The following is a 114,656-nucleotide window of genomic DNA, read 5'->3' as shown; positions in this document are numbered from 1 at the left end:
CCACGATCACGCGGGTGCCGTGCACGAGCTGCATGCCGAGCGGCAGCGTCACGCGCAGGATCTTCTTCGGTTCGCCTTCCGGCTCGATGATGACGGCGGCGATGACGGGCTGGCCCGACTCGATGCGGCCGTCCTTGCCGGTGAAGCAGACCTGCTTGGCATTGGCGTCCTGGCCCTTGAGGCAGAACTTGGTCCACGGCGCATAGATCAGCTGAACCTGCTGATCGGCCGGGGGCGCGCCTGCGGCCGGCGCCTGGGCGGCGGGAGCGGCCGGAGCAGCAGCCTTCGGAGCGGCCTTCGGGGCAGCCTTGGGCGCAGCAGCCTTCGGCGCCGCGGCCGGCGGCGCAGCAGGCGCGGGAGCCTGCGCATGCGCAACCGGAGCGATCATCGTGGCGGTCAAGGCCGTCGCCGCCAGAAGCGCGAAGCCCCGCCCGCGCGGCAGAACCGACGCAGCCAAGAGACGGAAATTCATTTCGGAAAACCCTTTCTGAACGGAGGCGCTCATATCCCGGAGGCGGCGCTGACAGACACCCGTTGGCGGGTGTCTCGGTGCCAATTAAGGCCGTTACGTGACAGGCCGCGCCGTCCTCGTCAATTGTCCGCTTTCAATACAGCGGCCGACGAAAAGATCAATGGCGCCAGCCCTATTTGATGCATGGCACAGGTTCGGGGCGGGCAGCCATGGTAAAGTTCCTCTGTGAAATCAACCGAATCAAATCGCACACATGCACAGGGTCTTTCGACCCTGTCCAAGGTGATCGCGGCGCTGGCCTGCTGGACAGCTCTCGCCGGCCCAGTGGCCGATTCCGCACAGGCCGATCCCGGCCACGCGATCGCCATGCACGGCGCCCCGGCCCTGCCAGCCGATTTCAGGCAGATGCCCTATGCCAATCCCGACGCGCCGAAAGGCGGCCGCATGGTCCAGGGCGTGCTCGGCACTTTCGACAGTCTCAATCCCTTCATCGTCCGGGGCATCGCGGTGCCGCAGATGCGCGGCTATGTCATCGAAAGCCTGATGGCCCGCGGCCAGGACGAAGCCTTTACGCTCTACGGCCTGCTCGCCGAGAGCGTCGAAACCGACGATACCAGAAGCTTCGTCACCTTCCGGATCAATCCCCAGGCCAAATTCTCCGACGGCAAGCCCGTCCTGGCTGTAGACGTACTGTTCTCCTGGCAATTGCTGCGCGACAAGGGCCGGCCCAATCACCGGCAGTATTATTCGAAAGTCGCCAAGGCCGAGGCGCTGGATGAGCGCACGCTGCGCTTCGACTTCGGCGGCCAGGCTGATCGCGAATTGCCACTGATCCTCGGCCTGATGCCGGTGCTGCCGAAACACGCCGTCAATCCCGACACGTTCGAGGAAACCTCGATGGCGCCGCCGCTCGGCTCCGGGCCCTATACCGTGACGGCTGTGAAACCCGGCGCGGCGGTGACCCTCACCCGCAATCCCGCCTATTGGGGCCGCGATCTGCCGATCAATCGCGGGCTGTGGAATTTCGACGAGATCCGCCTCGATTACTATCGCGAGGCCAACACCCATTTCGAAGCCTTCAAGCGCGGCCTCTACGACTTCCGCGTCGAGAATGAGCCGCTGCGCTGGCACGACGGCTACACATTCCCTGCCGCCACGTCCGGCGAAGTGATCCGCGACAGCATCAAGACCGGCCTGCCGAAGCCGTCGGAATTTCTGGTGTTCAACACGCGGCGGCCGATGTTCGCCGATATCCGCGTACGTCAGGCGCTGACGCTGCTGTTCGATTTCGAATGGATCAACCGCACCTATTTCTTCGGCCTCTATGCCCGTTCGGCCGGCTTCTTCGCAGGCTCGAATCTCTCCGCTTATATGCACGCCGCGGATGATCGCGAACGGACCCTGCTGCAGCCCTACGCCTCAAATATAGCCGCCAACATTCTCGATGGCAGCTACCGCCTGCCGGTCAGCGATGGTTCGGGCCGTGACCGTCCCGCGCTGCGAACTGCGCTGGCACTGCTCAAGGACGCGGGCTATGAGCTTGTAAACAACGTGCTGCGGCGACAGTCGGACAAAGCGCCCCTCGCCTTCGAGATCCTCGTCACCACCCGCGATCAGGAACGCATCGCGCTGGCCTATGCACGCGATCTCAAGCGCGCCGGCATCATTGCCAATATCCGCTCCATCGATGCCGTGCAGTTCGACCAGCGCCGCATCAATTTCGAATTCGACATGATCCAGAACCGCTGGGACCAGTCGCTGTCGCCGGGCAACGAGCAGTCGTTCTACTGGGGTTCGGAAGCCGCCGATAATCCCGGCACCCGCAACTATATGGGCGCGAAGAATCCCGCGGTCGACGCCATGATCTCCGCCATGCTGGAGGCCCGCGACCACGGTCCCTTCGTCGATGCCGTCCGCGCCATGGACCGCGCGCTGATCGCAGGTTTCTACGCTATCCCGCTCTACTATGTCGGCGAGCAATGGATTGCGCGATGGAATCGGATAGAACGACCTTCGACCATCGCTCTCTCAGGCTATTTGCCGGAGACCTGGTGGGCCAGAACGCTGCCAGCTTCGCCGCCGAACCGGAAGTGACACCGTGACATCACCCACGCCGAACGCCTCGCCCACCCTCGACGGTCTGTTTCGCCGCATCCTCAGCCGGCAGCCGCAGGCGCTGGCGCTGGTCGATCCCGCCGACAAGATGCGTGTCACCACAACGGAACCGCAGCGGCTGACCTTTGCGGACGCTGACCGGGCGATCTCGGCGCTGACGGCGCATTTCATGGAGGCCGGCCTCCCCGCCAATTCGGTCATCGCCGTCCAGTTGCCGAACACCGTCGAATTCGTGCTGACCGTGCTGGCCGCACATCGCGCCGGCCTCGTCGTCGCGCTGCTGCCGCAGCTCTGGCGCCAGGCCGACCTGACCATGGCACTGAATCGCTGCAGTGCGCGTGCCCTGGTGACGTCGAGCAAGATCGATGGCGTCAGCCATGCAGATCTGATCATGAACGCTGCGGCTGAAGCCTTCTCGATCCGCTATGTCGGCGGCTTCGGCAGCGACCTGCCAGAAGGCATGACCCCGCTCGACGCTGTGCTGTCCAGCGAGTTCGTGGAGCCCACGCCCGTGACGCAGGACGCCCGCCGCGCGGCCATCGTCTCCTTCGATGTCACGTCCGATGGCTTCCGCGCAGTGCCGCGCACCCATCTCAACCTGATCTCCGGTGGCCTTGCTGTGTTCCTGGAGAGCGGGATGCCACAGGGCGCCACGATCATGTCGGCGATGGTGCCGTCGTCTTTCGCCAGTATCGCCTCGTCGCTGGTGACCTGGCTGCTCTCTGGCGGCGTGCTCGCTTTGCATCATCCGTTCGACAATGCGGTGCTGGAACGTAGCATCGCTGCCAACGCCTGCGACGTGCTGGTGGCGCCGGCGCCGCTGGCGCAACGTCTCGCCGATGGTGGGTTGCTGGATCGCTCGCCGGTGCTGCGTTATGTGCTCGGCCTCTGGCGCGCGCCTGAACAGGTCGCCGCCTCGCCTGCATGGCCGGGCTCGCAGGCATCGTTCACCGACGTCTATCTGTTCGGCGAAGCCGGTCTGTTCGGCGCCGTCCGCGGCGACGACGGCTTGCCCCTCGCCATCATGCCGGGCCCGCACGGCGCGCCGCGCGCCCAGCAAGGCTCCTCCATTGCCGGCGACATCATCCTGACGCCCAGGGGCACGCTGGGCCTCCGCGGACCTATGGTGCCGGTGCTGGCCTATGCGGCCCAGGCCGACGCCAGCAACGCGCTGATCCCCGCCCAGCCGCTCGATTATGTCGATACCGGCTATATGGCCCGGCTCGACCGTGCGACCGGCGCGGTCAACATCACCGCGCCACCCTCGGGCATCATGGCCGTCGGCGGCTATCGCTTCCTGGCGCAGGACCTCAACGAATGGGCCAAGCGGCTCGGCGAGAACGCGATGCTTACCGCGCTTCCCGATCGGCTCAGCGGCTACCGCCTCGCCGGCCGCGCCAGTAATAACGGCCGCGCCCGCGACGCTCTGACGGAACTCGGCCTCAATCCGCTGATGGTCGAAGCCTTCCGCGACCGCGCCGCCGCCGACTGAGCGAGCAAAAGCGATCCTGAAAATGCGAGCGATCTCATTGACTCTGCATTAAGGACGTCGGGCTAGCCTGCCGCGATCAGTTTCGCGTAGAGGTTCAGCTCAAGCATGTCCGACCAGGCCACGATCGTCGCCGTCTCCAACCAGCAGCCGGCCGCGTTTGCGACAGCCCTGGCGGAGAGCAACATCTTCCCGGTGGTCGATGCGACATGGGCCGAGGCACTGGACGCGGTGGCCCGCGTCCAGCCGGCCGCCGTGATAGTGTCAGCCTCCGCTGATGACATGCCGACCTTCCAGGCGCTGGCCAAGCGCCTCGGCGCGAAGCAGCCTTATGTGCCGCTGATCGCGATCGATCCCGCCACAGACTTGCCGGGCCACGCGATCCCGCTCACGCAGACCGACGGCAATTTCGACCGGCTCAGCGCGCGGCTGCGCAACGCGCTGCGTGTGCGCACGCTGCACGCCACGGTCATGCGACGCCTGACCGCCGAAAACCTGCATCGCATGTCCCTGCAGTCGGACCCGCTCGACGATGCGACGGTGATGCTGATCGGCCGCGGCGGTGGTTATGCCGCGCTGTCGGTTGCGCTCGGCGAACGCGTCGGCGTGGTCGGCGCGCTCAGCATCGAGGCCGCCGCCAAACATCTCAACGCGCGCGACCTCGACGGCATCGTCATCGGCGAAGGCTTCAGCACGCGCGTCGTTGACGCGTTTCTCACTGTCCTCACCGAGGACGCACGCTTCCGCAATCTGCCCGTTGTCGTCACCGTGCCCGGCCTGACGCCGAGCTACGATCTTGCCAATCTCGAAATGGTCGCCGGCGATGCCGACACCGTCGCGGCCACGACGCTGCCGCTGCTGCGCCAGCATGCCTTCGAGGCACGTCTCGGCCGCACCTTGAAGTCGATCGAATCCGACGGGCTGCTCGATCCCGCCACCGGCCTGCTGACGACTGCGGCCTTCGAACGCGACATCGCAACCGCCGTCTATCACACGCAAACCCGCGGCGGCGGATTGTCGATGGCCCGGTTCTCATTCGACAATATCCCGCTGCGCGCACAGCGCGACGCTGCGCGGATCATCAGCCGGCTGATGCGGCGGATGGACTTCGGCACGCTGCAGAGTGACGGCTCGATCGTGGTCGCCTTCGCCGAAACCGACCAGCGCAACGCCCATATGATCGCCAGGCGGCTCTCCAGCGTGATGAAGCACACCATGCACGGACCCAAGCGCGATGCGCGCAACGATCCCCACGTCACGGTGATCACGATGGAGCCAACGGATACCGCAAAGTCGCTGCTGGCGCGCCTGCATGGCGAGGACGCGCAGCGCGCAGCGTCTTAGTTCCAGAAATAAAATCAGGAACGAAGTATCGAACGTCGCATTGTAGGTGCATCTACAATGGAGACAACGATAATGAAAAAGCTCGCACTGATCACCGCTTCCCTCGCCCTTCTCGCCACGCCGGTTCTCGCGCAGTCGACAGTCACGACGGGTGCTGCGCCCGCCGAGGCAAAATTCTCGACCGTCTCCAAGGAGGAGATGTTCTCGTCCAAGCTCAAGGGCCTGAACATCACCAACCAGAAGGACGAGACCATCGGCGAGATCAGCGATCTCGCGATCAAGAACAATCAGGTCGACGCGCTGATCCTGTCGGTCGGCGGCTTCCTCGGCATGGGCGAACACTATGTCGCGGTCTCGCCCGCGTCGGTGAAGGTGAGCCTGAACAAGGACAACAAGTGGGTGGCGTCGATGAACACCACCAAGGAAGCGCTGAAGGCCGCTCCGGAATTCAAGTATCCGAAGTAAGCGTCGCGTAGTTCAACGAACGGCCGTCGGCAGCAATGCCGGCGGCTGGCTTGTTTTGCGGCATGCTCTGTCCTCATCCTGAGGAGCCGCACTTTGGCGGCGTCTCGAAGGATGCGTGTTCGGCGCTGACTTCGCAGCCATCCTGAGGAGCAGCGCCATCGGCGCTGCTCCTCAGGATGAGGACGGAGCGAAAGCGCCTACGCCGCCTTCTTGCTCTCCGCGAGCCCCGCCAGAGCGCGCAGGATTTCCGTTGCACCTTCGAGACGTTCTTCCGGCGTTCCCCAATCCTGCAGGAACACCACCTTCATGTCCGGGCGAACCTTCGCGGCCTGACCATATTGCTTGATGAAGAATACCAGTCTGTCCGGCTGTGCGAACGAGTTGTCGCGGAACGAGATCACAACGCCCTTCGGACCGGCATCGACCTTCTCGACATTGGCGCGGCGGCAATAGGCCTTGATGGCCGCGATCTTGAACAGATAACGGACCTCGTCGGGCAGCACGCCGAAACGGTCACGCAGCTCTGCGGCGAAGGCAGCGATCTCGTCATCGGTCTCGAGATCGGCGAGTCGACGATACAGCGACAGACGGACCGCAAGATCGGCGACAAAGTCGTCGGGGATCATCACCGGCATGCCGAGCGTGATGGTCGGCGACCACCTGTCGGCGATTGGCTCGGAGATACCCGACTTGAGCGCCAGGATCGCCTCCTCCAGCATCGATTGATACAGCTCGAAGCCGACTTCCTTGATGTGGCCGGACTGCTCTTCGCCGAGCAGATTGCCGGCGCCGCGGATATCCAGATCGTGCGAGGCGAGTTGGAAGCCGGCGCCTAGGTTCTCCAGCGACTGCAGCACCTTCAGCCGGCGTTCCGCCTGCCCGGTGATCTTGTGCGTCGACGGCAGCGTGAACAGCGCATAGGCGCGCAGCTTCGAGCGGCCGACGCGGCCACGCAGCTGATAGAGCTGCGCGAGACCGAACATGTCGGCGCGGTGAATGATCAGCGTGTTGGCGTTGGGAATATCGAGACCCGACTCCACGATCGTGGTGGACAGTAGAATGTCGTATTTGCCGTCATAGAAGGCCGACATGATGTCCTCGATGACCGTCGGCGCCATCTGGCCATGGGCCACGGCGACCTTCATCTCCGGCACATGCTTGTCGAGAAAGTCCTTCACCTCGGCGAGGTCGTCGATGCGCGGCACCACATAGAACGCCTGACCGCCGCGATAGCGCTCGCGCAGCAGCGCTTCGCGGATCATCAGGGGATCGTGCGGCGCCACGAAGGTCCGCACGGCGAGGCGATCGACCGGCGCCGAGGCAATGATCGACAGATCGCGCACGCCGGTGAGTGCGAGTTGCAGCGTACGCGGGATCGGCGTCGCGGACAGCGTCAGCACATGGACATTGGCGCGGAGCTGCTTCAGCCGCTCCTTATGCGTCACGCCAAAGTGCTGCTCCTCGTCGACCACGACGAGGCCGAGGTCCTTGAACTTGATCGACTTGCCGAGCAGCGCATGGGTGCCGACGACGATGTCGATGGAGCCGTCGGCGAGGCCCTTCTTGGTCGCCGTCAGCTCTTTCGGCGCGACCAGCCTTGAGGCCTGCGCGACATTCACCGGAAAGCCCTTGAAGCGCTCGGTGAAGTTCTTGGCGTGCTGACGCGCCAGCAGCGTGGTCGGCACCACGACGGCGACCTGCTTGCCTTCCATGGCGACGGCGAAGGTGGCGCGCATGGCCACTTCCGTTTTGCCGAAGCCGACATCGCCGCAGATCAGGCGATCCATGGGCTTGCCATGTTCGAGATCGTGCAGCGCGGCGTTGATCGCGGTCTGCTGGTCCTCGGTTTCCTCATAGGGAAAGCGCGCGCAGAACTCGTCATACTGCTCGCGCGGTACGACGATCCGCTCGGTCTCGCGCAGATGCCGTTCGGCCGCGATCTTGATGAGTTCGCCGGCAATTTCCTGGATGCGGTTCTTGAGCTTGGCCTTGCGTGCCTGCCAGCCGGAACCGCCGAGCTTGTCGAGTTCGACATTGGCCGCGTCGGAGCCATAGCGCGACAGCAGTTCGATATTCTCGACCGGCAGAAACAGCTTGGTCTCGTTGGCGTAGCGCAGCTCGAGACAGTCATGCGGCGCGCCGCCGACCTGCAGCGTCTGCAGCCCGACGAAACGGCCGATGCCGTGCTCCACATGGACCACGATGTCGCCGGCCGCGAGGCTCGTCACTTCCGAGATGAAGTTGTCGAGCTTGCGGCTCGCCTTGCGCGGCCGCACCAGACGGTCGCCGAGGATGTCCTGTTCGCTGATGACCGCGATCTGGTCGGTCTCGAAACCGGATTCCATGCCGACCACGGCCAGCATGGTCTCGTTGCGCGGCGTCGCCTGCACCACGCGCCAGGAATTCACCATCTGCTGGTTCAGCAGCTTGTGATCCTTCAACATGCTCGCCATGCGGTCGCGCGAGCCCTCGCTCCACAGCGCGACGACGACCTTCTTGCGCTCTGCTTGCAGCGCCTGAATATGCGCGACCACGCGCTCGAACACATTCACATTGGCGTCGGCGCGTTCCGGCGCGAAGTTGCGGCCTGCCCGTGCGCCCGCGTCGACCACGCCCGGCGTGCCGTCCGGCACGGCGAACGGCGACAACCGCGCCATTGCGAGATCTTCCAGCCGTTTGTGCCACTCGCCGTCGGTCAGATAGAGCCGGTCCGGCGGCAGCGGCTTGTAGATCGCACCGCCGCCCGGCGTGCCCATGACCTCGCGGCGCGCCTCGTAATAATCGCCGATCTGCTTGAAGCGTTCGGTCGCTGCATCTTCGCCCTGCGGCTCGATGGCAACCGGCGTGCCCGGCAGGTAGTCGAACAGCGTGTCCATCCGGTCCTGGAACAGCGGCAGCCAGTGCTCCATGCCGGGATGACGGCGGCCTTCGCTGACCGCTTCATAAAGCTGGTCGTCGCGCTCCGGCGCGCCGAATTGCGCGACATAGCCCATGCGGAAGCGGCGGATGGTTTCGGTGATGAGCTGGAATTCCGACACCGGCACCAGATCCAGCGCGCGCATATCCATCAGCGTGCGTTGCGTCTCGGCATCGAAGGCCCGGATCGATTCCAGACTGTCGCCGAAGAAGTCGAACCGCACGGGCTGGTCGAGGCCCGCCGGAAACAGATCGAGGATGCCGCCGCGCACGGCATATTCGCCGGGCTCCCGCACGGTGCCGGAGCGGGTGTAGCCGTTGTGTTCGAGCCAGGCGACGATGGAGTCCATCGGCACCACATGGCCGGGCGCGACCGACAGCGCCTGCGCCGCGACGATCTCGCGGGCCGGCACGCGCTGGACGACGGCGTTGACCGTCGTCAGCACGATCATCGGCTTGTCGCTGCCGGTGAGGCGCGACAGCCGCGCCAGCGTGGTCATGCGATGCGCGAGAATGCCGCCATGGGGCGAGACCCGGTCGTAAGGCTGGCAGTCCCAGGCCGGGAATTGCAGCACCGGCAAATCCGGCGCGAAGAATTCCAGCGAGCGCGCGAGCTGCTGCATGCGCGGCCCGTCACGGCAGATCACCGTGAGGCTCACCGCCGGCGGCTTCGGCTTGGCCGCAACCGCGCGTGCCAGATCGGCAACGATCAGGCCTTCGGCACCCTCGGCGACATTGGCAAAGGTCAGCGCACGGCTGGGCGCAAGCTGCGCGGCCGGCGAGGCAACGGGGGATTTCATAGAGGCTTGTCCAGATTCCGGAACAGCTTGATGCGCTCGAACAGCGGCGTGCGGTACTGCTCGTCCAATTGGGTATCACCGACAAAGGCCGGATAAAGCTCGGGGTCTTCGAGGCCGATCAGGTCTTCGAGCTGCTTGAGTTCGAGGTCCGCCAGAATGCCGATCTCGGCATCCGCAAAGCGGCCCAGAATGAGATCCATCTCGCGCGTGCCGCGGTGCCAGCAGCGGAACAGCAGCCGCTTGCGGCGGTCATCCAGGCCGTTGCTCGATCGTGTCGTTCCCGTCATCTGTCCATCCCGCCCAAAGCCGCAAACGCAGAAAGCCCGGACGTGCCGGGCAGGCTCATATAGCCTTCGCTTCCGCCCCTGTCAGCACCTCATAACGCATTGCTTTCGCCTTGAAATGCATCCAAGTCTCGCAAATACCGTAGCTCTCTCGCCGTGCTGGCCACCTGAGTCGTCCTGATGCGCCCTGAAGTGCTCAATCCCCTGTTCGTCCCGGTCACCAGCATGTCGGGCATCGGGCCGAAGCAGGACAAGCTGCTGCGCTTCCTGCTGGACCGCGCCGAGACGCCGCGCATCGTTGATCTGCTGCTGCATCTGCCGGTGAGCGTGATCGACCGCCGCGACAGGCCGAAGATCAACGAGGCCGAGATCGGCGCCATGGTGACCCTCGAAGTCATTGTCGATCGCCATCGCGAACCGCCGCCCGGCCGTTCCCGCGCGCCGCATCTGGTCTATGCCCATGACGACACCGGCACGGTGATCCTGACCTATTTCCGGACGTATCCGGGCCAGATCGAAAAGCTGCTGCCGGTCGGCGAGAAGCGCTACGTCTCCGGCACAACACAGCTGTTCGACGGCATGCTGCAAATCACCCATCCCGACCGCGTGGTCGACGAGGAAGGCTTCGCCAAACTCACGGGCATCGACGCGGTCTATCCACTGACCCAGGGCCTCGCCATCACCTCACTGCGTAAGGCCATCGCGCAGGCGCTGACCAAGCTGCCGGCGCTGCCGGAATGGATCAGCCCGGAAGTGATCCGGCGCTGCAAGTTCCCGTCGCTGGCGGAGGCGTTGCAGCGCGTCCATATCCCGCTCGAGATCACTGACGTCCTGCCGGAAGGGCCGTTCTGGTCGCGTCTCGCTTTCGATGAATTGCTCGCCGGCCAACTGGCACTGGCGCTGGTGCGCGCGCAGCTCCGTCGTCCCGCCGGCGATCGCAATGCTGGCGATGGCCACATCCGCCGCAAGATCATCGACGCCCTGCCCTATGCGCTGACGCAATCGCAGCAGCAGGCGACCGCAGCCATTGCCGATGATCTCACCAAGCCGCTGCGCATGCTGCGGCTGCTGCAAGGCGATGTCGGCTCGGGCAAGACCGTCGTGGCGCTGCTTGCCGCTGCGGCCGCCGCCGAGGTCGGCAAGCAGACAGCCTTGATGGCGCCGACGGAAATTCTCGCGCGCCAGCACATCAAGACCATCACGCCGCTGGCCGAGCGCGCGGGCCTGCGCGTCGCCATCCTCACCGGCCGCGAGAAAGGCCGCGAGCGCAAGGATATCCTGGCGCGGCTCGCCGCCGGCGAGATCGACTTCATTGTCGGCACGCATGCGCTCATTCAGGACGACGTCGAATTCAAGGCGCTGGCACTGGCCGTGGTCGACGAGCAGCACCGCTTCGGCGTCCGCGAACGTCTCACGCTGACCAACAAGGGTAGCGCGGTGGATGTGCTGGTGCTGTCGGCGACGCCGATCCCACGCACGCTGGTGCTGACCTATTTCGGCGACATGGACATTTCCGAACTGCGCGAAAAGCCCGCCGGCCGTCAGCCGATCGAGACCCGCACCATGTCGGCGAGCCGGCTGCAGGACGTCATCGACGGCATCGGCCGCGCGGTGGACAACGGCAAGCTGATCTACTGGATCGTGCCGCTGGTCGAAGAGTCCGAAATGGACGGCCCGAAACTCACCAATGCGGAAGAGCGCTTCGAGAGCCTGCAGCAGCGGTTCGGTGACAAGGTTGGGATCGTGCATGGCCGGATGAAAGGCACTGAAAAGGATGCGGCGATGGCGCGCTTCGCTGCCGGCGAGACGCAGATCCTCGTCGCCACCACGGTGGTCGAAGTCGGTGTCGACGTACCCGCCGCCACCATCATGGTAATCGAGAATGCCGAGCGTTTCGGCCTCGCGCAGTTGCATCAGCTCCGCGGCCGTATCGGGCGCGGCTCCGAGGCGTCCACATGCCTCCTGCTCTATCGCGAGCCGCTCGGCGAGATCGCCACCAAGCGCCTCAAGGTGATCAAGGACTCCACTGACGGTTTTCGCATTGCCGAGGAAGACCTCAAGCTGCGCGGCGAAGGCGACGTATTGGGAACGCGTCAGAGCGGCATGCCCGGCTTCCGCATCGCGCGGTCGGAGGTTCATGCACAGCTGATCACGCAGGCGCGCGACGAAGCGCTGCGGATCCTGCAGGACAATCCGAAACTCACGGGCGAGCGCGGCGAGGCGCTGCGGTGCTTGCTGTATCTCTATGAACGCGACGAGGCGATCCCGCTGATCGGTGCCGGATAGCCGCCGGAAATCCCAAAGTGTCCATCGTCATTCCGGGGCGCAGGAAGCGGCGCAGCCGCGTAGTGCGAACCCGGAATCTCAGAGTGTTTGGCGCTGACTAGAGACTCCCATGCTGGGATTCCGGGTTCGCCTGCGCGAAGGCGCGCAGCCGCCCCGGAATGACAGTATGGGGCGGCAAGACAGCGCTAAACATTTTTTCCTACCCTCCATTGACGCCATCCCTATCAGGTTTATATTCCCCTCTGTCCTGCCCCACCGAGAGGGGCGATCGCGATCGTCACGTTCGCGGGGTGGGATGCGGTGGACGCCGGAGATGCGGCGTCACGCGGTTCATGGGGGACGTCTGTCTTCGGGCAGGACGGATCTGCGCCAGCACTGCCACTGGCAAGGAGACGGCCGGCCTTGGGATGGAAAGACCCCTGGACAGTGTGACGGACGACCAAGTCAAAACGCGTTCGGCTTACTCGCTTGAGGCTCCCTTCCCATCGCCTTGGGACTTTAATTCGCGATCGGCGCGTTCGTCGAGGCAAAGTGCAAGCAACCGAAAAAACACCGCAGGCGGAACGTCGGGCACTGGCTCGGCGCCTCCGAAAGTCCTGATGCACTCTCAATTGCGGAAGACCGCATCGCATCAGGCCCAAGGGTGCAACGGGCACCTGGCGTTCCGCACGCCCTCTCACAAGAGGGTGGGAATGCAAAGGACGACGGCGCCCCCGCGCCGCAAACAATGGGGGTGATGACGCATGTCTGAAGCGCAGTGGCTGTTTGACAGTTGAATCTGAACTAGCGTGACGCGCGAACGCCAAACCAAACGCCGTCATGCCCGGCGCATGCCGGGTATCCACGCCTTGGCGACGTCCACAGCAAGGCGTGGATGGCCGGAACAAGTCCGGCCATGACGACCGAGAGCGTTACGAGGCATCGATTGATAGGTTTCGCGAAGACGCTCATCCCATCAACAAAGCCGTGGTGCCTCAATCCACCTGTGCTGGCTGCTTCGCTGGCGGAGCATTCGCGATACCCGCTGCCGTTGCCATCTGCGCCAATGCTGCGATCTTCTTCTGCGAATCTGAACCTGGCTGGACGACGCCCGCCGACATAATCAGCGTCGCGGCATCCTCAGCGGACATGTCGATGTCGATGATCTTGCTTTTCGGTACATAGAAGAAGAATCCCGTCGTCGGATTCGGCGCGCAGGGCAGGAACACTGAGATGTGCTCCTCCTGCCCCGGCAGGCTCTTCGCGACTTCGGTGCTCGGCGGCTGCGAGATCAGCACGATCGACCACATGCCCGGCGACGGAAACTCGACGAGGCCTACTTTACGGAAACTCGATCCCGAACCCGAGAACAGCGTCTCGAACACCTGCTTCAGCCCGCGATAGATCGCGCGCACCACCGGCATGCGGCCGAGCAGGTTCTCGCCGAGATCGACCAGCGAGCGGCCGATCAGGTTGGCGGTGAGGAAACCCAGCAGGGTCAGCGCCACGAAAGCGACGATCAGGCCGGAGCCCGGAATACCGTAAGGCAGGTACTGTTCGGGCCGATAGGCCTCCGGTACCAGCGGCCGCACGATTGCATCGACCCAGGTGACGAACCACCAAGTGAGGTAAAAGGTAATCGCGACCGGACCGGCAACGATCAGACCGGTGAGGAAATAGTTGCGGATCCGGGCCATGAAGCCGCGCGGCGCCTCGGGCGGCGGGTCGCCAACGGGCGGGGTCAACGGCAAATCGGGGCGTTCCATCAGCGTTTCAAATCCATCTGGCGCGGCGCGCGAAACCGCGCCGTCAGTCCTTATGGGTATCCTAGCAGGATTTCGCCAGTGCGGGGGAAGCCACTTGGCGGCGCCAGGCGGCCAAACCGGCCGCCTGCGACAATCTTGCCGCCTCGCCGGCCTATTCCACCGTGACCGACTTGGCCAGATTGCGGGGCTGGTCGACGTCAGTGCCCATCACCACGGCGGTGTGATAGGCGAGCAACTGCACCGGCACGGCATAGACCAGCGGCGTGAAGGCTGCGTCCATGTCCGGCATCACAATGGTCACCATGGAGTCCACGGTGGCCTCCTCCGCGCCCTTGGCGTCGGTCATCAGAATGATGTTGCCACCGCGCGCTGCGACCTCCTGCATGTTCGACACGGTCTTGTCGAACACCCGGTCATAAGGCGCGATCACGACCACCGGCATGGTCTCGTCGATCAGCGCGATCGGGCCGTGCTTGAGTTCGCCGGCCGCATAGCCCTCGGCATGGATGTAGGAGATTTCCTTCAGCTTCAGCGCGCCCTCCAGTGCCAGCGGATAACTGGTGCCACGGCCGAGATAAAGCACGTCCTTCGACTTGGCGATGTCGCGCGCCAGCTTCTCGATCGCAGCTTCGTGCGTCAGCGCGTCGGTCATCAGACGGGGGACCTTGACGAGACCGTGAACCAGTTTGGCTTCGTCGGCGTCGGACAGCTCGCCGCGGGCCTTGCCGGCTGCGATCGCAAGCGTCGCAAGCGCCATCAGCTGGCAGGTGAAAGCCTTGGTCGAGGCCACGCCGATTTCCGGACCAGCCAGCGTCGGCATCACGGTCTCGCTCTCGCGCGCGATCGTCGAGGTCGTGACGTTGACGACAGCGAGCGTGTGCATGCCCTGCTCTTTGGCGTAACGCAGCGCTGCCAGCGTATCGGCCGTCTCGCCGGACTGTGAGATGAAGATTGCCAGATCGCCCTTGCGTACCGGCGCTTCGCGATAGCGGAATTCAGATGCCACATCGACTTCGACCGGCACGCGCGCAAAGCGTTCGAACCAGTATTTAGCGATAAAACCCGCGTAGCTCGCAGTGCCGCAGGCGGTGATCGAAATGCGCTGGATGTCCTTGAAGTCGAACGGCAGCGTCATCGGCAGCGCAACGCGCTCGTTCGCCAGATCGACATAACGCGCCAGCGTGTGACCGACAACTTCCGGCTGCTCGTGAATTTCCTTGGCCATGAAGTGGCGATAGTTGGCCTTGTCGACCATAAAGGCCGACGCGCCGGATTTCAGCACGTCGCGCTTCACGACCTTGCCGGATTCATCGTGGATCTCGCAGCCCTTGCGGGTCAGCACCACCCAGTCGCCGTCTTCGAGATAGCTGATGTCGTCGGTGAACGGCGCCAGCGCAATCGCGTCGGAGCCAAGATACATCTCGCCGTCACCATAGCCGACTGCAAGCGGCGAGCCCTTGCGGGCGCCGATCATCAGGTTGTCGTGATCCTTGAACACGAAAGCCAATGCGAACGCGCCTTTCAGGCGCGGCAGCGCCTGCTTCACAGCTTCGACCGGCGATGCGCCCTTCTGCAGATAGAAACTGACGAGATGCGCGACGACTTCGGTGTCGGTCTCGCTGGCAAATTTGGCGCCGCCCTTTTCGAGCTCGAGGCGCAATTCGCGGAAATTCTCGATGATGCCGTTGTGCACGACCGCGACGCCTTCGGCGGCGTGCGGATGCGCGTTGGCTTCGGTCGGCTTGCCATGCGTCGCCCAGCGTGTGTGACCGATGCCGATATGACCTGCGAGCGGCGACTTGCCGAGCTTGGCTTCGAGATTCTTCAGCTTGCCTTCGGCGCGGCGGCGATCGATATGCGCGCCTTCCAGCGTGGCGACGCCAGCGGAATCGTAGCCGCGATATTCGAGGCGCTTCAGCGAGTCCACGATCTGGTCAGCAACCGGACCACGTCCCAAAATTCCGACGATGCCGCACATGCGGGGTTATCTCTCCAAGTGGTATCAAATTGCCCAGAAATACTGGAACTCTCTTAGCGAGAATCGCAAATCGACTGTTACTCAATAATTATTGCCGATTGAGACAAGTTACCGCGGTTGTAGGGGCATTTTGCGCGACGCGTTTAACAAACCATCAACGTGTTTGCGAAAGCATCTACCCCTGACCGGAGTAGACGTCCATGTGGGAGGAGCGAGACCCGAGAGCCCCCCGATCGATCGCCGGATCACGGCTGCGACATGTCGAGATGTCGCAGAGCAAACTGGCGCATTGGCCGCCGCCGCAGCGTGATATTGCGGTCAAACCGCATGTCGCCGAGCCCCATACGCCGCAGGAAGAAATTGTCGCCAAGCGCCCTATCCGCCGTGGTTGGCACCTGAAGACCCCAGTGACCTGACGTCATCGAGAACACCGCGCGCTCACTTCGGCTTCTTGTTCGCCGCGTTCTTGTCGCGGAAGCGTTTGCCCCAGCCTTCCTTCATCGACACTTCGTTGCGCTCTACCGCAAGCGCATCGTCCGGCACATCGCGGGTGATCACTGAGCCCGAACCGATGTAAGCGCCGGTCCCGATCCTCACTGGTGCGACCAGCGACGAATTCGAGCCGACAAAGGCGCCGGCGCCGATGACCGTCTTGTGCTTGTTGAAACCATCGTAATTGCAGGTGATCGTGCCTGCGCCGATATTGGCGCCGGCGCCGATATGCGTGTCGCCGACATAGGTCAGGTGGTTGACCTTCACGCCCGCTTCCAGAATGGCCGCCTTGGCCTCAACGAAGTTGCCAATGCGCGCCCCCTCGCCGACCGACGTTCCCGGCCGGATGCGTGCGTAAGGACCGATCGAGGCCTTCTTGCCGATGGCCGCCTGCACGATGTGCGAGAAAGCGTGAATGACAGCGCCGTCGGCGATACTGACGCCGGGCCCGATCACCACATACTGCTCGATGGTGACGTCGTTGCCGAACGTCGTATCGGCAGCGAGATGCACGGTCTCCGGTGCGACGATGGTTACGCCCGCATCCAGCGCAGCCTTGCGCAGCCGCGCCTGCATGATCGCTTCGGCTTCCGCGAGCTGCGCCTTGGTGTTGATGCCGCGGACTTCATCCTCACTGGTCTCGATCACACTCGCCCGCAAGCCCATGCTGCGCACGATCTCGACGGCGTCGGTGAGATAGTATTCGCCCTTGCTGTTGGACGTGCCGATCTGCTCGATGATCGTGAGCGCGGTCTTGCCGGCGAAGGCCATCACTCCGGCATTGCAGAGATCCACCTTGCGTTCGGCCGGTGTGGCATCCGCATGTTCACGGATCGCGACCAGTTGATCAGCTTCGACCAGGAGCCGGCCATAACCGGTCGGATCGGCCGCGCGAAAGCCGAGCACGGTCAGCGCAGCGCCTGCAGCCAAGGGCGCACGCAAACGCTCGAACGTCTCGGCCAAAATCAGCGGCGTGTCACCGAAGGCGATCAGCAGATAGTCCGCGCCCTTTGCAATGGCGTCCTTTGCCGCCAGCACGGCATGGGCGGTGCCGAGACGCTCGTGCTGAACGAATGTTGCGGCATCGGGCCGCACCCGTCTGGCTTCATCCGCCACGTCCTGACGATCGGGACCGACAACGACGGCCAGCGCAGAGCCTGCACCATGAGGCGCCGCCGCGAGCACATGGCCCAGCAGCGACTGGCTGGCGACCTGATGCAGCACCTTCGGCGTCGAGGACCGCATCCGCGTTCCCTCGCCGGCCGCGAGCACGATGGTGAGGCTGGTTCTGCCCGTCATCCGAATCCCCGTTGTGGCGACGCTCATGCGCCGCGGCCGTCTTAAATGGTTTTGGGCCAATCTGGAAACCGGTTTGGCTCGCCGTGTGGCCCGACAACCTCAGGTTCCCGCCGGTTTCCTGATAATGTTGAACTGTGATTCGCAGGGGCGATGGGGCGACGCAGACGTCGAATGGCGGATAAGCACGACAAGTGGGCCGATACTCTCTCAGCCGAGCATCGCGGCTGGCTGACCGGATTTCTGGCTGAGGAAGACAAGGTCGACCGCCGCATGATGTGGCGGCTGGGCTCCTGGGGCGTTGCCGCCGTGGGCGCGGTGGTGGTTGCCATTCTGGCCAGCCAGTCGCAGGTCCGGTTGCGCCGCGATCAGGTCGCCACATCCGATACCTTCGCGCGGCAGTCGCAGCAGATCCAGTTCGTTGCAAAGGAGACCCAGGCCGAGGCCCGGCGCCTGACGCTGGCCATCGAGACGCTGAACAGCGACCGCGACCGGCTCTATGCCCGCGTTACCTCGGTCGAACAGGGCCTGGATTCAGTCACCGGATCGATCAAGCGGCAGACCATTCCAACGCCAACAGCCGCCACAACGACGCCAGCACCAGCGCCGCAGCCACCTGCCTCCGCATCCGTCGTCGCCCCGCCTGCAGCCACCGAGCCAAAGCCGGTGGCAGAGCTTCCGAGCATTCCGTCGACGCCGGTCATCGGTCCCGTGGCTATCATCGCGCCGCCTGCCGAAACGACAGCCGCCAAACCGGCGCAAGTAGCGGCTTCATCGACAATCAATCCACCAGCCTCTGCGCCGCTCGTTGCATGGAAATCGATGACGGCGCCGCCCGACGCTGCGGCCGCCAAATTGAGCGAACCGGCGCCGACCATCGAAGCTCCTCCGGCCGCTCCGGAGACAACGGCATCGGTCCAACCGGCCGCGACCGAGCCCACCCCCACAGTCGTCGAGGCCGTTGCGACGCCGGTTGCGCGCACGGAGTTCGGCGTTGATATCGGCGGCGCCAATTCGGTGGACGGCCTGCGCGCGATCTGGCGCGGTATGTCCAAGTCACGCGCGCTGAACGGACTGCGCCCAATCATGATGGTGAAGGAACGCCCGACCGGACTCGGAATGCAACTGCGCCTCGTCGCCGGTCCACTCAGCGATGCTGCAGCCGCCGCGAAGATCTGCGCCGTGCTAACCGAGAGCAGCCGGCCCTGCGAGACGTCGATCTTCGACGGTCAGCGGCTTGCTATGAAGGCCGAGACGGCGCCCGCGGAAGTTGCGCCTGCACCAGCCAGACCGGCGCCACGCAGGCGCGCCGCGCCGAAGCCACAGGAGCGCACCGAACAAGCGCCGCCGCCCAAGCCCGTTGAAGAAGTTGCGCCGCCCAAGCCACAATCGTCGCTGACCTCGTTCCTGGGGCTGCGCTAAGGACCAAAAGATCATATTTTCAATCTCTTGGCGTGCGCGGCTAAAGTGTTATCTAGGTCCGACCTCTCACCGCGACCGCATGCCGGGTTGTTCCGCACAGCGTTTTGAACCATGGTTTCCGCATGAAAAAAGATCCGTTCAAGCTCACCGCCCGTCAGGTGCAATGGCTTCTCATCGTCGGCTTCCTGTCCGTCGGCTACGCCATCTATCTGCGTTATCTGGCTATCGAATTGTCGACGACGGCGCTCGCCTGCGACGCCGGCCTGCAGAGCACCCTGTGCAAGAGCCGGCTGGTGATGACCTATCTGTTCAAGAATTCGGTGTTCGGCATCGCCGCGATCGTCATTGCGACGCTGAATCTGCTGCGGCCGTCGATCGTGCTGATCACCGTCGCACTGATCGCAGCCGGTTTCGGGATCGTGCTCTACAACGTTGCCCTGTCGGGCATCGCGATCGGCCTGCTTATTCTGGGCTTTGCACGGCCCGCGCCTGCCACAGCGTGATGCCGAACAGCAGATAGATCGCGCAGGTCCACAGCGACTGCCAGTTATCCGGCCCTTCGTTGAAGCCGATATACACGGCCGACAGCACGAGCACTCCGGCAAACACCGACTCGGCGATCGGCCGTACGCCTTCCTGCGGACGGTTGACGGCCATCAGTCCCGCGAACGGCACCACCGCCATGGTCAGCGCCGCGAACGGAAAGTCGCGGTAACGCGGATCGAACACGAAACCGAGCGCGGTCTCAGCGCCGATCAGCGCCGCCACAGCCAGGGTCATCCCGAGCAGGACGGTCGACCACGAACGGGCCAGGAACCGGCTCGGCCCGACCAGTTGGAGGAAGGTCGGTAGCGAGCGGCCGGACATCGTCGCATAGGCGCACAGCAGCGGCGACGCGACACCGGCAGCCAGCAGCGCGCTCCACTGGATCCAGCGGCCGACGCCATAGCTTTCATAGATCAGCTTGTCTGCGGCAACGCCCAGCAGGATGCCGGCTACCGTGGCCGATACGGCAACGGTCAGCCAGGCCGACAGACGCGGCGACCATGGCCGTCGACGAAGCGTCAACATGCCCGTCACGAAAACCAGGAAGCTCAGGCCCATGCCGAGCCCCATCTGCAGCTTCCACGACGGATAATTGGTAATCGGAACGCCCGGTGGATACTTCAATTCGCGCGGCTGATCGTAGATCAGGCCCCAATAGCCGCCGACTGTACCTTCAAGGTCGCGCTTCCACGGCTGGTCATAGGCTTCGATCAGATTGACACGAAATCCCTCGCGCTTGGCCAGATCGAGGATTTCGGACACGACCCGTGCCTGGTTGGTGCGCGACGGCAACGCGCCATCGCGCATCCGCCCGGCACTCGGCCAACCTGTTTCGCCGATCAGGATTTCCTTGGATGGAAACGCCACGGCGAGACGCTTGCGGATCGAGTCCACATGGGCGGCGGCGCTCTTCGCGCGAATCGGAAAGTCCTCCCAATAGGGCAGGATGTGGATCGTGACGAAATCGACCGCGTCATAGATCTCGCGATTCTTCAGCCAGAACTCCCAGACATCGGCATAGGTCACGGGGATCTTGCCGACCTGCGCCTTCACCGAGCGGATATTGCCGACGAGATCGGCAGCCGTCATCTCGCCGCGCAACAGCACCTCGTTGCCGACGACCACGCTGCTGATCACGTTCGGAAAGCGCTTGGTGAGATCCACGACGCCGGCGATCTGCGCCAGGTTCTTGAGCCGGTTGCTGCCGAGCCAGACGCCCTGAATGACCTTCAGTCCGACCTTGCCCGCAAGCTCCGGCACCTGGTCGAGGCCGTTATCGATCGAATAGGTCCGCACGCATTTGGTGATCCCGGCCAGTTGCGCCATGTCCTCGGCAATCTGGCTCGCCGGAATAACGGCGGTCGAGTTCAACGGCGTCTGCTCACCACGGAACGGCGCATAGGAGACGCATTCCAGTTTGGCGGCAGGATCAATCGGCGCGCGCACCAGCGTGACCGGCGTGGCGAGCCACCACCAAACCGCTGCGATCGTACCAAGGGAAAGGATGAGAAGCGCCAGCGGCGTGCGGGTGGAAATTGGTTCCGTCCTCCAAAGTCGTCCGTCGATTAGCCGGTCATCGCCAATCTGCCAAGTGCGTCATGCCGGCAATCACGGACTTGTCGGCCCGACACGCCACGAAAATCAGACAAACTTCCGGCGTTGCTGGACAAAATCAAAAATGTCCGTCATGGGATTCAGCCGTGGTCCCCGCCGTATTGGGGGCCCATTTGAACGGCATCTGGCGAGGGCGTCAGAACTGCCTGGCAGCCAACTTATCGGGGACTTTATGCGTCGACTGGTGTTCGGGTTCCAATCTGCGGTTCTGCGTTGTCTCGCCGTTCCAGGCCTTGCTCTGCTGCTGGGTGTTGGCTGCGCGTTGGCCCAGAGCGGCCCAGTTCGCGCACAGGATCAGAAGCCTGCGGCAAATGCGCCCGTGACGCCTGCCGACGTTGCCCGTGAGAGCCAGAAGAAATCCGACGAATTTGTCGAGGCGACCCAGGCGATCAATGGTCCTGCCGGCAATCCTGAATGCGTCTGGCTTGGCCGCCGCGTCGTGGTGCTGATGTGGCGCGACGATCTCGACACCGCGTTCCGTCACCTCGATCTCTACGACCGATTCGGCTGTCCCGGCGGTCATGTGCAGGCAACGTTCCGCTGCCTGGTCAAATTCGGCCCGCTGATCGATCCGAAAATTGCGGACAGTCTCAACAGCCGCGTCCACGGCTGCTGGATCAATCCGAACGCGCAGCCGCAGCCTGCCGCGCTGAGCCAGCCGGCAACGCCTGCGCCTGCCGGTGGCGGCGCAGCGCCGGCGGCCGCTCCGCAGCCGGACGCCAAACCGCCTGCTGAAACGCCGAAGTAATGTGGCGCGCTCTGTTCAGGCGGCATTCAGCTGGCGGCACCTAATCGCATTTGAATAATGGTGCCGCCCTCAAAAGGCCACGGCAGCGTATGAGTTGTTAATTCGTGTGGCGGATATAGTCTCCGTTACCGTTGTACTGGTCGGACCTCGGGGACGGGTCCGCTTCCCGGCCACGCTCGCCCCGTTATGGTTCAGTTGCGATGCGCGCTGTCGTCGCCGTTTTATTGTTCGTGACCGCCGTTCATGCCGCCCTATGGGGCGTATTGCGCGAGAAGCAGGAAGCTCCCGATTTCAAGGGCATGATTCCCAGCCTCTCCTATGCGCCGTTCGAGGGCACGGCGCATCCCGACGTCGACAACATTCCGACCGTCGAGAAGATTCGCGCCGACCTCAAGAAACTGTCGACGATCACGCGCGCGATCCGTCTCTACTCGTCGACCGGCGGCGTCGAAATGGTACCCGCCATCGCCAACGAGTTCGGCCTCAAGGTCACCGTCGGCGCCTGGATCGACAAGAACGCGGATCGCAACGAGCGTGAAATTGCCTCCGCCGTTGAGCTTGCGAAGAAGAACCCGAATGTCATCGGCATCGTGGTCGGCAACGAAACGCTGTATCGCGATGAACTCAAGCTCGAGGACCTCGTCGAATATATCCGCCGGGTAAAGCGCCAGGTCACGGTTCCCGTCACGACCGGCGAAATCTGGAACATCTGGCGCGACAATCCGCAGCTCGCCTCGTCGGTGGACTTCATCGCCGCGCACATCCTGCCCTATTGGGAAAACTTCACCGACACCCAGGCCGTCGACCAGGCCGTTCATCTCTACGGCGTCCTGCGCGAGACCTTTCCCGGCAAGCGCATCGTGATCGCCGAATTCGGCTGGCCGAGTGAAGGCTACAATCTGCGCAGGGCCGTGCCCGGCCCGTTCAAGCAGGCCGTCGTGCTGCGCAACTTCGTGACCCGCGCTGAAGCGATCGGCATGGACTACAACATCGTCGAAGCCATCGATCAGCCCTGGAAATTCTTCGAAGGCGGCGTCGGCCCCTATTGGGGCGTTCTCAACGCCTCGCGGGAACCGAAATTCCCATGGACCGGTCCGGTCGTGGATCCGGACCACTGGAAGAACGCCAGTATTGCGGTTCTGGTTGGCATCCTGCTGTCGCTGCCGATCCTGCAGATCGTTGGCGCGACAGCGATGCAGGCTCTCGTGCTCTCGACCGCAGCCAATGCCGTTGGCGCCTGGGCGGCAACCATCTTCGCCTATCAGCAGACCCACTATTTCGTCTGGGGATCGGCCTTCGCCCTCTCACTCGGCTGCATCCTGCTGATCCCGCTGCTCCTGATCGCATTGGCGCGCATCGAGGAGATTGCGGCCATCGCCTTCGGCCGGAAGCCATTGCGGCTGCTGACAGCCGAACGCAGCGAAAAGCTGCGTGCCGCTGCAGACGCCGAGCAGAAATACCCGAAGGTCTCGATCCACATTCCGGCCTATCGCGAACAGCCGGACATGCTGAAGCTGACGTTGGATGCGGTTGCCCGGCTCGACTATCCGAATTTCGAATGCGTGGTGATCATCAACAACACGCCGGATCCGGCCTATTGGCAGCCGATCCAGGATCATTGCCGCATGCTCGGCGAGCGGTTCATCTTCATCAATGCGGAGAAGGTCGAAGGCTTCAAGGCCGGCGCGCTGCGCATCGCCATGGACCGCACCGCGGCGGATGCCGAGGTGATCGGCATCATCGACGCCGACTATGTGGTGGAGCCGAACTGGCTGAAGGATCTCGTCCCAGCCTTCAACGATCCGCGCGTCGGCCTCGTGCAGGCGCCGCAGGACCACCGCGACGGCGACCGTTCACTGATGCACTACATCATGAACGGCGAATATGCCGGGTTCTTCGACATCGGCATGGTCCAGCGCAACGAGGCCAATGCGATCATCGTCCATGGCACCATGTGCCTCATTCGTCGCTCCGCGATGGACATGGCGGGCGGCTGGGCCGGCGACACCATCTGCGAGGACTCGGATCTCGGCCTCGCCATCATGCAGCATGGCTGGCTGACGCATTACACAAAGGAACGTTACGGCTACGGCGTGCTGCCGGACACCTATGAGGCGTTCAAGAAACAGCGTCATCGCTGGGCCTATGGCGGCTTCCAGATCATCAAGAAGCACTGGCGCCGTTTCATGCCCGGCGCGAGCCGCATGACCCAGGACCAGAAGCGCGAATTCGGCATGGGCTGGCTGAACTGGCTCGGCGCCGAAAGCCTCGGCGTCGTGGTGGCGATCCTCAACATCATCTGGGTGCCGATCATCGCCTTCGCCGATATCGCCATCCCCGACAAGATCCTGACGCTGCCGATCATCGCCTCCTTCGTGATCTCGCTGGCGCACTTCATCGTCCTGTACAGGCTGCGCGTGAAGATCGGCCTGTGGCAGATGCTGGGCGCGATGATCGCCGCCATGTCGGTGCAGTGGACGGTGTCGCGCGCCGTCGCCGATGGCCTGATCAAGGATCACCTGCCCTTCACCGTGACCTCCAAGGGCGGCAAGTCGACCATGTCGATCGAATTCCAGGCCTTCTGGGAAGCCGTGATCGGAGTGCTTCTGCTGATCAGCTGCGGCGTGCTGGTGTTCTCCAACAACTCCAAGCAGGTCACCGAGATCTACATCTTCGCCGGCGTGCTGGTGCTGCAGAGCCTGCCGTTCTTGTCAGCAGTGATGATTGCCATTCTGGAGAATTCGCGCGCCAATGACTTCCAGTGGTGGCGCAACACGACGGTTCGCACGGCCGAGCTGATCGGCCTTCGCCCGGTGGCGATGCCGCCGATCGACGTGTCCCGTCCCGAGGCCCAGCGCGAAGCAAACTGAACCGCGCCAATGGGGCGCGGTTCATGTCCATAACATCAAGCCCTGCCCTTGACCCCGGCGGACCCGCCTTTTACACAGCCGGTCACGCGATACGCTGCATTGCGGGCGCCATCGCGGCCGTGGCTGATCGGCCTCACCGCGCCCCGCAAGGGTCGGTTTCCTCCGTTTAGCTTCGTCAATACGGCACTTTAGGGCGGGTAGCTCAGTGGTAGAGCATTCGACTTTTAATCGACTGGTCGAGGGTTCGATCCCCTCCCCGCCCACCATCGCCGCAATGAGCCACGCCGGAACTTCCGGTTTTCACACCATCATCAGCCTCTGAACACCGGACAATCGAACATGCGGATTACCCTCGTCGGCTCCAAACACTTCGGCGTCACGACCCTCGATATGCTGAAGACCCACAACGTCGAGATCGCGTCCGTGGTGGTTGCAGATGCCGAGGACCGTCTCGCCGCAGCCGCCAAGGCTGCCGGCATCCCGGTGACAGTCCAGGCCAATCCGAAGCTCGTCGTGGCCTCCGAGATCGCCGAGGGCACCGAGCTGATCATCACGGCGCACAGCCACGCCCGCATCGGCAAGGATGCGCTCGCCGCAGCCAGCCTTGGCGGCATTGGCTACCATCCGTCACTGTTGCCCCGTCACCGTGGCATCGCTGCCGTGGAATGGACCATCAAGGAAGGCGATCCGATCGCCGGCGGCACCATCTATCACCTTGCCGATGTCATGGACGGTGGCGCCATCGCCGCGCAGGAATGGTGCTTCGTGAAAAAAGGCGAAACTGCTCGCGAACTTTGGGAGCGCGCGTTGGCGCCGCTGGGCCTCAAGCTGCTCGGCGAGGTCGTGGACTTCGCGACTGTCCACAAGCGCTTGCCCGCAACCTACCAGGACGAGCAATTCGCAACCAATGCGCCAAAACTGGCCTAGAAGCCTCAAAAATGGTTAAAAAGGCGCCGGAACCCGCCCGAATCAACCAAATCTGTCAATAAAGGGAACCAATTTGCCCGTCGCGGCTTGCATCCCGTGAGTTGTTTTGGGTCTATGCGGCAACGCAGCAAATTTTGGACACATTACCCCCCAATAAGGTGGCCATCACAACATCGAGGATTTGATTCAATGCGTTTTGACCGCATCCGTTCCGCCTTGTCCGTTTCGCTGATTGCCAGCGCAGCGTTGATTTCGGCTCCTTCATTCGCAGCCGACAATGCCTATGACGGGCTCTGGAATGTGACCATCGTTACCAAGACCGGCAGCTGCGAGCCGACAGCTCGCTATCCGTTGACCGTCACCGAAGGCCGCATCACTGCGCCCGGCGCCGACGTCAACGGCAAGGTTGGCCGCGAAGGCACCGTGCGCGTGTCGATCGGACCTGCTTTCGCCAACGGCCAGTTGTCCGGCAACACCGGATCGGGCAAGTGGAACGGCGCCTCGGGCGGCGTCCCCTGCAGCGGCCGGTGGGAAGCTTCGCGTCAGTAATCCCCAACCAGGAATGCTCCCCATGATGCCTACCTCGACCTCTCCGCGTTCGCTCGTTCGGACGGCGGTGCTCTGCGCCACGCTCGGTCTGACGTCTGCGTCGGCATATGCCCAGTCAGCGCCGTTCGCCGGTATGGCCGGAGTATGGTCGGGTAACGGGACGATCTCGCTCGAGGACGGCTCCAAGGAGCGCATTCGCTGCAAGGCGACCTATGCCGTGAGCGGCGACGGCGCGGGACTGAACCAGTCCCTGCTCTGCGCCAGCGACAGCTACAAGTTCGAACTGAAGAGCGACGTGAAGTCCAGAGGCGGCGAGCTGTCTGGCAGCTGGGCTGAGACGACCCGCGGCGTGACAGGGTCGCTCGAGGGTCGGGCAACCGCCGGCAAGTTCAATGTTGACGTTTCCTCGCCAGCCTTCAGCGCGAAGCTGATCCTGACGACGACCGGCAACAAGCAGCAGGTCTCGATCACCTCCGAAGGCCAGTTCAGGGGCGCCAGCATTTCGCTCAGCCGCAGCTGATCGTTCCGCACGTTTGGAATTCGAACCCCGGTTGTTTCAAACAGCCGGGGTTTTGTTTTGCCGATATATCCTCTGCCTGAGAGCGTCCGCACGATCTCTCGCAACGCAGCCCCACCGGATTCGTCCGTTGCAAAGCCCGGCGATGTCGCCGATAGAGCCAGTTCTAAGGCTGACACCGCTGCGTGAATCATTGCAGCGCAAGAAACTGGTTCTCAGGGATTATGGATCGCCCCCCGTCGAAGGCCCGCGCCGCGCTGTGGATGTCCGGCTGGCTGCTTCTGATGCTGTTCGTCGCCATCGGCGGTCGCGAGACGCTGCGCGAACTCAATGTCTTCCAGGTGATGGAGATCCGGTCCGTCTTCGGCTTCGTCATGCTGCTGCCGATCCTGTATTTCAACGGCGGCTTTCGCGCCATGAAGACCACACGGCCGCTGGCGCATGTGTCGCGCAACCTCGTGCATTACGGCGCGCAGCTCGGCTGGTTCTACGCACTCACGCTCATTCCCCTGAGCCAGCTCGTCTCCATCGAGTTCACCATGCCGATCTGGATCGCGATCATGGCGGCGTTCTTTCTCGGCGAGCGCATGACGCTCTGGAAGATCGTCGCCATCGTGCTCGGCCTGATCGGCGTGATCGTCATCGTTCGCCCGACCACGGGCGTCGTCAATCCCGGTCAGCTGATTGCGCTAGCCGCCGCGTTTGGCTTCGGCATCTCGATCACATTGATCAAGTCACTGACGCGCACGGACAGCGCGCTGAAGATCATCTTCTGGATGATCGTGGTGCAGTCGGCGGCCGGCGTTTTCCCCGCGCTATACTCCTGGCAGTGGCCATCGGCCTATGTCTGGGGCTGGCTTGTCGTGGTCGCCTTCTGCGGGACGTTCTCTCACTTCTGCATGGCGCGCGCGATGCTCTATGCCGATGCGACGGTGGTCGTGCCGATGGACTTTCTGCGCGTACCACTCAGTGCCACCATCGGATGGTTACTATACTCTGAACGGCTCGACATGTTCACACTGCTCGGCGCAGCTCTCATTCTCGCCGGCAACACGCTGAACCTGCTCAGTACCGATCGACCGCCGGTGCGTGCGGCGGCCTGACGCATCGGGTTCCCTTTTTCGATTTTATTCTCCGAGTGCGTGTCTCGACATTTTGGCGCACGCCCGCAATTGGTACTTTTCCCAATGTGTCTAGGGTCGAATGACCGGATTCGTGGGGGAGATCGTATCGTGCGCCATTTCGCTTTTGCCCTGTCTGCGCTGTCCATCCTGTTCAGCGCGGATGTAGCGCTTGCCGACAAGCGCGTCGCTTTCGTCGTTGGCAATGGCAGCTACAAGAATGTCGATCCGTTGCCGAACCCGCCGATCGACGCGAAGGCCATGGCCAGCGCGCTGCGCAATGTCGGCTTCGACGTCATCGAAGGATCGAACCTGACGCGCGACGGCATGACCGAAAAGCTGCTCGACTTCGGCCGCAAGGCGCAGGGCGCCGATGTCGCGGTGTTCTTCTATGCCGGCCACGGTATCTCGGTGAACAACATCAACTACCTTTTGCCGATTGATGCCAATCTGAAGTCGGAGATGGACGTCAAGCTCGGCGCAGCGATCAATGTCGAGACCACCCTCGACCAGACCATGGGCGATGCCAAGGTGAAGCTGGTATTCCTCGATGCCTGCCGCGACAATCCGTTTGCCGCCAAGATCCGCTCCAGCGGATCTGCCACGCGCAGCGTCGCGGTGTCGTCCGGCCTTGCGGAGATGAAATCCGGCGAAGGCACGCTGATCGCATTCGCCACCAGCCCCGGCCAGACCGCCCTCGACGGCAAGAGTGGAAGCAACAGCCCGTTCACCCGCGCGCTGCTCAACAACATCACCACGCCCGGCGCCGAGATCCAGCAGGCGATGACGAAAGTGCGCGCACAGGTGCAGGACGAAACCAACAAAGGCCAGCTGCCCTGGGGCCACACCAATCTGATCGGCGCAGTCTATCTCAATCCGGACGTGCAGGCGCAGGTCGCCGTTGCCGCGGCCAGCCCCACCGCCACCATGCCCGCGGCGGCCACCGCCGGCTCCGATGTCGAGCTTGAGTTCTGGCGCTCGATCAAGGACTCCAACCGGCCGGAGGAACTGAACGCCTACATCTCGATGTACCCGAACGGCCAGTTCAAGCCGCTCGCCCTCGCCCGTATCGCCGCGCTACAGGAAGCCGCCACCGCGCCGCGTACCGCTGCGCCGGGCGTCGACAAGGCCGTGTTTACCGAGGAAGCCAACCAGCTCACCGAGGACAAGATCGGCCTCGACAAGGTCAAGCGGCGCGACGTGCAGCGCCGCCTCAATGGCCTTGGCTTCGACACCCAGGCGACCGGCAGCTTCGATGCCGGGACCCGTGGCGTGATCACGCGGTGGCAGGCGGCACGCGGTTACCCGACGTCGGGCTATCTCAACAAGGTGCAGCATGCCGCACTGCTCACCGAGGTCGTCGCGCTGAAGGAGGAACCGGCACCCGCACCGAAGCCGGTGCGCCGCCAGGTACAACAGCAGACCTATGAGGAAGCGCCCGTGGTCCGGCGCCAGGCTGCGCCCGCCCCCGCCCCGGCCATCGATCCCGCCGGTCCCGGCCGGTTCATCGGCGGCGTGGTTGGCGGCTTCCTCAACCGCTAGGCCCGCTACCTAAAGCGGCAGCTTACTTGCCTGCCGCCTTGCGCAGCGCGTCGTTCATGCGGTCCTGCCAGCCCGGTCCGTCCTGCTGAAAATATTCCAGCACGTCCTGATCGATCCGCAGCGACACCAGTTCGCGCACGCCGGGAACGGCGGCCTTAGCGACCGGTGCCTCGACCGGTTTGGTGGTCGTCTTCTTGAACGCCGCCTCCGCCTCGGTGCGGGCATCCTGGAGCGTGCGCGGGCGTCGCGGGGGCTGTGCCATCTCGGTCAGATTCCTTCCAACATTGCCGTCGACAGATAGCGCCCGCTGAGCGGCTGCACAATCGCTTCCACGGTCTCGCCGAAGATGCGTCCACACAAGGGCGCGATGTGGCAGCTACTCGCCTCTGCTGCACGACCGGCAATGTCAGCAAATTTTACAAATGTCATTCATCGTAACAGGCGCATTCTCCGTGACGCACGTGGCGTTGCACAAAGGTGACCGCGCTGCGGCGCAAACATGCGCTGACTTAAAAAACTTCAAAGCAACGCATTTGTGTTGCGACACGGTCAAACAAATCGGATTAGGATCGTGTCATGTCCGATGAGACGACGAAGGAGGTCACGATGTCAGCATCAGCTGAAGTCCGTACGACCAAAACGTCCCATCCCGCGCCGCGTGGCAGCGATCTTCCGACCTGCCCCGTTTGTGCCGACTCGATGATTGCTGCCGAGGCGTCGGCCTTTCTCACCGATGACGTCGTCAGCTATCTCTGGACCTGCGATACATGCGGCTATGGTTTTGTGACCAAGCACGCCTTTCGCCGGACGGTCTGCAACTAGCGCTGTTCGCGCCGACCCGCGTGAACCGATCTTGGATTGCTCCGCGATCCGAGGAAGTCACCGATTGTGACTATCACATTCACCGTGCCTCTGCTTGCCCGTCGAGGGCTGCTGCCTTCCACGCAAATGGCACAACCCAAACGCCCAGTAAGGCGAACGCAGCCAGTATCGCCCATGCGTCATTGACGCTCCAAACAAAAGCAGCCGCTCGCGCCGAGGCTCAGCATATCGTCTCGACCGGCGTCCGCGTCGGCGCAGCATCGGCACGCGTCAAGGTCAGCAATCTGCGCAAACGATTTGCACCGTCACGCGTGCACCAAGTAACGACCACGCCGCAGTCACACCTTCGCCATTTCTGACGTTCCCAAGCCGTGCTAACCAGCTGTCGGGTCTACAGCGGAGAGGCCGTCTCTCGGGTCGAGGGGATACCCGCACTGGAGTCGGTCATGACCGGTCAAATTCCCTTCTTCGTGCCTAAGCGCACGATCGCTGCAAGTGAGGTCGCGGGCATCGCGGGCTTACTTTTTGTTACAAAGGATTTCCTCATTTCGGCTGGAGCAGCGCTAGAGACAGCGCGTCGCGGCGAGCTGAGCTATATGGACAATCACAAGTATCTTGAGGCCTTGAGGCAGACGAATGCGGGCGCTTGTCTCGTCTCCCCGCGCTTCAGCGCGTCCGTTCCAAAGGAGACCTACTCTTTTGTGACACCTCAGCCATATTTGATTTACTCGAGAATCCTCGCCCTGCTCTATCCAGGGGCGGCTATCCCAGGGTCACTTTTCGAGACCGACGGCATTTCTCCAAACGCGACGATTCATGCTTCGGCCATCATCGATTGCGGGGTTACCATCGATCCCGGCGCAGTGATCGGTCCCCGGGCCAGGATCGGTGAACGCACTTATATCGGGTCAAACGTCGTGATCGGTCCAGACGTCACCATCGGGAGCCATAGCTCAGTCGGCGCCGGCGCTATCATTGCGCACGCAACCGTCGGCAATCACGTCATTGTCCATCCAGGCGTATCGATCGGGCAGGACGGCTTCGGATTCGTGCCCGACAAAGGCGGACATATAAAAATTCTCCAGGTCGGAGGCGTCATTATTGAGGACTGCGTCGAAATAGGCGCAAACACGACCATCGATCGCGGGTCGACCCGTAACACGTTTATCGGCGAAGGCACGAAGCTCGATAACCTCGTACAAGTCGCCCACAACGTGACGATTGGCAGGCACTGCCTCATCGCCGCGCAAGTCGGAATTGCCGGGTCCGCAACTCTCGGGAGTTTTGTTGCAATAGGCGGCCAGACTGGAATTGCTCCTCATCTGACAATCGGCGACGGCGCACAGATAGCCGGCGCAAGCGGCGTCACGCGCGACGTGCCCGCAGGAGAGCGATGGGCAGGATTTCCAGCCCGGCCCAGCCGCAGGTTTTTCCGGCAATACAAGGCCATGGAAATGCTTGCGGCCGGTGACCGCGAGACAAACGATTGATGAACCTGCAAACCACCGGACCTGGCTGCCGGCCGAGGCACGGATGATCGACTGGCCGGTGAAGTCGGAACCGGTGAAGGCGACCTAGTTGACCTCTGGTTACCGCGGCGGAATGTCGCCGCGTGCCCAGCCCTCACGCGTATGCGCCCGAAACTCTTCGAACGTTCCGGCCTCGATGGCTGCGCGGATACCCTGCATCAGGCTCTGGTAATAGGCGATGTTGATTTCAGACAGCAGCATCGCGCCGAGGGTCTCACCTGATCGCACCAGATGATGCAGATAGGCGCGCGAATAGTCTCGCGCGGCCGGCCAGGTGCTCTCTTCGTCCAGCGGCCGCGGATCGTCCTGATGCCGCGCATTGCGCATATTGATCTGGCCGTGACGTGTGAAGGCCATGCCGTGGCGGCCGTTACGAGTCGGCATCACGCAGTCGAACATGTCGACGCCGCGCGCCACCGCTTCCAGCATATCATCCGGCGTGCCGACACCCATCAGATAACGCGGCCGGTCCGAGGGGAGGATCGGAACCACCTCCTCGATCATCGCCAGCATCACCGCCTGCGGTTCGCCCACGGCAAGACCGCCGATCGCATAGCCATGAAAGCCGATATCGATCAGCCCCTGCGCGCTGGCGCGGCGCAGTTCCGGCACATCTCCGCCCTGTGCGATGCCGAACAGCATATAGCCTTCAGGCGCCGTCTCGAAGGCGCGCTTGCAGCGTTCGGCCCAGCGCAGCGACAGCTGCATGGCGCGGTCGATGTCGGCGTGTTCGGCGGGCAGCCGCACGCATTCGTCGAGCTGCATCGCGATGTCCGAATTCAGCAGCCGCTGGATCTCGATGGCCCGTTCCGGGGTCAGTTCGAACTTCGCACCGTCGATATGTGAGCGGAACGTGACGCCCTGCTCCGTCACCTTGCGGAGCTGCGCCAGCGACATCACCTGGAAACCGCCGGAGTCGGTCAGCATCGGACCGTTCCAGGTGGTGAATTTCTGCAGGCCACCGAACGACGCGACGCGTTCTGCGCCGGGGCGCAGCATCAAATGGTAGGTATTGCCCAGCACGATATCTGCACCGGCATCGCGCACGTCGCGCCAGTGCAGGCTCTTCATCGCACCGAGCGTGCCGACCGGCATGAAGGCCGGTGTGCGCACCACACCATGCGGCGTTGTCAGCTGGCCCCTGCGTGCCGTGCCGTCAGTGCGCAGCAGTTCAAAATGATTGGCGACGGTCATTGATTGCGTGTGTCCCGAAACAGCAGACTGGCGTCGCCGTATGAATAGAAACGATAGCCGGTCGCAATGGCATGGGCATAGGCCTGCTTCATCGTATCCATGCCGGCAAAGGCAGAGACCAGCATGAACAGCGTCGAACGCGGCAGATGGAAATTCGTGAGCATGATATCGACGGCGCGGAAACGATAGCCGGGCGTGATGAAGATCGCAGTCTCGTCGGCGAATGGATGAATAACGCCGTCCTCGGACGTCGCGCTTTCCAGCAGACGCATTGAGGTCGTGCCAACGGCAACCACGCGTCCGCCGGCCGCATGCGCTGCGTTCAACGCATCCGCCGTTGCGCGCGAGATCGTACCCCACTCGGAATGCATCTTGTGCTCGGCGGTGTCGTCGACCTTCACCGGCAGGAACGTCCCTGCTCCGACATGCAGCGTGATGCGATGCAGGCCGACGCCCCGCGCCTTCAGAGCGGCTTCCAGTGCCGGCGTGAAATGCAGTCCCGCCGTCGGTGCGGCGACGGCGCCGTCATTGGCGGCGAACATGGTTTGATAATCGGCCGTGTCACGCTCGTCCGGAGCGCGTTTTCCGGCGATGTAAGGCGGCAGCGGCGGCGCGCCGAGTTCAGCGATCGCCTGATCCAGCGCCGGGCCGTGAAACGAGAAAGAGAAGATGATTTCGCCGGCATCACCCTTGTGCTCGACTTGAGCGTCGAGATGTCCGAGCAGGCAGACGCGGCCTTCATTGCCGAAGCGCACCGTATCGCCTTCGACGAGCTTCTTTGCAGGCCGTACCAGCGCCTGCCAGCGCGAATTGTCGAGGCGCTTGATCAGCGTCGCATCGATCTTCGGTTCGGTCTCGCGGCCAATACGACGGCCGGTGAGTTGCGCCGAGATAACCCTGGTGTCGTTGACGACCAGCTGATCGCCGGGCTTCAGCCAGGTCGGCAGATCCGATACGACATGATCCTGCACGCCGATACCCGGCTGAACGACAAGTAGCCGCGCGGCGTCGCGCGGGCTGGCAGGCCGCAGCGCGATGTTCTCGGCGGGAAGTTCGAAATCGAAGATATCGGTACGCATGGGTTTGTAGTTATTCCCACTCCGTCATGGCCGGGCTCGTCCCGTCCATCCACGTCTTGGTGTTGATGCCTATAAAACGTCGATGCCCGGGACAACTAGCGAAGTTCGCTTCGCGCTGCCCGGGCATGACGAACGTGAGGGAGGAGCTTAACTTAGGCAGCCGCGTCAGCAGCCATGGTGGCCTTGACGATCTTGTCCGGGTTCTGCACCGGCTCGCCGCGCTTGATCTTGTCGACGTTCTCCATGCCTTCGGTGACCTTGCCCCAGACAGTGTACTGCTTGTTGAGGAACGACGCGTCGTCGAAGCAGATGAAGAACTGGCTGTCGCCGGAATCCGGGCTGGCCGCGCGGGCCATCGACAGCGTGCCGCGCACATGCGGCTCGTTATTGAATTCGGCCTTCAGCTTCTTGCCCGAACCGCCGGTGCCGGTGCCCTGCGGACAGCCGGTCTGCGCCATGAAGCCGTCGATGACACGGTGGAAGACGATACCGTCGTAGAAGCCTTCGCGCACGAGCTCCTTGATACGGGCGACATGGCCCGGGGCCAGATCCGGGCGCATCTCGATGGTGACGGGACCCTGGGTGGTTTCAAGGATCAAAGTATTCTCGGTAACAGCCATGCTCGTCTCTCTACTGGTTTGGGTTGGTTTCGGCGGTCGTCAAACCGCACTCGGAAGGGGCGTCCAGCGACCGCGTCGCCCAGGCCCCCGGTAAATGGCATCGGCGTGCAATGTTGCAATGTCTCCATCACAGCCGTTCGGTAGGCAACGCTGTCGGCCTCGGAGGCATCCGGCGTCTCGAAGGTAATTCGCGGCCTTCCGAGAAGTTCACCGGATCGCTTGAAGCTGAACAGTACCGTGATCTCCATGCCCGGATGGCCGCGCGGCAAGGCGGGCGGATGCCAGCACACTTTCAGCCTTCCGAACATGCCCTCCAGCGTACTCACGGCGTCAGACTGAGCCGATGCCGGATGCGCCTGAAGGACGCCAGACAGCAATAATGCCGCGAGCAGAGCAATCACCCTGCATCGCGGCATCATGATGCTCACTTGATGTCGGAAGCGACCTGAACCTTGACCATCTTGTCAGGGTCGGTCACGGCGCCGCTGGCCGAACCGGGAGGCGCCTTCTTGAGCTTGTCGACGACGTCCATGCCGGCGACGACGTCGCCAACCACGGTGTATTTGCCGTTCAGCGACGAGCCCTCCGCGAACATGATGAAGAACTGCGAATTGGCCGAATCCGGATCGCCGGCACGTGCCATGCCAACAACGCCGCGCTTGTACGGCACCTGCGAGAATTCGGCCTTCAGGTTCGGATACTTCGATCCGCCGGTGCCGTTGAAGTTCTTGCCATCGCCGGTCTGCGCCATGAAGCCGTCCATCACGCGGTGGAACGGTACGTTGTTGTAGTAGCCTTCGCGGGCGAGCAGCTTGATGCGCTCGGCGTGCTGCGGGGCGATATCGGTGCGCAGCTTGATGATGATCCGGCCCTTGGTCGTGTCGATCACGACCGAATTGGCCTTGTCGAGGCCAGCCGGAAGGGCTGCCGGAGCCTGCGCGAAAGCGGGAGCCGCGAACATCAGCGCGGCAGCAAGTGCGACTATACGGATCATGGAAACTCCGGATCAGAGAAAGCCGGTCAGCCGGCGTTTGATTAAGCGGCGAATTTGGACTTGAGGCTCTTGGCAACCGCGTCCGGGACGAAAGCCGAAACGTCGCCGCCCATGGCGGCGATTTGCCGGACCAGTGTGGCGGTGATCGGGCGGACACTCACCGAGGCCGGAAGAAATACCGTCTGCACATCCGGCGCCATAGTCTCGTTCATGCCGACGATCTGCATCTCGTAATCGAGATCGGTGCCGTCGCGCAGCCCACGGATCATGATGGTCGCACCGATCTGTTGCGCCAGTGTGGTGGTGAGATTGTCATAGGTCGTGCAGTCGAATTCGCAGCCGGCGGCTGAGGCCAGCGGTCCGAACACCTGCTTCACCATCTCCAGCCGCTCGTCCGTCGAGAACAGCGGCTTCTTGCCAGGATGGACGCCGATGGCGACCACGAGCTTGTCGCACAGGCCAACGGCATGGCGGACCACATCGAGATGGCCATTGGTGACGGGATCGAATGAACCGGGATAAAGCGCGATACGGGGCATTCCCCCTCCTACCCCGCCCCCGTTCGAGCCGCAAGCCGACTTGGTTCCGCCCGCTGGGGCCGAAGGGCCGATGTTTATTTTCGGACAGGGCTCGAACCGGATGCCGGGTCAGCGCGTCTACTGGGTACGCAGCAACGATATTGAAAACATTGGGCTTTCGAGCCTCATGTGTCGTCATGCGCGTACGGACGAAACACAAACCGGGCCGGATGAAACCACTTTGCCCGGACACGACAACTTCCTGAAACCGGGCCTGATTAATCAGGCAAGCACAGGAAGCGACAAACAAACCGGGCCAAAACGGCCCGAATGACAGGGGACCGTCATGATCAAGACTCTCTCAGCAGTTGCCGTCGCAGCTTTCATTGCAGCCGCCCTCACCGTTCTGCCGGGCTTTGCCCCGAAGGTCGAGGCGTCGGTGCCGGTGGCCCTCGCCAAGGCCGACCGTCTGGACATCCACACGGTAGGTCGCAACTGCTCCGAGCAGGCCTGGCCGAACTTCGAGGCCTCCTGCCTGCGTAACGCAGCCAGCAAGACGATCACTGTCCGCGAAGTCCGCCTCGTGACCGCCGAGCGTCGCTAAGCGGCAAAGAATACCGTCCCCGGCCAGAGCCGGGGGGCGTACTGATACTCAATCCGGGCAATTGAACTACACTCCTCCACCGCGCGCGATGCATAGTTCAGTGAAATTCTCGCGACAACTACTTCAACTAATTTCATAGCAATTCGCGACGCAACGTCGCAGACTGCTGGTTAAGCGCGATCGTGAAAGCGCGAGTCCCGCGAGGGCTGCCAGTGACCGCCATCCCAGCCGCATCGCCAGGCCACTCTGGCGGACTTCCTCTCACGGCAACGATCGGCGCGCTCGGCGTCGTCTATGGTGATATCGGCACCAGCCCCCTTTATGCACTCAAGGAAGCCGTGAAGGCAGCCGCCCATGGCGGGCCTCTCACGTCCGAAGCAACGCTCGGCGTGGTGTCGCTTATCCTCTGGGCGTTGATCCTGATTATCTCCCTGAAATACGCGCTTCTAATCCTGCGCGCCGACAATCGCGGCGAAGGCGGTATCGTCGCGCTGTTGGCACTGCTCCACGCGCGCAACGCAGAGCCGGGCACTTGGCGCATACATTTGCTGATCGTCGGCCTCGTCGGCGCCGCCCTGCTCTATGGCGATGGCGCCATCACGCCGGCGATCTCGGTGCTATCAGCCATTGAAGGCCTCAAGGTCGATGCACCGTCGCTGGCGCCAGCCGTGGTGCCGCTCACCGTCATCATTCTGATCGGGCTGTTTCTGATGCAGAGCAAGGGCACCGGTTTCATCGGCGGCATCTTCGGGCCAGTGATGCTGGGCTGGTTTGCCGTGCTCGCGCTGCTCGGCATCCATGGCATCGTGCAATCGCCCGGCGTGCTCGCTGCCGTCAGTCCGCTCTATGCCTTCGAATTCCTGATCCATCAGGACTTTCACATCAGCTTTGCCATTCTCGGCGCTGCCTTCCTTGCCGTGACCGGCGGCGAAGCGATGTATGCCGATATGGGCCATTTCGGCCGGATGCCGATCAGGCTCGCCTGGTTTGCCATCGCCCTGCCGGCGCTGGTGCTGAACTATTTCGGCCAGGCGGGACTTCTGATCGCCGACCCCACCGCCATCAACAACCCGTTCTATCAACTGGCGCCGGACTGGCTGCACTACCCACTGGTGGCCTTTGCGACCGTCGCGACGGTGATCGCCTCGCAGGCTATCATTTCCGGTGTGTTCTCGCTGACGCAGCAGTCGATCCAGCTCGGCTTCCTGCCGCGGATGCAGATCCGGCACACCACCAGCCACGCCATGGGCCAGATCTATGTGCCGCTGGTGAACTGGCTGCTGGCGGCGGCGACGCTGGCCGCCGTGCTCAGCTTCGGCACATCGGACGCCCTGGCGGGCGCCTATGGCATCGCGGTATCGCTGCTGATGGCGATCACCACGCTGCTCGCGGCATTGGTCGCTCTGCAATGGGGTTATCCGCCGCTTCTCGTCGTGTCGGTGAATGGCTTCTTCTTCATCATCGATTGCATCTTCTTCGCCGCCAATTCCACGAAGCTGTTCGAAGGCGGCTGGTTTCCGCTATTCTTGGCGGCTGCTGTGGCGTTCCTGATGCTGACATGGCGCAGTGGTGTCAAACTCGTCGAAAGCGCCCGCGCCAAACTGCGTCAACCCGAAGAAGACCTGATCGAGACGGCCGTCAGTCGCTGCCATGCGCGCCTCAATGGCACTGCGGTGTTCCTGGCATCCATGCCGAACGGTGTGCCGCTGGCGCTGACGCAATTCGTCAAGCACAACCACGTCCTACATGAGCGCGTCATTCTGGTGACTGTGCTGATCTCCGAAGTGCCGCGCGTCCCGGATGCCGATCGCGCCGAGATTATCGAAGTCATTGAAGGGATCACGCGCGTCATCTTGCACTACGGCTTCATGCAGTATCCAACGATTTCGGACGGGCTAGGTCTAGCCTCCGAACAGGGCAAGCTGCCCGGCATCGATCTCGCCGAGATCACCTATTACATCGGCCGGGAGACCATCATTCCCAGCGACAAGGTCGCCGGGATGGCGGTGTGGCGCGAAACCGTATTCGCGTTCCTCCAGCGCAACGCCGAGCGCTCCGCGGCGTTCTTCGGCGTGCCGACCAAGCAGGTCGTCGAATTCGGCACCGAGATCGAGATTTAAGCCGCGCGCGACTTAAGCCTCGGCCGGCCGCGACTGCTCGCAGCAGGCCTGGCCGAACGTCGAGGTCTGCCTGCCTGCGCTCTAGCGACCCACGCCCGCAAGGCGCGGAGCCTCTGCGAAACACGCGATGAGCATTTCGGTGAGGACTCGTACCTTTCGAGGGGGATGCTGACTTGGCGGGCGGATGACATAGACACCTGCCGGTGGCGGCGGATGGCGTGTCATGACCGGAACAAGCGTTCCCGAGGCGACATCGTCATGGGTGATGCCATCGGGGAGCCAGGCGATGCCCAGTCCTGCCAATGCTGCGGCGCGGAGAGCCGTGCCGTTATCGGCTTTGAAGCGCCCTTGCGGGCGCACCGTGATTGTCTTGTCGCCATCCATGAATTGCCAGGCTTCTGTGCCCTGCATGAGAGCCTGATGCGCAACGAGGTCGTCCGGCGTCTCGGGGGAACCATGCGCTGCGATATAGTCCGGGCTGGCGACCAGTTTTCCATAGATGGGCCCGACGTGTCGCGCGATCAGGTTGGAGTCCGGAAGATAGCCAACCCGGATGGCGCAATCGAAACCTTCTGCGATGAGATCAACGAAGCGATCACTGTAGACGCTATGGATGTGGAGCTGCGGGTGCCGTCGCGCCATGTCCGCAAGCACAGGAGCTAAGTGCGTTGGGCCGAAAGTCAGCGGCACGGCAATGCGCAAGCGGCCGCAAAGCTCACCATCAGGCAGGAGCAATTCCCTGGCCGCGTCGATCTCGGCGCAAGCTCGCGCTGCATGGTCGCGAAACGCGACTCCCGCTTCGGTGAGCGCAGCGCCGCGCGTGGTTCGTGCGAGAAGCTGCACGCCAAGTTCCGCTTCAATGCGAGCAAGCTGCCGACTGACGATCGACTTGGAGACGCTGAGCCGACGCGCAGCGGGCGAAACGCCCCCGGCATCGGCAACTTCCACGAATGTCCTGAGCGCTTCGATATCCAATTCGGCGTTCCCCATTCCGCAACACAGCTTGCCACGGAAGGGCACTACCTCATCAAGCCCAAGAACGGCAATACCCCTCGAGACAGCGCCGCCGTTGGCGCATGTCCCATCAAGAAGACCAATCTCACTCACAACGGCACCAGAGGATATATTCATGACCTTTCGTAATGGCCTTGCGTCGCTCCTTCGTCCCGAAGACTCGGTCCTCATTCTGATCGACCACCAGCCCTACCAGCTCGCCAACGTGAACAGCCATGAACCGCAGATGGTGATCAACAATACGGCGGGCCTGGCGAAGGCCGCCAAGGCGTTCGGCGTTCCCACCATCCTGACCTCGGTGCTCGCCGAGCGTGGCGGTCTCTTATTCCCTCAGATCACCGACGTGTTCCCCGGCCAGGAGGTGATCGACCGGACCTTCATCAACACCTGGGAAGACCCGAAGGCGGTGGACGCCGTCAAGGCAACGGGCCGCAAGCAATTGATCATCGCGGGCCTGTGGACTGAGATCTGCGTCGCGATGCCGACGATCCAGGCCCTCGGCGAGGGCTGGGACGTAACGGTCGTCACCGATGCCTCGGGCGCCGTTTCGGTCGAGGCCCATCAGGTCGCCATCCAGCGCATGATCGTGGCCGGCGCCAACATGATGACCTGGCTGGCAGTGGCCGCCGAATGGCAGCGCGACTGGGCGCGGGCTGAGAGTGCCGCCAAGCTAACGGAAGTGATGACGCAGCATGCAGGCGGCAGCGGCATTGCGTATCTGTGGGAGCAACAGCTGCTCAATACGCCGGTGCCGAAGAGCGCAGGCGCATAGCGCCGAAAACCTCTTTCGACCGAGCAAGCGCGAGGTGTTGGGTTCTCGCTTCGCTCAACCCATCCCGCACATCACATACATAAAAGAAAAACCCGCGGCATGACCGCGGGTTTTTTATCAACGTGCCAGCCGCTGCGGAGAGCCTCAGCCCTCCGCCACCGGCACACCGTTGCCATTCTCGCCCTCTTCGCCCTCGCCCGCCTCGCCGATATGCTCGACCGACACGACGTGCTCGTCGTCAGCCGTGTTGAACACGATGACGCCCTGGGTCGAACGGCCGGCAATGCGGATACCTTCCACCGGGCAGCGGATGAGCTGGCCCTTGTCGGTGACAAGCATGATCTGGTCGCTGTCCTCGACCGGGAACGAAGCGATCAGCTTGCCATTACGGTTGTTGACCGACATGGCGACGATGCCCTTACCGCCGCGGCCGGTGGTGCGGTACTCGAACGACGAGGTCCGCTTGCCGTAGCCGTTCTCGCTGATGGTCAGTACGAACTGCTCACTGGCCGACATCTCGACATAGCGTTGCTCGCCGAGTTCGATGGCACCCGTCGCCTCTTCGGTCTCCACGGCCGCTGCCGCTTCGTCCGCCACATCAGCACGCTCCTCGGCACCGCCGCGGCGCACCGCATTGGCACGGCGCAGATAGGCAGCGCGCTCATCGGAATTCGCCTCGAGGTGGCGCAGGATGGTGAGCGAGATGAGCTTGTCGCCGTCCGCCAGCGAGATGCCGCGCACGCCCATGGAGCTGCGGCCCTGGAACACACGGACGTCAGTCACCGGGAAACGGATGCACTGGCCGCCGGCAGCGGTCAGCAGCACGTCATCATGCTCGGTAGCGATCTGCACATCGACGATCGCTTCGCCCTCATCGAGCTTCATGGCGATGATGCCCGAACGCCTGACATCGACGAAGTCCGACAACTTGTTGCGGCGGACGTTGCCGCCGGTGGTCGCGAACATCACGTCGAGATCGTTCCACGTCGCCTCGTCCTCAGGCAGCGGCATGATCGTGGTGATGCGTTCGCCCTGCTCCAGCGGCAGGATATTGATCATCGCCTTGCCGCGGCCGTTTGGCGGCGCGATCGGCAAGCGCCAGACCTTTTCCTTGTAGACCTGGCCACGCGACGAGAAGAACAGCACCGGCGTATGGGTCGAGGCCACGAACAGACGCGAGACGAAATCCTCGTCGCGCGTCGCCATGCCGGAGCGGCCCTTGCCGCCTCGGCGCTGCGCCCGATAGGTCGAGAGCGGCACGCGCTTGACGTAGCCATGATGCGATACCGTCACCACCATGTCTTCGCGCTGGATCAGGTCTTCGTCTTCGACCTCGCCTTCCTGCTCCATGATGACGGTCTTGCGCGGCGTCGCGAATTCCGCCTTCACCGCGCCGAGTTCGTCCTTGATGATGCCCTGGACGCGCGCGCGCGAACGCAGGATCTCCAGATAGTCCGCAATCTCGACGGCGAGCTTGTCCAGCTCGTCGGAGATTTCTTCGCGGCCCAGAGCTGTTAAACGTGCGAGGCGCAGATCGAGAATGGCCTTGGCCTGTTCGAAGGACAGCCGCGCGGTGCCGTCTTCCTCGAGGCGATGGCGCGGATCGTCGATCAGCATCATCATCGTCGCCACATCCTGCGCTGGCCAGCGGCGCTCCATCAGGATGTCGCGCGCAGTTGTCGGATCCGGCGAGGTCCGGATCACACGAATGACCTCGTCGATATTCGCCACCGCAATCGCGAGGCCGACGAGGATATGCGCGCGGTCGCGCGCCTTGTTGAGCAGGAATTTGGTACGGCGCGTGACGACCTGTTCGCGGAACGCGACGAAGATCGTCAGCAGGTCCTTCAGGTTCATCAGCAACGGACGGCCGGTGTCGAGCGCCACCATGTTGGCGCCGAAATTGGTCTGCAGCGGCGTGAACTTGTAAAGCTGGTTGAGCACCACCTCCGGCACCGCGTCCCGCTTCAATTCGACGACGACGCGAAAACCGTCGCGGTCGGATTCGTCGCGTAGATCGGAAATGCCTTCGATCTTCTTGTCGCGCACCAGCTCGGCAATGCGCTCCACCATGGTGGCCTTGTTCACCTGGTAGGGAATTTCCGAGACGATGATCGCTTCGCGGTCCTTGCGCGTCGGCTCGATCGAGACCTTGCCGCGCATCACGATGGAACCGCGGCCGGTGTGATAGGCCGTACGAATCCCGGCCCGGCCGAGAATGATGCCACCGGTCGGGAAATCCGGACCCGGGATGATCTTGTTCAGATCGTCAATGGTCAGTGACGGATCATCGATCAGCGCGACGCAGGCGTCGATGACTTCGCCGAGATTGTGCGGCGGGATGTTGGTGGCCATGCCGACGGCAATGCCGCCGCCGCCATTCACCAGCAGATTCGGAAACTTGGCCGGCAGCACGCGTGGCTCACGGAACGAGCCATCGTAGTTGTCCTGATAGTCGACGGTGTCCTTGTCGAGATCGTCGAGCAGCGACTGCGCGATCTTGGTCAGGCGCGACTCGGTATAGCGCATGGCCGCGGCCTGATCGCCATCGACCGAACCGAAATTGCCCTGACCGTCGATCAGCGGCACGCGCATCGAGAAGTCCTGCGCCATGCGGACCATGGCGTCATAGACCGACTGGTCGCCATGCGGATGATATTTACCGATGACGTCGCCGACGGTTCGCGCCGACTTGCGATATGGCTTGTTCCATTCGAAGCCGTTCTCATACATCGCGTAGAGAATGCGCCGATGCACAGGCTTCAAGCCGTCGCGCGCATCCGGCAGCGCACGCGCCACGATCACGCTCATGGCGTAATCGAGATACGAACGCTTCATCTCATCGAGGATGGATACGGGACGAATATCCGAGGGGGCCGGTGGCTCCCCAGGCTTCTGGTCTTCAGTGTCGGACAAGGATGATTTCCGGTCAGGTTTTGCTGGGAATCATATAGCGCATCGCGCGGCTTCAAGCCACCCCGTAGACAATGCCCGCAGCTCTATTTTCCTGCTGATTTTTCAAATGCTTACGGGAGCTGTACAGGGCTTGTGAAGTGGCCCCGAATAAGCCAGCCCAAGGCAGCCGAATCTTGCGAAAATCATGCGGCCGTCTTGCGGCAATCTAGCGACCGAACACCACGGTGTGCATGACCCGGCCGGGCACGAGGGTGAACACGCCGGCGATCACCAGGGCGCCAGCGAAGATCGAAATCATGGTGATGGCGTGCGCCCTGACGCGATGCCGCCGCGCGGCGACCACTCCGACCACCAGCATCACCGGCGCGATGATCGACAGCAGGTGGATCGGGCTCCAGTCTCGCCACAGCCGGTAGCTATGGCCATGGATCCCAAACGAGCTGATCGCAACGGTGGCGAGCAACGCCACCCAGATCCAGCCGAGCGTCTTGTGCGGTAGCGTGCCCTTGGGCGCGATCAATTGAACGACACCGAGCACGAATGCGACCATGGCCGCAAAAGCATGCAGCGGGATTGGAGCGGCGGCATCAAGCAGCGGCTGCAGCGACATGGTGGCCCTCGCGTTCAGGAGGCAGAGTCAGCTCACCATCGCAGAAATCTTTCCATTGTAAAGATCATATTGCCGCCACGTTGCCGCAGCTAACCGTCCCCTCAAAAAAGCAAAACGCGCTGCGAGCAATCAGCTCACAGCGCGCGATGCAGAAGTTCAGGACGTCCTGACAGCAGATCAGAAGGGTTATATGTGGTTATGGACGTGATGCGTGAGGCGGTCGAGGAGCGCGCCGGTGACCGAGGCTGGATTCCGGGATATCTCCAGGTCGCGCCTGGCGGACGGCTGCACCTTGTTTCGTGCGCGCCTCACGGGCTGATCGTGGCTGAATGGTTGGTTTCGGACGCAAGGCTCTCCGAGACAGGGGACCGCGCTAGTCGAGGCGACCCAAAGTATCCATGCCTCGCTCCGGGCGGACCGGGGCTCGACCACGCAATGATTCAAATCGTGAGCGAGCGTCAGATGCTGCCACCAGGCCCCCGTGCGAAATGTTGAGATCCATCAAGTTCACAGTTGCCAGCTAATCCAGTGGTTTGGCTTTTATCGCCTTGGTCACCCAGGGCGGTCTCATTGATATGCTCTCCCAGGACTCGCGTGATGACCTTATCGAAATTGAGGGGGTCGGCACCGTTGACTTGTATCAAGGACCATCCGTCCCGGCGCAAGCACTCGCCGATCTCCCTTGAGATATTGGCCTGCTTCAAGCCCCTGTCCACGCCGAGTTCGAACAGGAGGACTTCGATGAGCGGCTGGTGCGCATGCCGATCCGTAAGACGGCGGCGCAACGTTTCCTGCGGCGCATCGAGCTGGACAAGCAGGTCCGGTCGCGGAAGGAACGCTAGGCAGTCACGAACCACGTCAATGCTTGGAGTTCGCGCCAGCAAAACCAGCGCACACAATGCCTGGATCAGGCCTTCTTCAAAAATGAAGTAACCTTCCGATTCCTGCGCTTTACGCCAAGATTCGCACAGTAGAGCGATGTCGACCTTCATGCGCCATGACCATGTGCGGCTTCGTAGCGGGATTGATGCTAGAAGCCGCGCCGCGACACCGTCCTTCGGCAGGGTCGATAGCAAGACAGGACCGGAGGTGGCAATCTTTCTGCCAATACGCCCAATGCCATGGCGCGTCTCCGGGCCGTCATCCTGGGCCGACGCATATTCAATCAGGCGATAACCGTTCACTGTCTTCAGGTTGATGCCTTCTTGCGCCAGCCCCCGGCAGAGGCCGCGAAGAAGTGTGGTCTTGCCTGCACCAGGCGGCCCAAATAACTCGATGATCATGGTGGAATGCCCAGCGCCTCGGAACAAGCTGTCATTTACCTGCAGGTCAGAGCTTAGCCGGATTACAAACCACACCAACGTTCATTTGAATGACTGTTCGGATCCGCGGACTGCCGCCCGTCGACTAGTCGGATCACGCCTGCCGCTCCGTTCCGGCATCGTGCGAATGCATGAAGACGTCGTCCCGACATCGAGATTAGCGTCGGCGGACTCGAGGGACATATCCTTATGCTCAACGGAGACGCGCCCAGCTATCGCGCGAGCCACCAGTCGGTTGATGTCGTTGCCGACTACGTCAGCACCTTCGAGGTGGGCCATTGCGCGGCATTGTGGCGGGACGTCGAACAGCCCTTGCTCGAAAGCATTCTGCGCCGGCTCGGAGGGCCACAGCGAACAAGCCTCGACTTCGCCTGCGGAACCGGACGCATTGCGAAGGTCGCCGCTCGGTTGTTCGGCTCGGTTGTCGGGGTCGATGTGTCAGAAGCGATGCTTTCGGCAGCTTCGGTGCCAGACAACGTGACGCTGCTATGCGTCGACGTCACCAAGGTTCCTCTCGAACAGACATTTGACGTCGCCACCGCATTTCGGTTCTTCTTGAATGCAGAAGACACGCTTAGGCGCGACGCATTGCGGGCGATCTATCGGCATCTTCGCAACGACGGCGTATTGGTGTGCAATATCCAGCTCAATGCAACGTCACCCATCGGGTCGTTCAGTCGTGTCCTGAACTGGGCATATCCGAGCAGACCTCGAAACACCCTGACTTTGTATCAATTTTCAAGCCTGCTGTCGGATGAGGGATTTGAGGTCGTGGAGAGCACGTATTACGGCTATCTCCCGCGACCGGGCCGGTTGTTTCCACATCTCTGCGAGGCGCTGATCGAGCCATTCGAAAAGGCGTGCCGGAGGCTCAAGGTGCCGGGATTATTGGCGGAGAGTTTTATTGTCGCGGCGCGAAAGCGGGAACGCCTGTTTCCTCAGGTGCAGGACCCTCGGCGAATCGTGCAGGCACCAACAACCTCTTGAGGTTCGGGAGCATGATCATCGAGTTCTTTGGCCCGGCACCACCTTCGCCCACGCGCTGTGCAAGCGGCTCAACGAGCGCGGCCATCATGCGAATGTTGTGCTCAGCTATTCGGAGCCACCACCTCTCGCGTCACCGACGCCTCATGCCCTCCCACGGCAGGTGAGCGTGCAAGACGAAGCGAGTTCACGAGATCGATGGTTTCCTCCTGCGTCAGTAGATCGCCGGTCTCCAGCCGCTCGATCAGGCTGACCCCGCGCAATGCGGCCCACTCTTCGGTCGCCGCGATCGAGCGAAGCACCTTCAACATCGTGTTGATCGATCCGGCTTTGCTCCTGAGGAATACGGCGCTGTAGCGAGTAGCCCAAGGGTCCGGCAGCCCGCTCTCCCTGTCCAAGAGAAGCCCAAACCTCTCGCCGCCCTCCATTACAACGGGCTTTACGCGAAATCGGCTGGCAATGCGTTGATTTATCAAACGAAAGCCCCCTTGTTTACACAAGCGGGCCCCGCAGAATCTGATTCGAGTCTCGTCGGCAATCCGGAAGCTGAAAAACGCTAAGTCATTGAAGAAGCGACGAAAGCGTTTTTTAGTTTACACACAGCTCCAACCAACAGTCAGAACGGGATGTCGTCATCCATGTCGCTGCCGCGGCCACCACCGCCACCTGCCGGTGCGGCCACGCGGCGCTGCGGCGGAGCGCTCGACTGGCCGCCGCCGAAGCTGTCGCCCATGTCATCGCCGCCGTAACCGCCGCCACCACCCGCGCCACCGCCCTTGCCGTCGAGCATGGTCAGCGTCGAGTTGAAGCCCTGCAGCACGATCTCGGTGGAGTATTTCTCGACACCCTGCGGATCAGTCCATTTGCGGGTCTGCAGCGCGCCCTCGATGTAAACCTTGGCGCCCTTCTTCAGATACTGTTCGGCCACCTTGGCGAGACCTTCGCTGAAGATCACGACACGATGCCACTCGGTCTTTTCCTTGCGCTCGCCGGTGCCCTTGTCGCGCCAGGTATCCGAGGTCGCGACGGTCAGGTTGACGACCGGGTTGCCGTTCTGCATCCGGCGGACTTCTGGATCCTTGCCGAGATTGCCGACCAAAATCACCTTGTTGACGCTACCCGCCATGCCACTCTCCTACTCTCGAATCTGAATTGCTGATTGGGCGCCGGCGCAGGCCCTGGCCCGCGCGCAAACGCCGCTGATAATGGGACCCTATACGGTCCGCGCTCCCGCGCAGGCCCCCGCGACGGGGTTATCCACGATCTCTTATATGATCGTCCTCGCATATAGCATGTTCCATTTTTGTTCTCAAGGACACCCCTTGGCGAATTGTTGGGCGACGACGAAGTGCCGAGTCGTCGCTGTCGCGTCTGAGTCGAGCAATAGTGGAACCCGAAGGGAACCGCACCCGGCCAAAATTCATATACCTTTCATTAACTTAGAAACGGCCAAACATCGAAGACGAGTGTGCTATTTGAGTGACGGACTTTTTGGCAGACTTGCGTATATTTCGATCACTGAATTGCATTTGGCGCTTGCGCCGGGACACGAGGCTTCGCCGACGCGAAGCAATTTTGGGGAGAATTCACATGAAGAAGTTTCTGTTGGGCACCGTTGCCCTGATCGCTCTGGGCGCTTCGGTTCCGGCAATGGCCGCTGACCTGGCCGCTCGTCCCTACACCAAGGCTCCGGCCTATGTTCCCGCCCCGATCTACAACTGGACCGGTTTCTACATCGGCGGTCACGTCGGCGGCGCGTTCAACGGTTCGAACGGCTTCGGCGGCACCTCCGACAATTCGGACGGCCGTTTCCTCGGCGGCGTGCAGATCGGTTACGACTACCAGTTCGCTCCGAACTGGGTGTTCGGCATCGAAGGTCAGTACAGCTGGGTTGGTTCGAACAACACCAACGTCGCTTTCGTTCCGGCTGGCGTCACCTACAACCTGAACCAGAAGGGCCTCGCCTCGGTCACCGGTCGCATCGGTTACACCTGGGGTCCGGCACTGCTCTACGTGAAGGGCGGCTACGCTTACTCCGACTACAGCGAATCGCTGGTCACGACCGTTGGCGCCGTTCCGGTGGCTTTCGCAGCTGGCACCAAGCATGACGGTTACACCGTCGGCGCCGGCCTCGAATACCTGTTCACCCAGAACTGGTCGGGCAAGGTTGAGTACCAGTACTACGACTTCGGCAAGACCACCTTCGCTGCTCCGTCGCCGGTTGGCATCATCGGCCTGTCGTCCCGCAACGACGAGCACACCGTCAAGGCTGGCCTGAACTACCGCTTCAACTGGGGTGGCCCGGTCGTCGCGAAGTACTGAGCTTCGCGCCTGATTTCAGGCTCTTGATTACGGAAAGGCCGGCGGAAACGCCGGCCTTTTTCGTTTGGCTGGAAGCCCGGATTCCGGAGAGATTAAGAGCTAACCCATCGCCTTCGGTTGAATACTACCCACGACTGTAGCGCGCGAATTTTCACGCAACTATTGCGTTTGTTTTTCTCCGTTGCAAGGAAGGCACAGCCTGATTGCCTGAATCGCGCTAGGGTTGAAACACTCACAAGGGGAGCATGCCATGAAGAAAATTCTGCTCGCATCCGCCGCCCTCGCTGTTCTCGGCTCGGCAACGTCCGCTTCTGCGGCCGATCTCGCAGCACGGCCCTATACCAAGGCGCCTCCGATGATCGCCGTCGTCTATGACTGGACCGGTTTCTATATCGGCGGCAACGGCGGTTGGGGAACGAGCCGCAAATGCTGGGACACGACCCAGGTTCTCGGTGCCGCACTGGCCTTCAGCGAGGGATGCCATGACGCAAGCGGCGGCACGGCTGGCGGTCAGATCGGCTATCGCTGGCAGAGCACCGCTTGGGTGTTCGGTCTGGAAGCACAGGGCAACTGGGCAGACTTCAAGGGCTCGAATGTCAGCCAGCTCGTACTCGGTACGACCGGCAACCGGTCCAAGATCGAAGCCTTCGGCCTGTTCACTGGCCAGATCGGTTACGCCTGGAACAACACCCTTCTTTACGTGAAGGGCGGCGCTGCCGTGACGAGCGACAAGTATCAGGGCTACACCGTGGGAACCAATGTCGTATTCGATAACGCTAAGGAAACCCGCTGGGGCGGTACGGTTGGCGTTGGCCTGGAATATGGCTTCACGCCAAACTGGTCCTTCGCGGTCGAATACGACCATCTGTTCATGGAGACCAGCAGCAACAGCTTCACCGCTGTGACACTTCCTGTGACCTCGCGCATCGATCGCATCAGCCAGGACGTCGACGTCGTCACCGCCCGCATCAACTACAAGTGGGGCGGCCCTGTCATCGCCAAGTACTGAGACGAGTACTGAGAACTGCGACCGCCTTCCCTCATTCCGACAAACTTAGCCCGGCCTCGCGCCGGGCTTTTTGCTGGCGCCTCGCTCAGACCTGACGCGCTTCCGATTGGCAGTCCATTGGCATGAGCCCGATACCGGAAGACCTTTCCTGCGCAGGCCGTTCGATTTGCAGCCTTGCCTCGCAACCCCTCCGCCAACAAACCGTTGATCGTTGCTGTGGAGCACTGGAAATCCGTCCTCGTTCTTCCTATGTTCCGATGACAATCAATCGGCGTTGATCCCGGCCCGGCCGGCGGTGCGCGCCCGGATGAGCGCGCCTCGCGCGCTGGGGAATTGCCTGTTATGGACGAGATCATCAAGGCGAAGCGGCAGCAGGCCGCCGCGAACATGCGCAGCATCACCATCCGCGGCGCCCGCGAGCACAATCTCAAGAATGTCGACCTGACGATCCCGCGCGACAAGCTGGTGGTGTTCACAGGCCTGTCCGGCTCCGGCAAGTCGTCCCTCGCCTTCGACACGATCTATGCCGAAGGCCAGCGCCGTTACGTGGAGTCGCTGTCGGCTTACGCCCGGCAATTCCTCGAGATGATGCAGAAGCCGGATGTCGACCAGATCGACGGGTTGTCGCCGGCCATCTCCATCGAGCAGAAGACCACCTCGAAGAACCCACGTTCGACCGTCGGCACCGTCACCGAGATCTACGACTATATGCGCCTGCTGTGGGCGCGCGTCGGCATTCCCTATTCGCCGGCAACCGGCCTGCCGATCGAAAGCCAGACGGTGTCGATGATGGTCGACCGCGTGCTGGCGCTGCCGGAAGGCACGCGTCTGTACCTGCTGGCGCCGGTGGTGCGCGGCCGCAAGGGCGAGTATCGCAAGGAACTCGCCGAATATCTCAAGAAGGGTTTTCAGCGCGTCAAGATCGACGGCACCTTCCATGAACTCGCTGAAGCACCCGTACTCGACAAGAAGTTTCCGCATGACATCGACGTCGTCGTCGATCGCATCGTTGTCAGACCGGATATCGGCCAGCGCCTCGCGGAAAGTTTCGAGACGGCACTGAAGCTCGCCGAAGGTCTTGCGGTCATCGAATATGCCGACGCGCCTGCCGCCCCCGCGGACGACAAGAAATCCGACAAGAAGGTCGCGAAGATTCACGACAAGACAGGTGCCGAGCGCATCCTGTTTTCCGAGAAGTTCGCCTGCCCGGTCTCCGGCTTCACCATCCCCGAGATCGAACCTCGCCTGTTCTCTTTCAACAACCCCTATGGCGCCTGTCCGAAATGCGGTGGCCTCGGTGTCGAGCAGACCATCGATGCCGACCTGGTCATTCCCGACAAGGAGCTGACGCTGCGCAAGGGCGCCATCGCGCCATGGGCGAAGTCGTCGTCGCCTTATTACGTGCAGACGCTGACGGCGCTCGGCAAGTTCTATAAATTCACGCTCGACACCAAGTGGAAGGACCTGCCGAAGAAGACGCAGAACGCCATCCTGCACGGCTCGGGCGATGACGAGATCAAGTTCTCCTATGAAGACGGCGTGCGCTCCTACGACACCAAGAAGCCGTTCGAGGGCGTCGTCACCAATATCGACCGCCGCTTCCGCGAAACTGAAAGCGAATGGGCGCGCGAAGAACTCGGCAAGTATTTTTCCGACGTGCCCTGCGATGCCTGCGAGGGCTATCGGCTGAAGCCGGAAGCGCTGTCGGTGAAGATCGGCGGCAAGCATATCGGCAACATTTCGGAAATGTCGGTGCGCAAGGCTGGCGACTGGTTCGAGTCCGTGCCGGATCTGCTCAACAAGCAGCAGAACGAGATCGCTGTCCGTATCCTCAAGGAAATCCGCGAGCGCCTCTCCTTCCTGCTCGATGTCGGTCTCAACTATCTCACGCTGGCGCGCTCATCCGGCACGCTGTCCGGCGGCGAGAGCCAACGTATTCGCCTGGCGTCACAGATCGGCTCGGGCCTCACCGGCGTGCTCTATGTACTCGACGAGCCATCGATCGGCCTGCATCAGCGCGACAATGCCAGATTACTTGATACGCTGCGGCGGCTGCGTGATCTCGGCAATACCGTGATCGTGGTCGAGCATGACGAGGACGCGGTGATCGCGGCCGACTACGTGGTGGATGTCGGCCCCGGCGCCGGCACCCATGGCGGCAATATCGTCGCCCAGGGTACGCCCCAGGAGGTGATGAAGAATCCGAAGTCGCTGACCGGAAAATATCTCACCGGCGAAATGTCGGTGCCGGTGCCGGAGCGCCGGCCGCCGAACCATCGCCGCACCATCAAGGTGATCAATGCGCGTGGCAACAATCTCAAGAACGTTTCGGCGGAAGTGCCGCTCGGCCTGTTCACCGCGGTGACCGGCGTCTCCGGCGGCGGCAAGTCGACGTTGCTAATCGACACGCTCTACAAGGCGATCGCGCGCAAGCTCAACGGCGCCAGCGAAGGCGCCGCGCCGCATGACCGTATCGAAGGCCTGGAGCATATCGACAAGATCATCGAGATTGACCAGTCGCCAATCGGCCGCACGCCGCGCTCGAATCCGGCGACCTATACCGGCGCCTTCACGCCGATCCGCGAATGGTTTGCCGGCCTGCCGGAATCCAAGGCGCGCGGCTATGAGGCCGGCCGCTTCTCGTTCAACGTCAAGGGCGGCCGCTGCGAGGCCTGCCAGGGCGACGGCGTCATCAAGATCGAGATGCACTTCCTGCCCGACGTCTATGTCACCTGCGATACCTGCAAGGGCAAGCGCTACAACCGCGAGACGCTCGAAGTCCTGTTCAAGGGCAAGTCGATCGCCGACGTGCTCGACATGACCGTGGAAGAAGCCGCCGACTTCTTCAAGGCAGTGCCGCGTGTGCGCGAGACCTTCAAGACGCTGCATCGCGTTGGACTGGATTACATCCATGTCGGCCAGCAGGCGACGACGCTATCCGGCGGCGAAGCGCAGCGCGTCAAGCTCGCCAAGGAGTTGAGCAAGCGCGCGACCGGTCGCACGCTCTACATTCTCGACGAGCCGACCACGGGACTCCACTTCCACGACGTCGCCAAACTGCTCGAAGTGCTGCATGAGCTGGTGGCGCAGGGCAATACAGTGGTGGTGATCGAGCACAATCTCGAAGTCATCAAGACCGCCGACTGGGTCATCGACCTCGGCCCCGAAGGCGGCGACGGCGGCGGCGAAATCGTCGCCTGGGGTCCGCCGGAAGATATTGTCAAAGCACCGCGCAGCTATACGGGCAAGTTCCTGAAGCCGGTGCTGGAAAAGGCGGGGAAGCCCAAGAAGCGGAAGGCGACGAGCGAAGCGGCGGAGTGAAGGTAGCCACGCTTGAGCGATATCATCCAAAGAAATTTAGCTCTGCCGTTCGCATCTCTTGAAGGCATCGGCAAAGTCTATGCGTTCTTGGATTTGGAACATCCCGCAGTCCGCTGGGCAGTCATGAGAGGCATGCTCGTCTCCGCATCTCATGCAGCTGAGTCCGCAGGATTCGTTTCATTTATGCAAGCTGGCATTATTACTGCTGGCAATAATCCGCGCCTATTCAATGAAACGATAATCGATCTTTATCGGCAGAATCGATTTCCGCAATGTCGATCTCGAATGCGCGGGATCTATTTCTTCGGATCAATCGCCGAAGCGACGGCTCGCATTAATGACAATGATTGGCCAGCCTATTTCACAGCGGATAATTTAGTTGAATTCGACCTGCTTTGCGACACCATGCCAACAATCGTCGATGCAAACTGGATTACTTTCGCAAAAGTTGGCAGCGACGGACGCATACCTCTCGACAATCTAGATTGGATTTCGAGCTATTGGAGTGGCAAGCAGTACAACGAAAACCCGACATGGGAAGTTATCGCCGACGGTGTGGCTTTAGTTCTTGACGAAAAAATCCGTCGTATTTGCAACTCCTCTCTCGAAAAAGAATTTCCGAAATCGCATATTCCTATACTGATGGCGAGATTGGGATCGGAGGTTGGCAGTCGTGGTGGCCAAATATCCCCGTTCATACTCCGAGAGAACGAAAACGACGTCGTTTTGACTTATCTCTCGAGCGATGCGGAGTTTCATAACCCTGAAGTAATCCAAAGAATTGGTCAGCACCCAGATTCTGGAAAACTTTTCCGAATGATGTCTGATAATGAAACTTGGAACATGCCCGACCTTCGACCTTGGTTTGGGCATTATAAACTAGGTGAGCAAAAGATCGGCAGCCTTGGTGATATTCACATTCCCTCGCTGCATGAGAACAAACTGGCTCATGTCAGCGCTTAGAAAGAGTAGCTCGGATGAGAGCATCGACATCCAGATTGAATATCGCTTCGCATGCAAGCTATTATCTAGCTCACCTCATTTCCAATTTTGCTAAGATGAGCCCTCTGAAAACGGCATTTGGTTTTCGTTCTGACGACGTAAAGAAGCTGGAAAGCGTTCGCATCGCGCTCGAAACTCGCGATATCGCAGCGGCTGCCGAACACGGACGAGTGTTTAAGCTGACGCCGGTGTCGACATAGGCAGTAGCCCAGATGGGAGCAGTGACTTCCTAGATCTGTCATCGACGCGAACACAAGCGGTCGCGCTCATGCGGGCGACCAGTACCATGCCCTCACCTCAGCCCCGTCCCGTGGCACCGCTGGCACTTCACCACCTTCTCGCCCTTCTTCAGCAGGCCCTTGCCTTCGCAATTCTTGCACTTCTGCTTCTTCTTGGTGTTAGGGCCTTTCTGGTTCGGTCTATCGTCTGCCATGGGGGCCTCCTGCGGGTGATATGAAACGGTAATGACGGGCTTAGCACGCTTGCGTGCGGCTCATGCATCGTTTCGCCGCGCGGATGCGGGTTGAAAACCGGGTCTGATGGGATCATCCTTCAGACGGGTCGCATATCGGCCACGACTCAGACGAGAACCAGCCCGTGACCGCCACTGCCAAACATCCAGCCGAGACCGAGACCCCGGCCACCTCCCCGCCCGCCAGCCATGCCCTATAAGCTCGCCATTTTCGATTTCGACGGCACGCTGTCCGACAGCTTTTCGTGGTTCCTCAGCGTCATCAATTCCGTCGCCGACAAGCACAAGTTTCAGCGCGTCGAACGCGACCGCATCGACGAGCTGCGGAGCGTCGGCGCCGGTGAGCTGATCCGGCTGCTCGGTGTCGCCAAATGGCGGATCCCGTTGATTGCGCGCGACATGCGCAAGCGCAAGGCGCAGCAGATCGACCGCATTTCGCTGTTTCCAGGCGTCGACCGCATGTTCTGTGAATTGAAGGCGCGTGGCATGACGATTGCGATCGTCAGCTCCGATAGCGAGGACAATGTCCGACACGTGCTCGGCGATCTCGATCAGCACGTCGCCTATTTCGCATGCGGCGCCGGCTTGTTCGGCAAGACGGCGAAATTTCAGCGTATCCTTGAGCTCACCGGCATCTCTGTCGATGACACGATCAGCATCGGCGACGAGATCCGCGATATCGACGCTGCACGCGAGGCCGGAATCGATTTCGGCGCGGTGACGTGGGGCTATACCAGCGGAGCGGCCCTGAAAGCGCGCACGCCGAATTATGTGTTTTCCCGGATCGACGAAGTCATCGCGACGCTGGCTGTGCCAGGACGCTAACGGCCGGCCAAAGACAGACGAAACCCGCCGGCCTCACGACAAGACCGGCGGGCCTGATCGCTTGTTGTCACTGCCCGTGCTGGGCCATTTCCCCATCACTCAAATCCCAGTCCTGCCACAACTGCAGTGCTGCCAGCAGCACCACGAGACCGCCGAGGCAGGTATGGATGAATCTGAGCATGCCATCACCCGAATAACCGAGGAAAAGTGGCGAGGCGATCAGCCACAGACCGAGAATGATCGCGGCCACCTCCTCCCAGCGTTGCAGCGCGACATACTCAAGCTGCGCAAGGCCAAATACCAGGACGCCAACCGCCACCGTGTTAATGATTATGGCGCTGGGGGTCCCCCCGGTATATTGATGACCGTTCTGCGTAGGAAACCAGGGCGAGAGCGCAATCAGAACGCCAAGCGCCATGCCAAACCAGTCTTCCCACGTGCGATGCGTACCGAGAAACCGAGAGTCTGACATCGTGACCTCCTCCAAAAGAGGCATACGTCAGCGGCCGTTGGCATGACACTCCAACTGTCAAACGACCGATCCGGCCGCTTCGGGGCGTATGTCTACAATTGACGTAGGAACCCGCTTTGCCTTTGCAAGGCCACGCCAAAGCCATTTTTCACAGCGCGCAGAACGGCAAAGAGCCCTGCGCGACGACATGGATTTCCCTATCAGATGAAGCATGCGGCGGCTGCATTGCACCCGTTTAGAAATGACTGCTACCTTCTCCCGGACACCTGTGAATGGAATGAGAATGAGCAACGCGGTCTATAACAATACTTCGCTTCACCGTTTCGAACTTGCCGTCGACGGCCATATCGCTTTTTCCGAATATACCCGGACGTCCGATACCATCACCTTCGTCCACACTGTCGTGCCGCAGGAATTGGGCGGCAGAGGTATCGGCTCACAGCTTGCCCGCGGCGCGCTCGATGCCGTCCGCGCACAGGGATTGAAGGTCGTGGCGCAGTGCCCCTTCATCGCGGCATATATCGCGAAACATGCGGACTATCAGGATTTGCTGAAAGACGCGGCATGACCGGCGTTCGCGACAACAAGGCGCTCAATCGCTTCGAGCTGGATGTCGGCGACTCCGTCGCCTTTGCGAATTATCGCCGTGCTGGCGATCGCGTCATCATCACGCACACCGAAACGCCGCCTGCCCTGCGCGGCCGCGGCATCGCGTCAGAACTGGTCAAGGGCGCGCTCGGATTGATCCGTGCGGATGGGCTAAAGGTCGTGGCGGGTTGTTCGTTCGTGGTGGATTATCTGCGCCAGCATGCGGACTATGCGGACCTGGTCGGCTAGCTACACACACGTCTTTCCGGGGGCGCGCCCCCGGAATCTCGAAGTGTTTTGAGTCTTCCTTACATCGGGATTCCGGGTCTGTGCTTAGTCGGCGTCGCCGACTTGCGCACATCCCGGAATGACGAATGGATTGCGAACTCAAACGACCTTGATCGACATGTCCGGCAAGCCCTGGATCTTGCAAAGCAGCACGTCGCCTTTCACGACAGGGCCGACATTTTCCGGTGTGCCGGAATAAATGATGTCGCCGGCCTTCAGCTCGAAGGCGTCCGAGAGTTTCGATATCTGCTCGGCGACACTCCAGATCATCTTGTCGAGGTCGGAGGTCTGCTTCACCGTGCCATTCACGGCGAGCGAGATCGGACCCTTGGCCATGTGCCCGGTCTTGGCGACCGGATGGATCGGGCCGATGACTGCGGCGTGGTCAAAACTCTTGCCGATCTCCCATGGCTTCTTCTCGTCGCCCATGGCGCGCTGCAGGTCGCGGCGTGTCATGTCGAGTCCAACAGCATAGCCATAGACGTGATCGAGCGCCTTATCGACGGGGATATTGGTGCCGCCGGATTTCAGCGCGGCGACGAGTTCGACCTCGTAATGATAGTTCTTGGTGAGCGACGGATACGGGTGATCGGCGACCTCGCCGATCTTGACGTTCTGGATCGCGTCGGTTGGCTTCTGGAAGAAGAACGGCGGCTCGCGCGTCGGGTCCGATCCCATCTCGCGGGAATGCGCCGCGTAGTTGCGGCCGATACAATAGATGCGGCGCACCGGAAACACGTCGGTCTCGCCGACGATGGGAATCGTCACCGTCGCGACCGAGAATATGCCCTTGGGACCGGCCTGCGCCTGCGCGGCCTCGCCCGCCAATGCGCTGCCAGCCAGGGCAACGGCACCGGTGGTCAGAATCGTTCTGCGGTTGATGGGGTCCATGGCGTTTCTCCTCGTATGTTTTGTTGTTTTCTGGTCTTGTATTTATGCGTGCTGGTATACCACAGCAAAAAGGCCCGCGCGAGCGCGGGCCTTCAACTCCGTCCCAAACGGAAAGTTTAGTGCTTGATGTCGGCCGGCAGCTTGCCACCATTGGCGGCGAGCTTGGTCATCATCTGCTTGTGCAGCCAGATGTTCATGCTGGCGGAATCGCTGGTGTCGCCGGTGTAACCGAGCTCCTTGGCGAGATCCTTGCGAGCCGACAGGCTGGAGTCGATGTCGAGCGCCTTCATCAGGTCGACGATCGAGGTCTTCCATTCCAGCTTCTCGCCCTTGGCCGCCACGGCCTTGTCGAGGATCGCAGCAACGTCAACACTGTCCATCGGCGCGGCGCCTGCGGGAGCCGAACCGCCGGCGGCCGGCGCGGCATCAGGGGATGCTGCACTGGCGCTGGTGCCGAAAATCGCGCCCATGATCTTTCCGAAAATGCTCATATGTCGCTCCCAATAGCTTTCGTGACAGATTGAAGAATTCGTGCCGTGCTTGGTTCCGGCAGCACCAGCCGGTTCATACTTGTATCCGCCCACCACTCGCTTGCCAATGCGACGCGATAGACTGCGGGGAAGAGTCGTTCCAAGCCAACTGCCCAAGCCAGTTGGCAAAGTCGTCGACAGACCGTTTGACGTCGGTAGCAAGGTCCGACTGAATTGAGGCGAAAGCCCGGCCGCTGCATTGCAGCGCTGTGAATGTCGGACGACATTTTCACCGAAGCGTGAGCCACGGCGTCAGGTGCTGACCACGCCGCAAGGCTGGCCGCTCATCATCGTCAATGGCGCAGCGACGAATAACGTGGACCGCTGATCTCGCCCAATGACGGCCTCTCGCAGAATTGCGCGAGAGGCCGTCATGCTGCTCTGATATCACTGCGCAAGCCTTGTTTTGGCCGTGGTTCACCGGAAGGCTCATCGCGCAATATCGTCGCGACATTATTTCACGATCGGATGAGAGCCTTGAGACCATGCGCGCCCTGCTTTGTACGTTTCTGCTTGGTACAGTCCTGATCTCGCCGCTAGCGCCGGCCGTTGCTGCGCCTTCCTGCGGCACAGGCAGTTTCGATGGTTGGCTCGCCGCCTTCAAGACGGAAGCGGTCGGCAAGGGCATTTCGCAGAAGACCGTCGATGCAGCATTGACCGGCGTCACCCTCGACAACAGCGTGCTGTCGCGCGATCGCGGCCAGCAGGTCTTCAAACAAAGCTTCGAGGAATTTTCCGGGCGCATGGTGCCGCCAAGGCTGCGTCGCGGCAGCGACATGCTGAAGCGTTACGGCTCGGTGCTCGGGCGCATTGAACAGCAATATGGCGTGCCCGGTCCGGTGCTGGTGGCGATCTGGGGATTGGAGACCGACTATGGCGTGAACGTCGGCAAATTCCCTACCATCCGCGCCATCGCGTCGCTCGCATATGATTGTCGACGCGCCGAGATGTTTCGCGGTGAATTGCTCGATGCCCTGCGCATCGTCGACCGCGGCGACCTCGCGCCTGCCGAGATGCATGGCGCCTGGGCCGGCGAAATCGGCCAGACGCAATTCATGCCATCGTCCTACCTGAAATTCGCTGTCGACTTCGACGGCAATGGCCATCGCGACCTGCTGCGCAGCACGCCCGACGTGCTGGCCTCAACGGCAAACTACCTCGCCAGCTATGGCTGGAAACGCGATCAGGATTTTGCGCCCGGCACCGCAAACTTCGCGGTCATTCAGCAGTGGAACAAGAGCGAGGTCTATTCAAAGACCATCGCCACTTTCGCCAGTCAACTCGCCAAAGAACCATAAGCTCGCATGGGATGATGGAAGGGCCGTCCGCTCCTCAGCAAGCGGCCCCTCACGTGATCTCTTACTTCGTCATGCCAACATGCATTGCCCTGGTCAGATGGACAGCACACACGCCCATCTTGTTGTCGAGCAACGCGGTCTGTGCGTCCGTCATTTCCTTGAACGCAACCCACTTCGCATCGCCGTCCGGCATCGCCTCGACGGCGGTTTCGGTTTTCAGCAGGTTGCTGCCGCTGCAGCCTTCCATACGTGCAGCCGAAGCCGGCACCGCAGCGAACACAACAGCAGCCATGGCGGCCACTCCCAGTAATCTTGTGATCATCTTATTTGTCCTTCGCAACAGAACCGACGCCATTGCCGGATTCTGTAGAAGGAATTGATACGTCCCGCTGCGATCCAGGAAATAACAGCCGCGGTGAATTGAATGTGAGCCGGTTGTGATCGCCACCAAGAACACTCAACTTTTTGGCGCTTCAGACATCACGAGCAACAAACTTACACAAATGTAATTCGCGCGATTTCACTGACGTCGCGGCATCGGCCTTTTGATGTGCTTCTGGAGGCCAGCAGCAACCGCGTTTCGCGCAGGACATCGAGTTGCATATGTATTTGCCTTCACGCATGCAGTTTAGAGAAAAGTTGCCCCGCAACCCTCACGTAAGGATGATTTATTGTTCACTCCTAATACTCGTATGCGAATCACGCATAGCGACGCCAGACAGGAACTTACGAGGAACCGCCGAGTGGGCTGGCTGATTGAGGTCAGAAAGGCTTTATCGCGCCGGTTCAGCCGGCGGCATCCGGCTGAGCTTTGGAACACCTCCAAACGCATGATTTAACTGACTAATTAACAGCTATGATCATCTCTAAAGGTGCCTCAATACGCACTGTGCCCGCAAAATCACCTCCGAGCGCCGAGAGGTTAATCATTCCTTGCGTGAGCTATGCGGTCCTTGACTAGCTGCATCGCAACATCTCGACTGCTGCACTGCGATATTGTCACCTATATTCACTTCAACAGCGAAGCACCTCGCAAGAGATGAATCGCTTAACGAAGGAGAACTCAAATGCTGCTTTCATTCATCCGCATGATCCAGGCGTTCCGCGACTATCAGCGCAACGTTGCCGAACTCTCCCAGCTCAGCGATCGCGAGCTTTCCGACATCGGTCTCGACCGGTCGGACATTCCGCGCGTTGCTTCTGGCGCCTATAACGGCTGATCCGTCAGGACGTTCTATCTGTCCTGCCTGACGTTTCACGGATTGCGCCCGCCTCGCGCGGGCGCAATCGTGGTTCCCTGAAGACACCGTCTTCGGAGCCAGACGCGTTCGAACCAAAGCGTCTTCAAAGCTTCGGCTAACCGGCCGAATTTCCGCGAAGCGAATTCCACTTCGCGCCGAAACGCGCTACATGCGGGGCCATGACAACAGCCCCAAACCCAGACGACTGCGTCCATGTGATCGGCGCGGGCCTTGCCGGCTCGGAAGCCGCCTGGCAGGTCGCCAATGCCGGCATTCCCGTGATCTTGCACGAGATGCGGCCGCACCAGATGACCGACGCCCATCGCACCGATGGCCTCGCCGAACTGGTCTGCTCCAATTCCTTCCGTTCTGACGATGCGCTCAATAACGCGGTCGGCCTGCTCCACGCCGAGATGCGCAAGCTGGGCTCGCTGATCATGCGCTGCGCCGATGCCAACCAGGTGCCCGCCGGTGGCGCACTGGCCGTCGACCGCGACGGATTCTCCGATGCCGTGACCAAGGCGCTGAATGATCACCCTCTCATCACCATCGACCGCGCCGAAGTCGCCGGCTTGCCGCCTTCCGACTGGCGCAATGTCATCGTCGCGACAGGGCCGCTGACCTCGGCAGCGCTCGCGGACGGCATCCGTGGGCTGACCGACGAGAACGCGCTGGCCTTCTTCGATGCCATCGCACCGATCGTTCATAAAGACTCGATCGACATGGAGATCGCCTGGTTCCAGTCGCGCTACGACAAGGTCGGGCCCGGCGGCACCGGCGCCGACTACATCAACTGCCCGATGACCCATGAGCAATATGATGCCTTCATCGATGCGCTGCTGGCGGGCGAAAAGACCGACTTCAAGGAATGGGAAACCAACACGCCCTATTTCGACGGCTGCCTGCCCATCGAAGTGATGGCCGAGCGCGGCCGCGAGACGCTGCGTCACGGCCCGATGAAGCCGGTCGGTCTCACCAACCCACGCGATCCCCTCGTGAAGCCCTATGCCATCGTGCAGCTGCGCCAGGACAACAAGCTCGGCACGCTCTACAACATCGTCGGCTTCCAGACGAAGCTGAAATACGGCCCGCAGCAGCAGGCGCTGCGCATGATCCCCGGCCTGCAGAATGCCGAATTCGCACGGCTTGGCGGCCTGCATCGCAACACCTTCCTGAATTCGCCAAAGCTGCTCGACGAGCAACTCCGCCTGAAGGCGCAACCGCGCCTGCGTTTCGCCGGCCAGATGACCGGCTGCGAAGGCTATGTGGAGTCCGCCAGCGTCGGCCTAATCGCCGGCCTCTATGCCGCGGCCGATGCCAAGCGCCAGTCGCTGGCGCCCCCGCCCATGACGACAGCCCTGGGCTCGTTGCTCGGCCACATCACCGGCGGCCATATCGAAACCATCGATGCAGGACCGCGCTCTTTCCAGCCGATGAACATCAATTTCGGCCTGTTCCCGCCGCTGGCTCAGGCGCCTACCAAGAAGCCCGACGGCTCGCGGCTGCGCGGCAATGAGAAGACCGTTGCCAAGAAGCAGGCGATGAGCGTGCGGGCGCTGGCCGACATGGATGACTGGATTGCCGCCAGCCTGCCCGTTGCAGCCGCGGCATGACGCCGGCGATTTGAATTTCAGGATTGTTCGATGAGTTTGCCGCCACAGGACGCCGCTGCGCTGTCCAAGACCTGGACCGAAGGCGTGTTGCTGAAACGCGACGTGTTCTCGACCGTCGAGCGCGGCCGCTATCGTACGTCATCGGGCGAAGTCGATGCGGTGCTGCGCCGGCTCGACCAGGTGCCGTGGTGGTCATATCTGCTGGCGCTGCATCTGTTCACGCGAGAACGCCGCGCACTGACGCTGGCGCGCGATCTGCGCGTCGGGCCTGAATTGCTCTGGGCCGGCGACCGCGCGCTGGTGCGCGGCTTCATCGACGGCGTCGCACTGCATCTCGCCAAGCCGCATCACGATGCGCGCTATTTCAAATCCGCGAAGCTGGCGCTGCGCAAGCTGCATCGCATGGGCGTGTGCCATAACGATCTCGCCAAGGAACAGAACTGGCTGCGCGGCAGCGATGGCCTCGCCTACGTCACCGACTTCCAGCTCGCGGTCTGTTTCAAGTCTCGCAGCCAGCTGTTTCGTATCGCCGCCTATGAAGACCTGCGTCACCTCCTGAAGCACAAGCGCACTTACGCGCCAGAACTGCTGACGCCGAAGGAAAAGGCGATCCTGTCGAAGAAGTCGCTGCCGGCGCGGATCTGGCTGATGACCGGCAAGAAGGTCTATCGCGCCATCACCCGCGGCATCTTCAACTTCACGGACCGCGAGGGCGGCGGCAAGCGTCTGGTCAACGACGCCCCCCCTCTGCTCGAGATCATCAAACAGAACCCGGCGGTGCGCGACGCGTCGATCGTCGCCTTTGCCGACCGGCGCACCGGCGTCGGGCTCTATGCATTCGTGGAAGCCGATGACGTCGCGCTGGAAACGAAGCTGCAGGGTGAGTTAGCCGCCGCCAAGGGCGCGAAGCCGCCGGAGCATCTGCAGGTCGTCGCAGCCCTGCCCCGCGACGCCTCAGGCCGCATTCGCACCGAGGTACTGCAGCTCGTCGCGATGAACCAAGTCGATCTGCTGGAGCCGCTGATGACCAGCGACGCCGACCGCGCATTCCTGAAGGGCATTCTGGAGTCGCGGAAGAACCTGCGCGACCGTTTCAATTTCGAGACGACAGACCAGAAGCTGACGTCACACTGAGCGCGAGGCGCGCCACAGCGTCCAGAGGGTCCGCAAGCGCGATCTGAGGTGGAGTTCGAACGGATCGTGATCCGCTCGGGCCATTTGCGCCAGATCGTGCATCACCAGCGCCATGGGCAGGAACGCTGTACGCGCAGCCGGCGACACATCGGCGAGCATTCCCTGCGCTGTCGCGAGTTGCTCCTGTGCGCCTGATATCAGCCGATCCAGCGTTGCACGGATGCCCGGCGTCATCTTGCCGGCAAACATCTGATCGGCGCTGCTGCCGTTCTGCAGAAGCATATCCTGGGGAACGAACAATTGCCGCCGCATCGTGTCATAGGGCAGACGCGCAATGATCCGCGCGACGCCTTGGGCCAGCCCGGCATGCTCGGCGACATGAGCGCTGGCCTCGGACCCGTCGCCGAGGATCTTTGCCGATGAGAACAGCAAAGTCCCGAGCGTATCGCGAAAGTGGCTCTCGAGCAGCGCGAGATCCGGCATCGGGTCGTTGTAGAGATCGAAGATGTGCACATCGATCAGCTTGGACAGCCTGTCGATGGAAAGATCATGCGCGCGGATCGCTAGCAGTAATTCGGCAGCAACGGGGTTCTGTTCGACATCGCCATGACCTGCGCCGGCCAGCATGTCGGTCCACCATTGCAGCCGGATCTCGCCGGGCAACGGTTGTTTCACGAGCTCGCGGACGCGGGTAATTTCCGTATTGAACGCATAGAGCGCCAGCAGCGAACGGCGCTTGTCGGCAGGCACGAACAAGGTCGCCGCATAGCGGTCAAAGTCGTGGCTGCGCACCAACTCCGCGCAGAAAGCCGCGGAGCTCTCATCAGCACCACTCATGGCACCGCGATCAGCGCGGCGGCAACGCGGCGGCGCTCGCCCAACATGACATTATAGGTGCGGATCGCAGGACCGGTCTGCATCGCGTCGATCACTACATGCAGATTGCGCAAGGCGTTGCGAAGATCGTTCGGGACGATCCAGACCTCATTGCCGGTGCCGATGATCAGCGTGTCGATGCCCGCTGCGCCTTCGAACACGCGCCGCAGCGAATGGCGGTCGATGTCACTGGCCTTGGTCACCGACCACGCCCAGACCGCATCGGGCAGACACAGCAGCGAGCCCTGATGCGACATGGTGTCGAAGTGGAAGCCGCCCTTTCCGTAGGCTTCGATGGCGGCCGAGCGCGGAAGGTGCGGCGCTTCGGGATCGACCGGCATCTCAGGGCTTCGGCTTCGCGGCCGGCTTGTCGGCGTCTTCGCGGTGTTCGCCGACGCCGAGATAGATCAGCAGCGGCGCAGCGATGAAGATCGAGGTGTAGGTGCCGACCAGCACGACGCCGAAGATCATGACGGCGGTGAAGGAGTGGATCGCCTGGCCGCCAAACGCGTAGAGCGCCAGCAGCGCCAGCGTCACGGTGACGTGGGTGATGATCGAACGCGACAGGGTCGAATTGATCGACTCGTTCAGCAGCTCCGGCATCGGCATTTTCTTGTAGCGACGCAAAATCTCGCGAATACGATCGTAGATGACCACGGTGTCATTCAGCGAATAACCGAGAATGGTCAGCAGCGCCGCAATACTGGTGAGATCGAAGTCGACCTGCGTGATCGACATAAAGCCGATGGTCAGCACGATATCGTGGACGTTGGCGATCATGGCGCCCAAGGCGAACTGCCATTCGAAGCGGAACCAGAGATAGATCAGGATGCCCATGATCGCGACAATCAGGCCGAGCATGCCATAAGCCAGCAATTCGCCGGAGACGCGCGGACCCACCACTTCGACACGGCGATATTCGACGCTGTCACCGAGGGCTGCACGAACCTTCTGAACGGCAGCCTGCTGCGCGGCATCGCCACCCGGCTGTTCGGCCAGACGGATCAGCACGTCGGCCGCGCCGCCGAACTGCTGCAGCTGCACGTCGCCGAGTTGCAGGGCGGCGAGCGTCGAGCGCATCGCGCTGATATCGGCCGTACCGGATTTGGCCTGGACTTCGAGCAGCGTGCCCCCCTTGAAGTCGATGCCGAAATTCAGTCCGTGCGTGAAGAACAGCACGATGGCGAGGATCGACAGCAGCGCTGAGATCGGGAACGAGATGCGGCGGAAGCGCGTGAAATCGAACTTCGTATCGTCGGGGACGATGCGGAGCGACGGCAACAGATCGAAGATCGCCACGATCGACAGAATGACGATCAGCGCGCCCAGACCTGCCAGAACCATTTGTGTCGTTGTCAAAATCTGCTCCGTAAACTCAAATCGGCACGCTGGTCGGCCGCTTCCACCTGACCCAGCCGGCGACGATCAGACGGGTCACGGTGAAGGCCGTGAAAACCGTTGTGATGATGCCAATGCCAAAGGTCACGGCGAAGCCGCGGACCGGTCCGGTGCCGATGTAAAACAGCACCGCAGCGGCGATGAAGGTCGTGATGTTGGAATCCAGAATGGTCGCCAGCGCGCGCTTGAAGCCGGCATCGATCGCCGAAATGGCGGTGCGGCCGGCGCGCAACTCCTCGCGGATGCGCTCATAGATCAGCACGTTCGAGTCCACGGCGATGCCGACCGTCAGCACGATGCCAGCGATGCCGGGCAGCGTCAGCGTGGCGTTGAGCAGCGACAGGATACCGAAAATCATCAGAACGTTGATGGTCACCGCGATATTGGCGAACAGGCCGAACAGGCGGTAGGTCAGCAGCATGAAGACGATGACGAGGATGGAGCCGACATAGGCGGCGAGTTCGCCCTTCGCGATCGAGTCGGCGCCGAGGCCGGGGCCAACAGTACGCTCCTCGATGATGCTGAGCGGCGCAGGCAGCGCGCCGGCACGCAGCAGGATCGCGAGATCATTGGCGCCCTGCACCGTGAAGCTGCCGGAGATCTGGCCGGAGCCGCCGGTGATCGGCTCGCGAATGACCGGGGCGGAGACCACTTCGTTATCCAGCACAATGGCGAAGGGCAGATTGACGTTCTTCACCGTGGCATCGGCAAACTTGCGCGCACCGGACGTGTTGAAACGGAACGAGACGATCGGCTCGTTGGTGCGCTGATCGAAGCCCGGCTGCGCGTCAGTCAGGTCAGCGCCCGAGACCAGCACTTCCTTCTTCACGAGATACGGCGTCTTCGGAGACTGCGAGCTCATCAGGAGTTCGGAGTCGGGCGGCACCCTGCCTTGTGCCTGCTCGGCCGGGAGCGAGGTGTCGACCATGCGGAAGTCGAGCTTCGCGGTCTTGCCAAGCAGTTCCTTGAGGCGGGTCGGGTCCTGTAGGCCCGGCACCTGCACTAGGATGCGATCGAGACCCTGACGCTGGATCAGCGGTTCAACGGTGCCAAGTTCGTTGACGCGGCGCTCGACGATCTGGATCGATTGCTCGACCGACTGGCGGATGCGGTCATTGATCGCTGCCGGCGGCACCGAGAGACGGATCAGGCCATTGCCTGCGTCCGAGACTTCGAGGCTGCGCTGGCCGCTCTGCCCCATCAGGCCGCCGAGCGGCTGTGACAGTTCACGCAGCTTGGTGAGCGCGGTCTGATACTCGGTGTCCTTGGTGATACGGACTTCGACATTGTCGCCGCGAACGCCAAGGCCGGTATAGACGATCTTGGCATCACGCAGCGTACGGCGAACGTCGTCGCGCACCTGATCGAGCTTGTCCTTCTTGACCGAATTGGCATCGACTTCGAGCAGGATGTGCGAGCCACCCTGCAGGTCGAGACCCAGCACCAGATGGCGCTGTGCCCATTTCGGCCAGGTTTTCACGGTGGCTTCGGGGAAGAAATTCGGAACCGCGCACAGGCAGACCACGAGCGCCGTCAGAATGACCGCCAGCGCCTTCCACCGCGTGAAATACAACATCGAGATGATCCGTCAGATTCTTGAAATGGCGACGCGCAAACGCATCAGCTCGCGGCCGCGTCGTCCTTGGCATCAGCCTTGTCCGCCTTCTCCTTGGCGGGCTCACCCTTGGTGCGCACGCCCGAGATCATCGTGCGGAGCTGACGTACGCGAACGCCTTCGGCGAGTTCGAATTCGACCTGCTCGTCGTCGACCACCTTGGTAACCTTGCCGACGAGACCGCCCGAGGTGACGATGGTGTCGCCGCGGCGGATGTTCTTCACCATCTCGGCGTGGTCCTTCACCTTCTTCTGCTGCGGACGCAGAATCAGGAAATACATGATCACGAAGATCAGAGCGAAAGGCAGCAGCGACATCAGCATGCTGTTGGTGTCGCCGCCGGCTGCAGCCTGGGCAAACGCAGGGGTAATGAACATCGGAAGTCCTCGTGAACGCTGGGGAATAACCGGCGACGCGTCGGCGTTCGGCCGGTTTGGGTAAATTCGCGCGGACTATAGCGGCCGGCGTCCCAATTGCAACGCCGGTAAACCCTCTGATTTGTCTGCGATTTGTACCGCTTGCGGATGTGTTCCGGGCTCGATATGGGTGCGCGCCGAGGAAAGTCAAAAATGTCAAAAAAGCCCAATAAAACAAGCCGCCACCCTGCCAAAAAGGCTCCCGCGACCCGCACGACGAAGACCGCGGCAAAACGTCCGCGACCAGCCGCCGCCCCCCCGCTGGAGGAGCGGATCGCGCTCGCCCTCGAAGCCATCGCCGCAGGTATGGCTGCCACGGCGCCGAAGCGCTCCAATGCCGATTCTCTGGCCAGCGCCGAGGCCTTCATATGGCATCCCGACGGCCGCCTGGCTCCAGTCCCCAAAGTCAGCCGGGTCGATATTGGCTTGCTGCAGGGCATCAATCAGCAGGTCGACACCCTGATCGAGAACACCCGGCGTTTCGCCAACGGCCTGCCGGCCAATAATGCGCTGCTGTGGGGCGCGCGCGGCATGGGCAAGTCGTCGCTGGTCAAGGCCGCGCATGCCTCGGTCAATGCCAGCAAGTCCGTCGCCGGCCGCCTCAAGCTGGTCGAGATCCATCGCGAGGACATCGAGAGCCTGCCGGCGCTGATGGAACAGATCCGTGCCTCGGATTTCTATTTCATCGTGTTCTGCGACGACCTTTCTTTCGACGGCAACGATGCGTCCTACAAATCGCTGAAAGCCGTATTGGAAGGCGGCATCGAAGGCCGGCCGGACAACGTCATCCTCTATGCGACCTCGAACCGCCGCCATCTTCTGGCGCGCGAGATGATCGAGAACGAACGCTCGACCGCGATCAATCCCGGCGAAGCCGTCGAGGAAAAGGTGTCGCTGTCAGATCGTTTCGGCCTCTGGCTCGGCTTCCACAAATGCAGCCAGGACGAATATCTCGACATGGTGCGCGGCTATTGCAGCCATTACAGCATCAAGACCGACGCCGCCGAGCTGGAGCGAGACGCATTGGAATGGTCGACCACCCGTGGCTCGCGCTCAGGTCGCGTGGCTTGGCAGTTCGTGCAGGAGCTCGCCGGCCGTCTCGGCGTGAAGCTGGCCACAAAGTAAAGGCAAATGCCGCCCCGTCATGACAACGGGGCGGCATTCGACTCGCCTAGGCGAGGCTTCGCAACTCACGTGCCGCCGCGACCATATTCACGAGCGCAGGCCGCACCTCCTCCCATTTGCGGGTTTTCAGTCCACAATCGGGATTGATCCAGAGCTGGGAGTCCGCCAGCCGCTGCCGTGCAAGCTTGAGCAAATCGACCATGTCGCGCGTTTCAGGCACCCGCGGCGAGTGGATGTCATAGACCCCGGGACCTATCTCGTTTGGATACTTGTAAGTCCTGAACGCATCGAGCAGCTCCATCTTCGATCGTGACGTTTCGATGGAGATCACGTCGGCGTCCATGGCACCGATCGCATCGATGATGTCGTTGAACTCCGAGTAGCACATATGCGTATGGATCTGCGTGTCATCACGCACGCCCGACGAACAGATGTGGAAGCTCTCCACGGCCCAATCGAGATAGGACTTCCATTCCGATTTGCGCAGCGGAAGCCCTTCGCGCAGTGCCGCTTCGTCGATCTGGATCATGCCGGCGCCAGCCTTTTCAAGATCAGCCACCTCATCGCGTATCGCGAGCGCGATCTGCCGGCACGCCACCTCGCGGGGAATGTCATCGCGCACGAACGACCAGTTCAGGATTGTGACAGGCCCTGTCAGCATTGCCTTCATCGGCCGGTCGGTGAGCGACTGCGAATAGTGCCACCATTCGACGGTCATGGGATGCGGCCGGGACACGTCTCCAAACAAGACAGGAGGCCGTACATAGCGGGAGCCATAGGATTGCACCCAGCCATGCTTGGTGAAGGCGAAGCCGGAAAGTTGCTCACCAAAATACTGCACCATGTCGTTGCGCTCGAACTCGCCATGCACCAGCACGTCGAGACCAATATTCTCCTGCCAGCGAACCGCCCTCGCCGTCTGGTTCTGCAGGAACGTCTTGTAGGCGGCATCGCTGAGTGTACCCCTGACATGGGCTCCGCGTGCGTTTCTCACTTCCGCGGTCTGCGGAAACGAGCCGATGGTCGTTGTCGGGAATGCCGGCAGTTTGAAGCGTCGATGCTGTTCGGCAGCGCGCGTGGCAAAGTCACTGCCTCGACGACGCATTGTCGCGTCAACAGAGGCGACGCGTTTGGCGACCGCAAGATCGTGGATCTTCGACGATGCCAGTCGCGCAGCCGCCGCGGCATCCGACGCGACAAGCGTTGCAGCGACATCAGCGCGGCTGCCAGCCAGCGCTGCTCCAAGTGCGGCCAGCTCTTCCATCTTCTGGATCGAAAAAGCCAGCCAGCTTTTGACGTCCGGATCGAGATCAGTCTCAAGGCTGAGATCGATCGGCACATGTAGCAGCGAACAGGACGGCGCGAGCTCAACGCGATCCCTCCCCAGGAGATCGACCATGGGCTCCAGACCATCGAGCAGGCTGGACAGATCGGACCGCCAGATATTACGTCCATCGATCACGCCGAGCGAGAGGACCAGATCCTTCGGCGCCTTCGCAGCGACTTCGTCGAACTGATCGGGTGCCCGAACCAGATCGAGATGAAGCCCGGCGACGGGGAGCGACAGGGCCAGATCGAGGTTGTCGCTAAGTTCGCCAAAGTAAGTGTTCAGCATGATCCTGAGCTGCGGGACCGCTTCTGCAAAGGCGGCGTAGGTCCGCTGCAGCGCCTACCGGGCCGGCGCGTCAAGATCGAGCACCAGACATGGCTCATCCAGTTGCACCCATTCTGCGCCTCTGTCGGCCAATTCCCCGAGCACCTCGACATAAACAGGCAGTAATCGATCGAGCAGCGTCAGCGGATCGAATGACGCATCCGCACTCTTGGCCAGCTTCAGATAGGTCACAGGGCCGACCAGCACAGGCCGCGTCTGATAGCCGAGCGATCTCGCCTCTTCGTACTCCTTGATCGGCTTGCGCGATGCGAGACCGAAGGTCTGATCCTGCACCAGCTCAGGCACCATGAAATGATAGTTGGTATCAAACCACTTGGTCATCTCCTGTGCTGGTACGCCTTGCGACGTGTCTTGCGCATGAGAGCCGTGCGTGCAGGCCTCGTCATGCCCAGCGCCTTGTGATCCACGCGCCATGGCAAAATAGGTCGCGAAGGAAACGTCTCCGCCCTTCCAGCCATAGACTTTGGGAATGGCGCCTACCATGACGCTGGTATCGAGCACCTGATCGTAGAAGGAGAAGTCGTTCGACGGCATGACCGTGATCCCGAGCGACTTCTGACGCGCCCAATTTGCGGCACGCAGCCCGACGCCGACATCGATCAGCGCATTCTCGTCGATTGCACCGGACCAATAGCTTTCCAGCGCCATCTTGAGCTCACGCCGCGGACCGATCCGTGGCGTTCCCAATGTAGCAACAGGAAGGGAGGACGTAGATTTGGCAGAAGACTTTGAAGAAGTAGACTTTGACACAGTAGACATGGCTTAACCCCAATGATTGGGGGCAAAAGGCCAAAGTGACACGTCTGGATTCCACGACGGCAGTCGCGGAATCGCAACCGCACCACCGGGACACCCCGCCCGAGGACGTTTATGTTGTCGAGGCAGGTCTCCTGGCTCGCGGGTCAATGCTGCTGTCCGGCCTTCCCAAAACCTTTGCGGGTCTCAGTGACTTTAATGGACAGCGGCTCACCGCTTACAGTTGCGGGGGCAGCTCCGGCCTTGGCTTAACGCCTCACCGGCTTCCCTCTTAGCTTCGGGCAAATCTTCCCGAAGAACCACGACATCCTCACATATGGGCAACATCGCGCGGCAGTCAACCGAGCTTGCGTGCGCAAGCTGCCCACTCGCGGCAGCGCGTTGAAGATTCCGGAGCTGGAGTGGGCCGTAGCCCCGAGATCAAACGCATCAAGCCCGGCACGAGGCCGGGCTTGCTCAAATGCTAACTACACTTCGTGGACTGCGCTTATGCGCCGTTGAGGAATTGCAGCGGATCGACCGGCGACGAGCCCTTGCGGATCTCGAAGTGAAGCTGCGGCGAAGTGACTTCGCCGGACTGGCCGGACTTGCCGATCACCTGACCGCGCTTGATGGTCTCACCACGTTTCACCATCAGCTCACTCGCATGGGCATATGCGGTGACGTAACCGTTGGAGTGACGAACGAGAACCAGATTGCCGTAGCCCTTCAGCTCGTTGCCGGAATAGGCAACGACGCCATCTTCGGCTGCCTTGATCGGCGTGCCTTCCGGCACGGCGACATTAATGCCGTCATTTGATTTGCCATTGGTCTTGGCGCCGTAGCCTGTGACCACGCGGCCGCGCACCGGCCAACGGAACGTCGGCAAAGCGCCGGTTGCGTCAGCGGCTTTAGTCGGCGATTCCGGCGTGGTTTCTTCAGGCGTCGTCGTGGCACTTGCCAGACGGGCCTTCTGTGCGGGCTCGGCAGAAGCAACACGGGCCACGGCAGCGGACGTGACCGCGCCAGCCGGAGCGGCCGTCACGGCTGCGACGGGCGCAGCGAGCGGCGCTGCTGCAGGAGCTGCATTGGCCGTACGCGCGCCGGGTACCGTGATCTTGGAGCCAAGCTTCAATTGGGCAGTCGGCGCCAGACCATTGGCGCGCGCGAGTTCGGCGACCGGCACGTTGTTCCGGCGCGAGATGCTCATCAGCGTATCGCCGCGATTGACGAAATGCATGGTCGATGCGCCGACGGCAGGTTTGCTCGCAGCAGCGGCAACGGCCGGAGTTGCCGCAGCGCCCTGGCGCGGAATGATCAGCGACTGGCCGGGCGACAGCGCGCGCGGACCCTTGTAGCCATTGGCCTGCAGGATCGCGGCCGACGAGACGTTGTAGCGCTTCGCCAGACCGTCGAGCGTGTCGCTGGTGCCGACGATGATCGAGGTGCCGCCATCACGGGCAAGGCCATTGGTCGCTGCAACCGAGCGCGGCGCCGTGGAGCCGGTGGTTTCGATCGGCGCACGTGCGGGCGGCGGCGTATACATACCGTTGCCGCCCCCGCTGACGGGTGCAGCCGACGCAACCGGACGAGCTGTCGGATAGGACTGCGGCGCCGAGATCGGCGGCGGCAAAGCCTGCGATTGATACTGCGGCTGCGGATTATAGGCCGGGCGCTGATACTGCGGCAGCTCCTGGCGCTCGACCGGCGCGCGCGGTGCTCGCTGCGGCACCGAGCCGGTGGTTTCGCCTTGCCAGCCAAAGCCACGGGACTGACCTGAGTCAAAATTTGGATTCTGAGATAGCCGTGTCTGCATGTCGGCGCTGCAGCCGGCAAAACCGATAGACATCAGCGCCAGCACCGCGACCTGCGGAGCGCGGCGCGAGTAAAGCAACTCGACAACGCTGGACATTGGTTACTCACTCATACGCAACAAACAACTGAATTGAGTAAACACCGTCTCCGTTACCAAGCCTTTAACCTTGCGACCAACACGTGACAGCCGTTCACGAACTTTTTTCAGAGTTCGCGCGCGATGCCCGGAAGTGCAGGCACGAAACGTACATCCACGAGCTCCTTTCGCTCCAATCCATCCCCGGTTTTGCGGATCCGGACCAGGGTCTGGACGCCATTATGAGGACCAACCGGCGCAAGCAGAATACCCCCCTCCTCAAGCCGATCGGTCAGCGCCACCGGCACCTCCTCCACTGCGGCGGTCACGACGATCCGGTCAAACGATCCCAAATTGGCAGCCGGGTTGAGGCCGTCGCCGAGCATGACCTCGATATTGTGGAGGCCGAGTGCCTCCAACCGGGTCCGGGCGGCGTCGGCCAGCGTGCGATAGCGCTCGATGCTGAGCACGTCGCGGACGAGCTTTGACAGGATCGCGGCCTGGTAGCCCGATCCCGTGCCGACCTCGAGCACACGGTGACCAGCATTCAATTGCAGCTGTTCGGTCATATAGGCCACCACGAAGGGCTGGCTGATGGTCTGACCGCAGGCAATGGCCAAGGCCGTATCGCGCCAGGCGTGGGCGCGATCGTTCGGCTCGACGAAGCGATCACGCGGAATATCCTCCATTGCGCGCAGCACCAGCCGATCGCTGATCCCACGGCGCCGCAGACCAAGCTGAAACGTCATCTGTTCGGGCGGCTGTCCGACGGTAATCATGGAAATGCCTCACGCAGCACAGGTTAGAAACACTCTCGATCTAGCAAAGATAGATTGATGTATTTCTGCGATCGGAACCGGGATAGCCTAACGACAACTTTTATTGTTCCGCGCGCGGAACCAGCAACATACCAGCCTGTTATGGGCGGGGCGCTGAAATCCTGATCTTGCTCTATCTGGTACCGAACACGCGACATGCGTCTTTGGGTCACGAAAATGGCAATGCGTCGAGATTGCGTTCAACCCGGGAATTTGCGATTTTGTTCAGAGGATTGGGGCAAGGAAACCGGCCATGACTGCAACGAACCCGCCGGGCGGCTCCGTCTTCCTGGTCGAAGACGAGGTCATGATCCGCATGATGGTCGCCGATATGCTCGAGGAACTCGGCTACAGCGTAGCCGCCGAAGCCGGTGACATCAACGAAGCGATCAAGCTGGCTGGGTCTGCCAAGTTCGACATTGCGATCCTCGACGTCAACGTCAACGGCAAGGTGATTTCGCCGGTCGCGGAAGTGATCGCATCGCGCAACCGCCCGTTCATCTTCGCGACTGGCTACGGCGCGCAAGGCCTGCCGGAAGAATTTCGTGACCGCCCGACGCTGCAGAAGCCGTTCCAGATGGAAACGCTGGCGCAGGTGCTGTCAACGACGCTCAAGGGCGTCGCGGTCTAGGCGAGCCCACTCGCCTATTTCGAACTCTCAGCCAAGCGCCTTGGTCAGCGCTTCGGAGAATACATCATCCGTGCGATCGAGACGCAGCGGCGTGACCGAGACATAGCGCGCAGCAAGCGCTGCGAGATCGGTACCCTCCAGCGGGGCTTCCGCGGCGACGATGCGCTCGAAACCGATCCAGAAATACGGATTGTTGCGGCCATCGCGCCGCTCATCGACGCGCAGAAAGCCCTGATTACGCTTGCCCTGCCGGGTGACGACGACACCTTTCACCTCGTCGGCCGCGCAGGCCGGGAAGTTGACGTTGATGACGGTGTTCTTCGGCACGCTCGCCTTGATGACCTTGCGCAGCACGTCCGGCCCATATTTCAACGCGGTCTCCCATTGCGGGTTGTGACGCGTTTCCATCGAGAATTCCTGGCTCAACGCCACCGACGGAATGCCGAGAATGGTGCCCTCGAGCGCACCGGCGATGGTACCGGAATAGACCACGTCCTCGGCGACGTTGCGGCCCTTGTTGACGCCGGACAATACGAGATCTGGCTGCTTGTCCTTCAGGATATGACGCGCGCCCATGATGACGCAGTCGGTCGGCGTGCCGCGCACGGCATAGTGCCGCGGGCCGACTTCGCGCAGTCGCAACGGATCGTTCAGCGACAATGAATGCGACACACCGGATTGATCGAGCTCGGGCGCCACCACCCAGACGTCGTCGGACAATTCCTTGGCGATCTGCTCGATGATCTTCAGGCCGGGGGCGTGAATGCCGTCGTCATTGGTGCAGAGAATGCGCATTCGTGAGGTGCCTTTTCGATCGGGAGGGCCGCTGGCCGGCACCGGTTTTTGCCAGCATGTGCCCGCTTTTGCCACCCCCATTTTGGGCGCTACTCGTGCGCTGCCGAGGCTGTCTCGAAGGCGATTTTTCCCGTGAGCCGGAACATTTCGGCGTCGTCGGGATTTTTAACTTAGGTAGGTGTGTGCCAGTTGCGTCTGAAGCATGCGCGCTCGACCCGGATGGCCTTGGTCGCAGCGCCCCACAGGGCGACGGAGATGGCGAAACAGCTCGAACGGGTGTTGATCATCGGATTGCCGGCGATCGCGGTTGTCGCCCTGACGGGGTGGCTGCTGCTTCCCAGATTGGCCGAGACCAAGCCCGATCTCACCCTCAATACGGCGGTACTGGCAACTATGCCCGACGAGTTGAGTGAGGAGGACTTTGCCAAACCCACGTCTTCACAACTCGTCAGCGTCCCCGACGCCGCGGAGCTCAACCGTCTCAGCCTCTCCCGCCAATCGTTTCGCCGCGGCGGCCTCGGTTCCAGGGCGCTGATGACGTTCACCGTGCGCAACGCCAACGACTATCCGGTCAAGGACCTCGAAATCGCCTGTGCCTTCCGCAGCCGGGATGGGCGTTATGTGACGGAGCGTCGCCGCGTCATCGCGGAGACCGTCAGCACGAAAAGCCGCAAGGCGTTTCCGATGACGCATATGGGCTTTGTCAACATAAAAGCCGAGAAAGCCAAATGTGCGCTGGTGACGGCCAGCCGCGCGTGAGCGGCTGGCGCGCGACGACGCCTAGCCGGCTTGGACGACTTTAAGCCCGCCCATATAATGCTGCAGCACATCCGGCACGGCAATCGAGCCATCTTCCTGCTGATAGTTTTCCATCACGGCGATCAGCGCGCGACCGACGGCGGTGCCCGAACCATTCAGAGTGTGCACGAAGCGCGGTTTGCCATCCGGCCCGCGCGAGCGCGCATCCATGCGCCGCGCCTGGAAATCGCCGCAGACCGAACAGGACGAAATCTCGCGGTAAGCACCGCCGTCGCCCTGGCCCGGCATCCAGACCTCGATGTCGTAGGTCTTCTGCGCAGCAAAACCCATGTCGCCAGTACACAGCGTCATCACGCGGTAATGCAGGCCAAGCCGGCGCAGCACTTCCTCGGCGCAGGACAGCATGCGCTCATGCTCGTTCTTGCTTTCCTCAGGCGTGGTGATCGAAACCAATTCGACCTTGGTAAACTGGTGCTGGCGGATCATGCCACGCGTATCGCGGCCGGCAGCACCAGCCTCGGCGCGGAAGCACGGCGTCAGCGCCGTCATACGCAGCGGCAGCTCTTTTTCGTCAAGGATGGATTCACGGACGAGATTCGTCAGCGGGACTTCGGCGGTCGGGATCAGCCAGTAACCCTGCCCTTCACTACCGATCGCACCGGCGGCGAATTGATCATCGCGAAACTTCGGAAGCTGCGCAGTGCCAAACATCGCATCGTCGCGAACCAAGAGCGGTGGGTTCACTTCCGTGTAGCCATGCTCATTCGTATGCAGATCGAGCATGAACTGCCCGATGGCACGCTCCAGCCGTGCAAGGCCTTTCTTAAGCACGACGAAGCGTGCGCCCGAGAGTTTGGCCGCGGCCTCGAAATCCATGAAGCCCAAGGCTTCGCCGATATCGTAATGAGCTTTCGGCGTGAACGCGTAGTTGCGCCTGGCGCCGAAGTGATGACGCTCGACATTGCCGTGTTCGTCGACCCCCTCAGGCACGTCGTCGAGCGGCAGGTTCGGGATTTCGGCAAGCGCGACCTTGAGCTTATCCTCGGCGTTCTTCACCGCGGCTTCCATCGCCGGCATCGTCGTCTTGAGCTCGGTGACCTCAGCCATCAGCGCGTTGGCGCGCGCCTCGTCCTTGGTCTTCTTGGCCTCGCCGATTTCCTTCGATGCCGCGTTGCGCCGGGCTTGCGCCTGCTCGGACGCAAGGATCGCGGTCCGGCGCGCCTCATCAATCGCCAGCAGCGATGCCGACAGCGGCGCCAGCCCCCGCCGCTTCAGCGCAGCGTCGAAAGCTTCGGGATTGTCGCGGATCGATTTAATGTCGTGCATGACGGGATTCCTGAGCGAAAGCGGCTCTGAGTACCCCGAATAGCTGACATTTGGAACATGAAATGGCGCGATCGCCCCGTTAGTGCGCTCGCAGCAGAAACGCAAGTATTCCAATGCAGGCGACGGCGACACTCACTGCGGTAACGACGATGCCACCCAAGCGCACTGTAAGACGAAGCGTCTGAGTCTCCATGGCTGCCTGCAAATCGTTGCGCGTCGCCAACAATCGCGCGTCCAGATCGGACTTAACAGCGAAGAGATCGGATTTCGTGACAAGCTCGGTCATGATGAAATCCCGTGCCGCTTCGGCATGAGCCTCGGCCTGATTGTTCGCTACCCCGGCTTCGCGGAGCCGCTTGGAATAGCCGAGTGTATCAAATGCAAAGGCCACAATCACCTCCGTAGCAGCGCCAGCTGCACAACTTAAGGTAGATTGGCACAATTGCAATTACAAGAACACGTAGGCGCCTACTCCGCCGGCGTCACGTCCGTGCCGGTCCCCGCCGCAGCCTTGGCAGCAGCGGCCTTGGCGGCGTTCTTCTCGACCATGCTGACCGCGATAATCGAACCTTCGTAGAGGATCAGCAGCGGGATCGCCAGGGAGGCCTGGCTGATCACATCGGGCGGCGTCAGCACGGCCGCGATAACGAAAGCGATGACGATGAAGTAGCGGCGCTTTTCGCGCAGCTGCTTCGACGTGAGGATGCCGATGCGGCCAAGCAGTGTCAGGATGACGGGGAGCTGGAAGGCGATTCCGAAGGCGAAGATCAGCGACATCATCAGTGAGAGATATTCGCCTACCTTGGGCAGCAGCGCGATCTGCGCGGTATCGGAGCTTCCGGTCTGCTGCATGCCCAGCGAGAACCGGATCAGCATCGGCAGCACCAGGAAATAGACCAGCAGCGAGCCCAGCGCGAAGAAGAACGGCGTCGCGATCAGGTAAGGCAGAAACGCGCCCTTCTCGTGCTTGTAGAGGCCGGGCGCCACGAACATGTAGATCTGCGCGGCAATTACCGGAAACGAGATGAAGCCGGCGCCAAACATCGCCAGCTTGAGTTGGGTCAGAAAGTACTCCAGCAGCGCGGTGTAGATGAACTTCGAATTCTCTGGGCCGGCGACCCAGACGAACGGCCAGACCAGCACGTTGTAGATCTGCTTGGCGAAGAAGAAGCAGAAGATGAAGGCCACGGCAAATGCGAGCAGCGCCTTGATCAGCCGCGACCGCAGCTCGATCAGGTGATCCATCAAGGGAGCCTTGGAGGCTTCGATATCTTCGGCACTCATGACGCTTTGGCGTCCTTCAGAACATCTGGACTGGCCGCGTCGGGGGCTGCTGCGCCATCATGGGCGGCAGCGGGAGTTTCGACCGGCGACGGCTGCACTTCCCGGGTAATAGCCAGTGGTTCGTTCACTGCAGCAGTTTCCTGCGCATGCGTCTCGGCCTCAACGAAGGTCTCGGGTGTAGGCGGCTCGGGCGTGGTGGGCACGGCCGGAGGCGTGTCGAGATTGTCAGCCTTGTCGATGGCCATGGCGTCACTGACGTCCTTGGTCAGCGAGGTCATGATGTTGTTGGTGGTGAAACCGGAAGCGACATCCTTCACGTCGTCGAAGGCCTTTTTGACGTCGGCCATTTCGGCTTCGCGCATCGCCTCGTTGAACTGGCCCTGGAATTCCGAGGCCATCTTGCGGGCCTTGCCCATCCACTGCCCGACCATGCGCAGCACGCCGGGCAGTTCTTTCGGGCCGATGGCAATCAGCGCGACGACCGCGATGACGACCAGTTCACTCCACCCGATATCGAACATGAAAAAATCCGCTTACGCGGGGCTGGATGTGCCCGCGTCTCCTTCAATGGCCGCCGCGATCCCCAAGGACAATCCCTTCGGAACCTCAGACAACCTTGCTGCCGACGTCCGTACGGTTGGCGGTCGGCGCCGGCGGGGTCTGGTCGATAGTGCGGACCGGCTCGGTCGGCTTGTCTGCCGGCTTGTCGTCGTCCGCCATGCCCTTCTTGAAGGCCTTGATGCCCTGCGCAACGTCGCCCATCAGGTCGGAAATCTTGCCGCGCCCGAACAACAGCAGGACCACTCCGATCACGACGATCCAGTGCCAAATGCTGAGTGAACCCATCCTGCTAACCCTCCAAACACGCGGCCAGTCGCCCAGCCTGATCTGACCGGAACGTAGGCTGCGGGGGTGTCAAAAACAAGGACTTAACCCTCGTGGAATCGCGGATGTCGCGGCGCAATGCCGCGAGCGTTAATGCCGCGATCAGTGCTTGCGGTCGTCGTCCCGGTCGGTTGCGTCCGGCTCAGCGTCATCCGGCTCATCTTCGTCCTGATCGTCCTCGTCGAGCTCGTCGTCTTCCGCGTCGTCGGAATCGTCTTCATCGTCGTCGAGTTCGGCCGTTTCGGGCTCAGCGGTCTCGTCTTCATCCGACTCGGGCTCTGCGACTTCAGCCGCTTCGGCCTCGCCTTGCTCGGGCTCGATCACGTCGAGATCACGCGCTTCAAGTTCCGCGACCTCGGCCGCTTCGCTCTCTGGCTCCACAACATCTGCCGTTTCAGTGAATTCGGCCTTGGCCTCGGCAAATGCCTGGGCCTCACCAGCGTATCCGACAGTCCCGGCTTCGGGCTCCTTGAGCTGCAGTTCGGGGAATTCCGGATCGGGTGCCGACAGCGCCAGTTCCAGTTCGCCGCCCTCCAGCGGATCCTCGTCCTCGCGGAGCGTCGGATCGTCGGACGGATTGGGCACGCTGAAGCCGGACGGCAGCCGCGAATCCAGCAGACCCGTGCCCTTTAGTTCCTCAAGACCCGGCAGATCGCCGAGTGCCTCAAGACTGAACTGCGACAGGAAGCTCTCGGTGGTACCGAAGGTCAGCGGACGGCCCGGCGTCTTGCGACGGCCGCGCGGCTTGATCCAGCCGGTTTCCAACAGCACGTCGAGCGTGCCCTTGGAGGTGATGACGCCGCGAATATCTTCGATTTCGGCGCGGGTCACCGGCTGGTGATAGGCAACGATGGCGAGCACTTCGATCGCCGCACGCGACAGCTTGCGGGTTTCGGTGGTCTCGCGGGTCATCAGCCAGGACAGGTCACCGGCGGTGCGGAACGTCCATTTGTTGGCGACACGGACCAGATTGACGCCGCGCATGGCGTAATCGGCCTGCAACTGCGCCAGTGCCGCCTTGATATCGACGCCATCCGGCATGCGCTTGGCCAGCGCGGATTGGTCGAGCGGCTCGGTGGATGCGAACAACAGCGCTTCGAGCAGGCGCAATTCTTCTGGGCGCGCCTCCGACTGGACCTCGGATTGTCCCTCGGACTGCACGATCTGATCCTCGACATCGTCGATGCGTTTCTCGGCGAGGCTTGCCATGTCTGGATCTCCTTCTTCCACTTACTCGGCCGGAACTTCCGGCTCCACCTGCACAGGCTGGGCGATGTGCTTGCGGAAATACAAAGGCGCGAATGCTTCTTTCTGGCTGAGGTCGAGCGTGCCCTCACGGACCAGTTCAAGCGCAGCTGCAAAACTCGAGGCCATCACCGTCGCGCGCTGCGCGGGGTCGGCGACATAGGCCAGCAGATATTCATCGAGACGGCTCCAGTCCTCTGCCATGCCGACCAACCGTTCCAGCGAGGCGCGCGCTTCGCTCAGCGACCAAACGGTGCGCTTGGCGAGATGGACGCGCGTCAGCACGCGAGCCTGGCGCTGGGTCGCATAAGCTGACAGCAGATCGTAAAGCGTCGCCGTGAAGCGCGGATGCTTCACTTCGGCGATCGACTCGGGAACGCCACGCGGGAAGATGTCGCGGTTGAGCTGCGGCCGGGTCATCAGCCTGTTCGAGGCTTCGCGGATGGCTTCGAGGCGGCGCAGCCGGTTGGCCAGCGCGGTCGCCATATCCTCGGCGCTCGGGCCTTCGCCCGGCACCGTCGTATCCGGCAGCAGCAGGCGCGACTTCAGGAATGCCAGCCACGCCGCCATCACCAGATAGTCGGCAGCCAGTTCCAGACGGATCTTCCGCGCGGCTTCGATGAACAGCAGATACTGGTCGGCCAGCGCGAGGATCGAAATCTTGTGCAGGTCGACCTTCTGTTGCCGCGCAAGCGCGAGCAATAGGTCGAGCGGGCCTTCGTAACCTTCGACGTCGACGACCAGCGACGGCTCGTCATCGGGAACGACCTCTGCCGGCAGGCCGGTTTCAAACGACAAAATCTCAGCGCTCATGCACTAGCTCCTGCTCGAGCGATCAAGGCGTCCAGTTCGGCGCGGCCGGCGGTACGGTCGAACGGCTGCGGCTGACGGCGAGCAGCAAGAGCCGCCTTGGCTCGCTCAAGCGCCTTCCCGGCCAGAACCGGGGTCTCGCTGACGACGTCGCGCATCTCGTCCAGTTTGCCGTTGCAATGCAGGACCATGTCGCACCCGGCGCTGACGATCGCGCGCGTACGTTCCGCGATCGATCCCGCCAGAGCATTCATGGACACGTCATCACTCATCAACAAACCCTGGAACCCGATACTGCCGCGAATCACCTGTTCGATGATTGTCGCAGAAGTCGTGGCCGGTTGGGTGGCGTCTAGCGCGCTAAACACAACATGTGCAGTCATCGCCATCGGCAGATCTGCCAGTGGACGAAATGCTTCGAAATCAGAAGCTTCGAGCTCACTCTTCGTGTTGTCTACGATCGGCAATTTGAAATGGGTATCGGCGGTGGCCCGGCCATGGCCGGGAATGTGTTTGAGCACAGGTAGAATGCCACCCTGCGACAGCCCTTCGGTCACCGCGCGGGCGATGGTCGCGACCTTGCCTGGCGTGGTGCCGTAGGCGCGATTGCCGATCACGGCATCAGCGCCCTCCACTGGGACGTCCGCCAACGGCAGGCAGTCCACGGTGATGCCGAGGTCCACAAGGTCACTCGCAATGAGCCGTGAACTGAGCCAGGCAGCCCTGAGGCCTGCTTCCGGGTCCGCGTCATAGAGCGTGCCGAACACAGCACCGGGCGGATAGACCGGCCAGTGCGGCGGTCCCAGACGCTGCACACGCCCGCCTTCTTGGTCGATCAGGACCGGCGCATCGAGATCACCGGTCACGCCGCGTAAATCTTCAACAAGTCGAGCGACTTGGGCGGGATTATCAATATTACGCTTGAAGAGAATGAAGCCCCACGGCCGTTCTGCGCGCAAAAATGCGCGCTCTTCAGCGGTCAGCTCCAGCCGAGATACACCGGTGATGAATGCGCGTGTGCTCATGGGGCCGATTAGCCCCCATCAACGCCCAGGGTCAAGGAAACGGCCGTTAATTCCTTTGGACGACGCACTGTCCGCCGGCAGATTTCAGGTTCCCGCAGACCTGCGAGGCTTCTTCCTGCGAGCCGAACGGTCCGACCATGGCCCGATAATAGGTCCCCTTGTCGCCAAGGTCGGCCTTCTTGATCAACGGCGCACGCGATCCCAGCACCGAGGGGAACTTGGTCTGCAGGGCGCGGAACGACGCCTGCGCATCACCCTCCGACCGCTGGGACGATACCTGGACCACATAGCCGCCGCCGGAGGCGACCGGGGCCGCCTGCTGGGTCGGGTTGGTCGAGGCCATACGTGAGGGCGCCGGTGGAGCGGCTGCAGCCGGAGGCGCAGCCTGCGGCGACAGTGACATCGGGGCATTGGCTGATGCGTTGGCATTGGTCGCGCGCGGTGCCGCAGCGGGCGCGGCTGCAGGAACCGCTGCCGGAGCGGCGATGCGGGCTGGCGCCTGACGCGCGGCCGGTGTGGCTCCCGCGTCGGACTGGTCACCCTTGACGGCAAAAGTACGGATCTTGCGAGGCTCATCGCCCTGCATCGCGCCATTGCCCACCATCGGCTTGTTGGATGGCGAGACGCTGGCTGTCGATGGCGGGTTGGCGTTCTGGTTCAGCGGCGGGAATACCACGCGCGGACCAGCCTTGGTGGCATCCTGCACGTTGACGGGCTGCTCTTCGCGCGACACCAACCGCTCGGGGGCTGCGCCGCCGAGACGATCTTGAATCGGCTTGCCGTCGGCCGCGGCTGTCGCCGACGGCGGGACGATCTTGTTCGGACCGGGCTCGGCCTTGATCACCGGCGGTTCGCTGGTGCGCGCCGATCCCATAAATGTACGATAGGCGAAGGCAGCACCGGTACCCACTACGGCCAGCGCCAGCACGATGGCGACGGTCGCCATGCCACCGCGGCGCTTCGGCGCCTCTTCCTGCTCGGCATAACCGTCCTGATAGGCGTAGGGATCATCCTGATACTGATCGTCCTGCGGATGCTGGGCCTGTGCGCCATCGGCGTGGCCATACAGCGCATCGTCATAACGATTGGGATCATGCGGCGCGTGAGCCTGGTCGTACTGGCCCTGATAGTCCTGCGCCTGATGATCCGTATGCGCGGCAAATGCCGGCGCCTGATGATAATCGGCCTCCGGCTGCAGATGCTGCGGCTCCTGATGCTGAGCGCCGTAACGCTGCACCGGATGAAGATTCTCGAACTCCTGCTGCTGCGGCTCGTGGGCTGCTGCACGCTGCATCCATGGCGGCGGGCCGGGCTGCGCGGGTTCTTCCTCATATTCCGGCTCGTCCTGATAGGCCGGTTCAGCCTGGCGCGGCGCGGGCGCAGGGCGGCTGTTGCTCGCGAACGGGTCGGTCTGCCCGATCAGCCGCGCGAGTTCGGCGAGCGGATCGCCCTCGCCCTTCGTCCGCGATTGAGCGTCGCGGCCGTAATCGTCATCCGCTGGGAAAGGTCGGTTCTGGTATCGATTAGCCATTGTGATGTCGCATCCCCTTCGGGAAAGCCGCCAACCCGCTTTTCAAACGAAACAGCTGCTATCAAGAACCACCCACAGATCCCCATGTGAGCGGCCGTCCCCTGTCTACCGCATCTCGTCCGGTGCGGTGACGCCGAGAACGGCGAGGCCCGAAGCCAGGACTGAGACGACGCTCTGGACGAGTGCCAATCGCGCTTTGGTAAGTTCTGCATCATTAGTGATAATGAAGCGTAAATGAGGCATATCCCGTCCGCGCGTCCAGAGCGCATGAAATTCGCTGGCGAGATCATACAGATAGAAAGCTATGCGGTGCGGCTCATGCGCCGTGGCCGCAGATTCTATCATCCGTGGGTACAATGCTAACTGCCGCATCAGGCCCAGTTCGGCAACATCGTCGAGCCGCTCCATTACCGCGTCTTTCAGATAGGCAATGCGGGCCTCGGTTTCCAGAGGCAGGTCGGCCAGCATCTCCCGCGCATTGCGGAAGATCGAATGGCCACGGGCATGGCCATACTGCACGTAGAAAACCGGATTGTCCTTGGACTGCTCGATCACCTTGGCGAGGTCGAAATCCAGCACCGCGTCGTTCTTCCGGAACAGCATCATGAAGCGCACGGCGTCGGAGCCGACCTCGTCGACCACTTCGCGCAGGGTAACGAAATCGCCGGAGCGCTTCGACATCTTCACCGGCTCGCCATTGCGCAACAGCTTCACAAGCTGCACGATCTTGACGTCGAGTTCAGCCTTCCCTGCCGTTACCGCCTTGATCGCCGCCTGCACACGCTTGATATAGCCGCCGTGATCGGCGCCCCAGACGTCGACCATGTTGAGGAAGCCACGGTCGAACTTGGTCTTGTGATAGGCGATATCGGACGCAAAATACGTGTAACCGCCATCCGACTTCAGCAGCGGACGATCGACATCGTCGCCATAGGCGGTGGCGCGGAACAGGGTCTGCTCGCGGTCTTCGTAATCGTCGATCGGCTTGCCCTTTGGCGGTGGCAACCGGCCCTCATAGACATCGCCCTTGGCGCGCAGGAAATCGATGGTCGCGCCAACCATGTCGGTGCTGCCTGCGATCAGCGAACGCTCGGAGAAGAACACTTCGTGGGAGATGTTCAGTGCGGCGAGATCGCCCTTGATCATCTCCATCATCATGGAAATGGCCTTGGCGCGCGTGATCGGCAGCCACTTGTCCTCGGGCATCTGGTTCAGCGCAGCGCCGTACTCAGCCACGAGCGCCTGCCCCACCGGCACCAGATAGTCGCCGGGATACAAGCCTTCCGGAATGTCACCGATAGCTTCGCCTAGCGCCTCGCGGTAGCGCAGATGTGCCGAGCGCGCGAGCACGTCGACCTGTGCGCCGGCGTCGTTGATGTAGTATTCGCGGGTGACGTCATAACCGGCGCAATCGAGCAGGCTCGCCAGTGCATCGCCAAACACGGCGCCGCGGCAATGGCCAACATGCATCGGTCCCGTCGGATTGGCCGACACGTATTCGACATTGACCTTCTCACCGGCTCCGACCGCGCTCCGGCCATACGAGGCACCGTCGCGCAACACCGCGCGCAGCGCATCGGCCCAGGCCGACGACTTCAGCGTGAGATTGATGAAGCCGGGTCCGGCGACATCCACCGACGTCACCAGATCGTCTTCGCGCAGCTTCGCAGCGATAGCGTCAGCCAGATCGCGCGGCTTGGCTTTCGCCTCTTTCGCCAGCACCATCGCGGCATTGCTCGCCATGTCGCCATGCGACGCATCCTTGGTCGGCTCGACGACGACGCGCGACAGATCGATGCCGGCGGGCAACACGCCTTCACTGACGAGGGCGTTGCAGATCGCGTGAACGCGCGCGAGCACGTTGGCGAACAGATGCGGGGTCGGAACAGTCGAGGCCATGGCGATACGGGAACCAGCTTGCGCCGGAGGATTCCGGCAGGATTGCATCAGGATGGAATAGCGGTTTCGGGGGCGTTCCGCCAATTCTTTGACGGCCGATCCGCCAAGTGGGCAAGGATCGAAATCTGTAGCCCCGAAAGGCACTTAGAAGCCTTCGCCTAACGCAATTCGGGGGTCGAGTCAAAGAGCCGGATATGCTCGGTGATGGCAAAACGGTCGGTCATCCCCGCAATGAAATTGCCGATCCGGCGCGCCTGTTCGCCCTCCGATTCCGGCTCGGCGCCTTCAGGGGGCAGCCATTCGGGCGGTAGATCCTCGGGCGCGCGCTGATAGCGTGCGAACAGGTCGGTAACCAGACATTCCGCCTCGACCATCACCCGCATGACACGCTCATGGCGATACATGTGCTGCCAGAGGAAGGCCTTGATCCCAGCCTCGGCTTCTGCCGCGTCGGCACGAAACGCGACGAGCTTGCGCCCGCCGCGGCGAATGTCCTCCGCGGATTTCGGCAACAAAGCGGCTAGTCGTTGTTCCGTCTCGCCGACGACCGCACCGATCAGATAGGAAATCAGCTCGCGCACCAGTTCGGCGCCGCGGCGGCTCTCGTCGAGACCGGGATAGCGTCCATCGATCTCTGCGATCATGCCTTGCGTCAGCGGCATCGCCTTGAGGTCATCGACGGTGAACAGCCCTGCGCGCAGTCCGTCATCGATGTCATGAGCGTTGTAAGCGATATCATCGGCAATCGCCGCGACCTGAGCTTCAAGCGAAGCGAAGCTGGACAGCTCCAGATCAAAGGTGCGGTCATATTCGGTGATCCCGAACGGCACGCCATGGGTGGCATAACGTCCCACGGGGGCGCCTAACGCGTTCGTCAGCGGCCCGTTGTGCTTGACGATGCCTTCGAGGGTTTCCCAAGTCAGGTTGAGGCCATCGAATTCCGGATAGCGATGCTCAAGTGACGTGACGAGGCGCAAGGTCTGTGCGTTGTGATCGAAGCCGCCATGGGCCTCGAGACAGGCATCCAGCGCCCGCTCGCCGGCATGGCCGAACGGCGGATGGCCGATGTCATGGGCCAGCGCCAGGGTCTCGGTCAGGTCTTCGTCGAGCCCCAGTTGCCGGGCTACGGCGCGGGCGATCTGCGCAACTTCCAAAGTGTGGGTGAGACGGGTGCGATAATGATCGCCCTCGTGGAACACAAAGACCTGGGTCTTGTGCTTGAGGCGCCGAAACGCGGTCGAATGGATGACCCGGTCGCAATCTCGGCGAAACGCGCTGCGGGTCCGGCTCGGAGCCTCGGAAAACAGCCGTCCGCGGCTGCGATCGGGGTCGCAGGCATAGGGTGCGCGGGGAGCAGCCATTCCGACCGACACGGCGTGTTTATCCTTGATCCAATTGATTCCTGAGCCTGCCGCACTTAACTATGGGGAGCGGCAGATTCAAATGGTTCGAATCCTGCCCGGAGAGCCAGATATGACCGACACTGCAGTCACCGAGGCCCCCCTCACCGTCAGCGCGCGTGCTGCGCGCCGGATCGGCGAGATCCTCAAGACCGAAGGCAACGGCGCCATGCTCCGCGTGTCGGTTGAAGGCGGCGGCTGCTCCGGCTTCCAGTACAAGTTCGACGTCGAGCGCGCCAAGGCGGACGACGACATCCTGATCGAACGTGACAGCGCCGTGGTGCTGGTCGACCCCTCCTCAGCACCGTTCCTGGCCGGCTCCGAACTCGACTTCGTCGATGACCTGATCGGCGCCTCGTTCCGCGTCGTCAATCCGAACGCGACGGCGTCCTGCGGCTGCGGGACCAGCTTCTCGATCTGACCTCTATTCTGCTCATTTAGATCGGTCTATTTCACGGCGAACAGCGCCCGCACATTGCCGTGCGCGATCTGTTTAGCGACCGCCGGCGGCAGTTGCGCCAGCCATGCGCGATAGCCATCCATGATATCGCCATAGCTCGCCCAGCGTTCCGGCACCCAGGTGTCGGAGCCCAGCAGGAAGCGATCGGGGTAGCGCTCGAACAGCACGCGCCATTGCGGCGTCAGTTTGCCTGATCCGTCCACGATGCCGCTGCGGTAAGACAATTCACCCCACAATTTCGGGTATTTTATCAGCATCGCTGCGACACGGTCCGGCGCGAGGCTGAAGCCGGTATGTGCCCAGATAATCTGCGCACGCGGATTGTGCCGCATCAGAATCTCGACCGCTTCGTCGTCCGCATGGGCGTGCAGATAGAGATTGTTGGCGACCGCGAAGTCGACGGTCTTCTTGACCATCTCGGTATCGGCCGCCTTGCCGGTCAGATGGAATTCGCCGACACCGCGATAGTAGCCGCGCTTGAACTCCTCCTGCACGAGATCGAAGATTACGGGATCGTTGAACCAGCTGCCGATATCGGCGCGCACGCGATACGGCCGGATGAACGGCACGACCTGCAGATCGCCTGCCTTGCCGCTGGCCTTGCCGTCCATCAGCACATGGGTGCCGGTGTTCGGGCGGCTGGTGGCGAGAATGCCGGTGACGCGATTCTTCCTGAAAACCTCTAGCACTTCGTCGGGCTGGTAATACGGCTTCGGCTCCCAGTTGTAATGCATATGGGCGTCGAAGATTTCGATCCGATCGTCGGCACGGACCGGCGCGACAACGAGTGCGGCCAGCAAAGCGGCCACAGTGAGTGTTCTCACCAGCATTGAAGACATCCCTATTCCGCAGCCACGACGCGCGGACGATCGTCGTGGTCTTCTTCCTCGAGCTGCGGCTGCAGCTTGCGCTTCAGCTTGCGGTCGATGCGGTCGAGATAGATGTAGATCACCGGCGTGATGAACAGCGTCAGCAATTGCGACACGCAGAGACCGCCGACCACGGCAACACCAAGCGGCTGACGCAATTCGGCACCGGCACCGGCACCGAGCGCGATCGGCAGCGTGCCGAAGATCGCCGCGAAGGTGGTCATCATGATGGGGCGGAAACGCAGCAGCGCGGCTTCGCGGATCGCGTGTTCGGCCGAGAGGCCGACGCGACGACGCTCGAGTGCGAAGTCGACCATCATGATGGCGTTCTTCTTGACGATGCCGACCAGCATGACGATGCCTATCATGGCGATGACCGACATCTCCATCTTGAACAGCATCAGCGTCAGGATCGCGCCGATGCCCGCCGACGGGAGGCCGGAGATGATCGTGATCGGATGGATGAAGCTCTCGTAGAGGATGCCGAGGATCACGAAAGCTGCGAATACGGCAGCCAGGATCAGAACGCCCTGCCCGCGCAATGAATCCTGGAACACCTGCGCAGTGCCAGAGAAGCCCGTCGCTATGGTCACCGGCAGTTTGGAATCCGCCTCGATTTGCGTGATCTGGTCGACCGCATAGCCCAGCGAATAGCCGGGCACCAAGTTGAACGAGATCGTCACCGCCGGCTGCTGACCCTGATGGTTGATCTGCAGCGGCCCGACCGTTGGCACCAGACGCGCGACCGCGCTCAGCGGAATGGTCTGATTGTTCGACGTCTTCATATAGAGCTTGGAGAGGTCGCTCGGATCGATCCGGAACTGCGGCTGTGCTTCCAGAATGATCTGATAGTCGTTGGTCGGCATATAGATGGTGCCGACCTGACGCGAGCCGAACGCATTATAGAGCTGGTTACGAACCTGATCGACGGTGACGCCGTAGACCGCCGCCTTTTCGCGGTCGATATCGACCGTCATTTGCGGGTTCTTGATGTACAGGTCTGTCGTCACGTCGAGCAGGCCCGGCACCTTGGCGATGCGATCCCGCATTTCCGGCGACACGCGATACAGCGTGTCGGTGTCGCTGCCCTGAAGAACGTATTGATACTGGCTCTTCGACGGCCGGCCGCCGATGTTCAGATTCTGGATGCTCTGGAAGAAGGCCTGCAAGCCAGGAACGGCCAACGACTTCTGGCGCAGCCGCGTCATCACCACCTGTGCGGGATCACGATCCTGGCGCGGTTTCAGCGCAACGAACAGACGACCGTAATTCGCCGTCGCATTCGGGCCGCCGGAGCCCACGGTGCTGTTGATGTATTCGACGGCAGGATCGGATTTCAGCAGATCGGCGAGCGCTTGCTGCCGCGCACTCATCGCTTCGAAGGACGTATCGGTTGCGGCTTCGGTCGTACCGGTCAGGAACCCGGTATCCTCCTGCGGGAAGAAGCCCTTCGGTACGATGTTGTAGAGATAAACGGTGCCGCCGAGGGTCGCGAGCGTCACCACCAACATGATGCCCTTGTGTGCCAGTACGCGATCGAGCGCCCATTCGTAACCACGCAGCCAAGCCGCAAATATGCGCTCGAAACCGCGCAGGATGAAATTTTCCTTGTGCTCGGGATTGTGCGCCTTGAGCACGCGCGCGCAGAGCATGGGCGTCAGCGTCAGCGACACGAAGCCGGAGACGATGATCGCCACCGCGATCGTCACCGCGAATTCACGGAACACGCGGCCGACAATTCCGCCCATCAGCAGCACGGGAATGAACACCGCGATCAGCGAGAAGGTGATCGAGACGATAGTGAAACCGATTTCGCGCGCGCCCTTCAGTGCCGCGTCGAACGGCTTCATGCCGAGCTCGATGTGTCGGACGATATTCTCCAGCATGACGATGGCGTCGTCGACAACGAAGCCGACGGACAGTGTCAACGCCAGCAGCGTCATGTTGTTGATGGAGTAGTCCAGCATGTACATCGCGGCGCATGTGCCGAAGATCGAGATCGGCACCGCCAGTGCGGGGATCAAGGTCGCGGAGGCTGAGCGCAGGAACAGGAAGATCACGAAGATCACCAGCACGACGGCGATCAGCAATGTCTCCTCGACGTCGGCGACGGCTTCGCGGACCGAGATCGAGCGGTCCATCATCATATTGACTTCGACCGATGGCGGCAATTGCGCACGCAGCGACGGCAGCTTGGCGCGGACGCCGTCGACCACGGCGACCGTGTTGGCGTCGGGCTGCTTCTGGATCGCCAGCACGATGGCGCGCTCGCCATTCAACCAGGTCGCGACCTTGTCGTTTTCGACGGCGTCATAGATCTTGGCGACTTCGTTCAGCTTGACCGGCGAGCCGTTGCGCCAGGCAACAACGACCTGGCCATAGTCGGCGGCCTTGGACATCTGTCCGGATGCCTGCAGCGAGATATCCTGCTTCGGTCCGTTCAGAGTTCCGACCGGCGTCGAGGAGTTCGCGCGTGACACCGCCGTACGGATATCTTCAAGCGACAATCCACGAGCCGCCGCAGCTTCGGGATCGGCCTGCACGCGAATGGCGAATTTCTGCGTGCCATAGATCAGCACCTGCGCCACGCCGGGAATCTGCGACAGCGCCTGCCCGATGGTGATATCGCCAAATTCATTGACGGCCGAGAGCGGCAGCGTCGATGAACTCAGCGCAATGAACAGCACCGGGAAATCGCCGGGGTTCACCTTGCGGAAACTCGGCGGGATCGTCATTTCGATCGGCAACCGGCGCTGTGCGATCGTCAGCGCAGTCTGCACGTCCAGCGCCGCCGCATCGATATTGCGGTTAAGATCGAACTGAATGATGATCTGGGTCGTTCCCTGCGACGAGCTCGACGACATCGAAGAGATACCAGCGATGGTCGAGAGCTGACGCTCGATGATGCCGGCGACCGAGGCCGCCATCGTGTCGGCGCTGGCGCCCGGCAGCGTCGCCGTCACCGCGATGGTCGGAAAATCCACTTTCGGAAGCGCCGACACCGGCAGCAGCCGGAAACCGAAAATGCCAAACGCGATGATCGTCGCCGTGATGAGCGTGGTCATCACAGGGCGACGGATGCAGAGCTCCGAGAGGGTCATGTTTTATGCCCCGGCCTTGCGGGCCCGGGCTTCGACCCGTGTGCCTTGTGTCAGCAAGAGCTGGCCGTCGACGACGACGTCCTCATCCCCTTTTAAACCCGACGAGATCACCGAAATCCCCTGGAAGGTGCGATCGACTTCGACAGGTTGAACACGGGCGACGCCGTCCTTCACCATGAAGACGAAGTTCCCAGTCTGGCTGCGTTGCACGGCCACGGTGGGCACAACAACGCCGTCCTCGGTGCGCACGATCAACTTGGTCTGTACCAAAATGCCCGGCCACAGGGTTTCGTTCGGATTGCTCATGATGCCGCGCACAGTGACCATGCCGGTGGTGGAATCCACAGTGTTTTCCACCATCGCCACCTTGCCGGTTTCAGAACGGCCGCTGTTCGGGATGGTCGCAATGACCGAGGTCGATCCCGCCGCCATCGCTTCGCGCAGATCGCCAAGCACACGCTGCGGAATGGCGAAGGAGACATAGACCGGAGCCATCTGATTGATGGTGGCGAGCGGCGCCGTATCAGCCGGGCGCACGAAATTGCCGACCTTCACATTGGCTGCACTGATCCGGCCGGAGAACGGTGCGCGAATGATGGTGTAGCTCTTCTGGACCTTGAGATTATCGAGCGCCGACTGATCGGCCCGGATGGTTCCGGCCAGGATGTCGGATTGGGTCTTGGCATTATCGACGCTCACCTGGGTGGTCGCGCCCTTCCCGATCAGATCGGTAAAGCGCCGCACGTCGCGTTCCGCACCGGCCAGTTGGGCCTGATCGCGGGCCAGCGTGCCTTCGGCCTGCTCGATCTGGGCATCAATCTGCCGCGAATCGAGGGTGAACAGCAGATCGCCTTCCTTGACCTTGGCGCCGTCTTCAAAATGCACCGAGGTGATGGTGGTTTCCACCCGCGACTTGAGCGCGACACTCGAAATCGGCGTTACTGTACCGATCGAATCGACATCGACCGGAACCGGTTTGCGTTCCGCCTTGGCAATCTCGACCGCAACGATCCGCGCGCGCTGCGGGGCCTGTGCATTGGTGTTGCCACCGGTCCACGAGGAGCGCGTCGTGTAGGCCGCAACCGCGGCAGCGCCGACGAGAACGAGTAGAGCGATCGATGTGCGTTTCTTCATATGGTCCATGTCACCTGGTACAGAAGATCGGGTCGCCCCCGTTTCCCGCCCATGGCAGCTTTAAAGACAGCGTCTGTGCGCTTTAGGCTTAAAGCTTATCATGTTGGCGGGGATGATGGTATGCCACGTTGACGTATTTTTGCCATTGTTGTTACCGGAATCCCATCAGATGAGAATTGCCACCTGGAATGTGAATTCTGTCCGCCAGCGGCTGGACCATCTGGTGACGTGGCTGCGCGACTGCTCGCCGGACATCGTCTGCCTGCAGGAGATCAAATGCCTCGATGAGGCGTTTCCGCGCGAGCCCATCGAGGCGCTCGGCTACAATGTAGTCACCCACGGCCAGAAGACCTTCAACGGCGTCGCCCTGCTCTCGAAATATCCGCTGGAGGAAGCCACGCCCCGGCTGGCGGGCGACGACGAGGATCTCCATGCGCGCTTCATCGAAGGCGTAGTGTCGCTGAAATCCGGGGTGGTCAGGGTTGCCTGCCTGTATCTGCCGAACGGCAATCCAGTCGACACCGAGAAGTATCCCTACAAGCTGAAATGGATGTCCCGGCTACAGGAGTTCACCCGACTACGGCTGAAGACCGAGGAGCCGTTGATTCTCGCCGGCGACTTCAACGTCATCCCGGCGGCAGCAGACGCCTATAATCCGGCGGCCTGGATCAACGACGCGCTGTTCAAGCCGGAGACCCGCGCGAGCTTCCAGACCCTGCTCGGCTTGGGCATGACCGACGCCCTGCGCGCCGTCACAGATGAGCCCGGCCAGTACACGTTCTGGGACTATCAGGCCGGCGCCTGGCAGAAGAACTGGGGCATCCGCATCGATCATCTGCTGCTGTCACCACAGGCCAGCGACAAGCTCATCGATGTCGGCATCGACAAATATGTGCGCGCCTGGGAGAAGCCGAGCGATCACGTGCCGGTGTGGGTCGACCTGGATCTGGAGGCGGCGTAAAGGTCCGTCGCCAAGCGCTCCCCAAACACAAACCGTCATCGCCCGGCTTGACCGGGCGATCCAGCAAACGCCCGGGGCAATGTTCCGAGGCGGCGCCTGACGCGAGCACTCGTTGATAATAATGAAGGCTGGCGATTACTGGGTCACCCGGTCAAGCCGGGTGACGACAGTCGAGTGTGAGGTAATCGCGCTCGGAAACGGTCGCTTAGTCCGGGACAACCCTCAGTCCCGTTTGCCGGACACCCAGTGTTCAAGCATCTGCAGCGCCATCGCACGGTCGTCTTCGGAGGCCTTGGCGATGGCCTTGTTGTAGCTGTCGCGGATCCAGGTGTCGTCCGGGCCGGCATTGTCACGGGCCAGCGTCAGCCACATCAGGCCGCGCGCCATCTGCCGTGGCAGCGATTCACCGTTGAACAGCATCTGGCCGAGCAACGCCTGCGCCTGGTGCTGGCCCTTCTGCGCAGCAAGGCCCAGCCAGCGGGCGCCATACTTGGTGTCGCGCGGGGTACCGATGCCCTTCAGATACAGCCGGGCCAGATCGTACTGCGCATCGGCATTGCCGAAATAGGATGCGGCGTAGGAGAACATCTCACGTGCGCGTTCAGTGTCGGCCTTGATCTTCGAATTCGGGATACCGTCGAGGTAGTAGCGACCGAGCGCCACGAAGGCGTTGGCGACGATGGTCGCCTGCGGCGCGGACGGCGAGTCCTCCGCATGGGCATTGGCGATACGGCTGAAATATTCGAAGGCGCGCAGATCGTCCTGTGCCACACCGTTACCGTCGGCATACATCCGGCCGAGCTTCCACTGGGCAATCGGATGACCGCCTTCGGCGGCATACTGAAGAGCGGTCAGCGAGGTATCGGGCTTGGCGGACTTCTTCAAGACCGGCGCAGCACCGGGAATGGTCGTTACAACCGGCAGGGCTGCGTCGCTGCTGCCAACGGGCGCACCATCAAAGGCAAACGCCGGCGCGGCCACTGACGCGGCACCCAAAGCAAACGCTACAAAAATGGTACGCTCAACTATCCGCATAACAGTATTTCTCGTGGGCCCGGCCGGTTTGGGTCACGGCGCAACCAATGGCCGATCCAACCTGCTGGGCATATGTCCACAGCGTCCCTGACATATGGTTAGTCGCGCGACGCTTCCGTTTGGTCGGGTGCGCGGCCAATTCTTTGTCGGTCAATTTTACGTTAAGGCAGCCCTCACCGGTTTCGCGCCCGATGGTGCTACCGCCCATCGATTCGAAGGTGTCAGGAGCCAGAGTCCCCTTCGATCCAACAAGGTCACCGATAACGGCGATCAGCTTGTCGGCAGAACGAATGACGTCCTGATGGGAATTCCGCGTCACGGGCTTCATTTTCTCCGCGATCGTCTGCCCCGTCGCAGTGAGGCACGCTCCCTGCGACCGGCTGTGATCGAGCAATGTCGTCTTCAGCAACAGTATGTCGGCAACTTCCAATATGTCTTTGGCGACATAACGGCTCACCCGCTTCAAATCGGTGCCATATGGTGTCTTTTTGAAGATTTCGACGGTGCGAGATTCTTGCGCGCGCAGCACTGGGCCGGCGATGAACCGTTCGCGCCGCAGCGTCGCCAGACTCGTCGCGCAGGGGAGCGCGCCACGCGACGCCTGCTCCCGGCCCTCCGTCATAAGACGGCTAGGCAAACGCGACTTGATGTTCGTCTTGGCGTCCATCGCGAACCTGGTTTCTCAGGCCGCTTCGGCGATCCGGGACAATCCCACTGACATCCCGCCGATCAACAAAGCGCTCCAGCCTTCTGGCTGGTGAGAAATGATTTCACGAAGGCGTGTGGCCAAATAGCGGCGGTTACAATACCCACAGCACGACAGGGTTAAATCTTGGGGGACTGTGGCAACCAAGCAACATTTGTGGCGCACCGGCAACCCTTTTGAGCGAGGCTAAAATCGCTGCCGCGTTACCGGAAAGTCAGCGCAAGGCCGACTTTTCCATCCGTTGCCGATCTCAACGTCCGGCGGGCGCGGAGGTGGCACCACCGTAGACCAGCCCGGGATAAACACCGCGGACGAGCACGGGATCACGGCCCCAGCCCGGGTAATAGGCGAAGGCATCGCGTGAGTCGCCATAGGTTGTGACGGCCTGCGGTTGAGCATGTCGGTGTGCAGAGCGCTGCTCTGACGCAGTGGCGGCACCGGACACTGTCAGAGCAATGAGGGCCGAAGCCGCGGCAGTGGTGATCGTTGTTTTCATGAAAAGCTCCCTGAATTTAGCGTCACTCGGAAATGACAGCACTTTGCGCCTCGGACGCATTCGCATCTGACCTTGACGGCAGATAACGTCGGGAGACCGGAACGTAAGCCCGCCGCAACTTCACGATGCGGCGATCAAAATTATCGATCGGAAATGCTTCCGACTACGTATTCAGCACGCGCCCATAGGCGTCGAGCACGGCTTCCTTCATCGTCTCCGAGATGGTCGGATGCGGGAAGATGGTGTGGAAGAGTTCCTCTTCCGTGGTCTCCAGATTCATAGCGACCACAAAGCCCTGGATCATCTCGACGACCTCAGCGCCGACCATATGGGCGCCGAGCAGCTGGCCAGTCTTCTTGTCGAAGATCACCTTCACCATGCCCTGGTCCTCGCCCTGGGCGATGGCCTTGCCATTGGCGACGAAGGGGAAGCGGCCGACGCGGATGTCCTTGCCGGCTTCCTTGGCCTTGGCTTCGGTGAGACCGACCGAGGCCACCTGCGGATGGCAATAGGTGCAGCCCGGGATCAGCGACTTGTCCATTGCATGCGGGTTCATCCCCTTGATCGCCTCGACGCAGATCACGCCCTCATGCTCGGCCTTGTGGGCCAGCATCGGCGGACCGGCGACGTCGCCGATGGCATAGATGCCGGGCACATTGGTCTTGCCGTATTTGTCGATCACGATACAGCCGCGCTCGGTCTTCACGCCGAGCTTCTCGAGGCCAAAGCCTTCGATATTGCCGACCACACCGACCGCCGAGATGACGCGATCGACGGTGAGTTGCTGGGTAGCCCCCTTGCCATCCTCGATGGTCACGGTGACCGAATCCGACTTCTTGTCGAGCTTGGTCACCTTCGCGCCGGACATGATCTTGATGCCCTGCTTCTCGAACTGTTTGCGGGCGAAACCCGCGATCTCGGCGTCTTCCACCGGCAGGATCTGCGGCAGCACCTCGACCACAGTCACGTCGGCGCCCATGGTCTTGTAGAACGACGCGAATTCGATGCCGATGGCGCCGGAGCCGACCACCAGCAGCGACTTCGGCATCTTGTCGGGGTTCATCGCCTCGAAATAGGTCCAGACCAGCTTCTTGTCGGGCTCGAGGCCCGGCAGCACGCGCGGCCGGGCGCCGGTGGCGACGATGATATGCTTGGCAGTATAGCTGCCTGCCCCGAGCGCGCCCTTGGGTGCTGCGGCTTCCGTCTTCTTGACAGTGAATTTGCCCGGCGCATCCAGGGTCGCCTCACCCCAGATGATCGAGATCTTGTTCTTGTTCATCAGATATTCGACGCCGCCGCTGAGGCGCTTCACGACGCCGCGCGAGCGCGCGATCACGGCCTTGATGTCGAACGTCACGTTGTCCGCCGACAGGCCATAATCCTTGGCATGCTGCATGTAGTGATAGATTTCCGCCGAGCGCAGCAGCGCCTTGGTCGGGATACAGCCCCAGTTATTGCAGATGCCGCCGAGATAGGCCTTCTCGACGATCGCTGTCTTGAAGCCGAGCTGCGCGGCGCGGATCGCCGTCACGTAACCGCCGGGACCGGAACCGATCACGACGACGTCAAAAGATGTATCGGCCATTGTGGCTCCCGTTCAACTCAAACACGCGTTGCCGCGCCTGCGGCGATTCAAGATATTGCTTCCCGTTCGGCCTCGCGCAAACGCAGGTAACGCCGCAGCATTAGCCATTGCACGATGACGACGACCCAGTACGAGACCGACATCTGTACTGCATCGATGAGGTCGCCCGCATTTGGCGACCGTCCCGAATTTGCATCCGACGCCATCCCGAGCGCGATCACAAACACCGCCACCAGTACCAACACCAACATCGCGAGCTTCAACGCGCGTTCGCGATGCTTGCCAGGTGCCGCGATACCAAAACCAATCATTGCGAGCAGCACGTATCCGGGTACGAACAACAGCCGGTAGGCTTCGCCCATACCGCAACCGGCTTTGTCGCTGTAACAAGGCATGATCGACGAGGCCGCTGACGTAACCGCCACTCCGCAAATCAGCGAGATGAAACCCGCCAGCAAGACCATGCCGAACAACTTCATCGACTTGTCCCGTGACGCCGCGTCACACCACCATCATCACTGGATTTTCGATCAGCTTCTTGAACGCCGTGATCAGTTCCGCGCCGAGCGCGCCGTCGATGGCGCGGTGGTCGCAGGACAGGGTCACGCTCATGATGGTTGCAGCGACGATCTGGCCGTTGCGCACCACGGCCCGTTCCTCGCCCGTGCCAACCGCAAGGATCGACGACTGCGGCGGATTGATCACCGCGGTGAAATCCTTAATGCCGAACATGCCGAGATTGGACACCGATGACGCACCGCCCTGGTACTCGTTGGGCTTGAGCTTCTTGGCCTTGGCGCGCGCGGCCAATTCCTTCATCTCGTTGGAGATTGCCGAAATCGACTTGATCTCGGCCTGGCGGATGATCGGCGTGATCAGGCCAAACGGCAGGGCCACTGCGACGCCGATGTCGGAATGCTTATGACGGAGCATCGCTGCTTCCGTCCACGACACGTTCGCTTCCGGAATCTTCTGCAGCGCGATGGCCATCGCCTTGATGACGAAATCGTTGACCGAGAGCTTGTAGAGCGGCTTGCCGTCCTTGTCCTTGCCGGCGGCAGCGTTGATCTCCTCGCGCGCGGCGGAGAGCTTGCCGAGATCGCAATCGACGGTGAGATAGAAGGTCGGCATCGAGTTGGTCGCAGCGGTGAGACGCTGCGCAATCGTGCGGCGCATCGAGTCATGCGGCACGCTCTCGTAACCACCCTGCTCGTACAGCCCGAGAATCTGTTGATCGGACATTGCAGGCGCACCGATCGCTCCAGTTGCACCTGCGGGAGCGCCGGCAGCCGCGGCTGATGCCTTCAGGCCGCCACCAGACTTCGCCTTCTCGACGTCTGCGGCCACAACGCGACCATGCGGACCCGATCCGTTGATACGACCGAGTTCGATGCCGGCGTCCTTGGCGAGACGACGCGCCAGCGGCGACGAGAACACGCGCGCGCCATTGCTTTGTGCCGCGGTCGGCTGCGGAGCCGGCGCGGCGGCCGGAGCCGGTGCTTTCGCTGCCGAAGCAGCAGCCGGCGCAGGTGCAGCGGCGGCAGGCTTGGGTGCGGGAGCCGCGGCAGCGGGTGCAGGCTTCGGCTTGTCGGCCCCTGCCCCCGAACCTGCAGCCTTTACGTCCTCGCCGTCGGCGGCGAGCACCGCGATCACCGCGTTCACAGCAACATCCTGCGTACCTTCCGCCACCAGGATCTTGGCGATGGTGCCTTCGTCGACGGCTTCGACTTCCATCGTCGCCTTGTCGGTCTCGATCTCCGCGATCACGTCGCCGGACTTGACCTTGTCGCCCTCTTTCTTGAGCCACTTGGCAAGGTTGCCCTTTTCCATGGTGGGCGACAGCGCAGGCATCAGAATGTTGATTGGCATTGTCAGTGACCTTGTTGCGACCGCGGCGTGGTGTTGCCCATGTCAGTCGGACGCGCGATTTCAGCTTCGAACATTTCGACGATGCGGTTCAGCGCCTCGTCCTCGGAATAATTGGCCTCACGCGCATACGCGCGTGCGGCATGGCGCGCGATGTCGACCAGCAGGAGCCCCCACATGTCGGGCTCCTCGAAGGCACGCATGAAGGCGATGGACAGCCCGCCATCCAGCACGAATGCGCGCAACACCTCGGTGGCGTCCTCGCGGTCCATGACATCTGGCGGCAGTGGCTGTTCCTTCGGACCTGGCATGGTTCACCGATAGCAAACGGCTTTGGCCGCAGCCACGACGTCAGCCACCGACGGCAGCGCCAGCTTTTCAAGATTGGCGGCGTAAGGCATCGGCACGTCCTTGCCCGACACGCGCGCGACCGGCGCATCGAGATAGTCGAACGCATGCTCCATGATGCGTGCGGCGATTTCAGCGCCCACACCCGACTGTTGCCAGCCTTCTTCCACCGTCACGGCGCGCGAGGTTTTCTTCACGGACTCGATGATGGTGTCGGTGTCGAGCGGACGCAGCGTGCGCAGGTCGATGACCTCCGCCTCGATGCCTTCCTTGGCGAGTTCTTCGGCAGCCTTCAGGGCATAGGTCATGCCGTTCGACCACGAGATCAACGTCACATCCTTGCCGACACGTGCGACCTTGGCCTTGCCAATCGGCACGATGTAGTCGTCGAGCTTCGGCACCTCGCCGGAATGCCCGTAAAGCATTTCGTTTTCGAGGAAGATCACCGGGTTCGGATCGCGGATTGCGGATTTGAGCAGGCCCTTGTAGTCGGCGGCGCTATAGGGCGCGACGACCTTGAGGCCCGGGATCTGCGAGTACCAGGCCGAATAGTCCTGGCTGTGCTGGGCACCAACGCGCGCCGCAGCGCCGTTCGGGCCGCGAAATACGATCTGACAGGTCATCTGGCCGCCGGACATGTAGAGCGTCTTGGCAGCGGAGTTGATGATCTGGTCGATCGCCTGCATGGCGAAGTTGAAGGTCATGAATTCGACGATCGGCTTCAGGCCGGACATCGCCGCGCCGACGCCGACACCGGCGAAGCCGTGCTCGGTGATCGGCGTATCGATGACACGGCGTGCGCCGAATTCCTGCAGCAGGTTCTGGGTCACCTTGTAGGCGCCCTGATATTCGGCGACTTCCTCGCCCATGATGAAGACGTCTTCATCCCTGCGCATTTCCTCGGCCATCGCGTCGCGCAGCGCTTCGCGGATGGTCATGGTCACCATCTCGGTGCCTTCAGGAATTTCGGGATCGGGCTGGATCGAAGCCGTCGGAGCTGCCGGCGCAACAGCCTCTTCCTTCGGAGCCGGAGCGGATTTGGCTTCCGCGGCAGGCGGCGCGGATTCTGCGGCCCTCTCCTGCTTCGCGGGGGCCGGTGCGCTCGCCGCGGCAGATGCGTCTTCGCCATCGGCGAGGATGGTCGCGATCGGCGTGTTGACCGCGACGTCGTTGGTCCCTTCCGGGATCAGTATCTTGCCGAGCGTCCCTTCATCGGTCGCTTCGACTTCCATCGTCGCCTTGTCTGTCTCGATTTCGGCAATCACATCGCCGGACTTGATCGTGTCGCCTTCCTTCTTGAGCCATTTGGAGAGGTTGCCTTTCTCCATGGTCGGGGACAGCGCGGGCATCAGAACTTGAATGGCCATTATAACTCCAGATCGGTCTTTAAGCCGCGCGCTTAGCGGTACACATCGGTGTAAAGTTCGGATGCATCGGGCTCAGGGTCCTGCTGCGCGAAATCCGCCGATGCGTTGACGATGTCACGCACCTCGGCGTCGATCGCCTTGAGGTCCTGCTCGGTCACGTCAGCGGCCAGCAGACGGTTGCGCACCTGCTCGATCGGGTCCTGATCGTGGCGAACTTTGTCTACTTCCTCGCGGGTCCGGTACTTGGCCGGATCGGACATCGAGTGGCCGCGATAGCGATAGGTCTGCATTTCCAGAATGAACGGACCCTTGCCGGCGCGGCACCAGGCGACCGCACGGTCACCGGCGGCCTTCACGGCGCGGACGTCCATGCCGTCGACCTGCTCGCCCGGAATGTTGAAGGAGATGCCGCGCTTGGAGAAGTCGGTCTGAGCCGAGGAGCGCGTCACCGAGGTACCCATGGCGTAGCGGTTGTTCTCGATGATGTAGATCACCGGGAGCTTCCACAGCTCCGCCATGTTAAAGCTCTCATAGACTTGGCCCTGGTTCGACGCGCCGTCGCCGAAGTAAGCGAGGCTGACGAGATCATTGCCGCGATAACGGTTGGCAAAAGCGAGACCCGTTCCGAGCGACACCTGCGCACCGACGATGCCATGGCCGCCATAGAAATTCTTCTCGCGGCTGAACATGTGCATGGAGCCACCCTTGCCCTTGGAGTAGCCGCCCTTCCGCCCCGTGAGCTCGGCCATGACGCCCTTGGCGTCCATGCCACAGGCCAGCATGTGACCGTGGTCGCGATAGCCGGTGATGACCTGATCGCCATCCTTCAATGCCATCTGCATGCCGACGACGATGGCTTCCTGACCGATATAGAGATGGCAGAAACCGCCGATCGCGCCCATGCCATAGAGCTGGCCAGCCTTCTCCTCGAAACGCCGGATCAGCAGCATGTCGCGAAGCGCGTGCATCTCCTGATCGCGGGTGAAATCTGGCGGCGATGACGGGGTTGCGCCATTGCTCGTTGCCTGCCCTGCGGGAGCGACGCTTTTCTTCGGTGCGGCCATGAAAATTCCGGATGCGAGAGTGAATGGCCCTTCCTACTCCAAGTGCTTGCGGCTTGAAAGGGATTGCGTCGCGCGGAATGCCACACGGTTGTTTCGCACTGCAGCGAAAGCGCGAAACTTTCGAAATCGAATTGGATCGGTTTTGTAATTTGAGGAATGAAAGCGCGTGTCGTGGTCACGTTGCCGTCACGATGAGCAGGCGCGAGCAATCCATAGCTTTGATGCAAAGCTGTGTTGCTTCATGCGAGGACGACTCGCCGCCGAAGAGAGAATCTTAGTTTGGCTTGATGACCTTCACGAGGTCGCGCGGATGCGCGTAGTCGAGCTGGTAGCGCGCGCGCTCGTCGAGCATGTCGGGATCGAGTCCACCAGATCGCAGCAACGCCACGCGCTGCTCGGCCTTGGTGCGTTCCTTCTTCAATTGTACCAGTTCGGAGGTCAGCGCGACGATCTCCTGGTCGAGCTCCTGGCGGGCGTTGAGGCCATATTTGCCGGTATAGGCATTGACCCCGAAATAGCTGATCATCATCGCCGCCAGTGCATAGAGCACGAGCCCGGTGAGGATCGATTTGAGGCGGGTATGCTTGACCATTCCCGAAAATGCGACGGCCCGGTTAAGGCGAACCTAACAACCGGGCCGCAACCTGAATTTGCGCGGGTTATTTCTTCAGCTTGTCGACCCAGGCGGCGAAGGCGTCGATATAGGCCTGCAGCACCGGCCGGATCGATTCCTTGACGATCTCGCCCTGTTCGCTGAACGCGTCGCCGACGGCATTCAGATAGATTTCAGGCTGTTGCATGATGGGACCGACAATCCCCGGCAGGGTTTGGCGCAAGCTAAGGGCAGCACCCAGGCCACCGATCGGACCGGGCGAGCTAACCACGATGCCGGTGGGCTTGCCGAGGAACGAGCTCTTGCCATAGGGCCGCGAACCGACGTCGATGGCGTTTTTCAGAACACCCGAAACGGAGCGGTTATATTCCGGAGAGACGAACAGTACCGCATCCGAGGCCTGGATCGCTTCGCGGAACTTGACCCAGTCGGCCGGCGGCGCGGCTTCCAGGTCCTGATTGAAGAATGACAGCTCGTTCAGCGTGATGACGTTCAGCTTGAGCGAAGGCGGCGCCAGCTGGGCGAGTGCATTCGCAACCTTGAGCGAGAATGACTGTTTGCGGAGGCTGCCGACAATGACGGCAACGCTGTAGGTGGCCATGAGATATCCCCTGAATAACTGCTTCCAAAAAGCGCGGAGCGCATCTGGAACCTGTCACCTATCCCGGCAAAAGATGCAAGTGCATGGATTGTATTTGACGGCCGTAATCGTGCCGAACCGGCACGTCCGCCTCGCCCGCCCAAACACATCTTCGTTATGCTGATATCGCTCAAATGGATGACGCCCGGAGCGCCGCTGTGATCGAACCTTCGGAGAGTGCTGCGCGACAAACCACGTAAGACAAACCACGCACGCCAGTCCCGACTGATCTGCGACGTCTGGCCAGGCTGTTCAAATTCGACCGTCGCAATTTGCGGGGCTTCCGATGCGCAACCTCGGTCTTGTGGCTTCCGTAGTCTTCGCCTTGAGCTTGCTCAGTCAGTCGGCCTTAGCCGCCGACAAGCGCGTCGCACTGGTGATCGGCAATTCGGCCTACCAGAACGTCGTCAAGCTCGCCAATCCCGCCAACGATGCTGCAGCGATGACCGAGACCTTGAAGACCGCGAATTTCGACATTGTCGAAGCCCGACGGGATCTGAAGGCGACCGAGATGCGCCGGGCCCTGCGCGATTTCGCGGACAAGGCGCGCGATGCGGACGTTGCTCTGGTCTATTTCGCCGGCCACGGCATCGAGGTCGATGGCACCAATTACCTGATTCCGACCGACGCACTGCTGGAACGCGACACCGACGTCTATGACGAGGCATTCTCGCTGGAGCGCATCCTCGTGACCATCGAGCCGGCCAGGAAGCTGCGGCTGGTGATCCTCGATGCCTGCCGCGACAACCCCTTCGTCAAGAACATGAAGCGCACCACGGCATCCCGGGCGATCACCCGCGGCCTCGCCAAGGTGGAGCCGGCCAGCCCCAACACACTGATCGCCTATTCGGCCAAGGCCGGCTCGACGGCGCTGGATGGCGACAGTAAGAACAGCCCCTTCACGGCCGCGCTCGTCCGCCATATCGCGACGCCCGGCCTCGACCTGCGCAAGGCCTTTGGCTTCGTCCGCGATGACGTCATGAAGACCACCAGCAACCGCCAGGAACCCTATGTCTACGGTTCACTCGGCGGCGACGATGTGCCTCTGGTCCCGGTGGCTGCCGTCGCCACGTCGCCCGCCGTCAGTGTCCAGGCCGAAACCCGCCGCGACTACGAGCTGGCTTTGCAGTTGGCGACCAGAGACGGCTGGAACGCGTTCCTGACCCAGCACCCCGACGGCTTCTATGCGTCGCTGGCGAAATCCCAACTCGCGAAGCTCGCAGCCGAGGACGCCCATACCGCTGCTGCGGAGAAAGCCCGCCTCGCCGCTGAAGAGAAGGCCCGTCTGGCTGCCGAAGGCGCCAGGAAGGCCGAACAGACCAAGGCAGCGGCCGATGCCAAGGCCGCCGAGGATGCCCGGATCGCTGCCGAGAAACTCAAGACCGCCGAGCAGGAACGCGCTGCCGCCGGCGAGCGCGCCCGTGCGGCAGTGGAAGCCAGGGTCGATGCCGGCAAGCCGGACACGCCTGCCGCCGGACCGCAGTTGGCGACGCTCCCCGCCCCCACGGCCGATGTGCCCCGAACACCCGCGCCAGCCGATCTACCCCGTCAGGTCCAGGTCGAGCTTCAGCGGGTGGGCTGCCTGCAGGGATCAGTCGACAACTCATGGACTGTGGCTTCCCGCAAGTCGCTTGAGCGCTTCAATCGCTACGCCTCGACCAAGTTCGATGCCAAGGCGGCCAGCACCGATGCGCTCGAGGCGATCAAGGCCAAGTCTGCACGGGTCTGCCCGCTGGTCTGTGCGCATGGTTCAGAGGCGGACGGCGACCGCTGTGTGAAAATCGTATGCCGCGCCGGCACGTTCCTGAATGACGACAATGAATGTGAGAAGAAGCGCAACCGCAACGAGGCCAAACGCAACGCGCCGCGCCGCGAGCGCGATGAGCTTGATCGCCCGCAAATTCAGGCCCGCTCGCCGCGCGCACAGCCGTCCGGCCAGATCGTCTGCGACAATGCCGGCTGCCGTCCGGTGCGTCCCGGCTGCCGCTTGGTGTCGCGCGACATGCGCATCGGCCTCACCAATGTCGAGGTGTGCAACTGACGACGTGCTTGCCTGACAGGATCGCAAGCGACATTCTGACGATCCAAGTTTGCAAGCCGGAGCCATCATCGTGACCATCGAATTTCTCATCACCTCGCTGATCGTGGTGGCGTCGCCGGGCACTGGCGCCCTTTACACACTGGCAACCGGATTTTCGCGCGGAGGCCGTAGCAGCGTCGTCGCCGCGTTCGGTTGCACGCTCGGCATCGTTCCGCATATGGCCGCCGCGATCCTTGGTCTCGCAGCACTGCTGCACACCAGCGCCGTGGCGTTTCAGGTGTTCAAATATGTCGGCGTCGCCTACCTGCTCTATATGGCCTGGAAAACGCTGCAGGAGCATGGCACGCTGAAGGTCGAGACCGACAACAGCGCGCAGTCCGCGCTGCAGGTCACGACCACAGCGATCTTGATCAACATCCTCAATCCGAAACTGTCGATCTTCTTCCTCGCCTTCCTGCCCCAGTTCATCAGTGCTGACGAAGCGCATCCGCTGTCGCAGATGCTGCTGCTGAGCGCGGTATTCATGCTGATGACCTTCGTTGTCTTTGCGCTCTACGGTCTGTTTGCTGCGTCGATCCGCAACCACGTCATCACACGGCCACGGGTGCTGATCTGGATGCGACGCTGCTTCGCAGGCGCGTTTGCCGCACTCGGTGCCAAGCTGGCCTTCGCCGAGCGCTGACGCGCCTATTCCAGCCGCTCCACATTGCGCAGCGTCGGAAACAGCCGCATCCACAGCAACGCGATGGCAACGGTCCCGAGGCCGCCGATCAGCGCGGCGGGCACGGTGCCGAACAGTGCCGCGGTGACGCCGCTCTCGAACTGGCCGAGCTGGTTCGAGGTATTGATGAACAGGTAGTTCACCGCGCCGACCCGGCCACGCATGTCGTCCGGGGTCGCGAGCTGCACCAGCGAGAAACGGATCACCACGCTGACCGTATCGGCCGCGCCGAGTACCGCGAGCGCGGCGACCGACAACCACAGCCATTGCGACACCGCGAACACCGCTGTCGCGAGGCCGAAGATGATGACGGCCTGGAACATCCGCATGCCGACCCGGCGATTGATCGACCAGCGCGTCAGCACGATGGTCGTCAGCAGCGCGCCGACTGCCGGCGCCGCGCGCATGAGGCCGAGGCCCCACGGACCGGTCTGCAAGATATCACGCGCATAGATCGGGAGAAGCGCAGTGGCGCCGCCGAGCAGCACCGCAAACAGATCGAGAGAGATGGTGCCAAGGATCGCCGGATTCCTGCGCACGAAGCCGACGCCGGCAAACAAAGTCCGCAGCGACGGCGAATCCTTCACCGCCACCTCGCGCGCAAGTTTGATGGCGCTGTTGAGCAGACCGCCGATCAGCCAGAATGCGGCCATCAGCACATAGGGCGTCGACGGCGATAGCGCATAGGCAATGCCGCCAAGCGCGGGGCCGCAGATCATCGCCACCTGAAACACGCCGGTCGAGAGCGCGGTCGCCTTCTGCAAATGGCCTTCGGGCACGACGCCCGGCAACAGCGCCGAACCGGCCGGCGCCTCGAACGCGGTCGCCGCGCCGATCACCACCAGCGCCACGAAAATCTGCGGCACCGTAATCCAGCCGGCATAAGTACCCCAGGCGAGCAGGATCGCCGTCAGCCCCTGCAGCATCTGGCAGATCTGCACCACGCGGCGGCGATCATAGCGGTCGGCGATATGGCCGGCGACGAAGACCAGCGCCAGCATCGGCACGAATTGCGCGAGGCCGACCATGCCAAGCTGGAACGCGCTGCCGGTCAAATCATAGATCTGCCAGCCGACCGCGACAGCGGCAATCTGCGACGCGAAGCGCGAGAAGCTGCGCGACACCATGTAGTACAGATACGGCGGATGGCGCAGCAAGAGCCGCGCGCCATCCGTGACGACGCCGGCAGACTGATCGGCAAGTGTCATCCCGGCATGTTCGGATTGATCAGATACTTCTCGCCGGTGGCGCGCTTCGCATAGGCCCGGAGATTGTCGAGCTGCAACACGCCTTCGAGCGAAATCACCTTGGTGTAGTGGCTGGCGAAGGTAGTCTTGAGTTCGGCGACCACGCGGGCGCGGAGCCTGGCGGCATCGGCGGCACCGATCTTCTGCAGGAACGGAAACAGCAGCCAGCCGCCCATGCCCCAGGCCATCCCGGCGGGGACGAATTCGATCGGGCGCAGATCCAGCCGGCCATAGACGTAGACCTGCTTGTGGGTCGTCGAGCCATAGCGGCTGTAGACCTTCATCGCCTTGACGGCGGCGACTTCCATCGCCTGCAGTATCTGGCCCTGCAGCTTGCCGCCACCGGTGGCATCGAAGGCCAGCGTGGCATTGGTGGCAATCAATGCGGCTGTCAGATCTTCCATGAAGGTCGGCGACGTCGAGTTGCAGACATATTTCGCGCCGATGCCGCGCAGCAGTTTCTCCTGCTCCTCGCTGCGAACGATGTTGACGAGATCGATGCCGTCCTTCTGGCAGATCTTGTTGAGCATCTGGCCGAGATTGGACGCGGCGGCCGTATGCACCAACGCCGTGTGCCCTTCCCGCTTCATGGTCTCGACCATGCCGAGCGAGGTCAGCGGGTTGACGAAGCAGGATGCGCCCTCGGTGGCCGTCGTGCCCTCGGGCAGCGGCAGACATTCCTTGGCCTTGATGACGCGATACTGCGCATACATCGCGCCGCCGATCATCGCGACGGTCTTGCCGAGCAGCGCTTGCGCGGCCTCGGACGATCCGGCCTTCACCACCGTGCCGGCGCCCTCATTGCCGACCGCCATCGACTCGTCGAGACGGCCGCCCATCGCTTTCATATTGGCTTGCGGGACGGTCGCGGTGACAACCGAGGACGTGCCAGAGCCTGAAATTTTCACACTCGCCGGATCGGCGGCGCCGAGCAGGAGACCGAGATCCGACGGGTTGATCGGCGCGGCCTCGATGCGCACGACGACCTCGTCGGGGCCCGGCGCCGGGATTGCCACCTGCTGCAGCGAGATTTCCAGTTCTCCGCTGCTTTTGATGAGCGAGCGCAGTTCAAGTCCGGATGTGATGTCAGTCATGGTCGGTCCCCCTCAATCTGTCCGGCGGTCTGGTGCCGCTTCAGTAGATGCCCGGAATGATACGCTTGGTTTCACGCATATAGGCCCGGTAGTCGTCGCCGAATGCCTCGATCAGCATCCGCTCTTCATAGTCGATGCGGGTGAAGAACAGGATCGCGATCGCGACCAGCCCGCCCAGCGCGGCCATGGCATTCGGCAGCAGGAATGCCTGCGCCAGTGCCCACAACCAGAACGAGGCATACATCGGATGGCGGATGCTGCGATAGACGCCGGCACGCACGATCTGGTGAGCCTCGCGGATTTCCAGACTGGCCGACCACTGCCGGCCGAGATCCTTGTGTGAGCGGCGAAACAGCCAGAGCGACAGCACATAGAGTGCGCCGCCGACCACGACTGCCGCATAATTCAGCTGATAGTTCAGCGCGGCCGGCCAGCGGGTCACCAGCCAAATCAGCGGTACCACGAACAGGCCGATGGTGGCGATCGCCAGCAGGATGCGTTCACGGCTCCAGCCGACCGCACGCAGCGTCGCCGTGCGGCGGGCTTTGCGCGCATAGGGGTAGCGAATGATGAACCAGGCGATCAGACCGATCGCCCAGACATATGTTCCAAGAAGTGACGCGGTCATTGTCGTCCGATCAGGCCATCATGCGGCATTCACGGATGCCCCGGCTTGCGATTGAGAGGATGTGATCTTGGACAGCGGCATGTCCAGCAGCGCGCCATCCGCACCGAAGCGTTTGAGGCCGCCTTCGCCCGCGGTGATCTCGTCAAACGGCAGAGGACCGCAGATCACCATGCAATAGTCGTAGGGCGCGCGGCACTGGTTGCCCATCACCATCTGATAGTGAATGCGCATGAAGTTGAAGCGATAGCGCTTGAACTGTTCCATGCCCATCATGGCATGCATCTGGACGCGCCGGATGTTCGGCCTGCCCTCGTCGCGATCGCGACTGCGGCGTTTCAAGGTCACCGGATCGAAGCGGTAGAAACTGATGACGTCGTCGCGGGCGTGATATTCGGTCCAGCGGATCGCCGGCGTGTCGGCGACGAGACGCGTTGCTGCGCGTACGCTCTTGCCGGCCGGATGCAACGCGAATTTCGGGATGGTCGCACTCACCGTCATCACGCAGATGGTCGGGCCATGTTTCGTCAGATCCGGGTCGAGCGCGAGTGCGCCGGCCACCGCCTCCATCACCAATGCCGCACCAAGGCAATGCCCGACGATGACGATCTCGTCGACATCGGCCTTCTGCGCGCGCGCCGCGATTACCCTGGCGAATTCATCGACGCGCGCCGTCATCTTCGGCCGCTGGCCATGAACATATTGCCGCGAGAAAATCCAGTCGTCGAACACATGATTGATCGGCTTCCGCCAGCCGTAATGGTGCAACAGCGCTGTGAAGACGGCCGCAGCGACAATCGCGCCGGCAATCCATGCGGCTGCACCATTCATGCCAAGCAGCCAGGTCAGCCCATAGCCTACTGCTGCGCCAGATGCAGCAAAGCCCGCGATCCACAGATAGGAGAACAGGAAGAAGCCGGCATATTTCCAGCTCGCATAGAAGAAGCGGAACAGGGTTCCCGTCACCAGCCAGTCGCCCAGCGTGACAAAGGCGGCGCCCAATCGCGACAGCATGCTTCGGGTGTGATCCTGCAGGATCAGGTCATCCCAGCGCAGCATTTCGTAGGTGGTTTCGGTCTTCCAGTTAGGTCCGGAGGTCTCGGCCCGCCAGGATGCGCTCACATCCGTAGCGTCAAGCACGCCAGACGCCTTCGCGGACACGCTCCACGTCTTCTCGAAACTCGACAGCGAGCGGCGGAACCGCTCAAGCTGCGTGTCCGGCAGAATCGGGTCGTAGCCGCCAATGTGAAAGACATGTCGCCGCGCGATCATCGTCCGTTCGCTCCCGAGTGCATCACGCACCGTTCTGATCCGGTGCATAGCAAATTCGCCCGCGCCGACAAACCTGCCCATGCCCAAAACGCTAGCGTCCGGCAGGATTTTGTCGCCCTCAGGTCACACAGCCGCTCTTTCGCAACCCCCTTCATCACAATTCCGGGAATCGAGGCAGGACTGTGATTGACGGCAGGGTCTTATGTCTGAACATGTCGCGGGTTTTTTCGAAGAAAGAAAGCACTATGTCGATTGCTCTCAAGGGCTTCAAACGGCCGTCGTGGACCTCTCCAGCGGCCGTTTTGCTGATTCTGTCGTCGCTCTTTGTGGCCTCACTCGCGAGTTCCGGGGATGCCGATGCGGCGCCCGGCCGTCGCCCCGGCCATGTCTATCTCTATCGTGGCCTCATGAACGTGTTCTCGCTCGGCATGGATCAGATCGCCTACAAGCTCGAAGCCGCCGGCGTCGCCTCCTCGGTCAGCAATCACACGCTGTGGAGCGGCCAGGCAGACGACATGATCGCCCGGTACAAGGCCGGTAACCGCGAACCGATCATCCTGATGGGCCACTCGGCCGGTGCCGACGTGACCATCTCGATTGCCCGCAAGCTCGCACAGTACAACATCCCGGTGGCGCTGATCGTGAACTTCGATCCGGTGGCGCCCGATGCCGTCCCCAACAATGTGAAGCAGATCGTGAACTATTACGTACCCGCCGGCTGGGGGCGCGCGGTGTCTGCGGATCCCCGCTTCAAGGGCAAGCTTGCCAACGTCAACGAGAACGCCACCACCAACCACTTCTCGATCGACAAGGACGACAGCCTGCAGCGTCAGGCCATTGCCCGTGTCATGGCCGTGACCGGTGGCGGTATTCGCCGCAAGCCGGCGGCGCCGAAGCCTGCACAGGTCTCGGCTGCTCCGCAATAATACGCAGCCAATATCGAAACGCATTCAGCCGAGGTGATCGTCACCTCGGCTGAATTGTTTTGGCCATCCGGAATCCTCAGACGATCAGCACGTCATGATGTGACGGAGGCGTCACCGGCGCGAGCGCGGCATCGGGTGTGCCGAGAGCGTCGTCCGGTGCCGGCGCGGCCGCGACGGGATGACTGGACGCCGTCAGGACCTGAGCAAGAGCGACTTCCGCAGCGCCCTCACCCTGCGCACTATTCTGCACCTCCGCGTGCCCGGACATCGTGTGGCCGGACGTCAGACTGAAAGCAAAGTTCTCACTGCCAGTGCTGCTCGCAAGTGCTTGTCCAAGCGTATCGACGGCAATACTGGCATTTGCGAACTTCAGAAATTCCGTATTGGTGAGATAGTCAGTGCCGTCGCGACCGGCGACGCTGTCAGTGACGATCGTCTGAGCGCCACTGCGGCTGATGCTGTAGTCGGCCACGTTGCCGGAGAATACCGCGGTGTCGGTGCCGTTGCCGCCATTGATGATGTCGTTGCCGATCCCGCCAGCAATGTAGTCATCGCCGTCACCGCCGCGGACGACATCGTTGTCGCTCGAGGCGCCGAAGAACCAGTCCTGATGCTTGGCCGTGTCGAACTGGATGCTGCGGACATAGAGATCGAACGAGCCGGGTGAACTGGCATTCGTGCCGTCGGCCGGCACCAGATCGACGCCATTGATGGCAATGTCCTTGAAATGCAGCGCGCGCCCGGGCTCGGAATTTGCGAGATTGATCGCGACACTGGAGATGCTGGCGGGATTGTCGAAAGTGATCGTGTAGGTCTGGTAGCCCGACGGATCGCTCGCGGGCGTGAATTCAAGCACGCCCGAAACCGGCTGGCCATTGACCAGAACCTGCGCCTGCGCGCCGATGCCGTTCACCACCGAACCATAGCCTGTCAGGCTGATGGTGGTTGTTGCGAGCTTTCCCGCAGTATCGGGCCCGGCGACAATCGTGTCATTCCCGGCGCCGCCATAGATCTCGTCGTGTCCGAGCCCACCGAAGATGACGTCGTTGCCGCCTCCGAGATCGATGGTATCGCCGATCGACGAGCCCGTGACGGTGATACCCGGCGTTACTCCTGTCCCATGGAAATACTGCGCCACCACATCCTGCGCCGGCTTGTCCATGACCGAATAGCCGGTCTCGGAGTAGAAGTTGTTGAGGTCCCACTGCCAGAACTCGACGCCCTTCAGCCAGCTGCCGCCATGCGCGCTCCAGACTTGAAAGAAGGCATTATAGGCATCGGCCTGTTCGGCGAGATCCGCAGGCGCCTTGGATGATCCACCGCCCGGATTGATAGCCGTGCCGTCGATGCTGCGATAACCGACCTCGGTCATCAGCACCGGCTTGCCGTAATCCATCGACAGCGAATGAAAGAAATCGACGGGCGACTGATAGCCGAAGGCCTTGGCGTAATACGGATTGTACGGCACCTCGTTCCAGGCGTGTACGAGATCGTCTACCGTCGGCGTCGTGCTAGCCGTCAAGGGTGGATAGGCGTTGATGCCGATCGTATCGACCTGGTCCCAGAAGCTGACCTTGGATGCTTCGTCGGTTGCCGCCGCGTAAGTGACTTCGCCATGATAGACGCCGCGCACGGCCGAGATGATATCAACCCAGTAGCTGCGATAGGCGTCGCCCGACAGGCTGCTCATCTCGTTGCCGATGGCGAAACTGGCGACATCGCCCTGCTCTGCAATTTCAGCCAGGTGCACGATCTCGGCCTTGTAGGACGCGAAGAAGGCATCGACGTCCGACGGCGCCAGACTGTGCGAGATCGTGCCGTCGAGACCTGTGATGCCGGGCTTGAAGACAACATCCAGCCCCGCAGCATGGGCCTTCTGAAAGCCAGCCAGCAGGCTCGCATCGCTTTCGGTCTTGTCCGGCACGGCGAGCACGTCATTGCCCGTACGGCTGTCGGTCCATATCCGCGTCGTCAGCGCGATCGAATTCGATCCGAGGGACGCCATGGCCTGAAACGCCTGATCGGCCGACGCACTGGAGAACTGTCCATTCCACTCCGATAGTGCACCGAAACCTTGGACCTTAAAGATGTTGGGCATTCGCGCTCTCCATCGGCATTGCCTGGAGAAGCCTGAACCCGCAACGTGATACCTTCGCGACCGCAATGGGGTATCATGGTGACGTCTACAAATTGAACCTCGTTGTAGGCTTACGCGGTCAGGGTCATTCAATGAAAAACGCCGCCCGCTATTTCAGCGAACGGCGTTGATCGCGTAGTTTCTTGCTCGGCCGAAGGCCGCGCTTGCGCTTTACGCGAGAGCTTTCAGTGCGGCCTTGCCGGCATACTTCGCCTGAGTGCCGAGCTGCTGCTCGATGCGCAGCAACTGATTGTACTTGGCGGTACGATCCGCGCGTGCCAGCGAGCCAGTCTTGATCTGTCCGCAATTGGTGGCGACGGCGAGATCCGCGATCGTGGAATCTTCAGTCTCACCCGAACGGTGCGACATCACCGCGGTGTAGCCAGCCTTGTACGCCATCTCGACAGCGCTCAGCGTTTCGGTCAGCGAGCCGATCTGGTTGACCTTGATCAGGATCGAATTGGCGCGGCCGTTCTTGATGCCATCGGCAAGACGCGTGACGTTAGTAACGAACAGATCGTCGCCGACCAGCTGGCACTTCGAACCGATCAGGTCGGTGAGCTGCTT

General features: G+C 62.0%; 105 protein-coding genes, 1 tRNA gene, 1 pseudogene and 1 riboswitch (2 of these 108 cut by a window edge). Of the genes and pseudogenes, 41 read left to right on the top strand and 66 right to left on the bottom strand.

The window, feature by feature from the left end; translation table 11 throughout:
* Positions 1-472 carry the 5' portion of an invasion associated locus B family protein gene (locus AB7813_RS03395; RefSeq protein WP_093758618.1) on the bottom strand. The gene continues 347 nt to the left of window position 1, outside the view, so 472 of the gene's 819 nt are visible here — the first part of the coding sequence; its start codon is at positions 470-472; its stop codon lies off the left edge, out of view.
* A gap of 294 nt (positions 473-766) precedes the next feature.
* On the opposite strand from AB7813_RS03395, the gene AB7813_RS03390 reads away from it, so the two are divergent.
* From AB7813_RS03390 to AB7813_RS03375, 4 genes are all read left to right on the top strand, one after another.
* The gene (locus AB7813_RS03390; protein ID WP_439084235.1) at positions 767-2,566 is read left to right on the top strand and encodes an extracellular solute-binding protein; all 1,800 of its coding nucleotides are present in this window, start codon (positions 767-769) and stop codon (positions 2,564-2,566) included.
* Between the two features lie 4 nt (positions 2,567-2,570).
* Positions 2,571-4,079 (top strand): AMP-binding protein, encoded by a 1,509-nt coding sequence (locus AB7813_RS03385; RefSeq protein WP_439083474.1) that lies wholly within the window; start codon positions 2,571-2,573, stop codon positions 4,077-4,079.
* A gap of 105 nt (positions 4,080-4,184) precedes the next feature.
* Complete coding sequence (locus AB7813_RS03380; protein ID WP_439083475.1) at positions 4,185-5,420, top strand: GGDEF domain-containing protein; 1,236 nt, start codon at positions 4,185-4,187, stop codon at positions 5,418-5,420.
* Between the two features lie 72 nt (positions 5,421-5,492).
* On the top strand, positions 5,493-5,885 hold the full coding sequence (locus tag AB7813_RS03375; RefSeq protein ID WP_093758623.1) for a PRC-barrel domain-containing protein: 393 nt from the start codon (positions 5,493-5,495) through the stop codon (positions 5,883-5,885).
* A gap of 197 nt (positions 5,886-6,082) precedes the next feature.
* Here the strand turns inward: AB7813_RS03375 and mfd are convergent, their stop codons facing one another.
* A complete protein-coding gene (gene mfd, locus AB7813_RS03370; RefSeq protein ID WP_439083476.1) occupies positions 6,083-9,601 on the bottom strand; it encodes a transcription-repair coupling factor in 3,519 nt (1,172 codons plus the stop codon).
* A complete protein-coding gene (locus AB7813_RS03365; protein ID WP_089264393.1) occupies positions 9,598-9,888 on the bottom strand; it encodes an FAD assembly factor SdhE in 291 nt (96 codons plus the stop codon). The genes mfd and AB7813_RS03365 overlap by 4 nt, the downstream gene beginning before the upstream one ends.
* 177 nt (positions 9,889-10,065) lie before the next feature.
* Between AB7813_RS03365 and recG the strand changes: the two genes are divergently transcribed.
* Positions 10,066-12,171, top strand: a complete 2,106-nt coding sequence (gene recG, locus AB7813_RS03360) for an ATP-dependent DNA helicase RecG (protein WP_441227883.1) — start codon at positions 10,066-10,068, stop codon at positions 12,169-12,171.
* 974 nt (positions 12,172-13,145) lie between these two features.
* On the opposite strand, the gene AB7813_RS03355 is transcribed toward recG, so the two are convergent.
* From AB7813_RS03355 to glmU, 4 genes are all read right to left on the bottom strand, one after another.
* The gene (locus tag AB7813_RS03355) at positions 13,146-13,919 is read right to left on the bottom strand and encodes a DUF502 domain-containing protein (RefSeq protein WP_374725664.1); all 774 of its coding nucleotides are present in this window, start codon (positions 13,917-13,919) and stop codon (positions 13,146-13,148) included.
* Between the two features lie 148 nt (positions 13,920-14,067).
* The gene (gene glmS, locus AB7813_RS03350; protein ID WP_120289834.1) at positions 14,068-15,894 is read right to left on the bottom strand and encodes a glutamine--fructose-6-phosphate transaminase (isomerizing); all 1,827 of its coding nucleotides are present in this window, start codon (positions 15,892-15,894) and stop codon (positions 14,068-14,070) included.
* A gap of 245 nt (positions 15,895-16,139) precedes the next feature.
* Positions 16,140-16,316 carry a hypothetical protein gene (locus AB7813_RS03345; RefSeq protein ID WP_439083478.1) on the bottom strand — a complete coding sequence of 59 codons (177 nt, stop codon included), beginning with the start codon at positions 16,314-16,316 and terminating at the stop codon, positions 16,140-16,142.
* A 16-nt stretch (positions 16,317-16,332) separates the two neighbouring features.
* Positions 16,333-17,685 (bottom strand): bifunctional UDP-N-acetylglucosamine diphosphorylase/glucosamine-1-phosphate N-acetyltransferase GlmU, encoded by a 1,353-nt coding sequence (glmU, locus tag AB7813_RS03340; RefSeq protein ID WP_439083479.1) that lies wholly within the window; start codon positions 17,683-17,685, stop codon positions 16,333-16,335.
* Positions 17,686-17,856: 171 nt separating this feature from the next.
* Here glmU and AB7813_RS03335 point away from each other — a divergent pair, with 171 nt between their 5' ends.
* Together AB7813_RS03335 and AB7813_RS03330 are read left to right on the top strand one after the other, a co-directional pair.
* Positions 17,857-19,104: a hypothetical protein gene (locus AB7813_RS03335; protein ID WP_439083480.1), complete on the top strand. Its 1,248-nt coding sequence runs from the start codon at positions 17,857-17,859 to the stop codon at positions 19,102-19,104.
* 122 nt (positions 19,105-19,226) lie between these two features.
* Positions 19,227-19,607, top strand: coding sequence for a hypothetical protein (locus AB7813_RS03330; RefSeq protein WP_068730752.1), 381 nt, complete (start codon positions 19,227-19,229; stop codon positions 19,605-19,607).
* Here the strand turns inward: AB7813_RS03330 and AB7813_RS03325 are convergent.
* Entirely contained in the window at positions 19,567-21,234 is a 1,668-nt protein-coding gene (locus tag AB7813_RS03325) for a beta-(1-6) glucans synthase (RefSeq protein WP_439089202.1), read from the bottom strand. The two genes, AB7813_RS03330 and AB7813_RS03325, sit on opposite strands and share 41 nt — an antisense overlap.
* Before the next feature lie 202 nt (positions 21,235-21,436).
* Between AB7813_RS03325 and AB7813_RS03320 the strand changes: the two genes are divergently transcribed.
* From AB7813_RS03320 to AB7813_RS03285, 8 genes are all read left to right on the top strand, one after another.
* Positions 21,437-22,012 (top strand): beta-1-3, beta-1-6-glucan biosynthesis protein, encoded by a 576-nt coding sequence (locus AB7813_RS03320; RefSeq protein WP_309943919.1) that lies wholly within the window; start codon positions 21,437-21,439, stop codon positions 22,010-22,012.
* 200 nt (positions 22,013-22,212) lie between these two features.
* Positions 22,213-24,882, top strand: coding sequence for a glycosyltransferase (locus AB7813_RS03315; protein WP_439083481.1), 2,670 nt, complete (start codon positions 22,213-22,215; stop codon positions 24,880-24,882).
* Between the two features lie 191 nt (positions 24,883-25,073).
* A tRNA-Lys gene (locus AB7813_RS03310) sits at positions 25,074-25,148 on the top strand.
* A 73-nt stretch (positions 25,149-25,221) separates the two neighbouring features.
* Complete coding sequence (locus tag AB7813_RS03305) at positions 25,222-25,809, top strand: formyltransferase family protein (protein ID WP_089264406.1); 588 nt, start codon at positions 25,222-25,224, stop codon at positions 25,807-25,809.
* Positions 25,810-25,998: 189 nt separating this feature from the next.
* Complete coding sequence (locus AB7813_RS03300) at positions 25,999-26,358, top strand: hypothetical protein (RefSeq protein WP_068730757.1); 360 nt, start codon at positions 25,999-26,001, stop codon at positions 26,356-26,358.
* Between the two features lie 22 nt (positions 26,359-26,380).
* Positions 26,381-26,878: a hypothetical protein gene (locus AB7813_RS03295; RefSeq protein WP_349768808.1), complete on the top strand. Its 498-nt coding sequence runs from the start codon at positions 26,381-26,383 to the stop codon at positions 26,876-26,878.
* A gap of 221 nt (positions 26,879-27,099) precedes the next feature.
* Complete coding sequence (locus AB7813_RS03290; protein WP_439083482.1) at positions 27,100-27,978, top strand: DMT family transporter; 879 nt, start codon at positions 27,100-27,102, stop codon at positions 27,976-27,978.
* Positions 27,979-28,107: 129 nt separating this feature from the next.
* Positions 28,108-29,538: a caspase family protein gene (locus tag AB7813_RS03285; protein ID WP_439061585.1), complete on the top strand. Its 1,431-nt coding sequence runs from the start codon at positions 28,108-28,110 to the stop codon at positions 29,536-29,538.
* A 22-nt stretch (positions 29,539-29,560) separates the two neighbouring features.
* On the opposite strand, the gene AB7813_RS03280 is transcribed toward AB7813_RS03285, so the two are convergent.
* On the bottom strand, positions 29,561-29,800 hold the full coding sequence (locus AB7813_RS03280; RefSeq protein WP_068730761.1) for a BrnA antitoxin family protein: 240 nt from the start codon (positions 29,798-29,800) through the stop codon (positions 29,561-29,563).
* Between the two features lie 344 nt (positions 29,801-30,144).
* On the opposite strand from AB7813_RS03280, the gene AB7813_RS03275 reads away from it, so the two are divergent.
* The gene (locus AB7813_RS03275; protein WP_068730943.1) at positions 30,145-30,360 is read left to right on the top strand and encodes a hypothetical protein; all 216 of its coding nucleotides are present in this window, start codon (positions 30,145-30,147) and stop codon (positions 30,358-30,360) included.
* A gap of 446 nt (positions 30,361-30,806) precedes the next feature.
* Positions 30,807-31,850 carry a UDP-3-O-(3-hydroxymyristoyl)glucosamine N-acyltransferase gene (lpxD, locus tag AB7813_RS03270; RefSeq protein ID WP_439063825.1) on the top strand — a complete coding sequence of 348 codons (1,044 nt, stop codon included), beginning with the start codon at positions 30,807-30,809 and terminating at the stop codon, positions 31,848-31,850.
* Between the two features lie 99 nt (positions 31,851-31,949).
* On the opposite strand, the gene tgt is transcribed toward lpxD, so the two are convergent.
* The 6 genes from tgt to coaD all read right to left on the bottom strand — a co-directional run bounded on the left by tgt (position 31,950) and on the right by coaD (position 36,315).
* The gene (gene tgt, locus AB7813_RS03265) at positions 31,950-33,083 is read right to left on the bottom strand and encodes a tRNA guanosine(34) transglycosylase Tgt (protein ID WP_439063824.1); all 1,134 of its coding nucleotides are present in this window, start codon (positions 33,081-33,083) and stop codon (positions 31,950-31,952) included.
* Positions 33,080-34,162: a tRNA preQ1(34) S-adenosylmethionine ribosyltransferase-isomerase QueA gene (gene queA, locus AB7813_RS03260; protein ID WP_439063823.1), complete on the bottom strand. Its 1,083-nt coding sequence runs from the start codon at positions 34,160-34,162 to the stop codon at positions 33,080-33,082. The genes tgt and queA overlap by 4 nt, the downstream gene beginning before the upstream one ends.
* A gap of 152 nt (positions 34,163-34,314) precedes the next feature.
* Positions 34,315-34,782, bottom strand: a complete 468-nt coding sequence (locus tag AB7813_RS03255; RefSeq protein ID WP_116663619.1) for a peptidylprolyl isomerase — start codon at positions 34,780-34,782, stop codon at positions 34,315-34,317.
* Entirely contained in the window at positions 34,758-35,201 is a 444-nt protein-coding gene (locus AB7813_RS03250) for a hypothetical protein (protein WP_439064619.1), read from the bottom strand. Before AB7813_RS03250 ends, AB7813_RS03255 begins: the two co-directional genes overlap by 25 nt.
* 5 nt (positions 35,202-35,206) lie before the next feature.
* Positions 35,207-35,776: a peptidylprolyl isomerase gene (locus AB7813_RS03245; RefSeq protein WP_089264448.1), complete on the bottom strand. Its 570-nt coding sequence runs from the start codon at positions 35,774-35,776 to the stop codon at positions 35,207-35,209.
* Between the two features lie 41 nt (positions 35,777-35,817).
* On the bottom strand, positions 35,818-36,315 hold the full coding sequence (gene coaD, locus AB7813_RS03240) for a pantetheine-phosphate adenylyltransferase (protein ID WP_089264449.1): 498 nt from the start codon (positions 36,313-36,315) through the stop codon (positions 35,818-35,820).
* Between the two features lie 70 nt (positions 36,316-36,385).
* Here coaD and AB7813_RS03235 point away from each other — a divergent pair, with 70 nt between their 5' ends.
* The 3 genes from AB7813_RS03235 (at position 36,386) to AB7813_RS03225 (ending at position 39,018) form a co-directional block, all read left to right on the top strand.
* Positions 36,386-36,628 carry a hypothetical protein gene (locus AB7813_RS03235; RefSeq protein WP_184516379.1) on the top strand — a complete coding sequence of 81 codons (243 nt, stop codon included), beginning with the start codon at positions 36,386-36,388 and terminating at the stop codon, positions 36,626-36,628.
* A 12-nt stretch (positions 36,629-36,640) separates the two neighbouring features.
* Positions 36,641-36,898, top strand: coding sequence for a hypothetical protein (locus AB7813_RS03230; protein ID WP_439063822.1), 258 nt, complete (start codon positions 36,641-36,643; stop codon positions 36,896-36,898).
* Between the two features lie 212 nt (positions 36,899-37,110).
* Positions 37,111-39,018, top strand: coding sequence for a potassium transporter Kup (locus AB7813_RS03225; RefSeq protein ID WP_439063821.1), 1,908 nt, complete (start codon positions 37,111-37,113; stop codon positions 39,016-39,018).
* Positions 39,019-39,099: 81 nt separating this feature from the next.
* Here the strand turns inward: AB7813_RS03225 and AB7813_RS03220 are convergent, their stop codons facing one another.
* A complete protein-coding gene (locus tag AB7813_RS03220; RefSeq protein ID WP_089264716.1) occupies positions 39,100-39,993 on the bottom strand; it encodes a LysR family transcriptional regulator in 894 nt (297 codons plus the stop codon).
* Positions 39,994-40,147: 154 nt separating this feature from the next.
* On the opposite strand from AB7813_RS03220, the gene AB7813_RS03215 reads away from it, so the two are divergent.
* Complete coding sequence (locus tag AB7813_RS03215) at positions 40,148-40,804, top strand: hydrolase (RefSeq protein WP_439083563.1); 657 nt, start codon at positions 40,148-40,150, stop codon at positions 40,802-40,804.
* A 144-nt stretch (positions 40,805-40,948) separates the two neighbouring features.
* Here AB7813_RS03215 and gyrA read toward each other — a convergent pair whose 3' ends face one another.
* The 3 genes from gyrA to AB7813_RS03200 form a co-directional block, all read right to left on the bottom strand.
* Positions 40,949-43,720: a DNA gyrase subunit A gene (gene gyrA / locus AB7813_RS03210; protein ID WP_231080745.1), complete on the bottom strand. Its 2,772-nt coding sequence runs from the start codon at positions 43,718-43,720 to the stop codon at positions 40,949-40,951.
* A gap of 205 nt (positions 43,721-43,925) precedes the next feature.
* Positions 43,926-44,330 (bottom strand): DUF2306 domain-containing protein, encoded by a 405-nt coding sequence (locus AB7813_RS03205; RefSeq protein WP_439071583.1) that lies wholly within the window; start codon positions 44,328-44,330, stop codon positions 43,926-43,928.
* A 458-nt stretch (positions 44,331-44,788) separates the two neighbouring features.
* Positions 44,789-45,613 carry an AAA family ATPase gene (locus tag AB7813_RS03200; protein ID WP_439071582.1) on the bottom strand — a complete coding sequence of 275 codons (825 nt, stop codon included), beginning with the start codon at positions 45,611-45,613 and terminating at the stop codon, positions 44,789-44,791.
* A gap of 228 nt (positions 45,614-45,841) precedes the next feature.
* On the opposite strand from AB7813_RS03200, the gene AB7813_RS03195 reads away from it, so the two are divergent.
* A complete protein-coding gene (locus AB7813_RS03195; protein ID WP_439063816.1) occupies positions 45,842-46,639 on the top strand; it encodes a class I SAM-dependent methyltransferase in 798 nt (265 codons plus the stop codon).
* A 101-nt stretch (positions 46,640-46,740) separates the two neighbouring features.
* On the opposite strand, the gene AB7813_RS03190 is transcribed toward AB7813_RS03195, so the two are convergent.
* Both AB7813_RS03190 and AB7813_RS03185 read right to left on the bottom strand, forming a co-directional pair.
* Positions 46,741-46,947, bottom strand: a complete 207-nt coding sequence (locus AB7813_RS03190) for a hypothetical protein (protein ID WP_231080749.1) — start codon at positions 46,945-46,947, stop codon at positions 46,741-46,743.
* 305 nt (positions 46,948-47,252) lie between these two features.
* A complete protein-coding gene (locus tag AB7813_RS03185) occupies positions 47,253-47,762 on the bottom strand; it encodes a single-stranded DNA-binding protein (RefSeq protein WP_092142634.1) in 510 nt (169 codons plus the stop codon).
* A gap of 464 nt (positions 47,763-48,226) precedes the next feature.
* On the opposite strand from AB7813_RS03185, the gene AB7813_RS03180 reads away from it, so the two are divergent.
* The 4 genes from AB7813_RS03180 to AB7813_RS03165 all read left to right on the top strand — a co-directional run bounded on the left by AB7813_RS03180 (position 48,227) and on the right by AB7813_RS03165 (position 54,251).
* Positions 48,227-48,958 (top strand): outer membrane protein, encoded by a 732-nt coding sequence (locus tag AB7813_RS03180; protein WP_439063815.1) that lies wholly within the window; start codon positions 48,227-48,229, stop codon positions 48,956-48,958.
* A gap of 250 nt (positions 48,959-49,208) precedes the next feature.
* Positions 49,209-49,967 carry an outer membrane protein gene (locus tag AB7813_RS03175; RefSeq protein ID WP_439063814.1) on the top strand — a complete coding sequence of 253 codons (759 nt, stop codon included), beginning with the start codon at positions 49,209-49,211 and terminating at the stop codon, positions 49,965-49,967.
* 342 nt (positions 49,968-50,309) lie between these two features.
* Positions 50,310-53,288, top strand: coding sequence for an excinuclease ABC subunit UvrA (gene uvrA / locus AB7813_RS03170; RefSeq protein WP_093758686.1), 2,979 nt, complete (start codon positions 50,310-50,312; stop codon positions 53,286-53,288).
* A gap of 12 nt (positions 53,289-53,300) precedes the next feature.
* Positions 53,301-54,251 (top strand): hypothetical protein, encoded by a 951-nt coding sequence (locus AB7813_RS03165; RefSeq protein ID WP_439063813.1) that lies wholly within the window; start codon positions 53,301-53,303, stop codon positions 54,249-54,251.
* A gap of 331 nt (positions 54,252-54,582) precedes the next feature.
* Here the strand turns inward: AB7813_RS03165 and AB7813_RS03160 are convergent, their stop codons facing one another.
* Complete coding sequence (locus AB7813_RS03160) at positions 54,583-54,723, bottom strand: hypothetical protein (RefSeq protein ID WP_165826921.1); 141 nt, start codon at positions 54,721-54,723, stop codon at positions 54,583-54,585.
* A gap of 228 nt (positions 54,724-54,951) precedes the next feature.
* On the opposite strand from AB7813_RS03160, the gene AB7813_RS03155 reads away from it, so the two are divergent.
* Positions 54,952-55,587 (top strand): HAD-IA family hydrolase, encoded by a 636-nt coding sequence (locus AB7813_RS03155; protein ID WP_089264461.1) that lies wholly within the window; start codon positions 54,952-54,954, stop codon positions 55,585-55,587.
* Positions 55,588-55,654: 67 nt separating this feature from the next.
* On the opposite strand, the gene AB7813_RS03150 is transcribed toward AB7813_RS03155, so the two are convergent.
* Positions 55,655-56,059, bottom strand: a complete 405-nt coding sequence (locus AB7813_RS03150; protein WP_439063812.1) for an SPW repeat domain-containing protein — start codon at positions 56,057-56,059, stop codon at positions 55,655-55,657.
* A gap of 283 nt (positions 56,060-56,342) precedes the next feature.
* Here AB7813_RS03150 and AB7813_RS03145 point away from each other — a divergent pair, with 283 nt between their 5' ends.
* Together AB7813_RS03145 and AB7813_RS03140 are read left to right on the top strand one after the other, a co-directional pair.
* Positions 56,343-56,627, top strand: coding sequence for a GNAT family N-acetyltransferase (locus AB7813_RS03145; RefSeq protein WP_120289883.1), 285 nt, complete (start codon positions 56,343-56,345; stop codon positions 56,625-56,627).
* A complete protein-coding gene (locus AB7813_RS03140) occupies positions 56,624-56,896 on the top strand; it encodes a GNAT family N-acetyltransferase (RefSeq protein WP_309943946.1) in 273 nt (90 codons plus the stop codon). Before AB7813_RS03145 ends, AB7813_RS03140 begins: the two co-directional genes overlap by 4 nt.
* Before the next feature lie 138 nt (positions 56,897-57,034).
* On the opposite strand, the gene AB7813_RS03135 is transcribed toward AB7813_RS03140, so the two are convergent.
* A complete protein-coding gene (locus AB7813_RS03135) occupies positions 57,035-57,826 on the bottom strand; it encodes a fumarylacetoacetate hydrolase family protein (RefSeq protein ID WP_439083565.1) in 792 nt (263 codons plus the stop codon).
* 116 nt (positions 57,827-57,942) lie between these two features.
* Complete coding sequence (locus tag AB7813_RS03130; protein WP_089264465.1) at positions 57,943-58,317, bottom strand: DUF3597 domain-containing protein; 375 nt, start codon at positions 58,315-58,317, stop codon at positions 57,943-57,945.
* 524 nt (positions 58,318-58,841) lie between these two features.
* Here AB7813_RS03130 and AB7813_RS03125 point away from each other — a divergent pair.
* A complete protein-coding gene (locus tag AB7813_RS03125) occupies positions 58,842-59,654 on the top strand; it encodes a lytic murein transglycosylase (RefSeq protein WP_439083566.1) in 813 nt (270 codons plus the stop codon).
* Positions 59,655-59,715: 61 nt separating this feature from the next.
* Here AB7813_RS03125 and AB7813_RS03120 read toward each other — a convergent pair whose 3' ends face one another.
* Positions 59,716-59,946 (bottom strand): hypothetical protein, encoded by a 231-nt coding sequence (locus AB7813_RS03120; RefSeq protein WP_349768809.1) that lies wholly within the window; start codon positions 59,944-59,946, stop codon positions 59,716-59,718.
* A gap of 775 nt (positions 59,947-60,721) precedes the next feature.
* Here AB7813_RS03120 and AB7813_RS03115 point away from each other — a divergent pair.
* From AB7813_RS03115 to AB7813_RS03105, 3 genes are all read left to right on the top strand, one after another.
* On the top strand, positions 60,722-60,874 hold the full coding sequence (locus AB7813_RS03115) for a DUF1127 domain-containing protein (protein ID WP_081421766.1): 153 nt from the start codon (positions 60,722-60,724) through the stop codon (positions 60,872-60,874).
* 200 nt (positions 60,875-61,074) lie between these two features.
* Complete coding sequence (trmFO, locus tag AB7813_RS03110) at positions 61,075-62,508, top strand: methylenetetrahydrofolate--tRNA-(uracil(54)-C(5))-methyltransferase (FADH(2)-oxidizing) TrmFO (protein ID WP_439083568.1); 1,434 nt, start codon at positions 61,075-61,077, stop codon at positions 62,506-62,508.
* A 30-nt stretch (positions 62,509-62,538) separates the two neighbouring features.
* On the top strand, positions 62,539-63,642 hold the full coding sequence (locus AB7813_RS03105; RefSeq protein WP_089264468.1) for a serine/threonine protein kinase: 1,104 nt from the start codon (positions 62,539-62,541) through the stop codon (positions 63,640-63,642).
* Here the strand turns inward: AB7813_RS03105 and AB7813_RS03100 are convergent.
* From AB7813_RS03100 to yajC, 5 genes are read right to left on the bottom strand one after another with little or no spacing between them, the layout of a single operon-like run.
* The gene (locus AB7813_RS03100; RefSeq protein ID WP_439083569.1) at positions 63,634-64,479 is read right to left on the bottom strand and encodes a phytoene/squalene synthase family protein; all 846 of its coding nucleotides are present in this window, start codon (positions 64,477-64,479) and stop codon (positions 63,634-63,636) included. The genes AB7813_RS03105 and AB7813_RS03100 overlap by 9 nt on opposite strands.
* The gene (locus tag AB7813_RS03095; RefSeq protein ID WP_089264470.1) at positions 64,476-64,859 is read right to left on the bottom strand and encodes an Mth938-like domain-containing protein; all 384 of its coding nucleotides are present in this window, start codon (positions 64,857-64,859) and stop codon (positions 64,476-64,478) included. Before AB7813_RS03095 ends, AB7813_RS03100 begins: the two co-directional genes overlap by 4 nt.
* A 1-nt stretch (position 64,860) precedes the next feature.
* Positions 64,861-65,862: a protein translocase subunit SecF gene (gene secF, locus AB7813_RS03090; RefSeq protein WP_170849718.1), complete on the bottom strand. Its 1,002-nt coding sequence runs from the start codon at positions 65,860-65,862 to the stop codon at positions 64,861-64,863.
* A 31-nt stretch (positions 65,863-65,893) separates the two neighbouring features.
* Entirely contained in the window at positions 65,894-67,492 is a 1,599-nt protein-coding gene (gene secD / locus AB7813_RS03085) for a protein translocase subunit SecD (RefSeq protein ID WP_093758696.1), read from the bottom strand.
* Between the two features lie 44 nt (positions 67,493-67,536).
* Positions 67,537-67,908 (bottom strand): preprotein translocase subunit YajC, encoded by a 372-nt coding sequence (yajC, locus tag AB7813_RS03080; RefSeq protein ID WP_093758697.1) that lies wholly within the window; start codon positions 67,906-67,908, stop codon positions 67,537-67,539.
* Positions 67,909-68,100: 192 nt separating this feature from the next.
* On the opposite strand from yajC, the gene AB7813_RS03075 reads away from it, so the two are divergent.
* Entirely contained in the window at positions 68,101-69,072 is a 972-nt protein-coding gene (locus AB7813_RS03075) for an ATP-binding protein (protein WP_441227882.1), read from the top strand.
* A gap of 46 nt (positions 69,073-69,118) precedes the next feature.
* On the opposite strand, the pseudogene metE reads toward AB7813_RS03075, so the two are convergent.
* The 3 genes and pseudogenes from metE to AB7813_RS03060 form a co-directional block, all read right to left on the bottom strand.
* Positions 69,119-71,506 (bottom strand): annotated as a pseudogene (metE, locus tag AB7813_RS03070) (5-methyltetrahydropteroyltriglutamate--homocysteine S-methyltransferase).
* Between the two features lie 104 nt (positions 71,507-71,610).
* Positions 71,611-71,822: riboswitch (cobalamin riboswitch) on the bottom strand.
* 168 nt (positions 71,823-71,990) lie between these two features.
* On the bottom strand, positions 71,991-73,394 hold the full coding sequence (locus AB7813_RS03065) for a peptidoglycan DD-metalloendopeptidase family protein (protein WP_439063806.1): 1,404 nt from the start codon (positions 73,392-73,394) through the stop codon (positions 71,991-71,993).
* A gap of 107 nt (positions 73,395-73,501) precedes the next feature.
* The gene (locus AB7813_RS03060; RefSeq protein WP_244558313.1) at positions 73,502-74,152 is read right to left on the bottom strand and encodes a protein-L-isoaspartate(D-aspartate) O-methyltransferase; all 651 of its coding nucleotides are present in this window, start codon (positions 74,150-74,152) and stop codon (positions 73,502-73,504) included.
* A 292-nt stretch (positions 74,153-74,444) separates the two neighbouring features.
* On the opposite strand from AB7813_RS03060, the gene AB7813_RS03055 reads away from it, so the two are divergent.
* Entirely contained in the window at positions 74,445-74,822 is a 378-nt protein-coding gene (locus tag AB7813_RS03055; RefSeq protein WP_120289904.1) for a response regulator, read from the top strand.
* A gap of 27 nt (positions 74,823-74,849) precedes the next feature.
* Here AB7813_RS03055 and surE read toward each other — a convergent pair whose 3' ends face one another.
* Positions 74,850-75,617, bottom strand: coding sequence for a 5'/3'-nucleotidase SurE (gene surE / locus AB7813_RS03050; protein ID WP_175367039.1), 768 nt, complete (start codon positions 75,615-75,617; stop codon positions 74,850-74,852).
* Positions 75,618-75,872: 255 nt separating this feature from the next.
* On the opposite strand from surE, the gene AB7813_RS03045 reads away from it, so the two are divergent.
* Entirely contained in the window at positions 75,873-76,376 is a 504-nt protein-coding gene (locus AB7813_RS03045; RefSeq protein WP_439063805.1) for a hypothetical protein, read from the top strand.
* Positions 76,377-76,397: 21 nt separating this feature from the next.
* Here AB7813_RS03045 and serS read toward each other — a convergent pair whose 3' ends face one another.
* From serS to AB7813_RS02990, 11 genes are all read right to left on the bottom strand, one after another.
* Positions 76,398-77,702, bottom strand: a complete 1,305-nt coding sequence (gene serS / locus AB7813_RS03040; protein WP_439063804.1) for a serine--tRNA ligase — start codon at positions 77,700-77,702, stop codon at positions 76,398-76,400.
* A gap of 79 nt (positions 77,703-77,781) precedes the next feature.
* Positions 77,782-78,093, bottom strand: a complete 312-nt coding sequence (locus AB7813_RS03035; protein WP_439063803.1) for a hypothetical protein — start codon at positions 78,091-78,093, stop codon at positions 77,782-77,784.
* Between the two features lie 77 nt (positions 78,094-78,170).
* Complete coding sequence (gene tatC / locus AB7813_RS03030) at positions 78,171-78,986, bottom strand: twin-arginine translocase subunit TatC (RefSeq protein ID WP_089264481.1); 816 nt, start codon at positions 78,984-78,986, stop codon at positions 78,171-78,173.
* A complete protein-coding gene (gene tatB / locus AB7813_RS03025) occupies positions 78,983-79,507 on the bottom strand; it encodes a Sec-independent protein translocase protein TatB (RefSeq protein WP_120289910.1) in 525 nt (174 codons plus the stop codon). Before tatB ends, tatC begins: the two co-directional genes overlap by 4 nt.
* An 85-nt stretch (positions 79,508-79,592) precedes the next feature.
* Positions 79,593-79,832 (bottom strand): twin-arginine translocase TatA/TatE family subunit, encoded by a 240-nt coding sequence (locus AB7813_RS03020; RefSeq protein WP_068730798.1) that lies wholly within the window; start codon positions 79,830-79,832, stop codon positions 79,593-79,595.
* A 141-nt stretch (positions 79,833-79,973) separates the two neighbouring features.
* Positions 79,974-81,080 carry an SMC-Scp complex subunit ScpB gene (gene scpB / locus AB7813_RS03015; protein WP_439063802.1) on the bottom strand — a complete coding sequence of 369 codons (1,107 nt, stop codon included), beginning with the start codon at positions 81,078-81,080 and terminating at the stop codon, positions 79,974-79,976.
* Positions 81,081-81,101: 21 nt separating this feature from the next.
* A complete protein-coding gene (locus AB7813_RS03010) occupies positions 81,102-81,929 on the bottom strand; it encodes a segregation and condensation protein A (protein WP_093758709.1) in 828 nt (275 codons plus the stop codon).
* Positions 81,926-82,951, bottom strand: coding sequence for a beta-N-acetylhexosaminidase (gene nagZ / locus AB7813_RS03005; protein WP_439063801.1), 1,026 nt, complete (start codon positions 82,949-82,951; stop codon positions 81,926-81,928). Before nagZ ends, AB7813_RS03010 begins: the two co-directional genes overlap by 4 nt.
* 46 nt (positions 82,952-82,997) lie before the next feature.
* Positions 82,998-84,482, bottom strand: coding sequence for an SPOR domain-containing protein (locus tag AB7813_RS03000; RefSeq protein WP_439063800.1), 1,485 nt, complete (start codon positions 84,480-84,482; stop codon positions 82,998-83,000).
* 105 nt (positions 84,483-84,587) lie between these two features.
* Positions 84,588-86,381, bottom strand: coding sequence for an arginine--tRNA ligase (argS, locus tag AB7813_RS02995; protein ID WP_439063799.1), 1,794 nt, complete (start codon positions 86,379-86,381; stop codon positions 84,588-84,590).
* A 158-nt stretch (positions 86,382-86,539) separates the two neighbouring features.
* Positions 86,540-87,754, bottom strand: a complete 1,215-nt coding sequence (locus AB7813_RS02990) for a deoxyguanosinetriphosphate triphosphohydrolase (RefSeq protein WP_439063798.1) — start codon at positions 87,752-87,754, stop codon at positions 86,540-86,542.
* Between the two features lie 100 nt (positions 87,755-87,854).
* Between AB7813_RS02990 and erpA the strand changes: the two genes are divergently transcribed.
* A complete protein-coding gene (erpA, locus tag AB7813_RS02985; RefSeq protein WP_093758714.1) occupies positions 87,855-88,202 on the top strand; it encodes an iron-sulfur cluster insertion protein ErpA in 348 nt (115 codons plus the stop codon).
* Between the two features lie 26 nt (positions 88,203-88,228).
* Here the strand turns inward: erpA and AB7813_RS02980 are convergent, their stop codons facing one another.
* Genes AB7813_RS02980 through AB7813_RS02970 form a run of 3 tightly spaced genes read right to left on the bottom strand, consistent with a single transcriptional unit; the run spans position 88,229 to position 93,345 of the window.
* The gene (locus AB7813_RS02980; protein ID WP_439063797.1) at positions 88,229-89,071 is read right to left on the bottom strand and encodes an amidohydrolase family protein; all 843 of its coding nucleotides are present in this window, start codon (positions 89,069-89,071) and stop codon (positions 88,229-88,231) included.
* A gap of 11 nt (positions 89,072-89,082) precedes the next feature.
* Positions 89,083-92,211 (bottom strand): efflux RND transporter permease subunit, encoded by a 3,129-nt coding sequence (locus tag AB7813_RS02975; protein WP_231080773.1) that lies wholly within the window; start codon positions 92,209-92,211, stop codon positions 89,083-89,085.
* A gap of 3 nt (positions 92,212-92,214) precedes the next feature.
* The gene (locus AB7813_RS02970) at positions 92,215-93,345 is read right to left on the bottom strand and encodes an efflux RND transporter periplasmic adaptor subunit (RefSeq protein WP_089264722.1); all 1,131 of its coding nucleotides are present in this window, start codon (positions 93,343-93,345) and stop codon (positions 92,215-92,217) included.
* A gap of 169 nt (positions 93,346-93,514) precedes the next feature.
* On the opposite strand from AB7813_RS02970, the gene xth reads away from it, so the two are divergent.
* Positions 93,515-94,306, top strand: a complete 792-nt coding sequence (gene xth / locus AB7813_RS02965; RefSeq protein WP_120289926.1) for an exodeoxyribonuclease III — start codon at positions 93,515-93,517, stop codon at positions 94,304-94,306.
* Positions 94,307-94,528: 222 nt separating this feature from the next.
* Here xth and AB7813_RS02960 read toward each other — a convergent pair whose 3' ends face one another.
* From AB7813_RS02960 to AB7813_RS02910, 11 genes are all read right to left on the bottom strand, one after another.
* Entirely contained in the window at positions 94,529-95,341 is an 813-nt protein-coding gene (locus AB7813_RS02960) for a tetratricopeptide repeat protein (protein ID WP_093758718.1), read from the bottom strand.
* Entirely contained in the window at positions 95,328-96,008 is a 681-nt protein-coding gene (locus AB7813_RS02955) for a hypothetical protein (protein WP_439063796.1), read from the bottom strand. Before AB7813_RS02955 ends, AB7813_RS02960 begins: the two co-directional genes overlap by 14 nt.
* Positions 96,009-96,297: 289 nt before the next feature.
* Entirely contained in the window at positions 96,298-96,543 is a 246-nt protein-coding gene (locus tag AB7813_RS02950) for a hypothetical protein (protein ID WP_093758720.1), read from the bottom strand.
* 163 nt (positions 96,544-96,706) lie between these two features.
* The gene (gene lpdA, locus AB7813_RS02945; RefSeq protein WP_092142492.1) at positions 96,707-98,128 is read right to left on the bottom strand and encodes a dihydrolipoyl dehydrogenase; all 1,422 of its coding nucleotides are present in this window, start codon (positions 98,126-98,128) and stop codon (positions 96,707-96,709) included.
* Positions 98,129-98,175: 47 nt separating this feature from the next.
* On the bottom strand, positions 98,176-98,607 hold the full coding sequence (locus AB7813_RS02940) for a hypothetical protein (RefSeq protein ID WP_175367052.1): 432 nt from the start codon (positions 98,605-98,607) through the stop codon (positions 98,176-98,178).
* 22 nt (positions 98,608-98,629) lie between these two features.
* Positions 98,630-99,997 (bottom strand): pyruvate dehydrogenase complex dihydrolipoamide acetyltransferase, encoded by a 1,368-nt coding sequence (locus AB7813_RS02935; RefSeq protein ID WP_439061511.1) that lies wholly within the window; start codon positions 99,995-99,997, stop codon positions 98,630-98,632.
* Positions 99,998-99,999: 2 nt separating this feature from the next.
* Positions 100,000-100,305 carry a DUF5076 domain-containing protein gene (locus tag AB7813_RS02930; RefSeq protein WP_175367054.1) on the bottom strand — a complete coding sequence of 102 codons (306 nt, stop codon included), beginning with the start codon at positions 100,303-100,305 and terminating at the stop codon, positions 100,000-100,002.
* A 3-nt stretch (positions 100,306-100,308) separates the two neighbouring features.
* Positions 100,309-101,709, bottom strand: a complete 1,401-nt coding sequence (locus AB7813_RS02925) for a pyruvate dehydrogenase complex E1 component subunit beta (protein WP_175367055.1) — start codon at positions 101,707-101,709, stop codon at positions 100,309-100,311.
* A gap of 32 nt (positions 101,710-101,741) precedes the next feature.
* Positions 101,742-102,773, bottom strand: a complete 1,032-nt coding sequence (gene pdhA / locus AB7813_RS02920; protein WP_068730816.1) for a pyruvate dehydrogenase (acetyl-transferring) E1 component subunit alpha — start codon at positions 102,771-102,773, stop codon at positions 101,742-101,744.
* A 274-nt stretch (positions 102,774-103,047) separates the two neighbouring features.
* Positions 103,048-103,365 (bottom strand): FtsB family cell division protein, encoded by a 318-nt coding sequence (locus AB7813_RS02915; RefSeq protein ID WP_068730817.1) that lies wholly within the window; start codon positions 103,363-103,365, stop codon positions 103,048-103,050.
* Positions 103,366-103,432: 67 nt separating this feature from the next.
* Positions 103,433-103,987 carry an NADPH-dependent FMN reductase gene (locus AB7813_RS02910; protein ID WP_089264500.1) on the bottom strand — a complete coding sequence of 185 codons (555 nt, stop codon included), beginning with the start codon at positions 103,985-103,987 and terminating at the stop codon, positions 103,433-103,435.
* Positions 103,988-104,312: 325 nt separating this feature from the next.
* Between AB7813_RS02910 and AB7813_RS02905 the strand changes: the two genes are divergently transcribed.
* Positions 104,313-106,067 carry a caspase family protein gene (locus AB7813_RS02905; RefSeq protein WP_439083571.1) on the top strand — a complete coding sequence of 585 codons (1,755 nt, stop codon included), beginning with the start codon at positions 104,313-104,315 and terminating at the stop codon, positions 106,065-106,067.
* Between the two features lie 70 nt (positions 106,068-106,137).
* The gene (locus AB7813_RS02900; protein WP_439083572.1) at positions 106,138-106,749 is read left to right on the top strand and encodes a LysE family translocator; all 612 of its coding nucleotides are present in this window, start codon (positions 106,138-106,140) and stop codon (positions 106,747-106,749) included.
* Positions 106,750-106,754: 5 nt separating this feature from the next.
* Here the strand turns inward: AB7813_RS02900 and AB7813_RS02895 are convergent, their stop codons facing one another.
* The 4 genes from AB7813_RS02895 to AB7813_RS02880 are packed head-to-tail and all read right to left on the bottom strand — an operon-like array spanning position 106,755 to position 111,026.
* Positions 106,755-107,996: an MFS transporter gene (locus AB7813_RS02895; RefSeq protein WP_439083573.1), complete on the bottom strand. Its 1,242-nt coding sequence runs from the start codon at positions 107,994-107,996 to the stop codon at positions 106,755-106,757.
* Positions 107,993-109,129 carry a zinc-binding dehydrogenase gene (locus AB7813_RS02890; protein ID WP_439058251.1) on the bottom strand — a complete coding sequence of 379 codons (1,137 nt, stop codon included), beginning with the start codon at positions 109,127-109,129 and terminating at the stop codon, positions 107,993-107,995. The genes AB7813_RS02895 and AB7813_RS02890 overlap by 4 nt, the downstream gene beginning before the upstream one ends.
* Before the next feature lie 40 nt (positions 109,130-109,169).
* Positions 109,170-109,757, bottom strand: coding sequence for a protein-S-isoprenylcysteine O-methyltransferase (locus AB7813_RS02885; protein WP_184516271.1), 588 nt, complete (start codon positions 109,755-109,757; stop codon positions 109,170-109,172).
* 18 nt (positions 109,758-109,775) lie between these two features.
* Positions 109,776-111,026 carry a hypothetical protein gene (locus tag AB7813_RS02880; protein ID WP_441227881.1) on the bottom strand — a complete coding sequence of 417 codons (1,251 nt, stop codon included), beginning with the start codon at positions 111,024-111,026 and terminating at the stop codon, positions 109,776-109,778.
* A gap of 245 nt (positions 111,027-111,271) precedes the next feature.
* Between AB7813_RS02880 and AB7813_RS02875 the strand changes: the two genes are divergently transcribed.
* Positions 111,272-111,952: a hypothetical protein gene (locus AB7813_RS02875; protein ID WP_089264505.1), complete on the top strand. Its 681-nt coding sequence runs from the start codon at positions 111,272-111,274 to the stop codon at positions 111,950-111,952.
* A gap of 76 nt (positions 111,953-112,028) precedes the next feature.
* Here the strand turns inward: AB7813_RS02875 and AB7813_RS02870 are convergent, their stop codons facing one another.
* Positions 112,029-114,050 (bottom strand): glycoside hydrolase family 113, encoded by a 2,022-nt coding sequence (locus AB7813_RS02870; RefSeq protein WP_439063785.1) that lies wholly within the window; start codon positions 114,048-114,050, stop codon positions 112,029-112,031.
* Between the two features lie 210 nt (positions 114,051-114,260).
* A protein-coding gene (eno, locus tag AB7813_RS02865) for a phosphopyruvate hydratase (protein ID WP_439063784.1) crosses the window boundary here: on the bottom strand, positions 114,261-114,656 show its 3' end. Its footprint extends 888 nt past the window's final position; the window shows 396 of its 1,284 coding nt (coding positions 889-1,284); the start codon falls outside the window, past its right edge; it ends in the stop codon at positions 114,261-114,263.

It is taken from the genome of Tardiphaga sp. 20_F10_N6_6 (assembly GCF_052076045.1).
In the GTDB taxonomy this organism is placed as follows: domain Bacteria; phylum Pseudomonadota; class Alphaproteobacteria; order Rhizobiales; family Xanthobacteraceae; genus Tardiphaga; species Tardiphaga robiniae.
This window is presented reverse-complemented; position numbering and strand designations above follow the sequence as displayed.

Coding starts and splice junctions, on each gene's coding strand:
- xth (WP_120289926.1), top strand. CDS start 93,515: ATGAGAATTGCCACCTGGAATGTGAATTCTGTCCGCCAGCGGCTGGAC.
- AB7813_RS02895 (WP_439083573.1), bottom strand. CDS start 107,996: ATGACACTTGCCGATCAGTCTGCCGGCGTCGTCACGGATGGCGCGCGG.
- secF (WP_170849718.1), bottom strand. CDS start 65,862: ATGGTTCTGGCAGGTCTGGGCGCGCTGATCGTCATTCTGTCGATCGTG.
- AB7813_RS02940 (WP_175367052.1), bottom strand. CDS start 98,607: ATGAAGTTGTTCGGCATGGTCTTGCTGGCGGGTTTCATCTCGCTGATT.
- AB7813_RS03135 (WP_439083565.1), bottom strand. CDS start 57,826: ATGGACCCCATCAACCGCAGAACGATTCTGACCACCGGTGCCGTTGCC.
- erpA (WP_093758714.1), top strand. CDS start 87,855: ATGACCGACACTGCAGTCACCGAGGCCCCCCTCACCGTCAGCGCGCGT.
- AB7813_RS03295 (WP_349768808.1), top strand. CDS start 26,381: ATGATGCCTACCTCGACCTCTCCGCGTTCGCTCGTTCGGACGGCGGTG.
- AB7813_RS03105 (WP_089264468.1), top strand. CDS start 62,539: ATGAGTTTGCCGCCACAGGACGCCGCTGCGCTGTCCAAGACCTGGACC.
- tatB (WP_120289910.1), bottom strand. CDS start 79,507: ATGTTCGATATCGGGTGGAGTGAACTGGTCGTCATCGCGGTCGTCGCG.
- AB7813_RS03280 (WP_068730761.1), bottom strand. CDS start 29,800: ATGGCACAGCCCCCGCGACGCCCGCGCACGCTCCAGGATGCCCGCACC.
- AB7813_RS03305 (WP_089264406.1), top strand. CDS start 25,222: ATGCGGATTACCCTCGTCGGCTCCAAACACTTCGGCGTCACGACCCTC.
- AB7813_RS03320 (WP_309943919.1), top strand. CDS start 21,437: ATGCGTCGACTGGTGTTCGGGTTCCAATCTGCGGTTCTGCGTTGTCTC.
- glmS (WP_120289834.1), bottom strand. CDS start 15,894: ATGTGCGGCATCGTCGGAATTTTGGGACGTGGTCCGGTTGCTGACCAG.
- AB7813_RS03290 (WP_439083482.1), top strand. CDS start 27,100: ATGGATCGCCCCCCGTCGAAGGCCCGCGCCGCGCTGTGGATGTCCGGC.
- AB7813_RS03055 (WP_120289904.1), top strand. CDS start 74,445: ATGACTGCAACGAACCCGCCGGGCGGCTCCGTCTTCCTGGTCGAAGAC.
- tatC (WP_089264481.1), bottom strand. CDS start 78,986: ATGAGTGCCGAAGATATCGAAGCCTCCAAGGCTCCCTTGATGGATCAC.
- AB7813_RS03375 (WP_093758623.1), top strand. CDS start 5,493: ATGAAAAAGCTCGCACTGATCACCGCTTCCCTCGCCCTTCTCGCCACG.
- AB7813_RS02980 (WP_439063797.1), bottom strand. CDS start 89,071: ATGCTGGTGAGAACACTCACTGTGGCCGCTTTGCTGGCCGCACTCGTT.
- argS (WP_439063799.1), bottom strand. CDS start 86,381: ATGGCCTCGACTGTTCCGACCCCGCATCTGTTCGCCAACGTGCTCGCG.
- AB7813_RS03235 (WP_184516379.1), top strand. CDS start 36,386: ATGTTTATTTTCGGACAGGGCTCGAACCGGATGCCGGGTCAGCGCGTC.
- AB7813_RS03245 (WP_089264448.1), bottom strand. CDS start 35,776: ATGATCCGTATAGTCGCACTTGCTGCCGCGCTGATGTTCGCGGCTCCC.
- AB7813_RS03250 (WP_439064619.1), bottom strand. CDS start 35,201: ATGATGCCGCGATGCAGGGTGATTGCTCTGCTCGCGGCATTATTGCTG.
- AB7813_RS02935 (WP_439061511.1), bottom strand. CDS start 99,997: ATGCCAATCAACATTCTGATGCCTGCGCTGTCGCCCACCATGGAAAAG.
- AB7813_RS03020 (WP_068730798.1), bottom strand. CDS start 79,832: ATGGGTTCACTCAGCATTTGGCACTGGATCGTCGTGATCGGAGTGGTC.
- AB7813_RS03075 (WP_441227882.1), top strand. CDS start 68,101: ATGTCAAAAAAGCCCAATAAAACAAGCCGCCACCCTGCCAAAAAGGCT.
- AB7813_RS03300 (WP_068730757.1), top strand. CDS start 25,999: ATGCGTTTTGACCGCATCCGTTCCGCCTTGTCCGTTTCGCTGATTGCC.
- AB7813_RS03195 (WP_439063816.1), top strand. CDS start 45,842: ATGCTCAACGGAGACGCGCCCAGCTATCGCGCGAGCCACCAGTCGGTT.
- AB7813_RS03215 (WP_439083563.1), top strand. CDS start 40,148: ATGACCTTTCGTAATGGCCTTGCGTCGCTCCTTCGTCCCGAAGACTCG.
- AB7813_RS03335 (WP_439083480.1), top strand. CDS start 17,857: ATGGCGGATAAGCACGACAAGTGGGCCGATACTCTCTCAGCCGAGCAT.
- secD (WP_093758696.1), bottom strand. CDS start 67,492: ATGTTGTATTTCACGCGGTGGAAGGCGCTGGCGGTCATTCTGACGGCG.
- AB7813_RS02905 (WP_439083571.1), top strand. CDS start 104,313: ATGCGCAACCTCGGTCTTGTGGCTTCCGTAGTCTTCGCCTTGAGCTTG.
- tgt (WP_439063824.1), bottom strand. CDS start 33,083: ATGACCGTCGCCAATCATTTTGAACTGCTGCGCACTGACGGCACGGCA.
- AB7813_RS03230 (WP_439063822.1), top strand. CDS start 36,641: ATGATCAAGACTCTCTCAGCAGTTGCCGTCGCAGCTTTCATTGCAGCC.
- AB7813_RS03315 (WP_439083481.1), top strand. CDS start 22,213: ATGCGCGCTGTCGTCGCCGTTTTATTGTTCGTGACCGCCGTTCATGCC.
- AB7813_RS03130 (WP_089264465.1), bottom strand. CDS start 58,317: ATGAGCATTTTCGGAAAGATCATGGGCGCGATTTTCGGCACCAGCGCC.
- AB7813_RS03065 (WP_439063806.1), bottom strand. CDS start 73,394: ATGTCCAGCGTTGTCGAGTTGCTTTACTCGCGCCGCGCTCCGCAGGTC.
- AB7813_RS03095 (WP_089264470.1), bottom strand. CDS start 64,859: ATGCCGGTCGATCCCGAAGCGCCGCACCTTCCGCGCTCGGCCGCCATC.
- AB7813_RS02955 (WP_439063796.1), bottom strand. CDS start 96,008: ATGGACGCCAAGACGAACATCAAGTCGCGTTTGCCTAGCCGTCTTATG.
- AB7813_RS02975 (WP_231080773.1), bottom strand. CDS start 92,211: ATGACCCTCTCGGAGCTCTGCATCCGTCGCCCTGTGATGACCACGCTC.
- pdhA (WP_068730816.1), bottom strand. CDS start 102,773: ATGGCCGCACCGAAGAAAAGCGTCGCTCCCGCAGGGCAGGCAACGAGC.
- glmU (WP_439083479.1), bottom strand. CDS start 17,685: ATGACGGGCAGAACCAGCCTCACCATCGTGCTCGCGGCCGGCGAGGGA.
- AB7813_RS03120 (WP_349768809.1), bottom strand. CDS start 59,946: ATGGCTGCTGTTGTGTTCGCTGCGGTGCCGGCTTCGGCTGCACGTATG.
- surE (WP_175367039.1), bottom strand. CDS start 75,617: ATGCGCATTCTCTGCACCAATGACGACGGCATTCACGCCCCCGGCCTG.
- AB7813_RS03045 (WP_439063805.1), top strand. CDS start 75,873: ATGGCGAAACAGCTCGAACGGGTGTTGATCATCGGATTGCCGGCGATC.
- AB7813_RS03115 (WP_081421766.1), top strand. CDS start 60,722: ATGCTGCTTTCATTCATCCGCATGATCCAGGCGTTCCGCGACTATCAG.
- AB7813_RS03365 (WP_089264393.1), bottom strand. CDS start 9,888: ATGACGGGAACGACACGATCGAGCAACGGCCTGGATGACCGCCGCAAG.
- AB7813_RS02910 (WP_089264500.1), bottom strand. CDS start 103,987: ATGGCCACCTACAGCGTTGCCGTCATTGTCGGCAGCCTCCGCAAACAG.
- AB7813_RS02880 (WP_441227881.1), bottom strand. CDS start 111,026: ATGATCGCGCGGCGACATGTCTTTCACATTGGCGGCTACGACCCGATT.
- AB7813_RS02960 (WP_093758718.1), bottom strand. CDS start 95,341: ATGCGGATAGTTGAGCGTACCATTTTTGTAGCGTTTGCTTTGGGTGCC.
- AB7813_RS03345 (WP_439083478.1), bottom strand. CDS start 16,316: ATGACGTCAGGTCACTGGGGTCTTCAGGTGCCAACCACGGCGGATAGG.
- AB7813_RS03145 (WP_120289883.1), top strand. CDS start 56,343: ATGAGCAACGCGGTCTATAACAATACTTCGCTTCACCGTTTCGAACTT.
- AB7813_RS03060 (WP_244558313.1), bottom strand. CDS start 74,152: ATGATTACCGTCGGACAGCCGCCCGAACAGATGACGTTTCAGCTTGGT.
- scpB (WP_439063802.1), bottom strand. CDS start 81,080: ATGGCAAGCCTCGCCGAGAAACGCATCGACGATGTCGAGGATCAGATC.
- nagZ (WP_439063801.1), bottom strand. CDS start 82,951: ATGAGCACACGCGCATTCATCACCGGTGTATCTCGGCTGGAGCTGACC.
- AB7813_RS03185 (WP_092142634.1), bottom strand. CDS start 47,762: ATGGCGGGTAGCGTCAACAAGGTGATTTTGGTCGGCAATCTCGGCAAG.
- AB7813_RS03000 (WP_439063800.1), bottom strand. CDS start 84,482: ATGGCTAATCGATACCAGAACCGACCTTTCCCAGCGGATGACGATTAC.
- AB7813_RS03150 (WP_439063812.1), bottom strand. CDS start 56,059: ATGTCAGACTCTCGGTTTCTCGGTACGCATCGCACGTGGGAAGACTGG.
- AB7813_RS03140 (WP_309943946.1), top strand. CDS start 56,624: ATGACCGGCGTTCGCGACAACAAGGCGCTCAATCGCTTCGAGCTGGAT.
- AB7813_RS03125 (WP_439083566.1), top strand. CDS start 58,842: ATGCGCGCCCTGCTTTGTACGTTTCTGCTTGGTACAGTCCTGATCTCG.
- AB7813_RS03205 (WP_439071583.1), bottom strand. CDS start 44,330: ATGTCGCTGCAGCCGCTGCTTGATGCCGCCGCTCCAATCCCGCTGCAT.
- AB7813_RS03255 (WP_116663619.1), bottom strand. CDS start 34,782: ATGGCTGTTACCGAGAATACTTTGATCCTTGAAACCACCCAGGGTCCC.
- AB7813_RS02875 (WP_089264505.1), top strand. CDS start 111,272: ATGTCGATTGCTCTCAAGGGCTTCAAACGGCCGTCGTGGACCTCTCCA.
- serS (WP_439063804.1), bottom strand. CDS start 77,702: ATGCACGACATTAAATCGATCCGCGACAATCCCGAAGCTTTCGACGCT.
- trmFO (WP_439083568.1), top strand. CDS start 61,075: ATGACAACAGCCCCAAACCCAGACGACTGCGTCCATGTGATCGGCGCG.
- lpxD (WP_439063825.1), top strand. CDS start 30,807: ATGACCGGTCAAATTCCCTTCTTCGTGCCTAAGCGCACGATCGCTGCA.
- queA (WP_439063823.1), bottom strand. CDS start 34,162: ATGCGTACCGATATCTTCGATTTCGAACTTCCCGCCGAGAACATCGCG.
- AB7813_RS03100 (WP_439083569.1), bottom strand. CDS start 64,479: ATGAGTGGTGCTGATGAGAGCTCCGCGGCTTTCTGCGCGGAGTTGGTG.
- AB7813_RS02950 (WP_093758720.1), bottom strand. CDS start 96,543: ATGAAAACAACGATCACCACTGCCGCGGCTTCGGCCCTCATTGCTCTG.
- AB7813_RS02890 (WP_439058251.1), bottom strand. CDS start 109,129: ATGACTGACATCACATCCGGACTTGAACTGCGCTCGCTCATCAAAAGC.
- AB7813_RS03155 (WP_089264461.1), top strand. CDS start 54,952: ATGCCCTATAAGCTCGCCATTTTCGATTTCGACGGCACGCTGTCCGAC.
- coaD (WP_089264449.1), bottom strand. CDS start 36,315: ATGCCCCGTATCGCGCTTTATCCCGGTTCATTCGATCCCGTCACCAAT.
- AB7813_RS03380 (WP_439083475.1), top strand. CDS start 4,185: ATGTCCGACCAGGCCACGATCGTCGCCGTCTCCAACCAGCAGCCGGCC.
- AB7813_RS02915 (WP_068730817.1), bottom strand. CDS start 103,365: ATGGTCAAGCATACCCGCCTCAAATCGATCCTCACCGGGCTCGTGCTC.
- AB7813_RS02870 (WP_439063785.1), bottom strand. CDS start 114,050: ATGCCCAACATCTTTAAGGTCCAAGGTTTCGGTGCACTATCGGAGTGG.
- AB7813_RS03180 (WP_439063815.1), top strand. CDS start 48,227: ATGAAGAAGTTTCTGTTGGGCACCGTTGCCCTGATCGCTCTGGGCGCT.
- AB7813_RS02930 (WP_175367054.1), bottom strand. CDS start 100,305: ATGCCAGGTCCGAAGGAACAGCCACTGCCGCCAGATGTCATGGACCGC.
- AB7813_RS03200 (WP_439071582.1), bottom strand. CDS start 45,613: ATGATCATCGAGTTATTTGGGCCGCCTGGTGCAGGCAAGACCACACTT.
- AB7813_RS02885 (WP_184516271.1), bottom strand. CDS start 109,757: ATGACCGCGTCACTTCTTGGAACATATGTCTGGGCGATCGGTCTGATC.
- mfd (WP_439083476.1), bottom strand. CDS start 9,601: ATGAAATCCCCCGTTGCCTCGCCGGCCGCGCAGCTTGCGCCCAGCCGT.
- AB7813_RS03190 (WP_231080749.1), bottom strand. CDS start 46,947: ATGTTGAAGGTGCTTCGCTCGATCGCGGCGACCGAAGAGTGGGCCGCA.
- uvrA (WP_093758686.1), top strand. CDS start 50,310: ATGGACGAGATCATCAAGGCGAAGCGGCAGCAGGCCGCCGCGAACATG.
- yajC (WP_093758697.1), bottom strand. CDS start 67,908: ATGTTCATTACCCCTGCGTTTGCCCAGGCTGCAGCCGGCGGCGACACC.
- AB7813_RS02970 (WP_089264722.1), bottom strand. CDS start 93,345: ATGAAGAAACGCACATCGATCGCTCTACTCGTTCTCGTCGGCGCTGCC.
- AB7813_RS03330 (WP_068730752.1), top strand. CDS start 19,227: ATGAAAAAAGATCCGTTCAAGCTCACCGCCCGTCAGGTGCAATGGCTT.
- AB7813_RS03275 (WP_068730943.1), top strand. CDS start 30,145: ATGTCAGCATCAGCTGAAGTCCGTACGACCAAAACGTCCCATCCCGCG.
- AB7813_RS02925 (WP_175367055.1), bottom strand. CDS start 101,709: ATGGCCATTCAAGTTCTGATGCCCGCGCTGTCCCCGACCATGGAGAAA.
- AB7813_RS03160 (WP_165826921.1), bottom strand. CDS start 54,723: ATGGCAGACGATAGACCGAACCAGAAAGGCCCTAACACCAAGAAGAAG.
- lpdA (WP_092142492.1), bottom strand. CDS start 98,128: ATGGCCGATACATCTTTTGACGTCGTCGTGATCGGTTCCGGTCCCGGC.
- recG (WP_441227883.1), top strand. CDS start 10,066: ATGCGCCCTGAAGTGCTCAATCCCCTGTTCGTCCCGGTCACCAGCATG.
- AB7813_RS03175 (WP_439063814.1), top strand. CDS start 49,209: ATGAAGAAAATTCTGCTCGCATCCGCCGCCCTCGCTGTTCTCGGCTCG.
- AB7813_RS03010 (WP_093758709.1), bottom strand. CDS start 81,929: ATGAGCGCTGAGATTTTGTCGTTTGAAACCGGCCTGCCGGCAGAGGTC.